Here is an 85,633-nt window from a genome sequence, read left to right as displayed (position 1 = left end):
ACCCCTCACCCCTCACCCCTCAGTAATAATTTCTCCATCTGCTGGCATTCCTGGTTTAGCAAATCCTTGCGGATTATCAATACTGAGTTTGACACCAAAAACTTGTCGCACTCGATCTTCGCGGAAGTAAATATTTTCTGGAGTAAATGATGCTTGCGGATCAATGGCTGCCACTCTTGCAGATAAAGGGCGATCGGGTGCAGAATCGAGAAAGACATTAGCACGTTGTCCAACGCGCACATTGCCAATTTGTCCTCCTGGAATGAAGCCGCGTAAATAGACAGTGTTTGGATCGATCACTGTCAGTAATGTTCTACCTGTTGCTACAACTTCCCCAGGTTCCACACTACGAGTTAACACAACTCCATCTATGGGACTCACAACGTTGAGATAGGCAATTTGTGCTTGAATTTGTTGGCGGGAAGCTTGCGCATTTTTGACTTCGGCTTGGGCTGCTGCAAGTTGCGATCGCGCGACATCGAGTTGTCTGCGTAAAGCATTCAGTTGTGTATTACGAATATTTGGGTTTAAACTTGCAGTTTGGGCTTGAACTAATCCGCCCTGGGCTGCATTGACTTGCCTTTGTGCGGCGTTGATTGCTGCTTTTCGACTTTGAAGTGTTGCTTGTGCTGTTTGAAATGTTGTTTGCGCTTGATCGAATTGTTGCTGGGTAATTGCGCCTGCTTGTAGTAGTTGTTGAAAGCGATCGCGTTCTTTGCGGGCGAGTTCTAGTTGCGATCGTGCTTCGACTAATTGGGCTTCTGTTTGACTTAACTGTGCTTGTGCTGTGGCTACATTTGCTTCTGCTTGCGCAATTCGTCCCCTAGCGTCTCCCTGCGATTGTTGTAGGTTAAACTGTGCTTCTTCAATTTGGCTTTGGGCAACGGCAATTTGCAATCGTGCTTGTTGTTCTTGTTGCTGCGCTGCACTCAAACGAGCATTTGCTCCTTGTAACTGTGCTTGAATTTCTGCATCATCTAATTGCACAATCACCTCACCTCTGCGTACCTCATCACCCTCACGTAAAGCTACTGCATCCACACGTCCTCCCACCTTAGCGCCAACATTTGTAGGATAACCTTCAATCCGACCACTTAACTGTAATGCAGTAGACTGAGGACGTGACAAATACCACATTGCGATTCCTACTGCACCTATAATCAACAAGCCCAACGGAATTAATAAGCGCAGATTTATACGTTTTGCAGGTGATGCCTGAGCCGTTTCTTGAGGTGAGACTAATTGTGTCATAACAAATAACCCTCAAGCATGACGGTCAAAATATCAACTCAGTGGAGTGGACTAGACCGTATGGTATGATTTACTATAATCGTACTAGACTGTCCAGTATGAATCAAGACTTTTTACAAAAGTTCAAGCTCAAACTATGGCTAATTTCCCACTACGAAATACTTCTAATTCAGCACTGAACTACTTGAACGAAGTTGGTGTGGAGTTAGTCAAACATCTTGAATCAGAACCTGTAGGAAGTTCTAATAGTAAGCGCGAACAGATTTTGCAAGGCGCGATGCAAGTTTTTCTCAAACAAGGGTACGCCAAAACGAGTATGGATCGCGTTGCAACTACAGCAGGCGTATCGAAGCAGACAATTTATAGTCACTTTCAAGACAAAGAAGGGTTGTTTGTGGCGTTAATTGAGCGCGTAACAATTCGTAGTTTCTTGTGTGAATTTCAAAATCCATTTCAAGGCGAACCTGAAATCGTATTGCGGAGAATTGCTGAAAAGTTTTTAGCTAAAATGGACGACCAAGAATATATCGCCTTTTTTCGGTTAGTGATTGCAGAATCTGCACGTTTTCCAGAATTAGCACAACTTTATACCTGTACAGTTGTACAGTTTGGATTCCGAAATCTCAGCAATTACTTTGCAGCTCATCCAGAACTCAATATTACTGATACCGAAGCAACAGCCCGCATTTTTCTTGGTTCTTTAGTTGCATTTGTTTTAGCACAAGAAGTCTTGCACGGTAAGCATACAATACCAATGGAAAAAGAACGCTTGATTAGTAGTTTGATTAACTGTGTTTTAGGTGAGAAAATCTAAAATAATGAAATACTATCACAGTACCCTATTACCTATCAAACCTGGGGAGAGTTCTATTGGTGATATCACGTTGGGCTTCTTGCTGCTGCTGCCATTCTTGTGCTGCAGTCTGGTGAAGGGATGAATCTCGTACCTCTCTAGAAGTGGTAAGAACTCGTTGGATATCTTGATTAGCCTCTTGTCTTTGCTGTTCGCATGTAGCTTCAAAATTGCGTTGGAGCCTCAGTAGTTCTAATTGGTAGCGCAATTTTTGCTGTGGCTCTACTTCTAAGCTGTGTGTTTGAGCGTAATTAGTGGTTGGGACTAATAGTATCATTAGTAAAGCTATGATGATGCTTTTCATATCAATTTTCCTCAAGCTAATCAACAAAAACAAAACAAGTACCAATGCAGCCAGTATTTTTTGAAGTACATGAGTTTGTCTCCAAATTGTTTTGCTCAAGCTTTAGCTACTAGCTATCAGATATTTTTTGATGACCGATCGCTTTCAATTATGATAATAAGCACATAATTTGAGGAACTTGTGAAGAAATGGTAGTAGTTTGAGAAAATTCTGAATTATAGAATATTTTTTGAGTAATGTTTTAAGCTTGTTACTTGATGATTTGGACGTGACAGATGAAGAGAAAAGTTTAATTATTTGCTTGAATAAGAATTATAACTGTTTATTAATTTTAGTCATTGTTTAGTCTAAAAATATAGATGAATCACTAATTAAATTATCCTTAACAATAAAATTAATTTCAATTACTCATACTTCAGAAAACTTAATGAGTTGCCACAAACCAATCAATCAGTTTTCGGGCAATGCTTGAGGGTGGTGGAAGCTTTGGGAGATTGTGTTTATGAAACCAACCCGCATCAACTAACTCTTGCGGTTCAATTGTAATAACCCCACCTGCATAAGTTGCCGTAAATCCAATCATCAGTGAATTAGGAAAAGGCCACGGTTGCGATCCAAAATAGCGAATATCTGTAATCTCTATACCAACTTCTTCGCCGACTTCCCGTATCACTGTTTCTTCTAGAGATTCTCCTGGTTCTACAAAGCCAGCGAGTATGCTGTACATTTCTGGTGGAAATCGATGGGCGCGGGCTAATAATAATTCTTCTCCACGCGAGACAAGCACAATAATTGCAGGTGAAAGACGCGGATAGTTCACTAATCCACAGCTAGGACAACGCTTAGCACGTTCGTGCGATAGTTGTGTCATAGGCGTCGCGCAGTGTCCGCAATACTGATGAGTGCGATCCCACTCAACAATTTGAATGGCACGACCACTGAGCATAAATATATCATCGTCTAATGTGGCATATAATTCGCGCAGTCCACATAAAGACATTCCATTAGGTAAAAGCGTATCTTTAGGCAGTTCTGCTGAATAACACGGTTGGTTGTCTAATGTACCGAGAAATTGCGTGCGTACAGGTGTTAAGCCAATTTCTTCTAAACTAACGAGATAAGGGATATGGCTAATAGTTTCTTCCTGGCGAACTAGTAATTGATTGCCGACAAAAGCAAACCACCAAGCGGGTTCAGAATTTTGGATAGGTGGAGTAATCCCAGGAATGAAGATACGATGCATTGTCAGTAGAAGGCAATTGACCTTTATAATATCACTGCACTTGAACCGTAAGAAAAGTATATTGATGGGTAATCAAATTGTGCGACGCAAACCCACACCAGAAGAAATTATTGCCGCAACAGGCAAGACGGTTCCAGATATTATTGCACCAAATTTGCGTGTTTTGTTTTGTGGTATTAATCCTAGCGTTTACAGTGCCGCTGTTGGACATCATTTTGCACGCCCAGGAAATCGCTTTTGGCGATCGCTTCATGCAGCAGGTTTTACCGATCGCTTACTCTCTCCTTTTGAAGATCGCGATTTGTTGCAATTTGGCTATGGTTTAACCAACATTGTCGATCGCGCAACAGCAAGAGCCGATCAATTAGTACCAGAAGAACTCATTCAAGGTCAACAACAGTTAATTGCAAAGGTACAGCAATATCAACCACAATGTCTAGCGATTTTAGGCATCAGTGCTTATCGCACTGCGTTTCATCTTCCTAAAGCTACTATTGGAAGACAAAATGATTTACATGGGACGATGGTTTGGGTGTTACCTAACCCTAGCGGGCTAAATGCCCATTATCAACTTGCAGATCTTCAACGAGTGTATCGAGAATTATTGATTGCCATTGAGACTTGAGAGATCGCACTACTAAACTTCTGCCACAAATATTGAAAAGCCCCTTTCTTTCTATTATAGGTAAGGCTAATTCTTTTAGTCGTAATAATACGTAATTACTCAAACCTCATGTAGCTCATATATACTATTGACACTAGTGAATTTAAATTCATTGGTAAAATTTAATACTTATTTTATAAATCAATAGAAAAATGGTAACAAGCTGGCATTGTGGTTACAGCTAGCGGTGTTGTAGCCCAAACGACACCAAAATAACTATCAGTAGTCTTGCCTATTGCAATTATCAGCAATCAACTTACCACTACTTCCTGTCATGTTCGTTAAATATCGACAAATGATCTGGGCTGCGACACTGACTCCCCTAGTCATCTTGAGTTCTTCTACGCTTCCTGTAATAGCTACAGTCAATCAAACGCAAGTGTCGGCTACCCCAGTTGCGAACCAAAATGCTAATGCAATGCAACTTATGCAGCAGGGAGTTAATTTTTATCAAGCTGAACAGTTCGCCGCAGCAGTAGAAGTCTTACAACAAGCCGTCCAAATGTTCCGTACCGAAGGCGATGCACTACACCAAGCCCAAGCATTAAATTATCTTTCCTTGGTTTATCAAGAACTCGGACAGTGGACGTCAGCAACACAAGCGATCGCCGATAGTTTACAACTTTTGCAAACCCAAGATAATGCAGAATATTTACCCATACTAGCCCAAGCGTTAAATACTCAAGGACACTTACAACTTGCCCAAGGACAAGCCGAAAAAGCCTTAACAACTTGGCAACAAGCAACAACAACTTATCAGAAAATAGGCGATCGCACTGGAAGCGTTGGTAGTAAAATCAACCAAGTACAAGCCCTCAAAGCATTAGGACTTTATCGCCGTGCTTTAACTAGCCTCAATTCAGTTAAACAACTTCTGCAACAAGAACCAGACTTGTTAATTAAGACAACAGGTTTGCGGAGTTTGGGTAATGTGCTGCGAGTGATTGGTGATTTACCGCAATCTGAAACAGTTTTACGCGACAGTTTAGCCGCCGCCCAAACAGTGCGATCGCCACAAAACGAAAGTGCGGCTTTACTTAGCCTTGGTAATACCTCACGCGCCCAACAGAACTTGCAAAATGCACTTTCTTACTATCAACAAGCCGCTAGTGTTACAAATTCTCCTCATCAAAAAATCCAAGCACAACTTAATCAACTAAGTCTATTATTAGAAACACAGCAATTGTCAGATGCCCAAGCATTATTACCAGAAATTCAGAGTTTATTAGCTAATGTACCTATTAGTAGAACCTCAGTTAATAGCCGAATTAATTTAGCTCAAAGTCTCATTTGTTTGAAACAACAAGAAGGGCAAATATCAGTGCAATCTTCCCCAATTGTGCAGCAGTGTGCAAATGGAGAGAGGGAAAAAGCACAAGAATTATCTTCATTACCTTCTTGGTCAGAAATTGGGCAAATTTTAGCAACTGCACTACAACAAGCTCGAACTTTACAAGATCAACGTGCTGAGGCTCAAGCATTAGGTTATCTAGGAGGATTATACCAGCAAACGCAACAATGGTCTGATGCCCAAAAACTCACTGAACAAGCTTTGTTAGTTGCGCAAACAATTAACGCTTCAGATATTACTTACCGATGGCAATGGCAACTCGGTCGTTTACAAAATGCTACAGGTAGAACCCAAGAAGCGATCGCATCTTACACTGATGCTGTGAGTAGTCTCAAGTCTTTGCGTAACGACTTGGTTGGAATTAACCCCGAATTACAATTTTCGTTTCGCGATAGTGTCGAACCTGTGTATCGCGAGTTAGTCAGTTTATTATTACAATCTCCATCCACAGCTAGTCAAAAAAATTTAGTACAAGCAAGAGATACGATTGAAGCGCTACAAGTCGCCGAAATTGAAAACTTCTTTCGTACTGCGTGTCTAGATACTCAGCCAGTACAAATCGATCAGGTAGATTCTTCTGCTGCGGTGATTTATCCAATTATTTTAGGCGATCGCTTAGAAGTCATCGTGTCACTTCCCAAACAACCGCTACGCCACTATGCTACAGCCTTAAGTGCAAACCGCGTGGAAAGTATTGTGGAAGGATTGCGTCAAACTTTATTCACGCAGACATCGCGGCGATATCTACCTTTTGCAGCGGAAGTTTATAACTGGTTAATTCGCCCAGTAGCCGCAGACTTAGAAAAAAGTGGCGTGAAAACAATCGTGTTTGTTTTAGATGGGGCGATGCGCAATATTCCTATGGCAGCATTGTATGACGGCGAGCAGTATTTAGTCGAAAAATACAGCATTGCCCTCACACCAGGTTTACAACTCCTCGATCCGCAGCCACTAGCGCGAGAAAGACTTAAAGCCCTCACAGCAGGGCTTACCGAAGCCCGCGAAAGCTTTGCAGCGCTTCCTAATGTCAAATTAGAACTCGAACAAATTCAATCAGAAGTACCAAGTCGCGTTCTCCTCAATCAGGAATTTACAACAAACACGCTGCAAAACGCAGTTCAATCTTCTCCAGTTCCGGTAGTTCATTTAGCAACTCACGGACAGTTTAGTTCTAAAGCTGAGGAGACATTTATTCTAAGTTGGGATAGTGCAATTGATGTCAATCAGTTAAACACTATTCTGCGTACCAGAGACACGAACAGGCGCAATGCCATTGAATTACTCGTTTTGAGTGCATGTGAGACAGTCGCCGGAGATAAACGTGCTGCCTTAGGACTTGCTGGCATGGCTGTACGCGCTGGTGCTCGTAGTACACTAGCAACACTGTGGTCTGTGAGTGATGTTGCTACAGCTTCATTGATGGGACAATTTTATAAAGAGTATGCTAACACGAGTGTGACAAAAGCCGATGCACTACGTCGCGCACAACAAACTTTATTAAAAGATCCTAAATACGAACATCCCTACTTTTGGGCACCTTATGTTTTAGTCGGTAATTGGTTGTAGGATTGTTAACAAAAAATGCTTGGCGACTAAAGTCGCAGCTAATCAGACGAAGACCACCTCCGTGGTCTAATACACCAAAATTTTGATAAAGTGTACGCAGGTACACTTAGTTTGTCTAGCCACAGACTTTAGTCTGTAGGCGTCTCAAAACCTTAAAATCTCTCTTTCGTAGTTTTCTGGAGTCGGTTCGATTTCCCAGACAATTCCTTCACCAGGTTCAAGTGCAACTTCGACAAATAGCTGTTCAACTGCTGCTGTAGCTGTATCTTCATTATTCTCAAAATCTTGTAAGTCTTCGGTTAGCAGTCTTAATTTGAATCCTCCAGGAATTAAAGCACCTGCAGTAGTATTGCGTAATTCAAAGCGCCATTGTTGTTCTGGATCTTGTTGGATGATACGTAATTCGTACTGTTGTCCTGCAATAGCAAGTTGACGAGATAATACAGCAGATGCAGGTGTCGGTTCTAAAGAACGCGATCGCGCTAAACTCGGTTGCAGTTCTACTTGTTGCCAACCAATTTGTTGCGCCACATCAGAAATTCCTGATCGCAACCACTGTAAAATTGACCATTGATCGGGTAATCCTTGACGGCGTTCGTATAAGCGCTGTCGCCATCCACCATGTGCAAGTATGGCACCCCACAGTGTAAATGGAATCTCCAGTCGTGGTGTCATAATTTCAGGATTGCCCAAACGTTGAATTAAGTTGTCTACCTGTACTTGCGGTATTGACAGTGGTGCGATCGCACTCTTTGTCTCTTCTCTAATGCCTAGTTGCTGTGCTACCCACAGAACATTGATATCTGCAATCAGTTCATCTTCATCTAAACTGTAAGTGCGATCGCTAGCATTGTAATGTCCTCTTGTCTTGAGTTGCTGGTGTGTTGTGTATCCCCATATTCGCATCCAGCGATCGTCAGGATTGACTTGCACTCCCAAATAATAATCTGCTGTCCATTGTGGGATATCAATCCATTCTTGCGGTACGCGTACTTCAGCCGTATCAATCGTTTCGCTAGGAATCAGAACTATTTTTGTTGTTCCCCAAACAACGGCTACGCCGTTTACAAATTCCCAAATACTCGCTAAAGCTGTTCTATTAGGAAAAACTTTCGCTTGCGGGGCGTATTCTGTGCGCAGCCACGATATAAAAGTATTGAGCGTAATGTGATTTAAATAAGCGTTCCAACGACTACTAGGAGTGGACTTTTGATGTTGCCAAGCTTGAGACTGATCGTTAGGAGAGATTTCGAGCCATAATTGTCTAGGGTTAGCCGCTGCCAGTAGCGAATCAAAAGTCATAATCGGTTACTCCCTTGAGGATTTCAGGTCAGCTAATGTCGCGGAGGTGGGGGAGTCGCCCGCTGCCATATCAGTTTGGCTATAGTGACTTTGCAGCCACTCATCTAGAACTGCGCTGATATTTTTTAGTACGTCGGAAGTTAGCGAAATATGCAAATCTTGACTCCACTGTGCAAGTGCTTTTAACAATTCTTCTCGACATTTTGTCAACCGCCGAGAAATTGTATATTGTTTGATATCAAGCTGTGCAGCCATTTGTTGTTGCGTGAGTGCTCCACCGTAGTAAAGTTGCAATATTTGTTGTGCTTGCACATCGAGTTTGGCGATCGCAGCAATTAACACTTCACTAATTTGCTGTTGCTGCGTCTGTCTATTTTGTAGTTCTTCTTGCGTAATGATATTGGTGAGTAAAGATTCGCCTTGCAATTCGGGTAAGTTATCCAACCATTCACCTGCATCTTGTCCTGGTTTGGGAGTATTAATCGAAGCGACTGTAGGATAAAGATAAGAACGCGCAGCTTTTGCACACGCTAGCATCCATTGTTCTAGTGTTTCTGCCTGATGTATTTTTGTACTAGGGTTTTGAGAATTATAGAGTTTGGCGATCGCTTCCCACGTTGCCGAATCAGGTTTTGCGAGTTGTCGCGTTGCACCTGCTTGTGTCGGAACATAAATTGTTTTGAAGCAATTCCACGCTATCAGGTAACTAGCAATTTTTTCTGGCGATAATCCTGCATTTTGCAATGCTTCTTCTAGTCGTTTGTGACTCAGCTTGCGTAGTAAACTCCAATCGGTGCAAATATCAACTTCTTGACGCTGGCGGAGAGTTTCTTTAATTGTGCTAGTAAAGATTGCACTGGCGTAGTTTTTGAGGTTAAAGCCTTGCTGCGAGTTGAATCCTTGGAGGATTTTATCAACTTTAGCGATCGCGATTTGAAAACAATCAGCGACTGTCTGTTGGCTACTCGTGAAATTCGTCACAATATTTTGCGCCGCCCAGTAACCAGCTTCTTGCAAGTAAGCATACAAGTGCCCAAATGCCAGACTTTCAGGTTGTGCTAGCCATAGTTTATGCCAATAAAGCGCCCAAAAGTTTTCCTTCGTTGTGGCTTGCGGCGATTGGGCTAAAGACTTTTGCATACTCCGTCGCAGTTTAGGTTCAGTCGCCCAGTTACTAAAGCGATCGGCATTGAACTGAATAAAAGACGAGAAAATCTCAACAATATCTTGACGAGAACGCATGAAGTAGCTACTGACACCACAGCCAGGAAAGGGGTTTGCAGTCGAGATGATTATCCTTATATCTTCTCACGAACCGCAGTTGCTGAATTAACCGAGTCAAAGACACATTTTCTCCAGCTTCTAATTCTTGTGGTTCTGACTATCCAGTGTTGCAAAAACCTGAATAGTGAACTCAAAAGCTTACTCTACCAACAATTCTCCACTTCCTACTGCCTACTCCCCAAACCCTAAAGAACTTTTTTCATCACACCTGCATAAAACAACAAACACCACCCTATGTAGTGAATGTAAGGCAACAAGCCAACGACAGAAATAAACCCTAATTCTTGGAGAAAACACGATGTCTTTCAATCAAATCAAGGGCAACCACAGAAACAACACCTTAAATGGCACAGAATATGATGACAAAATTTTAGGTCTTGATGGTCATGATACTTTGTATGGTAACGGTGGTCATGACTACCTCGATGGTGGTAAACATAACGATTACCTCGATGGCGGTTATGGTTCTGATACCTTGTATGGTGGTAAAGGTGATGACGTTTTATATGCTGGCTATGACTATAGCTACAACTATTTAGATGGTGGCGACGGTCATGATTACATGGGTGGTGGTTATGGCGACGACGTGCTTTATGGTGGTAAGGGTAAAGATACTCTTGATGGTTCTTATGGTGACGACTATTTAGATGGTGGTAAGGATAACGACTATCTTTATGGCGGTTATGGTTCTGATACCTTGTATGGTGGTAAAGACAATGACTATCTAGATGGCGGCTCCGGTAATGATTACCTCTATGGCGGTCATGGTAAAGATACTCTCAATGGCTACGGTTATACAGAATACGAATATGATTATCTCACTGGTGGTACAGAAGCTGACACTTTTGTCTTAGGTGATTCCTGGAGTACTTATTATCAAGGTGGTGGTTATGCCACAATTACAGACTTCTCTTACTTAGAAGGAGATAAAATTCAACTTTCGGGTTCAGGTGCAGGTAACTACTCGCTCGAATACACCGACTGGACTGGTAATGGCGTTACAGATACTTTAGTAAAATATGGTGCAGATGTAATTGGTGTTGTACAAGATACTAGTAGCCCAGTCCTGTCCCTCGACTTTACTTATGCCTAATTTACACTATCTAGAATTATGCAATGAGTTGTCACAATAATAATGCTGGTTGTGTAAGTATTAATGTTTGCTATCTAGTTTCTATGAGTGATTTACAAAGTTTAAATTAGATACAAACTCTCAATAATAGTACTTCTCAAAAATTGATAAATTTAGCTTTCCTAAATATTTAGGAAAGCTTTTAGCTTTATTTTTATTAAAAGTCATAGGGCTTTAGTAATTTCATATCAATTATTGATATCCCTTTTATACAAAAAAATAATTATTTTTGTTTTTATACAACTTGAGATGCTTTTGCAATTCTGCCTGTAAAAAACTGCATAAAAAAACAAAGTTAAACCTATTTAATTATAGAAGCAATTCAAAGGCTACTAAAACTATTTTAGAGGGAAAAATTAGTTATGTTTCAGAATCAATTGCATAAGTTAATGATGGCTGCAGTGCTATCGCTGCCTATTGTGTCACTAAATCCTCAAAGTACCTTAGCTGCCCCGCGTTACCTTGAAGTATATAACAACAATGACTTGGATGTTGTAGAGCTATACGTATCACCAACGCCTTCTAGGAAGTGGGGTCGAGATGTCTTGGGTGCAAATATTTTACCAAGTGAAGGCTATGAGCGAGTTAGGCTAATAAATAGTAGCCAATGTGACTACCATATTCGAGCTATCTACGAGGATCGTAGCTCTGATACAGGACAATTCAATCTGTGCGAAGATACATCTATAGAATTCTTTGGTTACGGCGGTGACGATTAAAGGTAATATCAGTTCATGACTGCCTATTCATATGTAATAACAATATTCACAGCAGTAGAAATGATAAAGTTTGTTCGTTAAATATTAGAGCCAAGGAAAGTCTGATAAGCCGAGTTTCTGGCTCACTTGCATTATGGCAAAATTCACGCGATCGCAACACTTATATTATGGAAAAATTACTAGAAATCATCTGGTGGTAACTATAGGAAGTATACTTTCTTCTCCAAATGCAAGTCCGAGATAGTATTCACTAAATATACATTGCAATCTTTAGCTTTAGTGACTTCTTATTCGCTTAAGATGCACAAGTGAATTTATTCGCCAACACTCTAAAAGTATTTTTTCTATTCACACTGCATAAAACAACAAAACCAACCCTATTAAGTGAATGAAGGCATTGAAACCAAATACTTCCTAATCCAAAGGACACTAATTCACTATGCAACTCAATAAGATTACTGCTTCACTCCTCTCTGTTTCTCTAGTTACTGCTGCATTTACCGTTGCCCCCACACCTGCAAATGCTAGAGGAAATAAAATTGATCAACTCCTCATCCAACACGGCTTGAATCCTACAAAATGTGGTCCTGGAGTAGTGGCAGTATGGGTAGACTTAAATCAACAAGCCTGTGCAGTACCTAATGCAGAATATCCTGCTGGCACCTATAGACTAACGAACAATTTTCAACTTGCTGCCATTAGCCAACAAAATCCCACTCCACAACCGAACAACCAAACTACTCCTACTACTAACAGTAATCCTACGGTCAATGTTTTTAATGTTGGAACTCCTGGAAGTTACCCCGCTGCGCCTACATATCCAAATACTCCTGGCGGATACCCACCACCAACAATGACAACTCCCTCAATTGTCTTCACTAGTAATCCTCATCAGCCTGTCTCTCCTGTGATTAGTGCGCAGATCAATGCTTCTTTAGCAGCTAAAGGTTTAAGTCTAACTTCGTGCAGTGCTAATCCTGGCGTAGTCGTGATGATGGATCAGTATATGGCGTGTGCCTATCCTACATCGGTTTATCCACCTGGAAGATATAGCTTGGCATTTTAGATTTTGGTAGTTGCGTGCGATCGCAAAAGCTGAATCAGTTGAAACCGCACCTACACTAAACTTTACCTGTGAAGACAGGTTTATGAAGACAATACTGATTTTCTGTTAAGTCTGCGCAGGCAGACTTCGTTTGTCAAGTCGCGACTTCAGTCGCCAGGCTTTGTACGAGTAGACGTTAAACAAAAGGATGGTTTACAGCAATGCGTCATGTCACTAGCAAAATTTCAGCCGTAATCTTTAGCTTCTTAGCAATATCTGCACCAGCATTAAGTCAAACCCAACCACAACCTACGCTTATCCCTGTTCAGTCTAGTGGTGGACAGTCGTTAAATCAACTCGTTCCCCAATGGGGTTTCAACTTAGTTCCCTGCATTACGGGAGTAGCATCAATTACTTATGGTGCAGAAAAAGCCTGCGTAACGCCGACACAACAGTTACCCGCAGGTGAGTATATTTATGAATCAACAACAAATCAAGTCACTCCACAGAACTCTCAAACTGGCGCTACTCCCAAGTTTACTTTTACAAGTGTGTTGGACTACAGCAATTGCTTAGAGACAATTTTGCAACTATATCAAGGTACCTTGAATCCTCAACAAAAAAATGGTTGCATAGCACAAAGCAATCAACAACTATCAAAATCGCAAGCTTTGGAATTAATCTCAGGAGCAAACTTCTACGCAACCAATATGCTAGAGCGTAAACTGTATCCGCCTCGCGGTCAACGCCGCCGAGTTGCCCAGATATTTCAGTTTATCTATGACATTGATGCAAGTGACGCAGAAATGCAGAAGTTAGCAACACAAAGTTACAGCAATTTACAGATGGATAGACCGCAGTAAGACTAAGGAGTAGGCAATCATATAGTTTATTCGAGTAAATGATGAATTGCTCTATATTATTTTCATAGGAGGTGATGCATTGTATAGAACCCATTTGAGATCTTTTCCTGGAATGAAGTAAGGTGAAGGCACAAACATAATGCAGATGCGATGGCGTACCAGAGCAGCCTCACGGATGAAGAGTGGAAAATAATTGAACCTTTACTGCCTGAAATCCTACCGCCGAAGAAGCAAACAAGACGTTCTAACTGGAGCAAGCGCGAAATCTTGGATGGCATCTTTTATCAACTGAAGAATGGTTGCAACTGGCAAGACTTACCCAAAGATTTGCCTCCCTATTCAACGGTCTATTGGCACTATCAGCAGTGGCGCTCTGCTGGGGCAATCGAAAAACTAATGAACATTCTACATGGGCAAGTGCAAGAACAGGTGAAAAAAAAGCCAAATGGACGAGGTTGATGGTTATCGATTCCCAAGCGGTAAAAAACACCTGTAACGCTAGTGTGGAAACGAAGGGCTTTTGCGCGAACATCGCAACCAACGGCATTAAGAGACATTTAGCTGTAGATACTTTGGGTTTCCCTTTCTTTAGCCACTGTACTAAAGCTAACGTGTCTGACGATCAGGGATTAATTGAAATGTTGTCAAACAACATCGATTACTTCAAATTTAAGCCTGTCAACATTCCCAAAATCACTATTCTTGTTGACAACGGATATCAACCCAAACAATTGGAGGAACAATTGAAGACAGTTTATCCTCAAATCATGAACAAGATTAGATTTAAGTTATCACCCAAACCGTCCCCAGAGCAAAAGCAACCGTCAGGAAAAACTGGCTTTGTCCCCGTCCAGACCAGATGGATAATAGAAAGGACTAATTCTTGGATGGAAAGATGTAAAAGTTTGGTCAAGAATTTTGAGCGAACTCTCGCTCATGCCACCACCAAGATTAATCTTTGTTTTGTTCGCTTAATGCTTCAAAGATTAGCGACTGGTTAAATAGATCCCAAATGGGTTCTATAGAACTGCAACATATGATACTAGACACATAATTTAACGTACTACAAAGTAGGACATTTTCTGAAATACCAATATACTCAGTTTTTCAATCGCGAAGCTCTAAGTTTATTCTTAATAATTCATACTAGTTAGTACTAGAGTGAACAAGTTTATATTAATGAACTTATTGTTTATAATTAACAAACAACCTTTATGATTTGTTTCGTGCCATTATATTTTCTTAACAAGTATACAATCTCAAATACTAACTTTTTATAACTTTTTATAACTGCTAATCCTTTCAAGGTATTGTTTAATTACCTATGTGAGATAAATTAACTTATATAGGTTGTTTTGATGAAGCTTAATTGATAAAGGTGAATGCGTGAGGAATAATGCAATATTGAAACATATAGATAGATGGTTTGATAAAATTTGGAGAAATGTTCCTTTAAAGGCTATGCACAACTTTTGTTAATGCAAATCTACTTTCCACGATGCTATAGTGCTAACCTTTTTCAAATAATTGCAGTTAATACACAGCAATTAATATTTATATTAACAATATATAGGTTTTATGAATCTTCTTCAAAAATCTGACCTAAGCAAGGTCAGTTAATTCAATAGTAACTATTTTATAGACTTTTTAGATTAGGAGAAAATTTATGGGTTATTTAAAAACAAACCCAATGAGTCCAGGTCATAACTCAGCCAGTGAGCTTGACCCTTCACTAAATGACTATACAATTCAATTTCCAGAAGATGTAGAAATATTAAACAGTATTAAGTTAGGACAACCTATAAATATTTACGTCGATATTTACGATACTGAAAATACTGATTTTAACGGTAATCCTGTCCCTGACAGTACTGATACGATAATACTTGAAATTGACGAGAATTCCAGCCTTGTTGGATATGGATTTAAACTTGAAACTTATACTTCTAAAGAGCAAAATTTTAATATAGATGGAAATAACTCACCTATCCCTGGAAAGGAACCTTTGAAAGTCGAGCTTGTTCCTAACAGTACTATTAAAACTGCTATTGTTGTTATAGAGGATCGCAACGGACCTACGCCTATTGCAGGTAATGATAGAAATAATACTTTGTATGGTAACGATAACAACAACTTGATCTACGCCAAAAAAGGCAACGATCTTGTATCTGCTAGAAAAGGCAATGATACCCTCTATGGCGGTGCTGGCAATGATACTCTCTACGGTGGTTTGGGGAGTGATGAACTATATGGCGGCTCTGGCAATGATAAGCTGTTTGGCGATGATGACAATGACTTACTATTTGGTTTAGACGGCAATGATTCATTGAATGGTAGCCGAGGCAACGACATGTTGGTAGGCGGTAGGGGAAATGACACTCTAATAGGTGGTGGAGGTTCCGATCTTCTTGTAGGAGGGAATGGTTTTGATACTCTGACTGGTGGTTCTGGTGTAGATGGATTTATATTTTACTCTAATAAGGAAGGTGTAGATAAAATTACAGATTTTAATTCTCAAGAGGATCTAATTATAATTGATCAATTAGGATTCTCTGATTCTAACAATGCTTCATTTCCTGTAATAAGTGATTTTTCATTTAATAATAATATTTTGTATTTTAAGGGTACTTCTATCGCTTCTTTACAACCAGGCTCTGGTTTTGACCTTAACTCAAACCTCAAAATTGTTGAAGTGTCAACATTTTATGATAAAGCCGCAGATTATGAGAGCCTGATTAATGATGTAATAAATACATAAATTTATCTAATTTGAGGCTTGTATTTACGAAAAAATACAATTGGTTATTCAATCTCTTTTAACTAATTTCAATAAGAGATTGAATATTTTTTAATTTTAAGTAAACAAATTACCTGCTCAGACTTTACTTCAAAATATGAAACTGCATCGTCAATCTTTTTGGTATAGTAGCAGCATATTCTTATTCTTTTTATCAATAACAACTCCACTTCAGGCTCAAATCATTGAGGATCGGACTTTAGCTAATCCTTCTACTGTTACAACGGAAGATAATAATAGTATTATCACTGGCGGTACTCAAGCAGGAACTAACTTGTTTCATAGCTTTAGTGAGTTTTCAGTTCCTACTAACGGCTCTGCTTCTTTTCGAGAAGTTGCTCCAGAAATTGAGAATGTGCTGACTCGCGTGACAGGAATCTCTGTCTCAAATATTGATGGTTTAATTGAAGTGCTGCAGCCTAATGGTGATGTAAGCGCTGCAAACTTCTTTCTACTTAATCCGAATGGAATTATTTTTGGTCCTAGTGCTGCACTGAATGTTGGTGGCTCTTTTGTTGCAAGTACTGCAAGCAGTCTTAAATTTGCTGACGGAACCTCTTTTGATACCATAAACCTTCCAACAACTGAGTCCTTACTGACAGTCAGTGTACCTGTAGGATTGCAATTTGGTACGCCAGCCGCAGGCATTCAAGTACAAGCGGGAAGCACGATCCTACAAGTTCCAGATGGAACAACCCTAGGGCTTGTTGGCGGTAAATTAGATATAGCAGGAGGAGGGGATAGAGCGTTAGTAGCACTAGGCGGTAGAATTGAGTTAGGAAGCGTTGCTGGAAAAGTGACACCAGAAACTGCACCTGTACAAGTTAGCCTCACTCCAGTTGATAAGGGTTGGGCTTTAGGATATGAAGGTATACAGGATTTTCAGGATATTCTACTTTCTCAACAAGCTATTTTAGACGTCAGTAGTGAAGGTAGTGGGGACATTCAAATCCAAGGTAGACAAGTTACTCTTGCTAACTACTCATATATTCTTGCAGGGACATCAGGAAGTCAAAACGGCGGAGACGTCTTTATTCGAGCTTCGCAGCTTAATATAACGGATGTCTCAGCAATTACGGCTTTTATTGAAGGCTCTGGACAAGGTGCCAATGTCAACATTGAGACTGGTCAATTACTTCTTCTGAATGGAGGACAAATTGCAGCTAGCACTTTCAAAGAAGGTCAAGGCGGAAACTTAAATGTAACTGCGACTGAATCTGTGACAGCGGTTGGTAGTGCGTCAGAAGGAGGATATCTTAGTGGCTTGTTGACTCAAGCACGGGAAGACGCAACAGGGACAGCAGGGAACTTGTCTTTAACAACAAACAAGCTAATTATCCAAGACGGTGCGCAGATAGCTTCTGGTACTTTTGGTGCAGGAAACACAGGGGATGTAACTATTCGAGCTTCAGAAATTAACATCGTTGGCGTTGCACTGACACCAAAGGGTGAACCAATCATAAATGAGGCGGGTTTACCTTTTCCAAGTGGCTTGTTCGCTAGCACTGCAAAAGACTCTAGTGGCGATGGCGGAAATTTAACAGTTACAACAGACCGCTTGAGTATTCGTGATGGCGCAGTTTTGCAAACCGCAACGCTTGGTAGCGGAGACGCCGGAAATTTAACCATACAAGAAGCACAATCTATCGAAGTCGCTGGCACTGTTAATGTTGAGGGTCAAGACCTAAAATCTGGCTTATTTGCAAATTCTGGGGGATTACCTGAAACTGGCTTACCAGCCATTTTTGATGCTACTGGTCGAGGAGGAAACTTAAGTATTCAAACCGATGAATTAATTGTTCGGGATGGCGCGATCCTGGCAGTGAGTAGTGTCAACAAAACAACAGCAGCTCAAGGTGCAGGAAATTTGCGCGTAGATGCTCAAACTATCCGTCTAGATAACGGAGAAATTGTCGCTAACACAGCTTCAGGTCAAGGTGGAGATATTAACCTAAACGTGCAAGATTTGTTTCTCCGCGATATTAGTGCGATTTCTACAACCGCAGGGATTGAAGGTACTGCGGGGGATGGTGGCGATATATCGATTAATAATGCACGATTCATCATCGCTGCGCCGAATGAAAATAATGACATCAAAGCTAATGCGTTTCTCGGTCAAGGAGGAAGAGTGACAATTGATGCACAAAATATCTTTGGCTTGACAGTACGCAGCTTGGAAGATTTGCAAACTTTGTTAGGAACCAACGATCCAGCAAATCTAGATCCTGTTCGACTCCCAAGTAGTGATATCACGGCAATTTCCCAAACTAACCCACAATTAAGTGGTGAAGTTGTCATTAATACCCCAGACGTCGATCCCAGTCGCGGTGCAGTGGTGTTACCACAAAATTTAGTCGATGTTTCAGGTCTAATTGCGCAAGGATGTGCGGCTGAGAATGTTGCCAACGCCAGTCAATTTGTCGTTACTGGACGCGGTGGTTTACCGCCAAACCCTGGAGAAGTCCTTAGTAGTAATGATGTCTGGCAAGATTGGCGTTCTTCTAGTGTTACTACAAATGTTACAGAGGAGGCGATCGCACTCACACCCCGCACCACCTCAACTCCTCTGGTAGAAGCGACAAACTGGGCAACGAACAATCAAGGCGAAGTTATACTAATCGCAGCCACACCTACAACTACTCTAAATCCTGGACAAAACGTTATATCTTGCCAATAATACTATTGCTAAGTATTAACACCATCTAAATAAACATTAGTTCCACGAAAGGTTGAAACCATAGCTAAAGAGACTCATTAGTCCACGGAGGTGGACTTCGTTTATTTAGTGGTGACTTTAGTCGCCAAGCTATCTGCATAAACCAACCGAAGCAACCTTATTTACTTAATACAACCTCCAACACAGGAATTGTTTCAGTTTGTAAGGTGGTGCAGTGATGGCAATTAACTGGAAAAAAATGTTACTCAAAACAACGCTCTGGCTAGGTACTGAAATTATCCTCAATCTTGTAGGACTCGATAACTTAGCTGACTACAGCGAATTTATTTCTGGTCAAGAGTTCATGACACTTACTAATTCAGTTTCAATTTGCCAATGCATGGTTTATTAACCAACACAAATTAACTTACAAAAATATATCTTTTTTGACTTTTTGATATAGTTTATCGCTTGCAAACATTACAGAATTCTTAAGGAAAATTTTCAGTAAATCCTGGGAATTCAACGATATATAAAAGATACACCTTAATTAATTTACTTCAAATCAATATCACAACTCTTTATTCATCAATTGCCTTTAGGTGATCAACCATGTCTCCAGTTAGTGTGGGTACGAGTCGCTCAACACACCTAGAAAGCGGCAAAGCAAAGCTCTGGGTTCTCTTAGTCGGTATCAACAAATACAGCGATTCTGATATACCCATGCTGCGTTATTCAGCCGTAGATTGTCAAGGTCTAGCTGAGGCGCTAACAGTTGCTACGCAACGATTTCCTCATAAAGAAATCATTGTTCATCACGATTTTGCGGCTTTAACTCCAGAATTATCTGCCGTACAAAGTAGTTTGAAATATATTATTTCTACTGCCCGCGCTCAAGATACAGTGCTATTTTACTTTTCTGGGCATGGTTTTTTAGAACCAGATCAGCAGGCAGTTTTATGTTTAGCAGATACCCAAAAAGATGATTTACTCAACACAGGTTGGGCAATGTCAGAACTGTTGCGAATGCTAGGAGAATGTGCAGCAACACAACAACTTGTATGGCTCGATGCGTGTCACAGTGGGGGGATGACATTAATCGGAGCAAGAGGAGACAGTACTACTGCATTGCAAAATCCGACTTCCCAACTTGTCGAATTATTACGACAACGCGCAACACAAAGTAAAGGATTTTATGCGTTACTTTCGTGCGATCAAGGACAACAATCCTGGGAATTTCCTGAATTGGGACATGGAGTATTTACTTATTTTCTCATTCGGGGGTTACGTGGAGAAGCTGCCGATGCTCAAGGCGTGATTGAAGTTGATGGGTTGTATAAATACGTCTATCACCGCACTTTGCAGTATGTCGATAAAACCAACCAACAACTACGGTTAATCAATCAGCAAAAGCGCAGCCGAGGCGAAGTTAATCTTCATTCAGAATATCCGATCCAAACACCAAAGCGGATTGTTGAAGGAATAGGAGAACTCGTTTTAGGACTAAGTTCAGCAAGTATTGGTGCAACGCATCCTAGACAAGCATTAGTGATTAACGGATTAGCAAGCTATCAAGCCACTGTAGAACTAAGTAAAGTATTGCGCCAAGCCGGAAAATTTGAGCTAGAGTATTTGCCACGACCAGGAAAAGAATTGTCACAGGTACGCGAGGCGATTCAAGCGTATTTGCGATCGCCCAATCTCGTACAATCTTCATCCCCCAACATTACCACCGCATTTTTATACTTACGCGGTCGCATTGAGGAAACCACCGAAGGCGATTCCTGGTTTGTATTAGCTGATGGCGTGCGACTTGCGCGTTCTTGGTTACGTCAAGAACTACGGCGATCAAATATTGCTCAACAAATCATTGTGTTAGATTGTCCAGGAGCCAATTCACTCGAAGATTGGGTAGAAGATTTACAACTAGGTCCCCAACACGGACAATGTTTAATCGCAGCGGCTTCTCCTCTCGATGTACCGGAACAATTTACTCAAGCACTTCTACAAACTCTAACTACCGCTGATCCTCAAACGGGATTACCCGTTGCTGCTTGGATTGCTCAACTTCAAGTAGAACTTGCAGGAACAGGCGTTCCACTTCATGTCTGGCTATCAGGCGTACAAGGTGTCATCGAAGTTTTACCCAACAGAGTCATTGTTTCCCGTGGTGGAGACAGCGAAGACTTTGATTTAGGACTTTGTCCGTACATGGGATTAAAAGCTTTTAACGAAGCCGACGCCCCATATTTTTACGGACGCGAAGCACTTACGCAAAAACTGATTAATGAACTAAGTCAACGTGCTTTCTTAGCTGTCGTCGGGGCTTCTGGTAGTGGTAAATCTTCGGTTGTGCAAGCTGGTTTAATGGCACAGTTGCGACAAGGTAAACAATTACCAGGAAGCGAATCTTGGTGGATAGGAAGTCTTCGCCCTGGGGCAAAACCAATGACAGCATTAGTACAGCGCCTTGTAGATGTAGGAACAGAAAAAGAAAAAGCTTACCAAGCACTGCAACTTGAGGGATTATTGCACTTGGGAGTCGAAGGCTTTGTGCGCTGGTTACGAACTCGTCCAGAACCAATGGTCGTTCTTGTGGTAGACCAATTTGAAGAACTATTTACACTTACTGCAAGTAGCGATCGCCAACAATTTTTAGATCTTCTCATCGGTGCTGTCAATTATGCTGCAGATCGATTCAAACTTGTCATTACGCTACGCGCTGATTTTATAAGTTCGTGTTTAGAAGTACCTTTACTTGCATCCGTGTTGCAACAATCTAGCGCGTTAGTTCCACCGTGCTTAACTTGCGATGATTATCGTCAGGTGATCGTACAGCCAGCCCAGCAAGTAGGATTGCACGTCGAACCCGAATTAGTCGAAGTTCTGCTGCAAGATTTACCACACTCCGCAGGAGATTTACCGCTACTCGAATTTGTTTTAGAGCAATTGTGGTTACATCGCCAGAGTGGAGTATTAACACTACAGTCTTATCAACAGCAGATTGGCGGACTCAAAGGCGTTTTAGAAAAAAAAGCCCAAGCTGTTTACGACAGCCTCGAACCCGAAGCCCAAGCTTGCGCCCAATGGATTTTTCTCACGTTGACGCAATTAGGAGACGGTACCGAAGATACTCGACGGCGCGTCAGCAAGTCAGAAATGACCGTAGCGAAATATCCCGCACCCCTTGTAGAAAGAACGCTGCAAGCATTAACTACAGCTAAACTAATCGTTGTTAACTGCGATGAATATCCTGTAGGGCAAAGTCGAGGTACATCATCGCCTGAAGTGTCCTTAGCAACACTCAAGCAAGAAGTTACTATCGAAATCGCACACGAAGTCCTAATTCGCCATTGGTCAACTTTACGCTGGTGGCTGCAAGAAAACCGCACTCGGTTACAAGTTCAACGACAAATCGAACAAGCAGCATCATTATGGAAGCAAAATCAACAGCATTCTGATTTTCTCTTGCATGGCGTGCGACTCGCAGAAGCTGAAGAAATCTACGTCAAGTACGCCGATGAATTATCACCAGAAACGCAACAGTTTATCACTGCGTGTTTAGAAGCCAGACAACAACAACACCTCCAAACCAAACGCCGACTGAAACAAGCCCAACTTACCGCAGGAGTCATGAGCATTCTTGGATTTACAGCTTGCGGTTTAGCAGGAATTGCGTATTTACAACGTCAAAACATCCAAATTGAGAGTTTAAACTCTTTGTCTACTGCTCTATTGAGTGCTAACCAGCAATTAGAAGCTTTAACCGTCAGCGTGAAGGCAGCGCAGCAAGTACAGCAAACGTTGGCAGTACCGTACGAACTACAAATTAAAACTGCTAGTACATTACAGCAGGTACTATCCGCAATGCAAGAACGCAACCGCTTTGTCGGACACGCTTACAGTGTGAATGCGATCGCTGTTAGCCCCGATGGTAAGATTATTGCCTCAGCAAGCGATGATTCAACCATTAAATTATGGAATCAAGATGGAACATTAGTGCAATCGCTTAGCGCACATACCAATCCAATCAATAATAGTATTAGTTTTAGTCCTGATGGTCAAATATTAGCTTCTGCCAGTGACGACGCGACTATCAAGCTTTGGAATATAGATGGAACTTTACTTAAAACACTGCAAAGCCATAGTACAAGAGTAACTAGTGTTAGTTTCAGTCCTGATGGTAAGATTATTGCTTCAGCAAGCGACGATCAAACGATTAAACTTTGGAATTACGATGGAACTCTAGTGCGATCGCTTCCTACACACACTAGCCCAATAAACAGCATTAGCTTCAGTCCCGATAGCAAAACCTTAGCTTCAGCGAGTGACGATGGTATCAAACTTTGGAACATAGATGGAACTTTAATCAAAACGCTACAAGGACATAACAGCGGAGTTACCAGCGTCAGTTTTAGCCCAGCAGGAATGCTTGCTACCGCCAGCCGTGACAATACAATTAAACTTTGGAGTCGTGAAGGCAATTTACTCAAAACTCTCAAAGGACACAGCGCCCCAGTCAATCACGTCAGCTTTAGCCCTGATGGTAAGCTATTAGCGTCTGCAAGCGACGATTTCACCGTGAAGTTGTGGAACCACGCTGGAGAACTGGAAACTTTCAAAGGACACAGCGCCCCAGTCAATTACGTCAGTTTCAGCCCCAATGGGATGCTAGTTTCCGCAGGAGTAGACAACACGCTACGACTCTGGAATATAGAACAAAAATCCGCCGTTGCCCAAGAATGTCCTCAAACAATTAGTGTCAGCTTCAGTACAAATGTGCAAGATATCGCTTTGGTTTGCCGTGACAACACCGTGACATTTTGGAACCTCAATGGCAATACTGCAAAAACTCTCAAAGAAGATAACGATGTTTTTCATCAAGTTAGTTTTAGTCCTGATGGCAGTATAGCTGCTGCTGAAAACTCCATTGAACTGAAAGCTAAAAGTATCGATGCGCATCACACTATTAAACTTTGGAATCGTGATGGTTTAGTACTGAAGTCCTTTGAGGGACATAATAATTGGCTGAATAGTGTCAGCTTTAGCCCCGATGGTAACTTACTTGCTTCGGCAAGTGATGACAAAACGGTGAAATTATGGAGTCGTGATGGTCAACTCATCAGATTGCTACCAGGACATCAAGATGCTGTCAATAATGTCACATTCAGCCCTGACAGCAAAATTGTTGCTTCTGCCAGTAAAGATGCTACGGTGAAACTCTGGAGTGTTGACGGTAAATTAATCAGAACACTGCAAGGACATAACGATGCTATCAGTGACGTTAGTTTCAGCCCTCATGGACTTCTCGCCTCTGCAAGTGTGGATAATACAGTCAAACTGTGGAGTGTTGACGGTAAATTAATCAGTACGCTGCAAGGACATAGTGGCTGGATTAATGATGTCAGTTTTAGCCCCGATGGTAAGCTTGTTGCTTCTGCGAGTGACGACTCAACAATTAAACTGTGGAACATTCACGGTCAACTTTTAGGATCTTTTCGAGGGAAAGCACCAAGTTTGGGTGTAAGATTTACTACCGATGGTAAAAATTTAATTGGTGTTGGTAGTGATAACGTTGTTCATCAGTGGACTCTTGATTTAAATAATCTAGTAGAGCAAAGCTGCAATTGGTTAAGTGATTATTTAACAACAAATTCCAACATAAGTGCGAGCGATCGCCACCTTTGCAAAACCACAAATTAACTATGTTATGTTTCGCCTTCGTAAAATCTTACTAACTACGTGCCTGCTTTTAGGAGTTGCAACTGCATTAGGTGAAATCCCAATAACCTATGCACAATCGCCACAAGTTGCAACAATGACTGCGGATGAATACTACCGTCAAGGAGTCTTCAAAGATCAACTCGAAGGCGACAAACAAGGCGCAATTGAATATTATACGCAAGCCATTAAGCTAAACCCAAATCACGCCGATGCTTACAACGATCGCGGTTTAGCCCGCTTAGCATTAGGCGATCGTCAAGGTGCGATCGCCGATTACACCCAAGCCATCAAAATCAATCCCCGTCACGCAGAAATCTACAACAATCGCGGTATTGCAAAATTTGCTGCGGAAGATCCTCAAGGTGCGATCGCTGACTATACCCAAGCTATTAAAATCAATCCTTTACTTGAAGATCCCTATCTCAACCTAGCGCAGCTTTATCGCCAACGTGGCTTAAGCCTTGAAAGTAGTGGAGATTCAAGGGGCGCAATGACAGAGTATACTCAAGCAATTCAAGTTCTCAATCAAATGCCGTCCTCCGAGCGTTCTCGACTGCGAGGCAATCGCCAGGGTTCAGTATACAATCTTGCCATGACTCACTATCATCGCGGTCTGACTCGCTACAACAACGGAGATAAACTAGGCGCAATCAACGATTTGCAAAAAGCTGCGGAATTGTTTCACCGCCAAGAAGACACAAGCAACTACCAATTAGCTGTAAGTAAAATTAGAGAAATACAGCGCTAGCGAAGCCATCAAATTGGGCATATACCAATTCTTGCCTTTATCTAGAGAATCAACTCTTATTACGAGCATGGAGGGATTCGAACCCCCGACCCTTAGAACCGGAATCTAATGCTCTATCCACTGAGCTACATGCCCTTGTCTCTATAAAAGCATAGCATTTCTCGCGGCTTGAGGTGCGATCAAATTAATTGTGTTGGGAAGCGATCGCAATTTTCCCTAACTTAGTATAAAAAATATCGCAATATTATCTAAATATGCATTATTACTTAGTAATTGGGTATAATTTAAGTGTGCGTAACAAGCTTACCTAGTCTTAGTTACGTACATCTTGTCATTATTTGTAAGTGTTTAAATATACTGTTTAAGTTATAACAGGATGTTGATACAAAACATCAATCTGTCCACACTACCATCAGTTTATTTGGCAGACAAAGACAGCTTACCTACTTGTGCAGCTATCTACTTTGTATCTGATAGCAAAGGACAAATTCTTTATATTGGTAGAACTGTTAACTTATTCAAGCGGTGGCGAGAACATCACAGGTTTAAACAGCTAAAAAGATTTAATCGGAAAGACTGTGTAAGCATTAGCTGGCTAACTTGCAGTAATAATCTAAGTATTCTCTCAAGCCTCGAAAACGAATTCATTCAGCGATACAAGCCGCCACTAAACTGGACAAAAGTCGTAGTACCAGTTAGAAAACTAACTCCTGTTGAGACAGCACTGCAACAAAGCCTTCAGCAGATAGCCAAGTTGAACGCAATGATACTTGGCTTTAACCCTATTTCTGGCGAAGACCCTCCGACTGTACATTTGGTATATCCTGTCTACGGTAGGCGTGGTGTATCAGGGAGTATTCGGAGTATCTTATGTACGAGCAATAAAAAGGTTAGTGCGTTGAAGTGGAAAGAGTATCACACCGAACCTAAATCTTTTGGAAAATTTGGGTACTGGCAAACAAAATATAACGGTATCCAAATTGACTTATCCCCTTTTCCAAGTTTAGTTGACTTCATGCACAATGCAACGCATAAATCTGTTGCGGGTATTGAGTTTATGGCTTTTAGTCATTCACAACTAGAGCAGCTTCTAGAAGACGTACCAGCACTTAAGGAAGACATTCCCAGTCTAGAAGCCTTGGAACACGATCCGATTCCTATTGAGCGGGTTGATAACTCTCAGCTTAACAAGCGGAAGAATAAGGATGTAATTAAAGTTGAACCATGGGAAGAATTAGAACCAATGGCTGAAGGTGAAGCTAGAGAAATGACTCGTCAGTTTTTAGATGTAGATGGCGTGGAAGTCGAGGTGTGTACTAACGGTAATGGAAAGCATTTTGTTAGACACAATGTTTACTGGTGGATCGTATATCAAGAGAAAAATCCTGATCCTGAGCGATACAATATAATACAAAGCTTGCAAAGTAGTGTAAACAAACTACCTACTATTAGATGGTCAGGTTATCGATTTAGACTTGAAACTATCATTTTCAGCGAGGATGATGTAGAAGTTGAAAGTATCTTACTACCACTAGCTATGTTTGAAGACTTGATTAAAGATAAATCAAGGTTGAGTGGTAGTCTTGCTGCTGAAATTCAAAGTGGTGAGTACAAATCGAAGCAATACAACTCGGCAAGTATAAATCTGTGTGGATGGTTGCAGCAAAATACATTAATTTCACTCTTACAAAGCAGTAATAGATAAAGAAAAGTATTGATGTAAATGCAATGTTTTAATAGCAAATTAAATATAGTTAACTAAAACGCGATCGCATTTTAAAGAAACTCAATGCGGTTGTAGATTGCTTCAGGTTCTAACAACTCCCAAATTAATACTAATCCTTTAATTATTTCTCCGATAGATTTACTTCCTTGCGAACAGAAAACAATACCAGCATGATGAGTGCCAGTTTGATGTATTCTCAGAAAATCAGTGTCTTGAGTAAAAATTACCCTTTTTTGGGACAAAGCAAATTCTAGCTGAGTGTCATCCGAAACACCGATTAAAGCTGCTTCTAATGTTGTAGTTAAGTCTATACCTCTTCTACGTAAACCCTCTGCAACAGCATTACTAACATTTTCATCTAAATGAAACTTAATTTTCTCTACCATGCATATCTTTGAGCTTTTGTTGCACTAGAGAGGGATGTTTAGCTTGCAACTCTCTAGCAAAAGCTTCGTCTTCTTGAATCTGTTGTCTGATTTTTTCAAGATGATCGTGATAGTAGGCTAAAGCCGCATAAACGTCTGATAAAGTAATACTGGGATATTGAAACACAATTTCATCAGGAGACATTCCCATTCGTTCATGCCAAATAGCAATATCTTGTACTTTGATTCGATGTCCTGTGATTCGAGGCTTACCACCACAAATACCAGGAGTGATTTCAATATGCTCTTTAATTACTGATAACTGAGACATTTTGATTAAATTAAGGCATACAACCTTATCTTAATCGATTAACTTTGTAAATTTGTTTCTTGTTGGAATCGCCCCTAACTAAACAAAAGATATTTCTAATATGATCGCCCTTCTCAAATTAGAACGATGAATGCGATCGCAAGCTTTATTCAAAGGTAAGCAAAAATAGCAATAATTTTTTAGAAGAGAAGCCAATCGAGTTGATCTATCCACTCTTCTGCTTCAGTTGTCTCCCAAATTAAAAGTAGATCCTGTGCTAATTGACCTATTACAACACATCGGGGTCGAGGGTTCCTAGACTTGGCGTGCTAGGATCGCCTACACGCAGTATATCAATTGCTGGATTGAGACGAAATGCGGTGTCCCTTCAAGCGGATGTCATCTGAAGATAAAACCTCAAAATAATCTTCTAATTTTGTTGTTGAAAACATATTAGTAATTTAGTAACGAGCTACTAGTAAGCATTGTGTTCTATCAAACACTCTTTCTCAGATTTCACTCAGCGTAGCAACAGAGGCGATCGCACCAAACACTACAAGAATCATTCCTGAAATTCTGTTAATCCAGACAAAACCGCGTTGAGAAAAGCGCGATCTCAAAACATCAATCCCAAAACTGAGAAACAACCACCATAAAGCTGAACCAACAAACACACCTATCACTAAGATTATTGCATCAAAATAACTTCCTTCTATCACTCCCAACCCCGCAAAAATTGCCACGAACGAAAGAATTGTTACAGGATTAGTTAATGTCAGAAACAATGTAGAAGCATAATTACCGAATAAACTATTACTTTTAACCGAAGTAGAAACTTCTGCTGGTTTACTCAAGAATGTTTTAATACCGAGATAACAGAGAAAGATTCCGCCAATTACGCGAAACCATAGCTGTTGATTAACTAAAAAATTAGAAATCAGAGTTAATCCAAAACCAGCAATGCAACCATAAAAAGCATCAGCTGTCGCCGCACCCAAACCCGAAACTAAACCCGCAGTACGCCCGTACGTGAGAGTACGTCGGATGCATAATACCCCAATTGGTCCTACTGGTGCTGCAATTGAAAAGCCGAGAATAATACCTTGCAGCAAAAAGCTGATATTCATAAATTTGATTATGCAGAACTCTTCGCTGGTAAAGGCATTGCTGCGGTTTCTTTGAGTTGGCTCTTTGCAAAAAAGCTTAGCGAATGAATTCGCTGCTACACAAACAAAGTCCACCTCCGTGGACTGACCGCTAATGTTCTTGTTGGTAGTGTACGAAGGTACACTTCGCTTAAGTAGCCCCTGACTTTAGTCAGAGGGCGTCTGCGATTCACAACGATAATATTTAAACAGCAACTTGAATTGTGTTGTGTAGTATATTCTCTACCTGCCAGCAATTCAGGTCATTTAAAGCGCGATCGCGATACATTCCATACCTTTGTTGCTTATTTTTGATTCTCTCTGCTAAATCTGGTAAAATCCCAAAATTGGGAGGCATTGGTTGAAAATGCTTCGGTGAAGCAGAACTAATAAACTCAAACAAAGCCCCCATCATCGTTGTTGGTGGCAAACTTAAGGCTTCTTTCCCCAACACTAGCCGCGCCGCATTTGTTCCTGCTAACCAACCACCAGCAGCAGCAGCGGTGTAACCCTCTGTACCAATTAACTGTCCCGCAGCGAGTAAAGTCGCACGGTGTTTAAACTGCAAAGTTGGTAATAGTAACTCTGGGGCGTTGATAAAAGTATTGCGGTGCATCACACCCAGCCGCACAAATTCTGCATTTTCTAAACCAGGAATCAACTGAAATATTCGTTTTTGTTCGCCCCAACGGAGATTTGTCTGAAAACCTACCATGTTCCACAGCTTACCTGCCTTATCTTCTTGACGCAGCTGCACCACCGCATAAGGACGCTTCGATTGATTTTCTGGGGCACGGAAGTCTCCCAAACGCGCGTCAAATAACCCTACAGGCTTGAGGGGACCGTAGCGCATGGTATCTTCGCCACGCCGTGCTAATTCCTCAATTGGTAAACACGCTTCAAAGAATTTTGCGGTTTCGCGTTCAAAGTCTTTCAGTTCAGTTTGTTCCGCTATACATAGTTCTTGCCAAAACTGAAGATACTGTTCGCGATTCATCGGACAATTGAGATATGCCGCATCGCCTTTGTCGTAACGCGAAGCCAGAAAAGCAATATCGCGATTAATTGATTCACCAACCACAATTGGGCTAGCAGCGTCAAAAAAGCTGAGGTATTCCATCCCTGTGAAACGCCGCAACTCTTCGGCTAAAGCAGGACTCGTTAAAGGACCAGTTGCGAGGACAACAACGCCCGATTGCGGAATTTCTGGTACTTCTCCCCGTCGTAATTCAATCAAAGGGTGATTTGCCAGAGTTTCCGTTAAATCGTGGCTAAAGCGTCCTCTATCCACCGCTAATGCGCCACCTGCAGGAACCGCGTGTTCGTCAGCTTTAGAAATTACAACAGAACCCAAACGGCGTAGTTCTTCGTGTAATAAACCAGCCGCGCGATCGCTTGCTTGTGCCCCAAATGAATTACTACACACCAACTCAGCTAACTCTTGTGAGTGATGTGCTGGACTAAACCTTGTAGGACGCATTTCATGTAAAATTACAGGCACTCCCAAAGTGGCAATTTGCCAAGCGGCTTCTGTGCCTGCGAGTCCCCCACCAATGACATGAATAGGTTCTTGCATCAATCCCTCCCCCAATTTTATTCACTTGCTAACTGCTAATAGCTAAGTGCTAACTGCTTCCTACTAACCAATTTGCAACAACTGCGCGATCGCATTAGGCACTGGTAAGATAATCACAACTAAGATAGCCAAAGCTAACAAACCCAAAAAGTCACGCAGATTATCAAGTTCTGTGACATCGTTTAACGCGGGTTCGTCATAAATAGGCATAAAGAACAGAATAATCGCCCACAGTAAAAATCCAGGTTGTAGTAAAGCAAGTGCTAATACCAAGAATCTCGCAATTTGACTAACAACGATCGCTTTACGTTGTCCAAACATGGCGTGAACGATATGTCCGCCATCAAGTTGTCCGACTGGCATCAGATTTAATGCTGTCACGACTAATCCTAAAAATCCAGCAAACGCTACAGGATGAAGGTTGATAGCTGTATTGGTTGTTAGATCAGCGCCTAGCATCAGTTTGCTAAGAATTGCGAGTAACAGCGAATAATTTGGGTTAAGTGCGTTTGGGTCTAATAAATTGGATTGTTCTGGTAGCGGCACGATTGTAGAATTGGCTAAACCCCATAGTAGAAAAGGAATTGTCGCGATAAATCCAGCAATGGGACCAGCAATACTAACATCAAACAATGCTTTACGGTTAGGAACTGGACTACGCATTTGAATAAACGCCCCAAAGGTTCCCAAGAAAAATGGCACAGGAATAAAATACGGCAGTGTTGCGCGAATTTTGTAGTACCGTGCTGCACTATAGTGTCCCAGTTCGTGAATAGCCAAAATAGTCATCAACGCCAGTGAATACGGCAATCCTTGCCACAAAACACTAGGATCTGAGCCAAGAGTTGTGATATTAGCACCAGCAATTTGCACGCCAACGATAGTCGTTGTCACCAGAGTTGCTAATACAAGTCCTAGTGCTAGAACAGGTCGAGTTAATTTTTGTTGAGCGCGACTTGCCCGTGCTCGAGGATTTGGCACCAAGGCAAAAAATGGTTTACCGTTCAAACCTTCTTGCAAGACAACCTGAAAGCGATCGCCAAATTGAGCTTGAATATTTTCCCGAATTCGTTGGTAAGCAGCAGCAGGTGTCGTTCGTAACTGTCCATAGCAAATAACTGCTTGAGGTCGATACTCGATATTATGAATGTAATATATCGACCAAGGAAAGCAATTACGCAATTGTGTTTCTTCGTTTTGGTCAATTGGTCGCAGTGGTGCTGCTGGTTCAGTTTCTATAACTGTAGGTTTGCTCTGTGGGGGAGATTCATTTGACGACGTTGAGGAAGAAGTATTTGAGTCTCTGCGACCCCACTGAATGAGCAGCCAGTACAAAATCGGGCAAACGATAAAAGGTCCAATAACTAATATTAACGGTAGCGGCTGATCTGGACCAACACTTGCCACCCAAGCACTCCAGATGAATGCTGGTGTCATGAGAACCAGCCACAAAATCCATACTGGTGTGCGTGTAATCCTCTTGACGCTACGCTGCACAATCAAGTATGTAAAAATTCCCAGGAGGAGGAGAAGCCAAAAGTTCATGCTGATTTTAGTTAATTTAAAAAGTGGTCCAACTTGTCAGAATTGCTTTAGCTATAAAGAATTGAGAGGCTAGAAGTGTCTTTGTAAAGCAGAGATAGATTATTTTTCTTCCCTCGCTCCTTGTGCTCCTACTCCCTCGCTCCTTTACTCAAGTAGACCTACACACCTTTTTCCCTAAACGCCGAGATCTCTAACACATTGTCACCCACGAGCGCTGCCCAGTGAATCAAAATCCCGAACAGCTTGCCCATAATAGCGCCCAAAACTCATTGCCGAAGCAAGCGAGTCGCGTTTCCAAACCACCACAGGAGATTTGGAAGGATGTTTTTGTTTTCCCACCTAATCGGGACACTTTAGGAGGAACCGCTTATCTCATTGTAGAAAACGATGCGAATATCCTGATAGATTGTCCTCCTTGGAATGAAGATATTCAACAATTTTTGCAATCTCTTTCAGGCGTGATGTGGCTGTTTCTCACACACCGAGGCGCAATTGGCAGAACAAAAGAACTTCAAAAAACTTTGAACTGTCAAGTTGTGATTCAAGAACAGGAAGCTTATTTACTTCCTGGAGTTTCACTCACTTCTTTTCAAGATCAGATAACTCTTAGCCCAACTACTCAAGCGATTTGGACGCCAGGGCACTCTCCTGGCTCAGCTTGTCTTTACTACCGCAGTCATGGTGGTGTTTTGTTCTCTGGACGCCATTTGTTACCAAATCAGCAAGGTGAACCAATGCCACTACGCACCGCAAAAACCTTTCACTGGCGACGCCAAATAAGTAGCATAGAAAAAATCTTACAGCGCTTTACTCCAGACACACTCCAATATATTTGTCCTGGTGCTAATACTGGTTTTCTCCGCGGTCAGAAAGTCATTGCACAAGCCTACCAGCGATTGGCAGCTTTAGATTTATCAACATTGGTGCAGTCTAAAGCCCCACTTTAAGAGAGTTATGAGTCGTGAAGTGTTGAGTTAAGAAAATTCCTTTAATGAATGCCTCCGGCACTTTTCTTCGCGAACAAAACTCTTGAGGATTCAAAACTCACTCCTCACCCCTCACCCCTAGTTCAAGACTTACCTGCTAAGACTGAATGTGTTGTAAACTGTTCTACTGCAGCTAAATATTGCTGATCTGCTTCGGTTGCTATCTTTTCGCGGGTAATCGGGTCTTGTAGTACTACCAAATCAGGTGTAATACCGAGCTTGTTGATATCGCGATGCTGTGGAGTTTCGTACTTAGCGACTGTCACTGCTAAACCTGAACCATCTGATAAATTAAACAGCGACTGAATTAAGCCTTTACCGAAAGTTGTCTCGCCAATAATTTGGGCACGTCCGTTATCTTGTAGTGCGCCTGCTAAAATTTCACTTGCACTCGCTGTTCCTTGATTGACTAAAACGACGAGTGGATCTGTTGTGATTGCTGAACCGAAAGCTTCAAAACTACCTTGGATACCTTGACGATTAACTGTATAAACGATTGTACCTTCATCTAACCACAAACGCGCAATCTCAATGCCTGCTTGCAATAAACCTCCTGGATTGTTACGCAAATCAAGAATATAAGCATTTGCACCTTGTTTTTCGAGATTGGCGATCGCATGAGCAAGCTCCATTGTGGCATTTGCATTAAATTGTGTTAAGCGAAGATAACCAATTTTGAGAGCCTCTGTAACATTTCGTAACTCTGCGACAACAGGATTTAATTCAATGCGCGATCGCACAAGTTGAATTTCGGTACTTTCCTCAGTTGGTGGGTGCTGAAGGACTAAAGACACTTTACTACCTGCTGGACCGCGCATCCGTGCTGCAGATTCGTCAAGCGTCAGTTCAGTCGTCAAAACACCATCAATTGCGAGGATGCGATCGTGAGGGCGAATTCCTGCTTTTTCTGCCGGAGAACCAGCGATCGGGGCAACGACTTCCAGTTGTCCTGTTTTTGGCTCAAGTGCAATTTGCAATCCGACTCCTGTCAATTCGCCTGATGTATTGACTTGTAAACTACGATACTGCTCTGGTTTCAAAAATCGCGTGAACGGATCGTCCAAGGTTGCTAACATTTTTTGGATGGCTTCGTACGCTGCTTCTCGATCTTTTAAAGGCTGCTTCAATGTCTTCAGCCGCAGCATTGACCAGTTTTGATGATTAAAAGTGTCATCCAGATACACGCGATTGACCATTCGCCAAGCTTCGGATACTAGCTTTTGTTCCTCTGTTAATGCTGCTGCTGGTTGAACCCAACAAGTTACAGCTAGTAAAATTGGCAAAATTGCGAGTAGCCCAATCTGAAACACTTTTTTATACATCACGCCTATCTAACCTTGGTTGCCGCCCCGAATTATGAAATCCTTCTCTCGATTATGTTACTTTTTTTATAGTACGAGTGCAGTCAAATCCATCTGCTGACCTCCATTAAGGAAAGTACAAAGCGCCTGCAACTGTTCTCAGTTGCGCCTATTTGACAACAAACTGGATTTCCAGTAATTGCCAAATCATGACACAGCCTCTCCTGATCTTGATTTAAGACAGAGAGTTTTATCAACCGCAATCTATTTTTAGGAACTCTTGCTTCATGTTTTCTAAGCAGGTAACCGACTCAAAACTTTTTAATTGGTTTGAAGAACGTCTAGAAATTGAGGCACTTGCTGAAGACGTTACAAGCAAGTACGTCCCTCCCCACGTGAATATCTTCTACTGCTTCGGTGGGATGACGCTAACTTGCTTTCTGATCCAGTTTGCGACTGGATTTGCAATGACATTTTATTACAAGCCGACAGTCGCGGAAGCTTACACTTCCGTGCAGGCAATCATGAATGATGTCAGCTTCGGCTGGCTGATCCGCTCAGTACACCGCTGGTCTGCCAGTATGATGGTTCTGATCATGATCCTGCATATCTTCCGCGTTTACCTTACTGGTGGATTCAAAAAGCCTCGAGAACTCACCTGGGTAACAGGTGTCGTTCTTGCTGTGTTAACTGTTTCATTCGGTGTAACTGGCTACTCCTTGCCTTGGGATCAAATTGGATACTGGGCGGTGAAGATTGTCAGCGGTGTACCAGAAGCGATTCCAGTCGTTGGAACCTTGATTTCTGACATGCTACGTGGTGGTTCGAGTGTTGGTCAAGCAACCTTGACTCGTTACTACAGCGCCCACACATTTGTGTTGCCGTGGCTGACTGCTGTCTTCATGCTGCTGCACTTTATCATGATTCGTAAGCAAGGGATTTCTGGTCCGTTGTAATCATAGCGACAAGCTAGCGGTAAACCCTGCGTTTGCCGCTGTCGATGCGCAAAATCTAAAATAAATTATTTGACTCACCGATAAAGGAGAGCACTTTAGACAATGGGAACATTGAAAAAACCGGATCTGAGCGATCCAAAGTTACGCGAAAAACTAGCCAAGGGCATGGGTCATAACTACTATGGCGAACCTGCTTGGCCTAACGATTTACTGTACATCTTCCCCGTCGTCATCTTGGGAACTGGCGCTTGCATCGTTGCGCTTGCTGTTTTAGATCCAGTCATGACAGGAGAACCAGCGAATCCCTTTGCGACACCGCTAGAAATTCTACCTGAGTGGTACTTATATCCTGTATTTCAAATTCTCCGCTCTGTTCCGAATAAACTACTAGGTGTATTGGCGATGGCTGCCGTACCATTGGGCTTGATTCTAGTACCGTTTATTGAGAACGTAAATAAATTTCAAAATCCCTTCCGTCGTCCAGTCGCAACCACTGTATTTATGATTGGTACTTTGGTTACGCTTTGGCTCGGTATTGGTGCTGCATTCCCTATTGATAAATCTTTTACATTAGGTTTGTTCTAAACTAGCCGAGCACTCAATTCAACGCCTGTAGTTTCTTCTCCTGTGCTTAAAGTACTGAAGTAGAAAAATTTACAGGCGTTATTTATTCTAGGTAGTTAAGTTGACCATCTGCAAGAACTAGCTATCCTAGAAACAGAGCCGGATAAAAAAATGCGATTAAACTCATCACTACAATTTACTTTAGGTAACTTAGCCCGTTGGCTTGCTATATTTGCAGTTGTTTGGCTGTTAGGAGCAGTGGGCTTAGGCTGGTTAGTGAACTCTTTTTTAATTTTATTTGGGCTGCTGTTACTTGCACCAGTTGTTGCTTTTTTTTGTTTTCGTTGGTGGCTACAACGTAACTTAGTGCAAGATAAGTGTCCTGTTTGTCGTTACGAATTTACAGGGTTAAATAAAACTGAGTTACAGTGTCCCAACTGTGGCGAACCACTAAAAATTGAACAGGGTCATTTTCAACGCTTGACACCTCCTGGAACTATAGAAGTACAAGCAGTTGAAGTTGAAGGTCAACGTATTGAAGAGTGAAACGTATTAGCACTTCCGTAAAGTGCGATCGCGCTTTTTTCTATTTACGGAGATTTCTTTTGAGAGATAGATAACGTATAAGGATGTCTTCCTTGGGATCTTTCACCGATGTACAGCGAGTATCTACCAGGCTGCCAAAAGCCCGAAATTTGAGCACTACCGCCAGAAAAGCGATCTGCTAGTACGCAGAAACGTCCTCCTGGTCCTTCGATTAATAAGGTAGGTTGTCCTTCGCTTTTGACTTGTAGTTGTAAGTACGGTAGTGGTTTTGTTACCTGGATAACTTGATTTGGTGCACCAGCGATGTTACCGCAGTTGCTATTTTTGGCTCCTCCAGAAGTCCCTTGCACAACAATTGGGTCTGGCTGAAAATTGGGTGAAATTCGTACTACAGGTGCATTTGCCATTGCAGCAGTAGCGATTAAATTTGTGGCTAGCACTGTGGAAACAACCAACCAATTTATGCGCGTTTTCATCTTAATTTTGCTCCGATTGTTTCCCCGCAATGTGTCTTGCTTTACTTTCAAGGACGATTGGGTATTTACCCTAGTTCCTTTTGTTACTTCATTCTAGAAGAGCAAAAAAAGTTTATGAGTCTCTTTATGCCACTTTCTCAAGTAGCCAAAATAACAACAGAATTTTTTGTGTGAAATTAGTTTGCTTTTACGTAGTAATTGTTGTCTGTAAAAGCCTAAGTTTCGCTAAGATGTCGCTAAAACAGAATTGTTTGCCGAAGCACGATCTTTCGTTTAACATCATGCCAAAGTGCAGCCTGAATTAAAATGAACTCTCAACCAGATCAAGAATTAGAACAACGATTGCAACAATTAGAGGCAGAAATAACCACTCCCACCTCACCTCCTGTTGTTGCTCAACCTCAACAGCCTGTAGCGCCGACCGATCAATCTTCTGTGCCTACAGTACTGTATCGATTTGTCAATTGGTTCAAAGGCTTATCAAATGTAGGAAAACTGATTGTTGTTGCTGTAGCATTCGTAGTTGGACTTGCTATTTTACGCGTAGTACTCAGAATTGTTGCTACTGTAATCAGTTTGGCATTTTTGGCAGTGCTAATGTACTTTGGGTATCGGTTTCTGTTGACTCGTACCTCGGATAAAAGCTGATTAGATTTGTGTGTGCGATCGCTGCGGTGTTAAACAAAATATCAAAAGGGAAGGTGTGATGGCGAACTCAACTGTGAGGAGAAGTGTCAATCGCGATCGCCGTGTGGGGCAAGAATCTAAATCTTTGCCCCTAGTGACGAGGCGCTTTGCGGCTTGGACAGTCGAAGTATCTTTAATTATTACCAGTGCTGTAGTTCCTTTTGGGTTGGGAGTTTATACTCAATTACATACTGAAGGAACGCAACCAATCAATCCATTATTAGCAACTGCAAAAGAAGTGATCGCAACAACGTTAGCGCTTCCTGCTGATCGCCGCACTCAACAAATTGCCCCATTAACAAATTGGCTGTGGACAGGTGCATTAGTTGCCCCAATTGTCCTCACTAGTTGGCAACTATATCTTCTTGCTAAAACAGGCAGCACTCTTCCTAAACGCTGGTTTGGCGTACGGGTTGTGACTGCGGCTGGAAATCCTCCAGGAATGCGACGTGCTTTACTTAGGGAAGCCGTCGGTGCTTGGGCGCCACTACTAGTTGCTTATGTCTTATGGCATTACAGCGGTGCTGTTCCTTCGTTAGGAATGTTGGTAGGATTCTCGCTAATCACAGTATTAGGAGAAGGCGTTAGTGCTCGATTTAATCGTTACCGTCGCTGTTGGCACGATCGATTGGCAGGTACATATGTTGTTGACGCCAATCGTAGCTATGCGGCACTGCTTGGCAATTTACGCCCCGCAACAAGTCCATTAATTCCTCAGTACACACCTTACGCATCACGCCCTTTGATGCCTTCTGCGGCAATGGTGACGGTTGTTCCACCCCGTAAATCACCCCAAAAACCTTATTGGTGGCGTTGGATGCGGAGAAATCCTGGTGTGGCGCTGCTATTTGTCACCCTAAGCAGCATGGCGGCTGTACTCGGTACTTTAGTTGGTACTCAAGTTTATATTCAAACTCAAGCAAACCAGCGTCAGCTAAGACAGCAAAATAGTCAGCAGTTTTTAGCATTAGTCCAAAAGTTAAGTCATAACGCACCTACTACCTTACAAGAGCGCCGTAAAGCAATTACAGCCCTCGGCACGCTCGACGATCCGCAAGCCTTACAAATGCTCGTAGATCTTTTAGGGCAAGAAACTGATCCTTTAATTCTTGATACGATTCAACAAACAATTGCTAGCACTGGACTCAAGGTCATACCGCATCTGCGACGTTCTAATCAGTCATTAGCTAATGCCTTAGACTATGTGCGCTATAGCAGCAAACCAGAAGAACTCACATTGCATCAACAACGCCTAGAAGCGACTCAAAGAGCGATCGCTAATCTACTCATCATTTACAGTGGCAATCTAGATCGCGTTGACTTGAGCCGCACTGTTCTCGGAGAAAATTTAACTGATTCAGCTTTGCCTTTCTCACTCTTTCTTGATAATGTCAATTTATCAGGAATTCAACTGCGTGCTGCCAATCTTAACCAAGGAAGTTTTCGCGGTACTCAGTGGCGTTCTGCAGGTGAAGATCGCCGCTGGAATACTACTGACGATCGCATTGCTGACTTGAGTGACACGCAACTAAAAGCTGCAAACTTGACAGAAGCTGATCTTAGCCGCATCTTAATGCATCGCGTGAATCTCACCCATGCTATTCTTAACCGCGCCAATCTTGCAGGCGCGAACTTGTTTGGTGCTAATCTTAGTAGTACGCAAATTGTCGGAGCTAACCTGCGGGATGTCGTCTTAGAAAACGCCAGTTTGACAGGTAGTGATTTAGCAGCAACCGACCTATCTCGTGCAAACCTCCAAGCGGCAAGATTAAGTCGTACGAATGCTTTAGGCACACAGATGCAATACGCTAACGTCACAGCGTCTGACTGGCGAGGTGCTGATTTATCAGGTGCTGATTTCAGTCATGCTAATCTGAAAAATGCCGACTTGAGTGATTCGCGACTAAGTGGTGTTAATTTTCGGAACGCACAGTTACAAAACACAAACTTACGGAATGCGGATTTAAGGCAAGCTGATTTGCGTGGTGCACAATTGATTCAAACTGATATGCAAGGCGCTATCCTCTTCAAGTCACCATCTCAAGAGCAATTTATTCAAGCACCTCCCGAAGCAACGCTTTCTGCCATTGTTGAGGGGGTTGACTTTGCTAATGCTCAGAACTTAGATGCCAAACAATTAGCGTATATTTGTACTCAAGGTGGTCGTCATCCTCGTTGTCCCTAGAAAGAGGGGTGAGGAGTGTTAGCGTTAGCGAAGCGAGGCGAAGCCCAGCGGGACGAAGTCCGGGGCGAGGGGCGAGTGATGAGTGATAAGTTTTGAGTTTTGAATTTTTAGTTTTGAATTAAAAGAATTTTCTTCACTCATAACTCAACACTTCACGACTCCCCTGATCTGTGACCCCTATTGATGTGAGGAGTGGTTGAAAATGCAACGTCTAAATTATTTTTTTATTGGAACTGCTGCGATCGCGCTGAGTAGCAGTTTAACTCAACCAGCATCGGCACAAGCTGCTTATGGCAGTTATATTGGTGTTGGTCCAACTGTAGGACTAAGTCGAGATGCCGCTGGAGATGGTCGCCAGCTAGGTGCTACCATTGCAGTACGATATAAAATCTTAGAAGCACCTTTTTCTCTACGGACACAAGCTTTTATTGGCGAGAATACAGCAGTTGTTCCTAGTGTCTCTTACGATGTGCCATTAACTTGGCAAACAGATGCTTATATTGGGGCTGGAATTGTTTTTGCTAACGGCAACACACCTTCTCCAGTAGGAGATCAAGTCAGTTTTGCGCTACAGCCAGGAATTGACTACGTTATTCCTAATAGTAATACTGTTATCTTCGGTAATGCTGTTATTGCCTTCGATGCTTTCCGCAATGGCGGTGGTAATGCTATATCGATTCAAGGTGGTGTAGGATTGAGGTTTAGGTAATTTGCTATACTTGTGCCTATAGAAAACTCTTCTAATTTAATGTCTCCCACTAACCGAATGGTTTAGTACTGCTTCTGAGGTTAGGAGCAGTAAATTTTTTTTGACAATAGCAAACGCCATAACAGTTTTAAAACATGAGTGAAAATCCCTCACTTTCCTTCTCTGAGTAGTAAGGTTCGTTCAAACAGTAGTTTTTATAAATTAGATAGGATTGCTATAGCTTTAGGAAAATACTTATATGACCTAGGCATTCTAAAGCCATAATGGCTTTAACCGGTTAATATTCGTAAATTTGAAACTTCAACTCCACATAGCCTTCTGATACCTAACTCGTGACCTCTGAGAGTTTTAAGTTAAATTACAACACTCTAAGTAGGGGAACGTAATGATTTATCACACATTTTGTGCTAGTTCATAGTCAATGGTTAATTATTGCTCTACTGACTATTGACTATTGACTGCTAACAGCCCTTAAGTTACGCTTATTTTCACCCAATTAGTTAGCTGTATCTGCTATAGCTCAGCTAGTATTTCACCACAAACACCTAAACTTAAGTTTAATCAAAAAAATATTTGGAAATTCAGTATTTTTATCGTTGAACTTGCAGTTCACAAGAAATAATTATTATATATGGTGCCATTACTCTACTTATAGCGCTCATTATGAAAATCAAGAATTACGAATTATAAACGAAGTAAACTCAAAATCCTAGCAATAAAAGTGTCCTGATGACAATCTCCTAGATTGTATGGAGTTAATTCAAAACTTTGAAAATCAAGTATTTTCTTTGTATTGACTTGCTACTTGCTTATTTTAACTTTTATTAAAATGTGTAGTTAGTAACTACTTAATACAGAAATATTGCTAATTAAAAATCCGCATGAAACTCAAGCACAAATTAATTTTTGCTTTTTTAGGTACTGCTTTCTTATTAGGAGTTACTAGTAGTATTTCTTTATTAAATAATCTAAAAGTTAGATATAGTATTGACCAAGTAACAAAAAGTTCAATAGAAGAGTTTATTAATTCAAATGAGGTATCGCTAACATTACAACAGACACAAGCAGAATTACGGGACTTATTAGAAGAGAAAAATAAAATTAATTACCACACAGAGAATACAGAAGAAACTCAAATTAGAATACTTAAATATAAAAAAACAGTTTTACAAGATTTAGCAACGGTTAGTAATTATATAGATTTAAGTAAGCAAGCAACTACAAAAGGAATTGAACTTGCTGCAACAGACGTACGAAAGCGTTTAAAGGAAGAGAAAGAAATAGAATACTTAGAAGAAATTGAGTCTGTTTTTTTAAGATATAAAAAAAATATTTTTCATTTGTTTAATTTAGTTTATCAAGATATTGACATAGCTGATGTTTTTTTTAAACAAGAACTAGAGCCGCATTTTGAAACAGAATTAGTTCCTTTAATTGTTGAATATAACCACGATGCCAGAGGAGAATTATTAACTGAAGTTCAACAAGTTCAAGGAGCGATCAATCAGGCTAATATTCTCATACTCTTCTCTACTGGATTAGCTTTTTTTTCTGCAATTGGCTTAGGCTCATTTATCTCTCGCTCAATTGCTAAGCCTCTAATGAAACTTACTAAAGCAGCAAATAGAGTCAGCGCGGGAGAAACTTCTACAAGAGTACAAATTAAAAATAAAGATGAAATAGGTGTTTTAGCTACTGCTTTTAATCAAATGCTGGATGATTTGAATACCACAATGGTATCCAAATCTTATGTAGACAGTATTATTGAATTTATGGCTGATGCTCTGATTGTTTTAGATACAAACTTAGTTATTCTTAGAATTAATCCAGCTACAGCTAAAATTTTAGAAGTTTGCTCAGATGAGGTAATTGGAAAACCAATAAAGAGTTTATTTCCTTTGGAGGAAACGCTTGATGAACTGAGTGTTCAAGAAATTTTAAACAAAGGTAAAATAGAAATTTTTGCAACGTACTGGTTAACAAATACAGGAAGACGAAAACCCATATCTTTTTCAGCTACAGCCATGTACAGTCAGCAAGGTAAACTTCAAGGAATAGTTTGTGTAGCACAAGATATAACAGAGCGTAAGCAGAGTCAAGAAAGACTCGCGAAGATTAACGAATGTTTTTTGAGTTTTGGTACAGACCCAACAGCAAATATTAATCGACTAACTGCGCTTTGTGGTGAACTTTTAGGTGAAGCAAGCGCTAGTTATTATCGGCTAGAAAAGGCAAAAGTTTGTTTGGTGGGACAATGGCAAATCATTTCAGAAAATAAGCTTGAGGTAGATACTCAAGATACTCAAGCAAGTGTTTTTTATCAGTTAGTTCAGCAATGCTGTGAAGATAGTAGTGTCAGTCACAATTTACAAAATACACATCCTGCCAAAACAAATTTGAAGATCCTGACTCATGGAACTAAAACTTATGTGTGTCAAGGTATCAAATGTAAGGAAACGATTGTTGGTGCGCTGTGTGCATATCAGTACAATTTAACTTTATCTGAGGCGGATAAAAAAATTATTGGGATTATTGCAGCAGCAATTGGAGTTGAAGAACAACGCCGAGAAATTCAAGAAGCTTTGCGTGAAAGTGAAGAACGGTATGCGCTGGCTACGCGTGGTACTAATGATGGATTGTGGGATTGGGATTTAAATACGAATACAGTGTATTTCTCTCCACGTTGGAAATCGATGTTGGGTTATCAAGAAAAAGAAGTTGGTAACACGGTAGAAGATTGGTTTAACTTGGTACATCCACAAGATGTGGATCGATTGAAAGCAACGATCGCATCTCACTTGCAAGCACAAACACCGCATTTAGAACAAGAATATCGAATTTTACACAAAGACGGTGTTTATCGCTGGATGCTCAGTCGCGGCTTAGCAGTACGAAATCGCGATGGCAAACCTTATCGCCTCGCAGGTTCGCAGGCTGATATTACTGCAAATAAAGTGACAGAAGCAGAATTACTACATCAAGTATTTCACGATGCTCTCACAGGATTGCCTAATCGACTGCGATTTACTGAACAACTAGATCAAAGCATTAGACGGGCAAGGCAGCAAGAAGACTATTCTTTCGCGGTGTTATTTTTAGATCTCGATCGATTTAAAGTTGTTAACGATAGTCTAGGTCACATGATTGGCGATCGCCTACTGATCGCGATCGCTCGTCGTCTAGAAATGTGCGTGCGCCCTGAAGATATTGTGGCGCGTCTTGGTGGAGATGAATTTACAATTTTACTAGAAAATATTCGCAAAGTACAAGATGCAACTTTAATCGCCGAACGCATTCAAAACGCGTTATCTCTACCCTTCAACCTCGAAGGATACGAAGTTTTTACCTCGGCAAGTATTGGAATTGCTTTTAGCACGACAGGTTACGAAAAACCCGAAGATTTATTGCGAGATGCTGATACGACAATGTACCGTGCCAAAGGATTGGGTAAAGCACGGTATGCCGTTTTTGATGCGAGTATGCACGCTCAAGCGATGGCACTTTTGCAAATGGAGACATATCTTAGACGAGCAATAGAACGTCAAGAATTCCGACTACATTATCAACCGATTGTCAACTTAAAAACAAGAGAGTTAGTTGGCTTTGAAGCACTAATCCGTCTTCAGCACCCAGAACGAGGATTCATTTCTCCAGTAGAGTTTATCCCAGTAGCGGAGGAAACTGGCTTAATTACTCAGATTGGCGCCTGGGTATTGCGCGAAGCTTGTCGTCAAATGCATGAATGGCAGCAAAAATTTAGATCAGCAGCTGATCTAAAAATTAGTGTGAATATATCGCCTAAACAATTTCGTCAACTTGATTTGGTAATGCAAGTCAAGCAAGTTTTGCAAGAAACAGGACTTAACGGACGCTATTTGAAGTTAGAAATTACCGAAAGTACGCTTGTAGAAAATGCTGATTTAGTTGCAAATATGCTTAAGGAATTGCAAGCGTTGGGCATTGGTTTATCGATTGATGATTTTGGCACTGGGTATTCTTCGCTAAGCTATCTACACCGTTTTGCCGTTGACACCTTAAAGATTGATAAATCCTTCATTAAAGACTTTCATGTTGACTGGGAAAAAAGCAAAATTGTCAACACAGTAATAGCATTAGCAGAGAACTTAGGCATTGACGTAATTGCAGAGGGTGTAGAAACATCTGAACAAGCATATTTGCTGCAAGAACTTAAGTGTCAATTTGGGCAAGGCTACTTATTTTCACGTCCACTCGATAGTCAAGCAACCGAAGCTTTAATTGCTGCCAAATTAGAATGTATGGGGGTATAAAGGGGTCAGGAAGTTAGAGAAGCAGAGGTACATAGGGAGACTAAAAGTCGTGAAGTGTCGAGTAAATGCTAATGCCTCCGGTATCTTTGTTCGCGAACAATTCAAAACCAAAACTCTTTAGAACTCAACAAAATTCACAACTAGCCACTAGCCACTCATCACTCACTTCACTCCTTTTTGTCTTAAAGCAGCTGTTGTCTACCTAGAGCGATACAATGATGAAGCCCGTTTAGGCTTGCTAGTAGCCCTATAATTGCTAATGTCTGTCGGAAAAAATTTGCTCTACGAAGGCAAAGCGAAAATCATTTACATCACTGATGAGCCAGAAATTTTACTGGCACATTTTAAAGATGATGCTACAGCTTTTAATGCTCAAAAGCGTGGCAGAATTGTTGGGAAAGGCGAAATCAACTGCAAAATCTCTCAATTATTGTTTCAGTACTTAGAAGAGCGTGGCATTCGTACTCATTTCATTGATTGTCCTGCACCGAATCAAATGCGAGTGATGCGAGTTCAAATTTTTCCTTTAGAAGTTGTTGTCAGGAACATTGCTGCTGGTAGTCTCTGTCAACAAACAGGATTGCCCTTAGGCACTGTTCTCAAACAGCCGTTAGTGGAGTTTTATTATAAAAATGATCAATTGGGAGATCCGTTGTTAACCCGCGATCGCTTGTTACTGATGGAACTAGCAACTCCCGAACAGCTAGACCAACTACAGCAGCAAGCATTGGAAATTAATCATCATCTTTCAGAGTTTTTTCAAAGCTGTGGCATAACCTTGGTAGACTTCAAGCTAGAGTTTGGCTTGGACACCCAAGGCACAATCCGATTAGCTGACGAAATTAGCCCTGATACCTGCCGTCTTTGGAACTCCTCAGAAACCGATCCTAACAACCGCGTCATGGATAAAGACCGCTTCCGCCGCGACTTAGGAAATGTAGAAAATGCTTACCAGCAAGTTTTAGAACGGATTCAAATGAGAATTCAAGGTTTAGAAGTCAGAGGTCAGGAGAAGGGAGAGTTGTGAGTCGAGAGTGTTGAGTGTTGAGTTTAATAAAGTCAAAAGAATTGTTTGATTCACAATTCAAAATTCAACACTAGCCACTAATCACTTCTAATTCAAAACTCAAAACTCGAAACTAAATCACTAATCCCTGTTACAAATAGACATGGTGTGTGGAAGTGCTGAATAGGTTGAAGAAAATGCGCATATCCTCGTTTTGGGCAGCAACTGTAGCGATCGCTGCTCCGTTAAGCTTAACAGTTCCAGCAACAGGACAAACTGTAGACTCCTCTGAAGTTAAATCAGTATCCCAGCCACCGCAAATGGCACAAGATACAAAAGTTCCAGTCACAGATGTTGTCGTCGAAACAAAGCCTGGACCATTACAAAGACATGATTCGGCAAAATTGCTACTAGGGCAAACACCGGTACCGAATCAAACAGATCAAATGCCCAATCCTGCACCACAGCCACAACCATCGCCGGTATTTCCGTCACCAAATATTCAAGGGGTTCCCGCAACTCCACCACAACAACCTGTCCCAGTGACTCCGCCTCCAGGTACAGGAGGAGTACCACGACAAGAAACACCTAATCGACTGCAAGTGCCAATTACTCCAGAAGCACCGCTAGATACACCACCAACAGAAGAAAGTGTTCCATCTCCCGAAACCGCTCCCCAACCAGCACCACTTCCTGAAGGTGTGCAACCAGAGGTAGCTCCACCAATCACTCCACAACAGGAAGAACCAGAAGCAACTCCAGATGCAGCGCCCCAAGTTCTCGTTTCTGAAGTTGTCGTTGGTGCAGAAACAGGAGCATTAGATCCTCAACTAGAAAATCAAGTTTATCAAGCAATTCGTACAGTTCCAGGCAGGACAACAACACGCACGCAGTTGCAAGAAGATATTAATGCTATCTTCGCCACAGGTTTCTTCTCGAACGTCCGTGCCGAACCGACAGACACGCCATTAGGAGTTCGTGTCACATTTATTGTGCAACCTAACCCAGTTCTGCGCTCGGTTCAAGTACAAGCAAACCCAGGTATCAATGTTCCCTCAGTATTACCTGCTGAAGTCGTTAACAACATTTTTCAGCCGCAGTATGGCAGAATTTTGAACTTGCGACAGCTACAAGAAGGAATTCAGCAGTTAAACCAATGGTATCAAGAGAACGGTTTTGTCCTAGCACAAGTTGTGGCAGCGCCGCAAGTCTCTGCTGATGGAGTCGTGACTTTAGAAGTCGCAGAAGGTGTTGTCGAAGATATTCAAGTCCGCTTTATTAGCGAAGGCGAGGCGACAGACGATGAAGGACGACCAATTGAAGGGCGGACGCGCGATTTCATCATTACCCGCGAACTAGCGCTACAACCAGGACAAGTCTTTAATCGCACAGTAGTTCAACAAGATTTGCAGCGCGTTTTTGGTTTGGGTTTATTTGAAGATGTCAACGTTTCCTTAAACCCTGGTCAAGATCCGCGACAAGTTGTTGTTGTTGTCAATGTCGATGAACGTAATAGTGGTTCGGTTGCGGCTGGTGCAGGTATTAGTTCTGCTAGTGGATTATTCGGTACATTAAGCTACCAAGAACAAAACTTGGGTGGCAACAACCAAAAAGTCGGAGCAGAACTACAAGTAGGACAACGGGAAGTATTGTTTGATGTCCGCTTTACCGATCCTTGGATTGCCGGAGATCCCTTCCGTACTTCCTATACTGTCAATGCCTTCCGGCGCCGTTCAATTTCCTTGATTTTTGATAGCAGTGACGAGCAGTTTGAAGTTCTTGACAGTGCGGGCGAGCTTTTAGGCGATCGCCCGCGAGTATTACGCCTCGGTGGTGGCGTAACATTTACACGTCCTTTGTCACGAAATCCGCTAGAAAGATCTGAGTGGACAGCATCAGCAGGTTTGGAATATCAAAGAATTTCGATTCGCGATTCAGATGGTGACTTAAGACCACAAGGACAGGTAGGAGCAGATGGCGAACCAACTGATCTCAGCTTCTCTGGTACGGGAATTGATGATTTATTGACATTACAACTTGGATTAGTCCGCGATCGCCGTGATAACGCACTGCGACCAACAAATGGTTCGCTACTGCGACTTGGTGTTGAGCAATCTGTCCCCCTGGGTTCAGGAAATATCTTCCTCAATCGACTGCGAGGGAGCTATAGTCAATACTTGCCAGTAGACTTTACTAACTTTGCTGAAGGAGCAGAAACCCTAGCATTTAACGTGCAAGCGGGAACTGTCCTTGGCGATCTACCGCCTTATGAAGCTTTTTCTTTGGGAGGTGTTAGCTCTGTGCGAGGCTTTAATGAAGGTGATTTGGGAAGTGGTCGCAGTTTCTTGCAAGCCACAGCAGAGTATCGTTTTCCGATCTTTTCAGTAGTAGGAGGCGCGTTATTTTTGGACGTTGCAACTGATTTAGGCACAGGAGAAAATGTACCTGGAAACCCCGCCGGACAACTCGATAAACCTGGTAGTGGTTTTGGCTATGGTGTTGGTTTGCGCGTTCAGTCCCCGTTAGGACCACTGCGAATTGATTATGGTATCAATAGCGAGGGTGACAATCGTCTACACTTTGGAATTGGAGAGAGATTTTAATCAGGGGCTAGGGTAGGAAAAAAGGGAAGGATAATGATGCAGCCAACGACTAGTAAGGTAACACCTAGTAGATCTGATACCTCAATGGCGATCGCACAGCACACTTTAGCAGGTGAGATTCAGCAATCAGGAGTAGGGTTACACAGTGGTGAAAAGACACAAGTGCGACTGCTGCCGGTACCTGTAGGTTCTGGGCGTTATTTCGTCCGCGTGGATTTGCCCGCGTCACCTGCGATTGCCGCAAAGGTGAGTTCTGTCAATCAAACTGTGCTTTCGACACAATTAGGTCTAGGGAAAGCGACAGTGCGCACCGTAGAGCATCTTTTGGCTGCGCTTACTGGTATGGGGGTAGACAACGTTCGCATTGAAATTGATGGTGCAGAAGTTCCATTACTCGATGGTTCAGCAGCATTATGGGTAGATGCGATCGCGCAGGTTGGTGTAGTCTCTCAAGCCGAACCCCGTCTTACTCCTCCAGCAATTTCTGAACCAATCTGGGTGTATCATGATGGTGCTTTTGTTGCAGCATTACCAGCGTCAGAAACACGTTTTACTTATGGAATTGATTTTGAATTACCGGCAATTGGTAATCAATGGTACAGTTGGTCGCCAGGAAAGGCGATTGCTGCTGCGACACCAGCTTCTACCTTTGCCACAGAAATTGCCCCTGCACGCACTTTTGGGTTAGCCCATCAGATTGATTTTTTGCAGCAGCAAGGTTTAATTAAGGGAGGCAGTCTAGATAATGCACTCGTTTGTAGTCAAGAAGGTTGGATTAATCCACCTTTAAGATTTGCAAATGAACCAGTGCGTCATAAAATCTTAGACTTAGTGGGAGATTTGAGCTTGTTGGGCAATTTACCGCTAGCTCATTTCTTTGCTTACAAAGCAAGCCACAACCTGCACATTCAACTTGCCCAAAGGATTTTAGATTCACACTGAAATCCCAACTTCTAACTCAAGAACCTCATGTCCACTCTCACTCCCGTTAACTCACCCGAATCCCCTACATCCGTTTCTGGTAAGCATCAATCTCCTAATGGTGCTGCAGTCACAGGCAAAACAATTTTTACGCTAGAAGATATCCAAAAGTTGTTGCCGCACCGCTATCCCTTTGCACTCGTCGATCGCATTATTGAGTATGTTCCTGGAGAACGCGCAGTTGGCATTAAAAATGTTACCTTCAATGAACCTCATTTTCAGGGGCACTTTCCAGGACGACCAATTATGCCAGGCGTTCTGATTGTCGAAGCAATGGCACAAGTTGGTGGCGTTGTGCTGACGCAACTACCCGAAGTCGCAGGTGGCTTGTTTATGTTTGCTGGAATTGACAAAGTGCGATTCCGCCGTCAAGTTGTTCCTGGCGATCAGCTCGTCATGAGCGCGGAACTGTTGTATGTCAAGCGGCGTCGTTTCGGTAAGATGCAAGCTCGTGCTGAAGTAGACGGTCAACTGGCTGCTGAAGGCGAATTGATGTTTTCCTTGGTGGATTAAAGGAGGCTAGCGGAAAAAGGTAGTGGCTACTTATTGATATCCCTAGCCCCTAACCCCTGAACCCTAGTTTCTTTCGGAGACGCACTCTTGAAAACACTGATTCATCCCACTGCTGTAATTCATTCTGGTGCAGATCTGCACCCTTCGGTGCAAGTTGGTCCCTACGCGGTCATTGGCGAGCACGTTAAAGTTGGTTCAGAAACGGTCATCGGCGCGCATGTAGTCTTAGATGGCCCGACTGAGATTGGCGTAGGCAATCATATTTTTCCAGGGGCTGCGATTGGCTTAGAACCGCAGGATCTCAAGTACAAAGGTGCGGTTTCACATGTCAAGATCGGTGACAACAACCGCATCCGCGAGTATGTGACAATTAACCGCGCCACAGGTGCAGGCGAAGCCACAATTATTGGCAATAATAATCTACTCATGGCTTATGTTCATGTGGCACACAATTGTGTGATTGGAGACTCGGTGGTGATTGCAAATGCAGTCGCGATGGCGGGTCACGTCAATATTGAATCACGCGCCACAATTGGTGGAGTTCTGGGAATTCATCAATTCGTTCATATCGGTAGGCTGGCAATGGTGGGCGGTATGAGCCGTATTGACCGCGATGTCCCGCCTTATATGTTAGTTGAAGGTAGTCCCGCAAGAGTGCGATCGCTAAATCTGATCGGGCTAAAGCGTACTGGTATTGTCGAACTCGATGACGGAAAAGTTTTTCAAACGTTTAAGAAAGCTTTCCGCACCTTATATCGCTCTGGCTTGACACTCAATCAAGCTTTAGAAAAATTAGACTTACTACAAGACAGCGAACACCTCCAACACCTACGTCAGTTTTTGCAACTTTCGCAAATGCCAGGACGTCGAGGACTAATTCCAGGGCGCACTCTTGACACAAGGAGTGATGAATGAGAAGTCAAGGGCGACGGATATTTATTAGTACAGGAGAAGTTGCGGGAGATCTACAGGGCGCTCTGTTAATTGAAGCATTAAAGCGTCAAGCTGCGCGTTTAGGCTGGGAACTAAATATCGTCGCGCTTGGTGGCGAGAAAATGGCGGCGGCGGGTGCAACGGTACTCGGAGATACTAGCAGCATCGGTTCAGTGGGAATTTTTGAGTCACTACCGTTTGTTTTACCGACGCTACAACTACAAAAACGCGCGATCGCTAACCTTAAGCAACATCCTCCTGACTTAGTTGTGCTCATTGACTACGCGCAACCTAATTTAAATATCGGTAGCTATCTTCACCGCGAACTACCAAATGTTCCAATTGTCTACTACATCGCGCCACAGGTGTGGGTTTGGGCAATGAATTCGCGCAATACCGAGCAGATTGTCAAGATTACGGATAAAGTCTTAGCAATATTTCCTGAAGAAGCGCGGTATTTTGAACAAAATGGTGGCAAAGTTGTTTGGGTAGGTCATCCTTTGGTTGATCGAATGCAAACTGCCCCTAGCCGTGATGCAGCGCGTGCAGCGCTAGGAATTCCTCCAGAACAAACCGCAATTGCCCTCTTACCTGCTTCGCGCCGCCAGGAAATTAAATATCTTCTACCTGTGATGTTGCAAGCAGCAAAAACGCTGCAAGAAAAATTGCCGCAAGTGCATTTCTGGATTCCTTTATCATTAGAAATTTATCGCCGACCAATTGAACAAGCAATTACGCGTTACGGCTTACAAGCTACATTACGATCGAGTCAAACCTTAGAAATATTGGCAGCAGCAGACTTAGCAATTACTAAATCGGGAACAGTTAACTTGGAAATTGCACTGTTGAATGTACCGCAGGTTGTCATTTATCGCGTGAGTCCAATTACAGCTTGGATTGCACGGCATATCCTCAAGTTTTCAATTCCATTTATGTCGCCGCCAAATTTGGTGGAAATGAAATCAATTGTGCCAGAATTGCCGCAAGAGCAAGCAACACCTGAAAATATTGTCCAAAATGCTTTAGATTTGTTGCTTGACCCTAGCCGTCGTCAACAAATTTTGGCAGACTATCAACAAATGCGTCGCGCTGTAGGCGAAGTAGGAGTCTGCGATCGCGCTGCACAAGAAATTCTCCAGATGTTACCGAGATGAAGGTGGGTCACAGCTATTGAGTAAACATACTATCCCTAATTACCAATGGTTCGAGCCAGCAATCAACAATTACTCGCCACGAAAGCCCGTCCGGTTGCAGTAGATTTGTTTGCAGGTGCTGGAGGCTTTTCTTTAGGGATTGAACAAGCTGGGTTTGATGTGTTAGTGGCGGTGGAACACGATCCAATTCATGCTTGTACTTACTCATTCAATTTTCCGCTGACGCGGGTTGTTGTCGCAGATATTAGTCAGATCAGTGGCGATGTCATTAGAGAGGCTGCAACTTGTGCGTATCGATCGCATTACCCGCAAGCAATTTCTAGTTGGGATGGGCGAATTGATTTACTCTTTGGTGGTCCGCCCTGTCAAGGTTTCTCAATTATGGGTAAGCGATCGCTTGATGATGAACGCAACAATCTTGTTTTTCACTTTTATCGCTTGGTGACAGAATTAAGCCCTAGCTATTTTGTGATGGAGAATGTTCCAGGAATGGCGATTGGGCAATATAAATCTTGGTGTACTCAACTCAAAACGCAGTTTGAACAAGCTGGATACCAAGTTCAAGTACAAATTCTCAATGCTGCAGATTTTGGTGTTCCACAACGCCGACGACGGCTGTTTTTTTTTGGTTCTCAACATCACGTGACACCCGTAATACCCCAACCACACCAAACATTTATCACCGTCAAAGATGCGATCGCGGATCTTCCTGATCTCGAAGAATTTCCTGAATTGTTGTTTACTGATGAAGTTTTGTTAAGCGATCGCCAACTGCTGCAATTGCAACAAAAAGCTAGCGATTACGCTAAGTTACTGCGCAGTGAATCACTAAGCGATTTTTCTTATCCTCGCTCTTGGAATCCGCAGTTATTAACAAGTTCGATGCGGACGCAGCATACCACAAATAGTATTGCCAGGTTTGCTGCTATGTTACCAAATCAACGCGATCCTATTAGCCATTTACGCCGTTTAGATCTCAGTGGATTAAGCCACACTTTACGCGCGGGTACAGGTGTAGAACGCGGTAGTTATACTTCTCCGCGTCCAATTCATCCAACGCGATCGCGGGTAATTTCAGTGCGAGAAGCCGCGCGGTTGCACTCTTTTCCTGATTGGTTTCGCTTTCATCAAACCAAGTGGCATGGTTTTCGTCAAGTTGGTAATGCGGTACCGCCACTTTTAGCACAAGCGATCGGACATCAAGCGATCGCCGCTTTAGAAATTAACCCTGCGATCCCAGCGGTATCGTTAAATTTGGGTAGCACGCAGTTACTACGATTTAAAAGCACAGAAGCAACATCTTACTGGAATGCGCGCGACAAATAGCATTAGTCCCCAGCCTGATTTGGGCATACAGAGAATGTTAAAACAGTTTCATCAACGCCTTTGAGTTCCAAGGGGCTGTATTTAATAATTTCATCGTCGTCTAAATAATCGGCGACAGCAGCAGAAACTAAAATTTGTCCAGGTGCAGCAGCTTGTTGCAATCGCGCCGCAATATTAACACTAGGACCAATTGCTGTGTAATCAGCGCGTTCTGCACTACCAAACATGCCAACGACTGCCGTACCTTGGTGAATACCACAGCGAAACTGAATCAAATGACTTTGATTTTTACCCAAGATTCCTTGATCGTGCCAACGTTGGTTGAGTTGAGTTAAGGCGTGATGCATCGCGCGGGCGGTGGCGATCGCTTGGCGAACTTGTTCATTTGGCATCATGTCTTCGGGCGCACCAAAGATTGCTAATAGTGCGTCTCCCATAAATTTATCTACTGTTCCACCGTTATCAAATACGGCACGGATCATTGTTTCTAGGTATTCGTTTAACAACTCGGCGACACGGCGCGATCGCAATGTATTGGCAAGTTGCGTGAATCCGACAATATCGCTAAATAAAATTGTAATCAAATGCGGTTCTGGGCGTAAATCGAGTGCCAAGTCCCCCATTGCTGCTTTTTTGACCATTTCTGGGGGCAAAAAACGTTTTAGTACTGATTCAGTTAAGTAAGTATTCAACTCGACAACGCGACGTTCATTCTCTTTTAATGCCAGTAGATTTCGGACTTCTGCTAGGAGTTCGCGATCGTTGAAAGGTTTTGCGAGATACGCATCTGCACCGTGTTCGGTTCCTGTAATCCGAGTTTCTTCGTCAGTTTTTGCCGTTAGTAGGACAATTGGTATTCCTTTAAGTTTCCTATCATTGCGAATCTGCCAAATCATTTCTAAACCTGACAGTTGCGGCATCATTAAGTCAGTTACAATCAAGTCGGGAAGAATGCTGTCTGCTAAATGCAATCCTTCCATGCCATTACGTGCGGTATAAACTTGATAACCACCTTGTTGAGTCAGAATTGTCGATACATAAGTTCTTAAATCGAGATTGTCATCGACAACAAGAATAGTGATTAGTGGCTGGTGACTAGTTGCTAGTAGATTGGGAATCGGTATCCTATCTTCGGCGTTATCTGTGTCTGCTTCTACTTCTGCTATCTCCAAATCAGCTAGTTCTACCGCAGCGCTGCGCAGTTGAACTTGAGTAGGAACCTCTAGTATTTGGTCAAGTGGTAAATGTCCTTTGCCGATGGGCAGCCAAACTGTAAATGTGGTTCCTTGCTCGCGGATTGATTCTACAGAAATTTGACCAGAGTGTAGTTCGATTAATTCTTTTGCTAAAGCAAGTCCTAAGCCACTTCCTTCATAGGAACGGTTAAGTGCAGCTTCGGCTTGATGAAAGCGTTTAAATAAGTGAGGAATCTGTTCTTTGGCAATACCAATGCCAGTGTCTTTGACCTGAATTAAACAGTGATCTCCCGCCGTTTCTACGCGAATCGTAATTTTACCCCCTGGAGGAGTAAATTTCATTGCATTCGATAGAAGATTGTAGATGACTTTGTCAAATTTTTCTGTATCTAGATATACTAAAGGACAAAGATTAAATTCAGTAATCAGTTCGAGTTCTTTTTTTTCGCAGTAAGGGCGAAATGATTCAACAATTTGACTGACGAACTCTAATAAATCGCAAGGACGAAAACTCGGCTGCATTCTTCCAGCATCGAGTCGTTGTAAGTCTAGGAGTTGATTAACCAACCGCAAGAGACGACGGGAGTTGCGTAATGCGATCGCTGCTTGCTCTAATGGTAAGTCTTGTTGTTGATTCACCGCTGATTCTAGCGGTGCGAGCATTAATGTCAGTGGTGTGCGAAACTCATGAGAGATGTTTTGAAAAAAGTGCGTTTTTTGGCGATCTAACTCCATTAAGCGATCGGCTAAAGCACAACTTTTCTGATATAGTCGCGATTGTTGAACTGCGATCGCTGCTTGTGCTGCGACAGCTTGGGCTAATTCAATTTCCTCAATTTGCCAATGGCGTGGTTTGTAGAACGAGCGTAATGTAATACTACCAATACTAGTATTATCCGCAAGCAGTGGCACAACCAATAAAGCCCGCGCTGCGGGAGAGGAAAGCGGTAAATCAAGACCGCGCATTTCTGGTTGTTGGTTAAGATCGTTAATGACAACAGGTTGCTGTGTTTTCAGCAAAAGTTGTAAAACTGGATTTCCGGCAATGGGAGAACGCGATTGTGGTAGTTGTTGCGGGCTTAAGAAAGATTCAGTTTCAGTTCGGTTGTATAAACCAACACACTGTACAAATTCGTCTTCTTCTGTCCACAGTGACAAAGCACAGCCGTCTACGTGTAAAGCTTGTCCTAGTTGTTGAGTGATTGCGGCAAAAATATCTTGTGGATCGAGACTAGAGCGAATTGCAGCGGTAATTTTATTGATTAGGGCTTCGCGTTGAGCTAAAGCCGAGATGCGATCGTATGCCCGTGCTTGCGATAAAGCTAGTGCTGCTTGATCGGCTACTAGGGTGACTAACTCGATTTCGTCATCTTGCCATTGACGCAGGCGATCGCATTGATGAATTGCCATAACTGCCATCAATTCCTGTTGGCATAATGGTACGATTAAGCTAGACACAATATTTGCCTGTTGATATGCGATCGCATTTTGCAGCCGCACATCGGTAGTGACATCATTGATAATTTGTAACTCTCGCGCTTCCCATACAGTTTGTACTAAAACCCAATCGTGAATGACATCTGAAGCGCGATTCGCTTTTTGATAAATAAATGATTCCTCAGCAACGCGATTATCTTGAAAGGGGCGAAGAATACAGCAGCTGACATCTAGCATCTGACCTACTGTATCTACAATTGTCTGTAAAATTTGACGCGAGTTTAAAGCGCTACGAATTGTATTCGTAATCGTATTGAGTCGTGCTTGGCGATGGAGTCTGGAATAGAGTTTTTGCGTCCGTAGCTTGAGAACATTGTATGTCTCAACGGCTTGGTCTATGGCTGTTTTTAAGGCTTCTAAAGAGCAAGATTTCGGCAGGCATTTGAATATTTTACCAGTACTAACTGCCTCACTTAACTCAGGTGTATTCGCATTATCTGTCAAAATAAGTTGCAAGATATCAGAATTTGTTGCAGTCAGCGCAGCTTGGCTTAAGGAAATTTCGCGTGATATCAGGACTGCTACATCTGTTGTTAAAATTTCCAACACAGCTGATTCTGAATCAGCAATTAGCACCTCATAATCTTGCTTAAGAGCGCAACAAAGTATCTCAAGTTCTGATTGGTCATTAAGAATGAGAACTTTTGGTTTATTGTTTTTGACGGGTTCCATAAACCGCACGCCCTCATCTTTTGGCGGTTATCCATTAACTGGGTGTTGACCGGAGACAACAGGAGCGATCGCCGTTAACTCTAGTTCTGGATGATCTTCTTGTAGTTGCTGACAATTCCACTCATTGCGGAATAGTAACACAGGACGCCCCCAATTATCTTTTACTGTTACTGTATTGAATAATCGCCCTACTTTATCTAAAGCTTCCCAACCATTGGCAACCCAACGCGCAACAGTGTATGGTAACAAATCGAGCAGTGTTTCTACGCCATACTCCTGTTGTAGGCGAAACTGAACGACTTCAAACTGTAGTTGTCCAACTGCAGCAAGAATCGGATCGCGTTTTGACTCATCCGCAGAGTACATAATCTGTACTGCGCCTTCTTCGCGGATTTCGGAAACACCTTTGTGAAATTGCTTAAATTTTGAAGGGTTAGGATTTCGCAGTGTCGCAAACAATTCCGGCGAAAAACAAGGAATTCCTTCGTACTCGATTTTTTGACCGGTATAGATAGTATCACCAATCGCAAAAACACCAGGATTATTCAAACCAATGACGTCGCCAGGAAACGCACGATCAATTGATTCTCGATCTTGCGCAAATAATTTTTGTGGACGTGATAGCCGAATTGTTTTTCCAGTACGGGCGTGATTAACAGTCATGTCCTTTTCAAACTTTCCTGTACACACGCGGACAAACGCAACGCGATCGCGATGTTTCGGGTCCATGTTTGCTTGGAGTTTAAACACAAATCCTGTAAATTCTGGATATGTTGGGGCAATTTCTCCAATGGTACTATTGCGGCTACCTGGTTTAAGCGCGTATTCTAGGAAAGAATTGAGAAAGAGTTCTACCCCGAAGTTAGTCATCGCACTGCCAAAAAACACGGGTGTCATTTTTCCTTGGTGAACCGAATCGCGATCAAGTTCAGGTCCAATGCCTTCTAGAAGTTCAAGATCGTCTTTTAGTTGGTAATATAAATCTTGCTCTAAAAGTTCTTCTATTTTGGGGTCGCCCATATCAACTACCGTATCTACAGCTTCGCGACTACCGTGGAGAACGCGCGAATACAAGTGAATTTGCTGTTGATGGCGGTCAAAAACACCTTTAAAGCGATCGCCCATTCCAATTGGCCAATTTACTGCATAGGTCTGTAGTCCCAATTCCTGTTCGATTTCATCTAATAGTTCGAGGGGTTCTCTTCCTGGGCGATCGAGTTTATTGACAAATGTAAAAATAGGCAGCTGGCGCATTTTACAAACTTCAAATAACTTGCGTGTTTGCGGTTCCAACCCTTTTGCTGCATCAATAAGCATGACAGCATTATCAGCCGCTGCGAGCGTCCGGTAGGTGTCCTCGCTAAAATCTTGGTGTCCTGGTGTGTCGAGTAGGTTAATTTGACAGTTTTCGTATTCAAATTGTAAGACTGTTGAGGTAATTGAAATCCCTCGTTGTTGCTCCATTGCCATCCAGTCTGAAGTCGCCTTACGCTGCGCCCGCCTTGCTTTTACCGATCCTGCTTCGTGGATAGCTCCTCCGTAAAGTAAGAGCTTTTCTGTAAGTGTTGTTTTTCCTGCGTCTGGGTGGGAAATAATTGCAAAATTACGCCGACGTTCTACCTCTGTGTGCAATTCAGGCTGAAGGTCAATAGATGTCATGAATGCTATGCTGATACTACAGGAATTGTTTTTCGCTATTCTACAATTATACAAACTTATCTGGTGAGACGATGTTTCTCTTCTTGCGGAGCTTCTCTACTAAAAATTAGAATAGCAATCTCTAAAGTTATCAGATTGTTTTTACCGAACCACAAAGTGCGCGAAGAAAAGAGTGGAAGAAAAGTATTTTATCATAACATTGATGACTTTATTGAAGGAATAATTACTAGTAGTGATGAATTTCTTTGTAAAAAGAAAGATTTAAAAAGAATGAATTAAATTACTTTTTTCAAGCAAAAGAAACTGCTTAAAAACTTGTAATTAGTATCTTTATTACAGTTATTTAATAATATTAAATGATTACGACTAAAGATAGTATGGCTTGAGTTTATATTTATGTATACTAATTAGTAAGAATTGAGGAAATGCAATGTACGATTCAGATCAAAGAAAAATTGTTTCAGTATTGTGTCACGGCTCGATTTTTTTTAGTACAACATTAGTAGCAATAGGCATTCCAGTTGCTGCATTATTTTTATCAACTGACCCTGTTGTGAAAGATAATGCTAAAGAGGCAATTAACTTTCACTTTAATGTATGGCTATATGGCATCATTATTGCAGTACTGGCTTTTGTCACCCTAGGTGCATTAGGGCTAATTTTGGGACCAATTTTGTTTCTATTCCATTGGGGACTGCCAATTTTAGGAATTGTGCAAATCTTGAACAACCCCGATCAAGCTTACCGCTATCCCTTTATTTTTCGAGTGTTTTAATCAAGTTGAGTGCTTCGCCCCACTTGGTATGTGGTTTAGGCGATTGCGCAGAACGCAGCGCCATAGGCGATCGCACTCTTTAAAGTCTATCTAAATTTTTTTTAACTTTAACCGGATTTTCCCAGAAACAAATTGAAGTTGTAGCCAAGGCAACTTGCTATAGAGGTGTTATATGGCTACGGACTACATTGTATTTGTGCATGGTGTCAATACTCGCGAGGAACGCGAAGAAAGAACTTATGCTAACAAATTAATTGAGCGCATTGATAGAGAAATAGCAAATCAGTCACCAAATATCACTCGCGCATACATTCCTCTTTACTGGGGTGATGTTAATAAGGAAGAAGAAAACAAGTTATTAAAGAGATTACAACAGTCACCAACGTGGGAGAAAATGTGGTTTCGGGAGTTCCGTGAAAAGCAACTCATGCAGTTTGTGGGTGATGCAGCACTTTATATTAGCCGTCATGTCGGTTCTAAAGTCGTTATTGCTATTGCAGAACAACTCAAGCAACAACTGCCTGTTAATCCTGAGCCAGGCGATCGCATGCACTTAGTAGCGCATAGCTGGGGTACTGTAATTTTATTTGACGTTCTATTTGCAGCGCGTTGGGATAACCCTGATTTACCTGCATATGAAAGTGTGCGCAGAATTCGTCAAGGTATTTTTGGCGTCAAGCCTGAACCCCTTCATGGAATTCGGCTTTCGAGTATCCACACTATGGGTTCGCCGATTGCTTTTTTTAACTTAATCAATGTTGTTTCAGGGGAAGATCAAGCCAGAGGTGAACGCGAACTGACACAAGAGCAAGCAAAAAAAATTGCTACCCACGATATCACCCCACAACTAGAAGCATTATTAGAGCAACTTTATAATGAACGCGGGCAAAAAACATTACCCTGGCGCAATTTCATCCATCCAGGCGATCCGGTAGCTTATCCACTCGCAACAATTATGCCTGATTTAGTCGATGGTAAGCGACAATTTTTAGATATTCAAGACGTTGTGACCAGTAATGCAGACTTGTCAGACTTTTTAGTGCAACCACTTAGCCGCTCGTTTTTAGCGTTACTGCATGGCGGAGATGCGCACGGTAGCTATTGGGAAAGTCGCGATGTTGTTAAAGCGATTACTGAGGTTATTTTGCAAGAAGCTGCTAATCCGTCTGCTGTTGTTAGTACCTAAGTGAACAAGGTATTCATAGTAGAGGTTTAAGCTAGTGCGATCGCCTAATTTCCAAGTGATTGAGGGAGCAATTGTCATCAAATCTGAGTTAGCGAAATCGGCAAAACTGTCTGAGGCTTGATAGCTAGCGATGAACCAATAAAGCAGAGTATCATTATCATCTGCGGTTAAAGGTTCTGATAAATCGATGCTGGGCTGATAGAATCTGTAATTTCCTGCCTCAAATGCTAAATTGTCATACGGTTCATCGAGGGGTTGCCGAGTGATAACATTATTGTGAAATGCGATCGCTTTGTATTTACGAATATAAAAGTCACAAAATTGAGATGTTTTTTCTTGTCTATTACAAGCTATTTATAGTATTATTTATCGTAAGCTTCTTTAGAAGTAGAAATATGAATTGTTTTTAAAAAAATGCACGGATTTCTATTATGTAGAAAATCTTATCAGGTTTTGAGGAAGACTTCAAGCATTCGACTCCTTATATTAAGGAAATATATCTTAATTTGTCAGAATCGCTATTTTGAGGAAACTTGGCAACTGGGCGTACTATACTGCAAAAAATAAGCTACTCGATTCGCGCTAATTTTCTTGAGCTTCATTTTTGATTGTTTATCCAAACGCTATGTTTCCTAATCATCGCCCTCGCCGCTTGAGAACCCATCCCCAGCTACGTCGGATGGTACGTGAAACCGTTTTAACAACTAGCGATTTAATTTATCCCTTGTTTGCTGTACCTGGTGAAGGTATTGCTAAAGAAGTCAAATCGATGCCTGGTGTTTACCAGTTATCAGTAGATAAGATTGTCGAAGAAGCCAAGGAAGTTTATGACTTAGGCATTCCTGGGATTATTTTGTTTGGAATTCCTGAAGATAAAGATACCGATGCAACTGGCGCGTGGCACGATTGCGGAATTGTGCAGAAGGCTGCGACTGCGGTAAAAGAAGCCGTTCCAGATTTAATTGTGATTGCAGATACGTGTTTATGCGAGTATACTCCGCACGGACATTGTGGTTATTTAGAAGTCGGCGACTTGACAGGAAGAGTACTAAACGATCCCACACTAGAATTATTAAAGAAAACTGCAATTTCTCAAGCCAAAGCTGGAGCCGATATCATTGCACCATCAGGAATGATGGATGGCTTTGTACAAGCGATTCGCGTTGCATTGGATGATGCGGGCTATCAAGATACACCAATTTTATCTTATGCCGCAAAGTACGCTTCAGCGTATTATGGTCCTTTCCGCGATGCAGCAGAATCAGCACCACAGTTTGGCGATCGCAGAACTTATCAAATGGATCCTGGTAACGCACGAGAAGCATTAAAAGAAATTGTCCTTGATATTGCTGAAGGTGCAGATATGCTGATGGTTAAGCCCGCGTTAGCATACATGGATATTATCTGGCGCGTTAAGGAAGCAAGTAACTTACCTGTTGCAGCGTATAACGTCTCTGGTGAATATTCAATGATTAAAGCAGCGGCGCTGAATGGGTGGATTGACGAACAGCGCGTAGTTTTAGAAACTTTAACTAGCTTCAAACGTGCTGGGACAGATTTAATTTTGACTTACCACGCTAAAGATGCAGCACGATGGTTACAGTAATTTCAAGTAACTTTTACCTGTGATATGTAAAATCCCTACTCCTTGGTAGGGATTTGTTGTCAATCATTGCACGTTCACCGAGTACACGAATTCTTTAGCCAGTAGCTTGTACTGGTTCTTGTTGAGATACATTACCTGGTATGGGTTTTGTCTTTGTAGCTGCATCTACTGGGGACAGTTCAATGTGATTTAACAGTGTTGTTACAAAAGCAAATAGTAGAAAAGGCAGTGAGAGTAAGATAATTAGTCCTACAGTAGCGAGAGCATAAATTGGACGTCTAGCTCCCATTAGCGCCATTGCTGAGGCTAAACTCAGGGTGATAGTAATCAGCCAAACAATGATTTGACCGTAGATGTCACCAAAGGTCAAAGTACAGACAAAGCGATACTTTTGGATGTTACTCATCATAATTCGTAAAGTTGTTCTAAAGTTCTAGATTAAAGCCCTGTCTGTGTTGTAGATGATTTCTAAAGGTTTTTGACAGGTTTGCAACAGGACTTTACAAAACGCGGAAATTGGTAAGAATTAATGGCGATCGCCCACTGTAAAAAGTGTCAAAATAAGATAAGTCAGAGAAAATAGACATAATTTAAAGGCTAGTAATTGTTAACAATTAGCTTTTTTATCACTCATTCTCTAACAGAGGAAGAATTTAATAACAACTTTCCTAATCAAATTGTGACCAATGGAAGAATTAATCATGCTTAAACAACTTCTCTATGAAGGCAAAGTAACAGAAGCCATAGAGTTGGTTGAAGAATTAGAAGAAATGAGTAAATCGGACAAACTTAATAAAATTTTTAGTTATGGAATAATTTTATTATTACATCTCATTAAACAATCAGCAGAAAAACGGAGTACCCGTTCCTGGGAACTTTCAATTCGTAATGCTGTTAAGCAAATTCAACGTACTAATCAGCGACACAAAGTGAAAGGGACTTACCTTACTGAAGACGAATTAATTGAAACACTAGAGGATGCTTACGGATTAGCATTAGAAAAAGCTGCAATTGAAGCATTTGAAGGTGTATATGAAAAAGAAGAAATCGAAAAAATGATTAACCGAGAACAAATAATAACAATGGCAATGAATTTACTAATTCAAGAGTAATTACTTCAACTGAAACTCATCAAACTTGACAACTTTTGAATTAGGTTCTCGCGTATCAAATGCATAGCTAGTGATTAAACTGCTGGCTGTATCAAAAATACTAAAAACTGTGATATCGTTACTTGCAATGTATGGCATGAGTTTACCATTGTCATCAGAAAAAGGTGCAATTGTTGGCATGATTGGTTCTCGCCCATTAGGATCTTCTATTGCCGCGTAGTCTTCCTGATATCCTACAGGAACAGGTCGCTTGTTTTCGCCGACGTGCGCGCCGTAGGAGTTACCAACATTCGATGTTTCTAAATAATGCGTTCCACTAGAACTCACAAAGCGATTCCACAGATGTGAATGACCATAAAACACAAGTTGGACGTTGGCTGCCTCTAGTAAAGGAACTACATCGCGGATCAGGTAATCTGCATCTTGAGGATATTCGTAGCGTACAGCTTTGATCGTGCCATCTTCATGGCGTTCAATACTTTGCACAGGATCGGTGTAAGCGGGTACGATGTTTCCTCCTAGCGAATGCGGCGGATGATGCAGCATGACAATTTTGAATTTTGCTTGTTGAAACTCTGGGCTATTAAGTTCTTGTTGTAACCAATCGTATTGAGGACTACCAGGCGCGATCGCTTCAAAAATATGCTGTCCATAACCCCAATTTTCTGGACGATTTAAATCTTGTTCGCGTTCGCGATATTTACCCTTAGACTTGCCATCAAGACGAGGGGAACGCCAAGTATTGGTTGCATATAAGACAACTAAGCGAATATCACCGAAGCTAAGGGCGTAGTATGTTTTTCCTCCCGATTCACTTTTGGGTAAAGTAAAAATCTCTTCATAGGTGTCGGTATTAAAGGAATGATCTTTAACTGTGCGATTGCTAGCATCTTTCAATCTTGCTTTGGCAATTGCCCGCGGAACTGCATCATCAAACTCACCATCTAAACTATCGCTATGCGCATACCGCCCCATTACCTCATGATTGCCAATTGTAGAAAATAGCGGCGCGTGTTGAATAATTTCTCCGCCTGTGTAAGTTCTCTTAGTATCATTCTTGGTTAACTCGTAACTTCCACGACCTTGCAAACAAGGAAAAAAAGCACAACCTCGACTGTCATCAAACCACTCAGAGGCGCGATCGGGAACATCCACCATATCACCCGCGAAAAACACCGCGTCTACTCGTCCAATCGTTTCTACCACTTTCTGCAAATTTGCCGCAGTCATTGGTTTGAGTTGATGATCTGAAGTTAAAAGAATTTTGAGTGGCGTTCCGGCTGGTGGTTTCGATGCGAGAGTAAATTCGCGACTAGTGACAGTTTGTTGATCTTCAGTTGTGCTAGTAATGCGATAAGAAAGGCGATCGCCTTTCTTTAAATCGCGAACAGTCGCTTCATGACGCCAAATATTCCGTGGTGTCGGTTGCTGATAGGGGTTTTCATTTAACTTAGAGTCTTGATCTTCCCGCGTGCGGCTGAGTTTTGTTGTCGTAGCAATCGCGCTTTGTTCAAAATTTTTACCATAAAAAACTTTGTGTTCAGTTCCAGCAAATTCGGTAAACCAAACAACATTAACTGTCGTTTCTGTTGGTAATTGCAAAAAGGGATCGCTTAACAATTGCGGTGCAGAATTCATAATTGGTTGTTCAAATGAGCGCACCTCTAATAAATTAGAGCAAATCAGCACTAAAGACGTCGTCATTATAACCAGAATGACATAAGATTTCTGCAGGATTTTACTCAAACGCACTGATTTAGTAGGCGAACGTAATATAGACATAATCTTTAGAAAAAGCTAACAGCTAATCGCTAATGGCTAATTGCGACAATGACCAATTACTACTTCCCAGTTACCATTCTATGAGTGATTGTGTTGATAACGACTAAAACTCGGACCATATGTTGCAAGTAAGTTTTGCGCAGACAAAGCTACTTCTGGAGTTCCGGTGCAAACGAGAGTTTGATTAAGACAAATGACGCGATCGCAGTGCCGACTTACCATATCAATATCATGGGAAACTTGCAATACTGTCCAGCCTTCTTCTTGCTGAAGTTCATGCAGTAAATTATAAAAATCCGCTGTACCTTGTGCATCGACACCCGCAAAGGCTTCATCTAAAACCAGCAGTTTTCGAGGTAGTACTAAGCAATAAGCGAGTAACACTCGCTTCATCTCTCCACCGCTAAGCGTACCTATTGCTTGATTGCGTAAATGATAAACTCCGACACGACGCAAAGCTTGAGCGATCGCTGCTTTTTTTTCTTGTTGTCCATGATTCCATGACCGCCAAAACGAGCCTCGCCCCTCGCCCCGGACTTCGTCCCGCTGGGCTTCGCCTCGCTTCGCTAACGCTAACGCCCCTCGCCCCTCTCTAATCCAACCTAAGCCGACTAATTCACTCACCGATAAGGGAAAACTCCGGTCAAATACAAAGTTTTGGGGTACATATCCTAACTGGTTGCGCAAGTGTCCTAGGCGTTCGATGGGGCGATCAAAAATTTCTACTTTCCCAACTGAGTATGGAATTAAATTAAGAACAGCTTGTACTAATGTACTTTTTCCTGCCCCGTTGGGACCAACAATCGCAGTATTTGTGCCTGGTAATAATGCAAAGGAAACATCACGCACAGCACAATAGCTATGTTGGTAAATAGTCAAGTTTTCTACTTTTACAATCGGATGTGAGTTACTAATATGCGATGTCATCACAGTTTACTGACACGCCGATTCAATAGTTTGTAGGTTCTCACTCATTGCGGTGAAGTAATGCTGAGGATCAGTTGATCCTGCTTCTAAAGGATCAATAGAATACACTGTTAAATTTAAATCTTGAGACAAACTTTGGATCAAGCTATTATCTACTCCAGGTTCAGAAAATATTGCTTGTGCATCATACTTCTTAACTGCATTGACTGCTCTTTGAACATCTCCTGGTGAAGGTTGATCTTCAGGAATTTCAACAACTGCAACTTGTTGGAGTTGATAGCGGTTAGCTAAGTAAGGATAAGCATCATGAAAAGTAATAAAAGTACAGTTAGGATATTTTTGGAGGCTTTGTTGAAATTGATTGTGGGTTTGTTCTAACTGTTGAATATAAGCAGCTGCATTAGCTTGATAAGCATCTCTATTTGCTGGATCAGCAGCAACTAAACCATCGCGAATATTTTCGACTTGTTGTTTAGCTAAGACTGGATCTAACCAGACATGAGGGTTCCCCCCATCCGAGTCACCGTGACTGTGACTATGACCATGATCTCCAGCAGATTCAACTGGAGAAATTTCTCCTACAGTTTCAATTCCACTGGAAGCATCGATTTGTTGCAAGTTTGGATTTTCAGCGTTTTGAATTGTACTGTCTAGAAAATCTTCCATTCCCAAGCCATTTTTAACTAACACATCCGCTGTGGCGATCGCTTGTACATCTGCGGGTGTTGCTTGATAGTCGTGGACTTCGCTTCCTGGTGGTACCAAAATCTCTACCTGTGCCCTGTCTCCTACAACTGCCCTCGTAAACCAATACATCGGGAGAAATGTCGTAACAACTCGAATTTGTTCTGATTGTGGTGCTGATGCTTCTTGAGTTTGCTGTGTTTGAGTTTCTTGTGGGGCTTGATTACAACCTGAAGCCGTTGCAAGCAATAAAAGTGTAACCAGTGACAAAATATTGTGCTTGTGACGACGTTGTTGTATCTTCTGGCGACTCACAATCCTCTCCTCTTTCCTTCTGCTAGCAGTACTCGCTTGTACTCATAAATATGAGTATTATTATCATAATAATAAGAATAGTTCTCATTCTAACAAGAATTGAATTGTACTTTATTTTGAATTTGCGGTCAGTTTATTATCATTTGACCAAGATCATTGTCAGGTAATGTCAGATCGAGGAAACTTGTATTTTAATTTAGTGTGAGAAGAAAAAATGCAGCAAAAATCGCAGCGTTTACAGGTTAATTCTGCTTCCAGTTTGATGCTAGCGATTAGTACCGCAGCGATCGCATCTGTCAGTCATCCAGTACTGGCACAAGAATCAACTCAATTCGACTCAAATGCGCTTTCGCAGGTGACATCCGTTTCACAATTATCTGACGTTCAACCGACAGACTGGGCATTTCAGGCACTACAATCTTTGGTAGAGCGTTATGGCTGTATCGCAGGTTATCCTGATGGTACTTATCGCGGTAATCGTGCATTAACAAGATACGAATTTGCCGCAGGTTTAAATGCTTGTCTCGATCGGGTCAATGAGTTAATTGCTACTGCATCAGCAAACCAGGTGACGCGGGAAGACTTAGCGACGCTACAAAGGCTACAAGAAGAATTTGCCGCAGAAGTCGCAACGCTGCGCGGTCGTACTGATGCATTAGAGGCAACTGTTGCTGAATTAGAAGCTAATCAATTTTCGACGACAACACAACTCACTGGTGAAGTTGTCGTGGGTGCAGCAGGAATTATTTCTGGACAAGACACCGACGGTAATGATCTAGATGACTCAACAATCTTGGGTCACAGAACACGTCTTGAATTTAATACAAGTTTCACAGGAAACGATCAACTTTATACACTCATTTCAACAGGAAATTTTCCAGGATTTTCTAGCGTCACTGGAATTACTGAAGGAGAACTCTCTTTTACCCAAGATGAAGCTAATGATATTGGACTTGAATCACTTTTATACAGCTTCCCCGTAGGAGAAAGGACAGAAGTTGTTTTAGGTTTTACTGGTAGCGCTTTCTATGACTATACCGATACTTTGAATGTATTAGATGGGGATGGTGGTTCTGGGGCGCTGTCTGCGTTTGGTACTCGTAACCCTATTTATAACCTTGGTGATGGTGCAGGCTTAGGAATTCGTCAGCAACTCGGCAATAGCCTAGAACTTAGTTTAGGATATCTAGCAACTGATGCGAGTAGCCCACTCGATGGTGGTGGTTTATCTAATGGCCCTTATGCAGGCATTGCACAATTAGTTTTAAGACCAAGCGATCGCTTTAATATTGGTTTAACTTACATCAACTCTTATAAAGCTAGCGATACTGGTGCTGGAAGTAGTCGTGCTTCATTTGCACGCTTTGATGACGCTTTCTTCGAGAATTTGAACTTAGATCCAGTTGAAGTTCCTACCGCTAGCAACTCCTACGGCGTACAGCTTTCATGGCAAATTAGTAATAACTTTGTTCTCGGTGGCTGGGCTGGTTACACCAATACCCGTTTACTGTCGACCCTAGGCGGACTACTCGAACGTGGTGATAGCGATATCTTCAATTACGCAGTAACACTTGCTTTTCCTGATCTTGGTCGCGAAGGAAATTTACTTGGCATTGTTGTCGGTATGGAACCTCGATTAACTAGCACTGGCGTTACCCTTAATCCAGCCGCAGCAGCAGAACTCGTCGCCGCTAACCCTAATGTGGTACTTCCTGATTTGGGCGAAGATGAAGACATGTCGTTACACGTTGAAGCGTTTTATCAGCTACAACTCACAGACAATTTTGCGATTACTCCTGGAGTTATTTGGATTACAGCACCTGATTTTAATAATGCCAATCAAGATATCGTAATTGGGGCAATCAGAACAACCTTCTCCTTCTAAAATTCTCCCAGAATACAAAACGACCAGCTGTGGTAAGCTGGTCTGAAAATTTATTTGCGTTGTTTCTCAATTCGAGGAAACCCGAACTACGCATTCCCAACGCAATAGCGGGTTAAAATCTTTTATTTGTTCCTCTTCTATTTCGACATTGTAACAGGAAACACAGACTTTTTTATTAAAATTTACAGTCTCTTGACATAACTCTCTCAAACGATAGATGCTACATTTGAATAACTAAACAATTGATAAAGCCTTGATTAAGACAGGGAGCAAAGATCAACAATTGGGGATCAACGACAATAACGCAAAGGTGCAGAGGAAGCAGAGGAGAATACTTTTTTCTATCTACTCAAAACTCAAAACTCATAACTAACCACTAGTCACTAATCACTTGCCCCTCATTAAGATAAACTTCTACACGTTGAGGCTGTCCCCATAGAATGCGTTCATTTTTATAGATGGCAATTCCTGGTTTTGCACCTTTAGGCTTGTAAACGTATTTCGGTTCAGTGCAAACAACTGGAACTTGGTCACTTTGGCGAGAACGACTGTAATAAGCTGCAAAATCAGCCGTAAACTGTAAATCAGCAGCTTCTGGTACTGCTCCAGGATCGAGACGTAGTAAAACGTGACTTCCAGGAATTTCTTGTGCGTGAAACCACAAATCATAATCTCCAGCAAAGCGAAAGGTTAAATAGTCATTTTGGCGATTATTACGACCAATGAATAATTCAAAACCACCAGGGGTGCGGTAGCGGTGAAAGTTAGTGCTAGCAGTATTCGTGTCACTACGACGCGTATATTCAGAATCTTCTAGATATCGTTGTTGAATTAGTTCTTCGCGAATTTCTTTGAGGGCTTCCAGATCGGCATCGGTGTGGTATTGGTCAGTTTGGGCGATCGCAGCTTCCACTTGCTGCAAATAGGCAATTTCTGCATTAACATCTGCGAGTAGTGGTTCTACCGCACCACGCGCCCGCTTCAGCTTACCACTGTGCTTGTAGAGATTTTGGGCATTTTGCACAGCATTTTTTTCAGGTTCTAAAGCAATTGCGACGGGTTCACCTGTCTCGAAGTCTGCTAGGATAATTTTTTTCATTCCTGGTTCCCAAGCTTGGAGATGTGCCATCAATAAATCAGCTTGTTGTTTATACTCATTAGCCTGATCTGATTGCTGCAGGCGATCGCTAAAGTTATTGGCTTTCGTTTGCAACTTCTCCAACAGATTTTTCAATTTCTGAGTTAGCTGCTGGCGTAACTGTAGAAATTCTTGCTGATTAAGAGCTGCAGTGTAGTATTGGTTGAGTAACTCTTGAAGATTTTTGACTGGCTGAATCATCTCCCAGCCGAGTACGGTGTATCCTTTAGCTGTCCAACCTGGTTGAAAGTGTGATTTTTCTAAAGCTTGTAGCCATTCTTGCCAGCGTTGAAATAGTTGTTCCCAATCAAAAGCTGTTAATGTCTCGGTTGATTGTTCAGGATCGAGATTTGCCGTGCGTACCATTGATTCAACTAAAGCCGGACTTAAGCCACGATAGCTTTTAAGTAAGCAGCGTTTTAATGCACCAGGTACTAAACTGACTTTTTCTTGCCAACGTTGTTGTGATTCTTGCAAATTAGGAGCATCGTTAGTAAGGCTAGGTGGAGATTCGTAAGGTTGTCCAGTTTGTACTGGACGGATGCGGGACTGTTGCAAGCTAACTTGCTGCGCCGCAGTGATAATCTCTTGATTGGCAGCGGTGAGAATAACATTACTATGTTTGCCCATCACCTCCACGTAAAGGTGAAATAAAGGATTTTCGCCAGGACGACGGGCAAATTGCAAATCAAGTACGCGTTCCCAAGGGGCGATCGCCTCGATGCTGATTAAAGCTAAACCACTGAGTTGATGTAAAATTTGCTGGCTAAAAGCAAAAGTATCAGGCTTGCGTGGTGGTGGATCGCCAATACAAATTCGCGCAGCTTGGGGATGCCATGAAATATCTAGCCAGCCTCGTTGTTTGAGCGTACGTAATCCGATCGCGATCCAAAAGCGATCGCGTTGATATACTTGTTCGACCCGCGCCGGTAGCCAAGTCGCACAGATTTCTCTATAAGTAGCGGTTAAGGTTGTAAAGTCAACTGATTGCAAAATAACTCAACAAATATCAATAACTTGTAACTTTTACTCTATCTTTTGAGTGATTCCTAAAGGTAGAAAAGTTTAAGAACTTAGAACATATAACCTAAAAAGCTGGTTTTTCGGTGGATTTTGCCTTGTAAGTCAAAATTTTTGTGGATACCATGAAATTAGGTCTTTAATTGCTTCTTACACGGCGCTTGGCGTTAGTTTGTCATGGACATTCAGCTAATCAACATCGGTTTTGGTAATATCGTATCTGCCAACCGAGTAGTTGCCATAGTCAGTCCAGAGTCTGCTCCTATTAAGCGTATCATTAGCGATGCTAAGGATCGCAACCAGTTGATTGACGCCACCTATGGTCGTCGCACTCGGGCTGTTATTATTACCGATTCTAGTCATGTGATTCTCTCAGCAATTCAACCGGAAACGGTAGCAAATCGTTTTGTAGTGAATCGCGAGCATAGTTCGGAATAGTCTACTCAATTGCCAAAAATCAGCGGTAGGATGGGAATAAGACCGCTATGGTTGATTTTCCTAGTTTGTACTTAATGTAATTTGGATGACGCCAGTTTTATCAATTCAAGGTTCAGCTACACCACTAAATTGCCTCCCCGAAGGCAAACTAATTGTCTTAACTGGTCCTAGCGGAGTTGGTAAAGGCACGCTAGTACGCGCGCTGCTACAGCGTCATCCTGAATTATATTTTTCCATTTCTGTGACTACCCGCACTCCTCGTCCTGGCGAAATTCACGGCAAACAATACTATTTTGTCAGCCGCAGCGAGTTTCAACAAATGATTAAACAAGATAAATTACTCGAATGGGCAGAGTTTGCAGGTAACTATTACGGTACGCCCCGCGATGCAGTTCTCGAACAAATCTCTAAAGGTAAGTGTGTTTTATTAGAAATTGAACTCGAAGGCGCGCGACAAATTTGCCAGACTTATCCTGATGCCAAGCGGATTTTTATTATGCCTCCCTCTTTGGCAGAACTAGAACAGCGCTTACGCGGTCGCGATCAAGATTCATCAGAGGCGATCGCCCGTCGTCTCCAACGCGCTAAAGACGAAATTAGTGCCGCACATGAATTTGATATTCAAATTATTAATGACGACTTTGACACGGCTTTGGATGCGATCGCGTCTACAGTATTTAGCTTTTGTGGTATTGCTTGATTGCGATCGCAAGTTAAACAGTAACCCAATTTTATATTCAACAAAAAGGCACAAAGACTACTTAACTCCTTTGCGCCTTCACTGCTTTTGACAAATAATATCCGCATGACGCGGTATTACTTGAATATGTTTTGAATTAATTCAATGTTAGCTAGGATGAAGTAGGCAACTACAGCCCCACCGACGCCACCGATTAAGAAGCCACTTGCAAAAGTATTCCAGCCTTCTGTCGTGTCAAAGGTGTCAGGAGGATTTGGGACAGTTACTGTAGCAACTGGTTTTGGTGGGTTACTGGTTGCGTACAACGAGACTGCTAGAGTGGAAATAACAACCATACCTAAAGTCGCTAGCAATCCAGCAATATTTGCTACATCAGTATCGCGTAATGGACCTAACTTAGCAAAAGGACCTAGCAGCCAATAACCATGTGCCATACCAACTTCTAACCCTCTTCTCAAGGGAGTGATGCCAGGGCGATAAGCTGGCAAGTTATTGATAAACCACTTGACTAAAGAAGAGCTATTGATTGGTGTTTCCAGATTACCAATTTGAGGATCTCGTCTTGAAGGATAGACAACTTCTTGATTTCGCGGATCGCTGGGACGATTTTTAGATGCATCTATTGCTTGCGCCATATTTATGTCAGTTCTCAATCAGGTAGTGGCATTATTTTATGGTAATCAATGACCCAATCTTTCATACTTTAGTCTTAAATTTAAAAAAATTAATTAAGCTAATGATTAGTCAAAAAAAGTACAATTACACACTTCAAATTAGCAAGCGCTATACCATTTTTAAGATGGAAATATAGCGCCGTGTGCAATGAAAGGTAAACTCTTTAAAAAAGAAACTCAAAATCTATTGGCAATAGATAAAGTTTCAAAGTTAAAAAAGCAGTGTTTGTCTCATCAACATCAAAAAAGTTTTAAAGAGACAAACACTATGTTATTAGCTGCTCTTATTTATGGCAGCGGATGGAAAAGAAGGTCAGGATATAGATAATTAAAGACAATCAACAGAACTGCAGTAAAACTCAATAAAGCAAAAAGTAATACTGGGCTTAAAGAAAGATAGCGGAGTAAATAGTTTTGATTGTCGCCTTTCTTTTGCATGAATCAGTCTCCAAAAACAAATTAATTGAAATCGAACTAGCGTGGAGAAACTGGAATTTCGTCATCCTTGGCAACTAATTCCCCTGCAAGTAATTCTTTAACAGCTGCAAGTGGCCAAGTAAACCCTGATAGCATTAGTGGCAGTGCTGTAGGCACGTCAATAATGACTTCTCGCATTTCTGTAGAATCGCGCTTTTTAATTGCTTGGAGATAGGCACGTCCTACCCAGCCAATCCAACCGGCAATATAGAGAAAGAGAATGCTAGGAATCAGGAAGTCACCAGCATGATTAAGACGACCATCTACAATCAAGTGAGGTAAGCCCTCAGGACCACATAATTCTTGAGCATAACGCTCAAATCTCTTTTGCCCCGAATTAGGATCGGCAGTCGTATTTCGAGCAGAAGCTGCTCTTTGGATAAATTCTGGAGACTCACTACAAGGCACTAGTCCTGCACCAACGGCTAATGCCTGCGGGGCAAAATTAAACCATAAACCAATGACAAGAACTAGAGCAAACAATCGTCGCATGGAATTGTTTCCCTTTATTACAAAACCTAAATTTTGTTGTACATAAGCAGCTTGAACAAACAGGTAAGCGCTCACATGGAAGCAATCATACTCTTGCGTGTGACCCTAGTAAAGTTTGCCGTGGGTAAAGTTTAAGCTACTTAATATAGTTGAATAAATTTTGCTGGTAACTGTTAGTTGTTTACACGCAGGTAATATGCCTGTTTTCTCATTATGTCAACTGTTTTATCAATAGAAACGAGCTGTGACGAAACTGCAGTAGCAATTGTTAAAAATCGTCAAGTTTGTAGTAGTATTGTTAACTCACAAATTCCTATTCACCAACAATATGGTGGGGTTGTTCCGGAAGTCGCTTCGCGCCAACATTTAGAAATTATTAATCAGGCGATCGCACTTGCTTTGACTCAAGCAAATCTTACTTGGCAAGAAATTGATGGAATCGCAGCAACTTGCGCTCCAGGTCTTGTCGGAGCTTTATTAGTAGGAGTCACGGCAGCAAAAACCCTGGCTATTGTACAACAAAAGCCATTTATCGGCGTGCATCACCTGGAGGGTCACATTTACGCAAATTATCTCAGTGAACCAAGTTTAGAACCACCATTTTTAAGTCTGCTAGTTTCAGGCGGTCATACAAGCTTAATCTACGTCAAAGATTGTGGGGTGTACGAAACTTTAGGTGAAACCCGCGACGACGCTGCAGGAGAAGCATTTGATAAAGTAGCGCGGTTATTAAAACTTGGTTATCCTGGCGGTCCTGTAATTGATAAACTAGCCCAAGAAGGTAACGCTAAAACCTTTGGGCTACCTGAAGGCAATGTTTCACAGCCAGGGGGTGGGTATCATCCTTATGATTCTAGTTTTAGCGGGTTAAAAACAGCAGTTCTACGGTTAGTACAGCAACTCGAAAAAGAAGTACAACCATTACCTGTAGCAGATATTGCCGCAAGTTTTCAAAAGAGTGTTGCGCGATCGCTAACTAAACGAGCGATCGCCTGTGCGCGAGACTATGGCTTAACCACAATCGCCGTTGGTGGTGGCGTAGCCGCTAATAGTGGTTTGAGACATCATTTAACGACTGCTGCTAGTACGCACAACGTGCGCGTATTATTTCCCCCACTCAAATTTTGCACTGACAATGCTGCTATGATTGGTTGTGCTGCAGCTGAACACCTCGATCGCGCTCACATATCTCCTCTTACTCTAGGTGTCCAATCACGATTACCTCTCACTAATGTGATGCAGTTGTACCAAAAGAAAGACTAGGAGTGAGTGGCTAGTGAAAGAGTGGCTAGTGACTAGTTTTGGAAAGCGAAAAAAGGTGGCGTAGGCATGATTAAAAGAGTTTTCTTAACTCATAACTCAACACTCTCTTAGGTTTCCCTGCTTGATTTGTGCTGCTCTAACAACAAGCGAATCTGATGAGCAACGGTTTGCGGATGTTCTATCATTGCCAAATGTCCGCAGTGGGGAATTTCCATCACATTATTGCCACAGGCTTGAAAGAGAGGATGAAAACTAGCTAAATGGCGGACATACTTGGGTTCCATGATTTGATCTTTGTCTCCCGTAATGAAATATACGGGTTGCTGTAATTGGGATACAACTTTTGGCAAAAGATTAATTTCTGCTTCAGTTGTGGAGTCTAATAAAGTTCCTAAGGCAGCCTCAGGATGAGCAATAACAAAATCAATCAATCGTTGACGTCCCCAAGCGGGTGCGATCGCTTGAGCAACATTGGCACGGGTAAATAATAAATCCAGCAAAGGTAAATAGCATAACCAACGCGGGCGATATTTGATGAGTCGCGAACCCCAGCTCCGAAACTGATCAAAAGCTTCTTTGAGATAAATACCACCACCAGCGTTCACACAAATGACTCCCTTAACACGGTCTGGTATCTGCTGGGCTGCCCACAGGGCGATACTACCACCCAATGAATGACCAACTAGCCAAGCACTTGTAATGTTGAGTTTTTCGAGGAGAACAACCAAGTCTTGGGCATATGCAGCAGCCGTGTAGCAAGAACAGGGAACTAAACTTGAGATATTTTCTTGAGGCGGCACACGGCTAACATGACTTAGTTGAGACTCACCAAAACCACGCAGATCGTAAGCAAGACACTGAAAGTCTGAGGATAATTGCTCTATGATAGGCTGCCAGTATCCACGGCTTAATAGCCAACCGTGGATAAAGACCAAAGCGTGTGAAGAACCTGCGATTGGAGTCGTTAGCTCGTAAGCGTGTGGAACTCCTAGGATTTCAATGGTTGCCATGTTTATATCCTATCCTGAACGCCCCTTACTAAACTGAAGTTTTCTATAAAAGAGTTGTAATTTCTACATAGCTTCATGAATCTCTCAAAGAATTGAAGATGAGTTTATCAACCTGTCTTTCTGTCCTAGATGTAGTAACTCAAAGGAAAAACAGTACGATTCCTCTCAAATACGATTCAGCTTTGTAGGGAAAAATGCTACATTTGGGAATAGCTAGTTTCTCACACAGTACCTGGCTTAATTCTGTTCAAAGCTCTTAAACACATTTAACATTTATGAGCATTAGCACTAAATGAATTCGTTTAAGATGTATGGCACAGAAAGTGTTATCTAACACAAAAAGCAGAAAAGTGTCAGACTAGTTGGTGCAACTTTAATCATACTTATTTAGCCGAACCACGCTGGCATGGGTTTTTGGAAAAGCTGGTTTAGCGGTTCTGAGTTAACCGCTGGTACCAAAACGACCGCAGATGAGGAGTACGCCATTGCAACTGCAAGTGTTGCTTCTCCAAGTAGCGAACGCCCAGAAAAATCTGGCGAAGGCGATCGCATTATTTTTAGTAGCGAACGTGAAATTGACTTGTACGAACTTGAGGAACTCTGTGATGCGGTTGGTTGGTCGCGTCGTCCGTTGCGCAAGGTAAAAAAAGCCATGCAGCACAGTTTCTTGGTTGCCTCAATGTGGGAAGTTCGCGGTACTCAACGAAGACTGATTGGTTTTGCTCGCGCAACTTCAGATCATGCCTTTAATGCAACAATTTGGGACGTTGTTGTTCACCCATCCTTTCAAGGTAAAGGCTTGGGCAAAGCCCTGATGAAATACACGATCAAAAAACTTAGAAGTGAAGACATCAGCAACATTACATTATTTGCCGATCCTCACGTTGTGGATTTTTATCGTAGCTTAGGATTTATGTCTGATCCTGAAGGTATCAAAGGCATGTTTTGGTACCCCAGCTAAGCGTATTGAAAATTAAATCGTAAAAACTAGCTCCGCTATGCTATACTAGCTAGGGCACAAATCAAATTACGGGATGTAGCGCAGCTTGGTAGCGCGCCTGCTTTGGGAGCAGGATGTCGCAGGTTCAAATCCTGTCATCCCGATACATAACAATATCAATAGAATTTCATTAGGCTTTCTAGAAAAACTGCTTACAGTTTTGTCAGGCGGAACGATCTGATCGTCGGCAACGTCTGGCTTGGTTGTTATCAATTACTCGCTCAAGCAAAGCGAGTGGCAAAGCGCTAACATAACAAAAATTACTGCAGCGCGTTTACAAACCAGACACTTTGTCATAATCTATTGGGCGATTAATGCCAGGAGCAGTTATGAAATCAATTTTTCGTTGGGGCGCAGCTTTAGGAATCCTAGGAAGCGCCATCATGGGTTCTACCCTTACAGGTAATCTACGGGCGCTAGCTTTGCCGCAAGAGCAAATTTTGCAAAAATTAGGTTCTGTCCCTGTCTTCACTATCACTGACAGCCAAGGTGCTCCCCTCGTAGCAACTCCTCCTCAGAACGCACAAAATCAGAATCAACAAGCTCAAAGCCCAGTCGCTGGCGTTTTTATTAGCCAAAAAGATGCCCAAGCGTTTGTGAACAATCTTAAGAAAACAAACCCACAGCTAGGGAATACAGTACGAGTTGTCCCTGTGCCACTAGGAGAGGTATATAAACTCGAACAAGCCAACCAAAATCAACCAAATTCGCTAGATATTGCTTACATACCCGCAAAACAGCAATTTGATGCGGCTTTAACTCTTTTGCGACAAGGTGGTAGTAACTCAGAGTTACGTAAAGCATGCGAACAAAACAAAAGACAGTTAGAAGATTGTGTAGGAACTCCGCTATTCGTCGCGCGAGCCGGAAAAGAAAAAGGCTACTTGACGATGAAGATTAACCGCCCCCAAGCAAATAACCAGCAAGCAGAAGTTGAAGTTATTCCTTTCTACTTCAACAAAGAAGAATTACAAGGAATGCTCGACCGTTTTAAAAAGCAGCAACCTGAGTTAGCCTCTACGGTTGATATCCAAGTCCTCAATTTAGAAGGAATGTTAGAAATTCTAAAAACTCGCAACGACGAGGGCGTACAGCAAATTGTCCTCGTTCCACCCCAAGAGTCGATTCAGTACGTGCGATCGCTTCAACAACCTGCTGCAGGTGGTCAAAATCAAGCTCAACCCCAGCGCCCAGCACCGCAACAAGCAGCGCCCCAGCGCCGTTAATCTATGAGTCAACAGTTGCTAACATCTGGTTTAGCGCTTTGGCAATGGCGTAGTGCTGCTCAAAAAGCAGCGCTCGCTGCTAATGTTCCTGTCACAGAAGTAGATTGGTTACTGCAAGAAGTCGCCGGATTAGATCGTCTCTCCTTACGCTTAGAATCGTTCAAAAACCTGCCACAGATTCCACTTCAATTATCACTAGAAGAGCTAGAGAATTTATGGCAACGCCGCGTCAATGAACACTTACCAGTGCAATACATTACAGGAGTGACACCGTGGCGACATTTTAAGCTGGCGGTTTCCCCTGCTGTATTAATTCCCCGTCCTGAAACCGAGTACATCATTGATTTAGCTGTTGCTGCAGTACAAAATCATCATTGCCAACTCGAAGCAGGACACTGGGCGGACTTGGGAACTGGTAGTGGCGCGATCGCACTCGGACTTGCTCAAGCACTACCACTAGCGACGATTCATGCGGTTGATTGCAGCGCAGCGGCGTTAGCAGTAGCACGCCAGAATGCCCAGGCGCTTGGTCTTGCCCATCAAATTCATTTCTATCAAGGTTCTTGGTGGGAGCCTTTAAATTTTAAAGGTCAACTGAGTGGTGTGGTGTCAAATCCACCCTATATTCCTAGCCAGCTTGTACCACAGCTACAACCCGAAGTCGCACTTCACGAACCCTGGTTAGCTCTAAATGGTGGTAATGACGGCTTAGACTGCATTCGCCATTTGGTAGCAACATCTGCTGACTACCTACAACCTGGTGGTATCTGGCTAATTGAGATGATGGCAGGACAAGCTGAGGTTGTTGCTGCACTTTTGCAAAGTCACGGCAGCTACTGCGATATTGCAATTTATCCCGATCTTGCAGGTATTGAACGATTTGCTCTAGCCTACCGCAGGGGTGAGGAGTGAGTGACTAATAATTAGTTTTGAATTTTTAGTTTTGAGTTTTGGAAAGCGAACAAAGGTGCCGGAGGCATTCATTAAAAGAATTGTCTCAACCCTCTTAAACTCATAACTCAACACTTATATCTCTTAAACTCAACACTCATCATTCAGTAATGAAGCGAAGCGGTGAAAAGTTATGACTCAAGTCTCTATTGCTGAATTGATTGCTGGGGCACGTTCTGGTTACGTAGTTAGCTTTCCTACGGATACAGTACCTGCCCTCGCCGCATTGCCAGAAAAAGCAGATTTAATTTTTACATTCAAGCAACGCAGTCAAGATAAACCATTAATTCTCATGGGTGCCCAGGCAAGCGATCTTTGGGGTTTCGTTACTGAAAGCGACGGAAAAACGCAATGGCAGCAAATCGCTGAATTATACTGGCCTGGAGCATTAACGCTTGTGCTGCCTGCATCAACACGCGTACCTAAACAGGTTAATCCCACTGACCCTAGTACGATTGGATTACGAGTGCCCGCCAACGCGATCGCGCAAAGCATTTTGGCACAAACAGGTCCTTTAGCGACAACAAGTGCTAACTTATCAGGTCAACCGCCGTTGCAAACAATGGCAGAAATTGCTGCGCAGTTTCCTGATGTCATGACGCTCTCACAATCAGACATTGCAGAAAATAGTAATATCGGTGCTCCTTCTACTGTGGCAAAATGGACAGGTAGAAGTTGGGAGATTTTGCGGCAAGGAGCGGTAGAGTTAAAAGTTTAAGCTTGTATAAAAAAGAATGAGCTGGATTAATTGGGTATATCTAGCAACAGGGCTAGGGTTAGGGCTGGGAAGTCACAAAGTTACGCAACGTGTCAAAAAATCGGTTAATGAAGAGAAGTTAGTCAAAAAGCATCAGCAGCTTTCATCAACAGTGCCGACTCAGACGGCTACTGAATCAGTATTAAAACAACTACGGCAAACTCAGTTAGCATATCAGCTTGCTCAAGAACTTAGTCAGTTCAAAGCTGGCTTTTTAGTACGTACTGCTCACGAACTGCGATCGCCATTAAATAGTTTAATTGGATTACATCAGCTGATTTTGTCTGATTTATGCGATAACCCTGCTGAAGAGCGCGAGTTTGTTGCTCAAGCCCAGCAGATGGCATTTAAACTCGTCGAGTTACTTGACGAAATTCTTGATGTTGCCCGCATTGCGAATAACAAAGACACTTTAGAAATTCAGCCTTTGCAGTTAACTGCTGCACTTAAGGAAATTGAGCATCTTACACAGACTTTAGCAGCCAATCGTAATATTAAACTTCAAATATCATCCCTTGATCCTGAAACTTATATTTTGGCAGATCCACAGTGGTTGCGCTTTGTGCTGTTAAACTTAGTGGAAACTTGTATCCAAATAATGGAAGCAGGCAGCATTGTCATATCATCTCAACTCATCCCAAATGCTGAAATAGCTTACATTTCCTTCGATGTGCCATTACCAATCGACACTTGGTCTGAATCATTAGATGCAATGCACCTCGATCAGCGAATAAGCTTACCGCGAGAAGAAACTCTTTCTCCTGGATTCAAGCTACTGCTGAATCAGACAGTATTGGAACTTATGCAAGCTAGTCTCAGCTTTTTACCCGTTTCCCCTGCAACAGATATTGAGCCACTAACGCGGATTCAAATTTCTATCCCCCTGGTAATTCCTGAAGCTGAATTTCCTGAGTAGGGAAACCTAACTTTGGTTGGTTGTACAGCACCATCGTAGTACTAGAATTACACTCAAAACCAATTCGTTCGTAAAAGCTCTGCTGGTGAGTTGTCATCAAGTAAACGCGTTCTACTCGATTCATGTGTGGATGAGTTAAAACACTTTCTACTAACTTACGCCCTAGCCCAGCACCTCGATAGTCAGGGTGAATCACAACATCCCAAATTGTTGCACGATAAACACCATCTGAAGTTGCTCTAGCAAAACCAATCAGTTTTTCGCCATCCCAGACACTAATCACTGGTTTACTATTACTAATGGCAATACTCAAATCTTCAAGACTGCGATCTTGCGCCCAAAAAGCTGCCACCTGAAATAAATTGTGTAGTTGGTGGAGATTAAGCGGCGATTGGCAATGACCATCTATCGAAATAGAACTATCGCAAAATTGAATGTGGCTGTAGTCCATAGTGTCCTGATTCGAGCTTCGTATATCGTAACGCTTGGTTTATACTTTGCAAAACAAAGTTGTTACTGTGTATAGCCAGTAATCCACAGTAAATTTGCCATAAAGTAAATTTTAAAACTGTTACTAATTAAACGTACTGATATTAATTGGTAATTCGTAATTAAATTAAGAATACTCATTGCCCAACCTAGAACGGAACCGGCTAAGTTGAAATATCGAAAATTGCAACGACACAAAACACAACACAACGAGAATGCCAGCAGATTATCCTCGCGACATGATTGGTTACGGGCGCAAGCCACCACATCCCCAATGGCAAAACCAAGCACGGGTTGCCGTACAGTTTGTGATTAACTACGAAGAAGGGGGAGAAACTTGCATCTTACACGGCGATCAAGCATCAGAAACATTCCTATCAGAAATTGTTGGCGCAGTTCCTTTAATGGGGTTGCGACACATGAATATGGAGTCAGTCTATGAGTATGGCAGTCGGGCTGGCTTCTGGCGACTGCATCGAATTTTTACTGAACGCAGAATTCCGGTTACTGTCTATGGAATTGCAATGGCACTAGAGCGCAACCCAGAAGCAGTTGCAGCAATGCGCGAAGCTGATTGGGAAATTGCCAGTCATGGCTGGCGTTGGATTGATTATAAGTATTTTGGTGAAGCAGAAGAACGCGAACATCTACACAAAGCGATCGCTATTCATACACAAGTGACAGGCAGTCGTCCTCTAGGTTGGTACACTGGTCGCACGAGTGCTCATACACGCCGATTGGTGGTAGAAGAAGGTGGCTTTCTCTACGACTCAGACAGCTATGCAGATGACTTGCCTTACTGGATACAAGACTACGGTAAACCTCATCTTGTCATTCCATACACCTTGGATAATAATGATATGCGCTTCGCCACAACTCAAGGTTTTAACTCAGGCGATCAGTTTTTTGCCTATCTCCGCGATGCCTTTGATGTTTTGTATGCCGAAGGCGAAACTGCACCCAAAATGATGAATGTAGGATTACATTGCCGCTTAGCAGGACGACCTGGACGTGCAGCTGCCCTAGCTCGTTTTCTAGATTACGTGCAGCAACGCGATCGCGTCTGGCTCTGTCGCCGCATTGATATTGCTCAACATTGGCATCAATATCACAAACCCAGTGATGATAAATAACTCACGCACCAATTGAAAGTCAATCAGAATCGCTCAAATGGGTAAATTGTTGTCTATGCAACTTGAATTATCATAGAAATATATTCAAAAGTATATTTCACTACAGAAAAAATAGTATAGTATGAGCAGCAAACAGTATTCACCCAAAAATAAAACGAGCAGTGCAGCAGAGTTGTGGCAATTGCTGCAAGCCCTATGTCAAAGGATCGGATCTTGGATGATTTACAAGTCGGAATTTTATCTACAGCGTAGCGAGCCTGCTTATAAAGATCAGTATGCACACAAGGCACGTCTTTACACTTATCTACCATCCGAAGAAGAACGCGATTGGTTAGAATCTCATTACACAACTTAGATGAATTTGATTCGTAATGGGCTACACCCCGTTACGCTAACGCAGTTATCTGTTTTCTTCTGCACCTTTGCTGCATCTTGATGCCACTAACACGAATCAGGTATGTGATCTGAGCTACACTACATAGCTGGTATTTTGCTAAAACTGGGAACGACTCATTTTGAAATACTAGTAGGCACAGATGCCAAATCGGACGCTGAATTTGCAAGGCTTACTCAAGTTATTTCTGCAATCTCACTGCCCACTTTGCCAGCGTCCTACTCCACAAGAATTTTGTCAAGACTGTCATAGACAGCTGCAACGCTGCAAACTTACTAATCATCACTATTTCCAGCAAGAATTACCAGTTTTTGCTTGGGGAGACTATAGAGGTACACTCAAAAGTGCGATCGCTGCTTTGAAGTACAACAATCAGCATCAAATTGCCAAGCCACTGGGTCAATGGTTAGCACAAGCATGGCTCACTTCGCAACTTGACAAAAAATTAGTTGTTGTTCCTGTACCATTACACGCCGACAAGTTGAAAAAGCGGGGCTACAACCAAGCTGAACTACTAGCAGAGAGTTTTTGCGATTTTACTGGATTCGCTTTGCGATCGCAGGGTTTAAAACGAATCAAAGCAACAGAGGCACAATTTAGCTTATCTGCATCAGAAAGAGAACAAAATTTAGCAACAGCATTTTCACTAGGAACAGAATTTCAGCGCCAACGTCCAAAATATCGAGTTCTATTGCTAGATGATATTTATACTACTGGAGCAACAGTACGTTCAGCGGTTCAAACTTTACAAAAACAAGGAATATCTGTGTATGGTGTCGTTGCAATCGCCACTCCTAGTAGAAATATTCTCAATGATAAAAGTGAGAACAAAGTAATGTAAAGTTTAATATGTCATTTCTCCTGATTAACCTTTATTCTCTACGTTTGTGCCATGCAGCAAATTAATGAAAGCATGGGCAATGTATGAAAACGCTACTTACAATAAACCCACCTAAGCCGTTTTGCCGGAATACTGCGCTAAATGATAATAAAAGCTTGTGCAACAAGGTTGAGCCGGATAGTGCTTCCCTTGACGTTGCTAGCAGTGGGAACAAGTTTTGTTCCCTCAGCGATCGCTCAACAAACAACTTCGTTATACAATCCTATTCCTTTGCCTTCTAGTAATCAAGTTTCTGATACGCTCTCAGAACGAGATATTCCTACAGGAGATGGCGGATTTGCCCGCGATTACTTAGTAAGATTCAACCAAGGTGATAATATCGCGATTGATTTAGTTTCAGATCAATTTGATACCATTGTTGCCTTAATGTCACCTGAAGGCGCTACGCTTGCAGAAAATGACGATGGTCCTGATGGTACGACAAATTCTTTACTCTTTACTCGGATTACACAAACTGGAAATTACATTGTTCGTGTCCGTTCATTTGGTGAAACTGGTGGGGGAGCATTTACACTGCGAGTGACGCGATTACGACCGATTTGATGAGTTTTGAGTTTTGAATTATGAGTTTTGTTAGCGTAGCGGTGCGTTAGCACGTTTTGAAATAAAAGAACTGTCTTCAACTCAACATTCAACATTTATAACTCATAATGCTTTTTAGTGTTGTAGTACTGTTAGTACACACAGTAATAATGCTTCTGTCCATTCTACGACTGCACCGTAGGTATCTCCGGTATGACCACCGAGTTTGTGATTGAACCAAGCACCTGTCAGAAAAGCGATCGCACTTCCACTGAGTGCTATCAATACACTACTCATGACCTCATTGTGAAGCAAGATTCTAAAGCTACTCAACCCCAGTAACAACGACAATGCCAGTAAAATGTCGCGTGGGTGCAAAGCAGCTTTATGAAAAGCACCTTTACCTGTTGGTTTTAAGTAAGAATAGCGGGCGATCGCAATTTGCTGTCCCCAGCGTCCCCAACCACACGCAGCCATCAATGCGAACCAACGATCAGAACTGATCTCACTCAACGCCGCAATTTTTAGAAATAATAAGGCGATCGCTGCCATAGCCCCAAATGCTCCGGTAGCACTATCTGCCATCACCTGTAACCTTTTTTGCGGATCTTGTACAGCTAGCCCATCAGCAGTATCCATTGCCCCATCTAAGTGGAGTCCACCAGTCAGAGCAATCCAGCTGATGATAACTAATACACTACGTGTGAGCATAGGTATGCCGACAAGGTTCAATCCTGTATCCAAGAGTCCTAAAACTCCCCCAATAACTAGCCCTACTAGCGCTACATATCGAGATACACGACAGAACTCTAGCGTCGTCGCAAAAGGTATAGGAAGACAAGTATAAAAAACGAAGGCAGCTGCTAAATCAAACCGTAGTTGATTCCACCATTGTTTATCCACCGCAGCTATCCATCAAAACAAATTGCAGAAAAATAAATAAAAAATCAGACATCAGCAGCAGGATCGCTGCACAAAACTTGAGATAAGATTGACAGGGACAGAGCATTAATTGTCTGTTCTTTCTGTCATCTTACCTTTTCTATGCCTCTCTAACTGAGCTTCTACCTTATTTATCTGCCAACTTACATTTTTAGAGGTAGTTTGTTCTTAAAATATTTCAACCAAGGACACAATCTACGCCTAATCTATATAGAATTCATAAGTATCTCAATGTATAGCGTCAGCAGAAAGTTATTTAACTAGTACACTACTTGTTCAGGGAAGCACTTCCCCTTTCGTTTGTATTCTCTGTAATTGCTAAAAGGCTGTTTGATTATGAATCACCATAGCTCCGACTCTGGGTTGCCAGCACCGTGCATTATTCACACTGGTATAGTCGTCAACAAGATAGATATGCGGAGACTGCTGGCTGATTTAGGTCGCGTCCGCTATTTGCATATTCAGGAAGGTAAAATACAAAGCGAAGGTGAAGGAGATGTGGTAGAGGTG

General features: G+C 42.1%; 73 protein-coding genes and 2 tRNA genes (1 of these 75 running past the window's edge). 49 read left to right on the top strand and 26 right to left on the bottom strand.

Features of this window, described 5'->3' with window-relative positions; genetic code table 11:
• Window positions 1-12: 12 nt before the first annotated feature.
• Complete coding sequence (locus IQ230_RS03560; protein WP_193930701.1) at window positions 13-1,251, bottom strand: HlyD family secretion protein; 1,239 nt, start codon at window positions 1,249-1,251, stop codon at window positions 13-15.
• Window positions 1,252-1,387: 136 nt separating this feature from the next.
• On the opposite strand from IQ230_RS03560, the gene IQ230_RS03555 reads away from it, so the two are divergent.
• Window positions 1,388-2,065, top strand: coding sequence for a TetR/AcrR family transcriptional regulator (locus tag IQ230_RS03555; RefSeq protein WP_193930700.1), 678 nt, complete (start codon window positions 1,388-1,390; stop codon window positions 2,063-2,065).
• A gap of 28 nt (window positions 2,066-2,093) precedes the next feature.
• On the opposite strand, the gene IQ230_RS03550 is transcribed toward IQ230_RS03555, so the two are convergent.
• Together IQ230_RS03550 and nudC are read right to left on the bottom strand one after the other, a co-directional pair.
• Window positions 2,094-2,408: a hypothetical protein gene (locus IQ230_RS03550; protein WP_193930699.1), complete on the bottom strand. Its 315-nt coding sequence runs from the start codon at window positions 2,406-2,408 to the stop codon at window positions 2,094-2,096.
• 424 nt (window positions 2,409-2,832) lie between these two features.
• Window positions 2,833-3,651 carry an NAD(+) diphosphatase gene (nudC, locus tag IQ230_RS03545; protein WP_193930698.1) on the bottom strand — a complete coding sequence of 273 codons (819 nt, stop codon included), beginning with the start codon at window positions 3,649-3,651 and terminating at the stop codon, window positions 2,833-2,835.
• 64 nt (window positions 3,652-3,715) lie between these two features.
• Between nudC and mug the strand changes: the two genes are divergently transcribed.
• Window positions 3,716-4,276: a G/U mismatch-specific DNA glycosylase gene (gene mug, locus IQ230_RS03540; RefSeq protein ID WP_193930697.1), complete on the top strand. Its 561-nt coding sequence runs from the start codon at window positions 3,716-3,718 to the stop codon at window positions 4,274-4,276.
• Between the two features lie 313 nt (window positions 4,277-4,589).
• Window positions 4,590-7,232, top strand: a complete 2,643-nt coding sequence (locus IQ230_RS03535; protein ID WP_228054544.1) for a CHAT domain-containing protein — start codon at window positions 4,590-4,592, stop codon at window positions 7,230-7,232.
• A gap of 144 nt (window positions 7,233-7,376) precedes the next feature.
• Here the strand turns inward: IQ230_RS03535 and IQ230_RS03530 are convergent, their stop codons facing one another.
• Both IQ230_RS03530 and IQ230_RS03525 read right to left on the bottom strand, forming a co-directional pair.
• Window positions 7,377-8,534: a DUF1822 family protein gene (locus IQ230_RS03530; protein WP_193930696.1), complete on the bottom strand. Its 1,158-nt coding sequence runs from the start codon at window positions 8,532-8,534 to the stop codon at window positions 7,377-7,379.
• 6 nt (window positions 8,535-8,540) lie between these two features.
• Window positions 8,541-9,776 carry a sigma-70 family RNA polymerase sigma factor gene (locus tag IQ230_RS03525; protein WP_193930695.1) on the bottom strand — a complete coding sequence of 412 codons (1,236 nt, stop codon included), beginning with the start codon at window positions 9,774-9,776 and terminating at the stop codon, window positions 8,541-8,543.
• A 340-nt stretch (window positions 9,777-10,116) separates the two neighbouring features.
• On the opposite strand from IQ230_RS03525, the gene IQ230_RS03520 reads away from it, so the two are divergent.
• The 11 genes from IQ230_RS03520 (at window position 10,117) to IQ230_RS03470 (ending at window position 25,502) form a co-directional block, all read left to right on the top strand.
• Window positions 10,117-10,911: a calcium-binding protein gene (locus tag IQ230_RS03520; RefSeq protein WP_193930694.1), complete on the top strand. Its 795-nt coding sequence runs from the start codon at window positions 10,117-10,119 to the stop codon at window positions 10,909-10,911.
• 401 nt (window positions 10,912-11,312) lie between these two features.
• Entirely contained in the window at window positions 11,313-11,669 is a 357-nt protein-coding gene (locus tag IQ230_RS03515; protein ID WP_193930693.1) for a hypothetical protein, read from the top strand.
• 439 nt (window positions 11,670-12,108) lie between these two features.
• On the top strand, window positions 12,109-12,735 hold the full coding sequence (locus IQ230_RS03510) for a hypothetical protein (protein WP_193930692.1): 627 nt from the start codon (window positions 12,109-12,111) through the stop codon (window positions 12,733-12,735).
• 200 nt (window positions 12,736-12,935) lie between these two features.
• On the top strand, window positions 12,936-13,577 hold the full coding sequence (locus tag IQ230_RS03505) for a hypothetical protein (RefSeq protein WP_193930691.1): 642 nt from the start codon (window positions 12,936-12,938) through the stop codon (window positions 13,575-13,577).
• A 150-nt stretch (window positions 13,578-13,727) separates the two neighbouring features.
• Complete coding sequence (locus IQ230_RS03500; protein ID WP_193930690.1) at window positions 13,728-14,036, top strand: transposase; 309 nt, start codon at window positions 13,728-13,730, stop codon at window positions 14,034-14,036.
• Window positions 14,036-14,578, top strand: coding sequence for a transposase (locus IQ230_RS03495; protein ID WP_228054543.1), 543 nt, complete (start codon window positions 14,036-14,038; stop codon window positions 14,576-14,578). Before IQ230_RS03500 ends, IQ230_RS03495 begins: the two co-directional genes overlap by 1 nt.
• A gap of 665 nt (window positions 14,579-15,243) precedes the next feature.
• A complete protein-coding gene (locus tag IQ230_RS03490; RefSeq protein WP_228054542.1) occupies window positions 15,244-16,335 on the top strand; it encodes a calcium-binding protein in 1,092 nt (363 codons plus the stop codon).
• A gap of 136 nt (window positions 16,336-16,471) precedes the next feature.
• Entirely contained in the window at window positions 16,472-19,051 is a 2,580-nt protein-coding gene (locus tag IQ230_RS03485; RefSeq protein WP_193930688.1) for a two-partner secretion domain-containing protein, read from the top strand.
• 217 nt (window positions 19,052-19,268) lie between these two features.
• Window positions 19,269-19,442, top strand: coding sequence for a hypothetical protein (locus tag IQ230_RS03480; RefSeq protein ID WP_193930687.1), 174 nt, complete (start codon window positions 19,269-19,271; stop codon window positions 19,440-19,442).
• A gap of 200 nt (window positions 19,443-19,642) precedes the next feature.
• Complete coding sequence (locus tag IQ230_RS03475) at window positions 19,643-24,733, top strand: nSTAND1 domain-containing NTPase (RefSeq protein WP_193930686.1); 5,091 nt, start codon at window positions 19,643-19,645, stop codon at window positions 24,731-24,733.
• Between the two features lie 7 nt (window positions 24,734-24,740).
• Entirely contained in the window at window positions 24,741-25,502 is a 762-nt protein-coding gene (locus tag IQ230_RS03470) for a tetratricopeptide repeat protein (RefSeq protein ID WP_193930685.1), read from the top strand.
• Between the two features lie 62 nt (window positions 25,503-25,564).
• Here IQ230_RS03470 and IQ230_RS03465 read toward each other — a convergent pair.
• Window positions 25,565-25,637, bottom strand: a tRNA-Arg gene (locus IQ230_RS03465).
• Between the two features lie 241 nt (window positions 25,638-25,878).
• Between IQ230_RS03465 and IQ230_RS03460 the strand changes: the two genes are divergently transcribed.
• Window positions 25,879-27,207 (top strand): GIY-YIG nuclease family protein, encoded by a 1,329-nt coding sequence (locus IQ230_RS03460; protein WP_193930684.1) that lies wholly within the window; start codon window positions 25,879-25,881, stop codon window positions 27,205-27,207.
• A gap of 71 nt (window positions 27,208-27,278) precedes the next feature.
• Here IQ230_RS03460 and IQ230_RS03455 read toward each other — a convergent pair whose 3' ends face one another.
• From IQ230_RS03455 to IQ230_RS03435, 5 genes are all read right to left on the bottom strand, one after another.
• On the bottom strand, window positions 27,279-27,614 hold the full coding sequence (locus tag IQ230_RS03455; RefSeq protein WP_193930683.1) for a DUF5615 family PIN-like protein: 336 nt from the start codon (window positions 27,612-27,614) through the stop codon (window positions 27,279-27,281).
• Window positions 27,598-27,924 carry a DUF433 domain-containing protein gene (locus IQ230_RS03450; RefSeq protein WP_193930682.1) on the bottom strand — a complete coding sequence of 109 codons (327 nt, stop codon included), beginning with the start codon at window positions 27,922-27,924 and terminating at the stop codon, window positions 27,598-27,600. The genes IQ230_RS03455 and IQ230_RS03450 overlap by 17 nt, the downstream gene beginning before the upstream one ends.
• A 488-nt stretch (window positions 27,925-28,412) precedes the next feature.
• Window positions 28,413-29,030 carry a LysE family translocator gene (locus tag IQ230_RS03445; RefSeq protein ID WP_193930681.1) on the bottom strand — a complete coding sequence of 206 codons (618 nt, stop codon included), beginning with the start codon at window positions 29,028-29,030 and terminating at the stop codon, window positions 28,413-28,415.
• Between the two features lie 223 nt (window positions 29,031-29,253).
• Complete coding sequence (trmFO, locus tag IQ230_RS03440) at window positions 29,254-30,624, bottom strand: FADH(2)-oxidizing methylenetetrahydrofolate--tRNA-(uracil(54)-C(5))-methyltransferase TrmFO (RefSeq protein WP_193930680.1); 1,371 nt, start codon at window positions 30,622-30,624, stop codon at window positions 29,254-29,256.
• Between the two features lie 63 nt (window positions 30,625-30,687).
• Window positions 30,688-32,169 (bottom strand): site-2 protease family protein, encoded by a 1,482-nt coding sequence (locus tag IQ230_RS03435; protein WP_193930679.1) that lies wholly within the window; start codon window positions 32,167-32,169, stop codon window positions 30,688-30,690.
• Between the two features lie 221 nt (window positions 32,170-32,390).
• Here IQ230_RS03435 and IQ230_RS03430 point away from each other — a divergent pair, with 221 nt between their 5' ends.
• Window positions 32,391-33,116, top strand: a complete 726-nt coding sequence (locus tag IQ230_RS03430; RefSeq protein WP_193930678.1) for an MBL fold metallo-hydrolase — start codon at window positions 32,391-32,393, stop codon at window positions 33,114-33,116.
• Between the two features lie 122 nt (window positions 33,117-33,238).
• Here the strand turns inward: IQ230_RS03430 and ctpA are convergent, their stop codons facing one another.
• Entirely contained in the window at window positions 33,239-34,477 is a 1,239-nt protein-coding gene (ctpA, locus tag IQ230_RS03425) for a carboxyl-terminal processing protease CtpA (protein WP_228054550.1), read from the bottom strand.
• A gap of 266 nt (window positions 34,478-34,743) precedes the next feature.
• On the opposite strand from ctpA, the gene petB reads away from it, so the two are divergent.
• The 3 genes from petB to IQ230_RS03410 all read left to right on the top strand — a co-directional run bounded on the left by petB (window position 34,744) and on the right by IQ230_RS03410 (window position 36,522).
• Complete coding sequence (petB, locus tag IQ230_RS03420; RefSeq protein WP_099699824.1) at window positions 34,744-35,412, top strand: cytochrome b6; 669 nt, start codon at window positions 34,744-34,746, stop codon at window positions 35,410-35,412.
• Window positions 35,413-35,514: 102 nt separating this feature from the next.
• Entirely contained in the window at window positions 35,515-35,997 is a 483-nt protein-coding gene (gene petD, locus IQ230_RS03415) for a cytochrome b6-f complex subunit IV (RefSeq protein ID WP_099699825.1), read from the top strand.
• A 150-nt stretch (window positions 35,998-36,147) separates the two neighbouring features.
• Window positions 36,148-36,522 (top strand): hypothetical protein, encoded by a 375-nt coding sequence (locus IQ230_RS03410; protein WP_193930677.1) that lies wholly within the window; start codon window positions 36,148-36,150, stop codon window positions 36,520-36,522.
• Window positions 36,523-36,566: 44 nt separating this feature from the next.
• On the opposite strand, the gene IQ230_RS03405 is transcribed toward IQ230_RS03410, so the two are convergent.
• A complete protein-coding gene (locus IQ230_RS03405) occupies window positions 36,567-36,998 on the bottom strand; it encodes a hypothetical protein (RefSeq protein ID WP_193930676.1) in 432 nt (143 codons plus the stop codon).
• 306 nt (window positions 36,999-37,304) lie between these two features.
• Between IQ230_RS03405 and IQ230_RS03400 the strand changes: the two genes are divergently transcribed.
• The 11 genes from IQ230_RS03400 (at window position 37,305) to IQ230_RS03350 (ending at window position 53,384) form a co-directional block, all read left to right on the top strand.
• Window positions 37,305-37,646 (top strand): hypothetical protein, encoded by a 342-nt coding sequence (locus IQ230_RS03400; RefSeq protein WP_193930675.1) that lies wholly within the window; start codon window positions 37,305-37,307, stop codon window positions 37,644-37,646.
• 58 nt (window positions 37,647-37,704) lie between these two features.
• On the top strand, window positions 37,705-39,870 hold the full coding sequence (locus IQ230_RS03395) for a pentapeptide repeat-containing protein (protein WP_193930674.1): 2,166 nt from the start codon (window positions 37,705-37,707) through the stop codon (window positions 39,868-39,870).
• A gap of 202 nt (window positions 39,871-40,072) precedes the next feature.
• Complete coding sequence (locus IQ230_RS03390) at window positions 40,073-40,579, top strand: hypothetical protein (RefSeq protein ID WP_193930673.1); 507 nt, start codon at window positions 40,073-40,075, stop codon at window positions 40,577-40,579.
• Between the two features lie 881 nt (window positions 40,580-41,460).
• Entirely contained in the window at window positions 41,461-44,868 is a 3,408-nt protein-coding gene (locus IQ230_RS03385; RefSeq protein ID WP_193930672.1) for an EAL domain-containing protein, read from the top strand.
• A gap of 259 nt (window positions 44,869-45,127) precedes the next feature.
• The gene (gene purC, locus IQ230_RS03380; RefSeq protein WP_193930671.1) at window positions 45,128-45,895 is read left to right on the top strand and encodes a phosphoribosylaminoimidazolesuccinocarboxamide synthase; all 768 of its coding nucleotides are present in this window, start codon (window positions 45,128-45,130) and stop codon (window positions 45,893-45,895) included.
• Window positions 45,896-46,071: 176 nt separating this feature from the next.
• Window positions 46,072-48,477, top strand: a complete 2,406-nt coding sequence (locus IQ230_RS03375; protein WP_193930670.1) for a BamA/TamA family outer membrane protein — start codon at window positions 46,072-46,074, stop codon at window positions 48,475-48,477.
• Between the two features lie 84 nt (window positions 48,478-48,561).
• Window positions 48,562-49,419, top strand: a complete 858-nt coding sequence (gene lpxC / locus IQ230_RS03370; RefSeq protein WP_228054549.1) for a UDP-3-O-acyl-N-acetylglucosamine deacetylase — start codon at window positions 48,562-48,564, stop codon at window positions 49,417-49,419.
• Window positions 49,420-49,446: 27 nt separating this feature from the next.
• Window positions 49,447-49,971 carry a 3-hydroxyacyl-ACP dehydratase FabZ gene (gene fabZ, locus IQ230_RS03365; RefSeq protein ID WP_193930669.1) on the top strand — a complete coding sequence of 175 codons (525 nt, stop codon included), beginning with the start codon at window positions 49,447-49,449 and terminating at the stop codon, window positions 49,969-49,971.
• Between the two features lie 87 nt (window positions 49,972-50,058).
• Window positions 50,059-50,886, top strand: coding sequence for an acyl-ACP--UDP-N-acetylglucosamine O-acyltransferase (gene lpxA, locus IQ230_RS03360; RefSeq protein ID WP_193930668.1), 828 nt, complete (start codon window positions 50,059-50,061; stop codon window positions 50,884-50,886).
• Window positions 50,883-52,058, top strand: a complete 1,176-nt coding sequence (lpxB, locus tag IQ230_RS03355; RefSeq protein ID WP_193930667.1) for a lipid-A-disaccharide synthase — start codon at window positions 50,883-50,885, stop codon at window positions 52,056-52,058. The genes lpxA and lpxB overlap by 4 nt, the downstream gene beginning before the upstream one ends.
• 45 nt (window positions 52,059-52,103) lie before the next feature.
• Window positions 52,104-53,384: a DNA cytosine methyltransferase gene (locus IQ230_RS03350; RefSeq protein ID WP_193930666.1), complete on the top strand. Its 1,281-nt coding sequence runs from the start codon at window positions 52,104-52,106 to the stop codon at window positions 53,382-53,384.
• A gap of 2 nt (window positions 53,385-53,386) precedes the next feature.
• On the opposite strand, the gene IQ230_RS03345 is transcribed toward IQ230_RS03350, so the two are convergent.
• Both IQ230_RS03345 and prfC read right to left on the bottom strand, forming a co-directional pair.
• Complete coding sequence (locus IQ230_RS03345) at window positions 53,387-56,749, bottom strand: GAF domain-containing protein (protein ID WP_193930665.1); 3,363 nt, start codon at window positions 56,747-56,749, stop codon at window positions 53,387-53,389.
• A 27-nt stretch (window positions 56,750-56,776) separates the two neighbouring features.
• On the bottom strand, window positions 56,777-58,408 hold the full coding sequence (gene prfC / locus IQ230_RS03340) for a peptide chain release factor 3 (RefSeq protein ID WP_193930664.1): 1,632 nt from the start codon (window positions 58,406-58,408) through the stop codon (window positions 56,777-56,779).
• Between the two features lie 430 nt (window positions 58,409-58,838).
• Between prfC and IQ230_RS03335 the strand changes: the two genes are divergently transcribed.
• The 3 genes from IQ230_RS03335 (at window position 58,839) to hemB (ending at window position 61,975) form a co-directional block, all read left to right on the top strand.
• Window positions 58,839-59,183: a DUF4870 domain-containing protein gene (locus IQ230_RS03335; RefSeq protein WP_099699839.1), complete on the top strand. Its 345-nt coding sequence runs from the start codon at window positions 58,839-58,841 to the stop codon at window positions 59,181-59,183.
• Window positions 59,184-59,355: 172 nt separating this feature from the next.
• A complete protein-coding gene (locus IQ230_RS03330) occupies window positions 59,356-60,369 on the top strand; it encodes a hypothetical protein (RefSeq protein WP_193930663.1) in 1,014 nt (337 codons plus the stop codon).
• Window positions 60,370-60,994: 625 nt separating this feature from the next.
• Window positions 60,995-61,975, top strand: a complete 981-nt coding sequence (gene hemB / locus IQ230_RS03325; RefSeq protein ID WP_193930662.1) for a porphobilinogen synthase — start codon at window positions 60,995-60,997, stop codon at window positions 61,973-61,975.
• Between the two features lie 94 nt (window positions 61,976-62,069).
• On the opposite strand, the gene IQ230_RS03320 is transcribed toward hemB, so the two are convergent.
• A complete protein-coding gene (locus IQ230_RS03320) occupies window positions 62,070-62,384 on the bottom strand; it encodes a hypothetical protein (RefSeq protein WP_193930661.1) in 315 nt (104 codons plus the stop codon).
• 277 nt (window positions 62,385-62,661) lie between these two features.
• Here IQ230_RS03320 and IQ230_RS03315 point away from each other — a divergent pair, with 277 nt between their 5' ends.
• Entirely contained in the window at window positions 62,662-63,087 is a 426-nt protein-coding gene (locus IQ230_RS03315; RefSeq protein WP_193930660.1) for a DUF29 family protein, read from the top strand.
• On the opposite strand, the gene IQ230_RS03310 is transcribed toward IQ230_RS03315, so the two are convergent.
• From IQ230_RS03310 to IQ230_RS03300, 3 genes are all read right to left on the bottom strand, one after another.
• The gene (locus IQ230_RS03310) at window positions 63,088-64,725 is read right to left on the bottom strand and encodes a metallophosphoesterase family protein (protein WP_228054541.1); all 1,638 of its coding nucleotides are present in this window, start codon (window positions 64,723-64,725) and stop codon (window positions 63,088-63,090) included. It abuts the gene before it with no gap.
• Between the two features lie 222 nt (window positions 64,726-64,947).
• Window positions 64,948-65,796, bottom strand: coding sequence for a metal ABC transporter ATP-binding protein (locus IQ230_RS03305; protein ID WP_193930658.1), 849 nt, complete (start codon window positions 65,794-65,796; stop codon window positions 64,948-64,950).
• A 6-nt stretch (window positions 65,797-65,802) separates the two neighbouring features.
• Complete coding sequence (locus IQ230_RS03300; RefSeq protein ID WP_193930657.1) at window positions 65,803-66,795, bottom strand: metal ABC transporter substrate-binding protein; 993 nt, start codon at window positions 66,793-66,795, stop codon at window positions 65,803-65,805.
• Between the two features lie 214 nt (window positions 66,796-67,009).
• On the opposite strand from IQ230_RS03300, the gene IQ230_RS03295 reads away from it, so the two are divergent.
• Window positions 67,010-68,680 (top strand): iron uptake porin, encoded by a 1,671-nt coding sequence (locus IQ230_RS03295; protein WP_193930656.1) that lies wholly within the window; start codon window positions 67,010-67,012, stop codon window positions 68,678-68,680.
• A 376-nt stretch (window positions 68,681-69,056) separates the two neighbouring features.
• On the opposite strand, the gene IQ230_RS03290 is transcribed toward IQ230_RS03295, so the two are convergent.
• Entirely contained in the window at window positions 69,057-70,811 is a 1,755-nt protein-coding gene (locus tag IQ230_RS03290; protein WP_193930655.1) for an Rqc2 family fibronectin-binding protein, read from the bottom strand.
• 204 nt (window positions 70,812-71,015) lie between these two features.
• Between IQ230_RS03290 and remA the strand changes: the two genes are divergently transcribed.
• Both remA and gmk read left to right on the top strand, forming a co-directional pair.
• Window positions 71,016-71,276 carry an extracellular matrix/biofilm regulator RemA gene (gene remA, locus IQ230_RS03285; protein ID WP_104546776.1) on the top strand — a complete coding sequence of 87 codons (261 nt, stop codon included), beginning with the start codon at window positions 71,016-71,018 and terminating at the stop codon, window positions 71,274-71,276.
• Between the two features lie 85 nt (window positions 71,277-71,361).
• The gene (gene gmk, locus IQ230_RS03280) at window positions 71,362-71,976 is read left to right on the top strand and encodes a guanylate kinase (protein ID WP_193930654.1); all 615 of its coding nucleotides are present in this window, start codon (window positions 71,362-71,364) and stop codon (window positions 71,974-71,976) included.
• A 116-nt stretch (window positions 71,977-72,092) separates the two neighbouring features.
• Here the strand turns inward: gmk and IQ230_RS03275 are convergent, their stop codons facing one another.
• The 3 genes from IQ230_RS03275 to IQ230_RS03265 form a co-directional block, all read right to left on the bottom strand.
• On the bottom strand, window positions 72,093-72,611 hold the full coding sequence (locus IQ230_RS03275) for a photosystem I reaction center subunit XI (RefSeq protein ID WP_193930653.1): 519 nt from the start codon (window positions 72,609-72,611) through the stop codon (window positions 72,093-72,095).
• Between the two features lie 327 nt (window positions 72,612-72,938).
• Window positions 72,939-73,088: a Photosystem I reaction center subunit IX gene (locus tag IQ230_RS03270; protein WP_099699849.1), complete on the bottom strand. Its 150-nt coding sequence runs from the start codon at window positions 73,086-73,088 to the stop codon at window positions 72,939-72,941.
• Window positions 73,089-73,124: 36 nt separating this feature from the next.
• Window positions 73,125-73,619, bottom strand: a complete 495-nt coding sequence (locus IQ230_RS03265) for a Photosystem I reaction center subunit III (protein ID WP_193930652.1) — start codon at window positions 73,617-73,619, stop codon at window positions 73,125-73,127.
• Window positions 73,620-73,832: 213 nt separating this feature from the next.
• Between IQ230_RS03265 and tsaD the strand changes: the two genes are divergently transcribed.
• A complete protein-coding gene (gene tsaD, locus IQ230_RS03260; protein ID WP_193930651.1) occupies window positions 73,833-74,882 on the top strand; it encodes a tRNA (adenosine(37)-N6)-threonylcarbamoyltransferase complex transferase subunit TsaD in 1,050 nt (349 codons plus the stop codon).
• 107 nt (window positions 74,883-74,989) lie between these two features.
• Here the strand turns inward: tsaD and IQ230_RS03255 are convergent, their stop codons facing one another.
• Window positions 74,990-75,892, bottom strand: coding sequence for an alpha/beta fold hydrolase (locus IQ230_RS03255; protein WP_193930650.1), 903 nt, complete (start codon window positions 75,890-75,892; stop codon window positions 74,990-74,992).
• A 406-nt stretch (window positions 75,893-76,298) separates the two neighbouring features.
• Here IQ230_RS03255 and IQ230_RS03250 point away from each other — a divergent pair, with 406 nt between their 5' ends.
• The 6 genes from IQ230_RS03250 to IQ230_RS03225 all read left to right on the top strand — a co-directional run bounded on the left by IQ230_RS03250 (window position 76,299) and on the right by IQ230_RS03225 (window position 80,742).
• Window positions 76,299-76,853 (top strand): GNAT family N-acetyltransferase, encoded by a 555-nt coding sequence (locus IQ230_RS03250; protein WP_193930649.1) that lies wholly within the window; start codon window positions 76,299-76,301, stop codon window positions 76,851-76,853.
• 69 nt (window positions 76,854-76,922) lie between these two features.
• Window positions 76,923-76,996 (top strand) — tRNA-Pro (locus IQ230_RS03245).
• 225 nt (window positions 76,997-77,221) lie between these two features.
• Window positions 77,222-78,118, top strand: coding sequence for a Tic22 family protein (locus IQ230_RS03240; RefSeq protein ID WP_193930648.1), 897 nt, complete (start codon window positions 77,222-77,224; stop codon window positions 78,116-78,118).
• Between the two features lie 3 nt (window positions 78,119-78,121).
• Complete coding sequence (prmC, locus tag IQ230_RS03235; protein WP_193930647.1) at window positions 78,122-79,030, top strand: peptide chain release factor N(5)-glutamine methyltransferase; 909 nt, start codon at window positions 78,122-78,124, stop codon at window positions 79,028-79,030.
• A 172-nt stretch (window positions 79,031-79,202) separates the two neighbouring features.
• Complete coding sequence (locus IQ230_RS03230; RefSeq protein ID WP_193930646.1) at window positions 79,203-79,787, top strand: L-threonylcarbamoyladenylate synthase; 585 nt, start codon at window positions 79,203-79,205, stop codon at window positions 79,785-79,787.
• A gap of 16 nt (window positions 79,788-79,803) precedes the next feature.
• Window positions 79,804-80,742, top strand: a complete 939-nt coding sequence (locus tag IQ230_RS03225) for a sensor histidine kinase (protein WP_193930645.1) — start codon at window positions 79,804-79,806, stop codon at window positions 80,740-80,742.
• On the opposite strand, the gene IQ230_RS03220 is transcribed toward IQ230_RS03225, so the two are convergent.
• Window positions 80,702-81,193: a GNAT family N-acetyltransferase gene (locus IQ230_RS03220; protein WP_193930644.1), complete on the bottom strand. Its 492-nt coding sequence runs from the start codon at window positions 81,191-81,193 to the stop codon at window positions 80,702-80,704. The genes IQ230_RS03225 and IQ230_RS03220 overlap by 41 nt on opposite strands.
• Before the next feature lie 253 nt (window positions 81,194-81,446).
• Between IQ230_RS03220 and puuE the strand changes: the two genes are divergently transcribed.
• From puuE to IQ230_RS03200, 4 genes are all read left to right on the top strand, one after another.
• Window positions 81,447-82,364, top strand: coding sequence for an allantoinase PuuE (puuE, locus tag IQ230_RS03215; RefSeq protein ID WP_193930643.1), 918 nt, complete (start codon window positions 81,447-81,449; stop codon window positions 82,362-82,364).
• A 121-nt stretch (window positions 82,365-82,485) separates the two neighbouring features.
• On the top strand, window positions 82,486-82,719 hold the full coding sequence (locus tag IQ230_RS03210) for a hypothetical protein (protein ID WP_193930642.1): 234 nt from the start codon (window positions 82,486-82,488) through the stop codon (window positions 82,717-82,719).
• Between the two features lie 181 nt (window positions 82,720-82,900).
• A complete protein-coding gene (locus IQ230_RS03205) occupies window positions 82,901-83,599 on the top strand; it encodes a ComF family protein (RefSeq protein ID WP_193930641.1) in 699 nt (232 codons plus the stop codon).
• A gap of 141 nt (window positions 83,600-83,740) precedes the next feature.
• Window positions 83,741-84,202, top strand: a complete 462-nt coding sequence (locus IQ230_RS03200; protein ID WP_193930640.1) for a pre-peptidase — start codon at window positions 83,741-83,743, stop codon at window positions 84,200-84,202.
• A 114-nt stretch (window positions 84,203-84,316) separates the two neighbouring features.
• Here IQ230_RS03200 and cobS read toward each other — a convergent pair whose 3' ends face one another.
• On the bottom strand, window positions 84,317-85,084 hold the full coding sequence (gene cobS, locus IQ230_RS03195; RefSeq protein WP_193930639.1) for an adenosylcobinamide-GDP ribazoletransferase: 768 nt from the start codon (window positions 85,082-85,084) through the stop codon (window positions 84,317-84,319).
• A gap of 375 nt (window positions 85,085-85,459) precedes the next feature.
• Between cobS and IQ230_RS03190 the strand changes: the two genes are divergently transcribed.
• Window positions 85,460-85,633, top strand: partial view of a hypothetical protein gene (locus tag IQ230_RS03190; RefSeq protein WP_193930638.1) — the start only. The gene runs 279 nt beyond the window's last position; 174 of the gene's 453 nt are visible here — the first part of the coding sequence; its start codon is at window positions 85,460-85,462; the stop codon falls past the right edge of the window.

The organism is Gloeocapsopsis crepidinum LEGE 06123, assembly GCF_015207655.1.
Taxonomy (GTDB): Bacteria; Cyanobacteriota; Cyanobacteriia; order Cyanobacteriales; family Chroococcidiopsidaceae; genus Gloeocapsopsis; species Gloeocapsopsis crepidinum.
Note: the sequence above shows the minus strand (reverse complement) of the source record. Positions and strands in the feature narration are given on the sequence as shown.

Bases quoted from the DNA above. Each gene is read 5' to 3' on its own strand.
- IQ230_RS03560 (WP_193930701.1), bottom strand. From the start codon at position 1,251: ATGACACAATTAGTCTCACCTCAAGAAACGGCTCAGGCATCACCTGCA.
- IQ230_RS03555 (WP_193930700.1), top strand. From the start codon at position 1,388: ATGGCTAATTTCCCACTACGAAATACTTCTAATTCAGCACTGAACTAC.
- IQ230_RS03550 (WP_193930699.1), bottom strand. From the start codon at position 2,408: ATGAAAAGCATCATCATAGCTTTACTAATGATACTATTAGTCCCAACC.
- nudC (WP_193930698.1), bottom strand. From the start codon at position 3,651: ATGCATCGTATCTTCATTCCTGGGATTACTCCACCTATCCAAAATTCT.
- mug (WP_193930697.1), top strand. From the start codon at position 3,716: ATGGGTAATCAAATTGTGCGACGCAAACCCACACCAGAAGAAATTATT.
- IQ230_RS03535 (WP_228054544.1), top strand. From the start codon at position 4,590: ATGTTCGTTAAATATCGACAAATGATCTGGGCTGCGACACTGACTCCC.
- IQ230_RS03530 (WP_193930696.1), bottom strand. From the start codon at position 8,534: ATGACTTTTGATTCGCTACTGGCAGCGGCTAACCCTAGACAATTATGG.
- IQ230_RS03525 (WP_193930695.1), bottom strand. From the start codon at position 9,776: ATGCGTTCTCGTCAAGATATTGTTGAGATTTTCTCGTCTTTTATTCAG.
- IQ230_RS03520 (WP_193930694.1), top strand. From the start codon at position 10,117: ATGTCTTTCAATCAAATCAAGGGCAACCACAGAAACAACACCTTAAAT.
- IQ230_RS03515 (WP_193930693.1), top strand. From the start codon at position 11,313: ATGTTTCAGAATCAATTGCATAAGTTAATGATGGCTGCAGTGCTATCG.
- IQ230_RS03510 (WP_193930692.1), top strand. From the start codon at position 12,109: ATGCAACTCAATAAGATTACTGCTTCACTCCTCTCTGTTTCTCTAGTT.
- IQ230_RS03505 (WP_193930691.1), top strand. From the start codon at position 12,936: ATGCGTCATGTCACTAGCAAAATTTCAGCCGTAATCTTTAGCTTCTTA.
- IQ230_RS03500 (WP_193930690.1), top strand. From the start codon at position 13,728: ATGGCGTACCAGAGCAGCCTCACGGATGAAGAGTGGAAAATAATTGAA.
- IQ230_RS03495 (WP_228054543.1), top strand. From the start codon at position 14,036: ATGGTTATCGATTCCCAAGCGGTAAAAAACACCTGTAACGCTAGTGTG.
- IQ230_RS03490 (WP_228054542.1), top strand. From the start codon at position 15,244: ATGGGTTATTTAAAAACAAACCCAATGAGTCCAGGTCATAACTCAGCC.
- IQ230_RS03485 (WP_193930688.1), top strand. From the start codon at position 16,472: ATGAAACTGCATCGTCAATCTTTTTGGTATAGTAGCAGCATATTCTTA.
- IQ230_RS03480 (WP_193930687.1), top strand. From the start codon at position 19,269: ATGGCAATTAACTGGAAAAAAATGTTACTCAAAACAACGCTCTGGCTA.
- IQ230_RS03475 (WP_193930686.1), top strand. From the start codon at position 19,643: ATGTCTCCAGTTAGTGTGGGTACGAGTCGCTCAACACACCTAGAAAGC.
- IQ230_RS03470 (WP_193930685.1), top strand. From the start codon at position 24,741: ATGTTTCGCCTTCGTAAAATCTTACTAACTACGTGCCTGCTTTTAGGA.
- IQ230_RS03460 (WP_193930684.1), top strand. From the start codon at position 25,879: ATGTTGATACAAAACATCAATCTGTCCACACTACCATCAGTTTATTTG.
- IQ230_RS03455 (WP_193930683.1), bottom strand. From the start codon at position 27,614: ATGGTAGAGAAAATTAAGTTTCATTTAGATGAAAATGTTAGTAATGCT.
- IQ230_RS03450 (WP_193930682.1), bottom strand. From the start codon at position 27,924: ATGTCTCAGTTATCAGTAATTAAAGAGCATATTGAAATCACTCCTGGT.
- IQ230_RS03445 (WP_193930681.1), bottom strand. From the start codon at position 29,030: ATGAATATCAGCTTTTTGCTGCAAGGTATTATTCTCGGCTTTTCAATT.
- trmFO (WP_193930680.1), bottom strand. From the start codon at position 30,624: ATGCAAGAACCTATTCATGTCATTGGTGGGGGACTCGCAGGCACAGAA.
- IQ230_RS03435 (WP_193930679.1), bottom strand. From the start codon at position 32,169: ATGAACTTTTGGCTTCTCCTCCTCCTGGGAATTTTTACATACTTGATT.
- ctpA (WP_228054550.1), bottom strand. From the start codon at position 34,477: ATGTATAAAAAAGTGTTTCAGATTGGGCTACTCGCAATTTTGCCAATT.
- petB (WP_099699824.1), top strand. From the start codon at position 34,744: ATGTTTTCTAAGCAGGTAACCGACTCAAAACTTTTTAATTGGTTTGAA.
- petD (WP_099699825.1), top strand. From the start codon at position 35,515: ATGGGAACATTGAAAAAACCGGATCTGAGCGATCCAAAGTTACGCGAA.
- IQ230_RS03410 (WP_193930677.1), top strand. From the start codon at position 36,148: ATGCGATTAAACTCATCACTACAATTTACTTTAGGTAACTTAGCCCGT.
- IQ230_RS03405 (WP_193930676.1), bottom strand. From the start codon at position 36,998: ATGAAAACGCGCATAAATTGGTTGGTTGTTTCCACAGTGCTAGCCACA.
- IQ230_RS03400 (WP_193930675.1), top strand. From the start codon at position 37,305: ATGAACTCTCAACCAGATCAAGAATTAGAACAACGATTGCAACAATTA.
- IQ230_RS03395 (WP_193930674.1), top strand. From the start codon at position 37,705: ATGGCGAACTCAACTGTGAGGAGAAGTGTCAATCGCGATCGCCGTGTG.
- IQ230_RS03390 (WP_193930673.1), top strand. From the start codon at position 40,073: ATGCAACGTCTAAATTATTTTTTTATTGGAACTGCTGCGATCGCGCTG.
- IQ230_RS03385 (WP_193930672.1), top strand. From the start codon at position 41,461: ATGAAACTCAAGCACAAATTAATTTTTGCTTTTTTAGGTACTGCTTTC.
- purC (WP_193930671.1), top strand. From the start codon at position 45,128: ATGTCTGTCGGAAAAAATTTGCTCTACGAAGGCAAAGCGAAAATCATT.
- IQ230_RS03375 (WP_193930670.1), top strand. From the start codon at position 46,072: ATGCGCATATCCTCGTTTTGGGCAGCAACTGTAGCGATCGCTGCTCCG.
- lpxC (WP_228054549.1), top strand. From the start codon at position 48,562: ATGGCGATCGCACAGCACACTTTAGCAGGTGAGATTCAGCAATCAGGA.
- fabZ (WP_193930669.1), top strand. From the start codon at position 49,447: ATGTCCACTCTCACTCCCGTTAACTCACCCGAATCCCCTACATCCGTT.
- lpxB (WP_193930667.1), top strand. From the start codon at position 50,883: ATGAGAAGTCAAGGGCGACGGATATTTATTAGTACAGGAGAAGTTGCG.
- IQ230_RS03350 (WP_193930666.1), top strand. From the start codon at position 52,104: ATGGTTCGAGCCAGCAATCAACAATTACTCGCCACGAAAGCCCGTCCG.
- IQ230_RS03345 (WP_193930665.1), bottom strand. From the start codon at position 56,749: ATGGAACCCGTCAAAAACAATAAACCAAAAGTTCTCATTCTTAATGAC.
- prfC (WP_193930664.1), bottom strand. From the start codon at position 58,408: ATGACATCTATTGACCTTCAGCCTGAATTGCACACAGAGGTAGAACGT.
- IQ230_RS03335 (WP_099699839.1), top strand. From the start codon at position 58,839: ATGTACGATTCAGATCAAAGAAAAATTGTTTCAGTATTGTGTCACGGC.
- IQ230_RS03330 (WP_193930663.1), top strand. From the start codon at position 59,356: ATGGCTACGGACTACATTGTATTTGTGCATGGTGTCAATACTCGCGAG.
- hemB (WP_193930662.1), top strand. From the start codon at position 60,995: ATGTTTCCTAATCATCGCCCTCGCCGCTTGAGAACCCATCCCCAGCTA.
- IQ230_RS03320 (WP_193930661.1), bottom strand. From the start codon at position 62,384: ATGATGAGTAACATCCAAAAGTATCGCTTTGTCTGTACTTTGACCTTT.
- IQ230_RS03315 (WP_193930660.1), top strand. From the start codon at position 62,662: ATGGAAGAATTAATCATGCTTAAACAACTTCTCTATGAAGGCAAAGTA.
- IQ230_RS03310 (WP_228054541.1), bottom strand. From the start codon at position 64,725: ATGAATTCTGCACCGCAATTGTTAAGCGATCCCTTTTTGCAATTACCA.
- IQ230_RS03305 (WP_193930658.1), bottom strand. From the start codon at position 65,796: ATGACATCGCATATTAGTAACTCACATCCGATTGTAAAAGTAGAAAAC.
- IQ230_RS03295 (WP_193930656.1), top strand. From the start codon at position 67,010: ATGCAGCAAAAATCGCAGCGTTTACAGGTTAATTCTGCTTCCAGTTTG.
- remA (WP_104546776.1), top strand. From the start codon at position 71,016: ATGGACATTCAGCTAATCAACATCGGTTTTGGTAATATCGTATCTGCC.
- gmk (WP_193930654.1), top strand. From the start codon at position 71,362: ATGACGCCAGTTTTATCAATTCAAGGTTCAGCTACACCACTAAATTGC.
- IQ230_RS03275 (WP_193930653.1), bottom strand. From the start codon at position 72,611: ATGGCGCAAGCAATAGATGCATCTAAAAATCGTCCCAGCGATCCGCGA.
- IQ230_RS03270 (WP_099699849.1), bottom strand. From the start codon at position 73,088: ATGCAAAAGAAAGGCGACAATCAAAACTATTTACTCCGCTATCTTTCT.
- IQ230_RS03265 (WP_193930652.1), bottom strand. From the start codon at position 73,619: ATGCGACGATTGTTTGCTCTAGTTCTTGTCATTGGTTTATGGTTTAAT.
- tsaD (WP_193930651.1), top strand. From the start codon at position 73,833: ATGTCAACTGTTTTATCAATAGAAACGAGCTGTGACGAAACTGCAGTA.
- IQ230_RS03255 (WP_193930650.1), bottom strand. From the start codon at position 75,892: ATGGCAACCATTGAAATCCTAGGAGTTCCACACGCTTACGAGCTAACG.
- IQ230_RS03250 (WP_193930649.1), top strand. From the start codon at position 76,299: ATGGGTTTTTGGAAAAGCTGGTTTAGCGGTTCTGAGTTAACCGCTGGT.
- IQ230_RS03240 (WP_193930648.1), top strand. From the start codon at position 77,222: ATGAAATCAATTTTTCGTTGGGGCGCAGCTTTAGGAATCCTAGGAAGC.
- prmC (WP_193930647.1), top strand. From the start codon at position 78,122: ATGAGTCAACAGTTGCTAACATCTGGTTTAGCGCTTTGGCAATGGCGT.
- IQ230_RS03230 (WP_193930646.1), top strand. From the start codon at position 79,203: ATGACTCAAGTCTCTATTGCTGAATTGATTGCTGGGGCACGTTCTGGT.
- IQ230_RS03225 (WP_193930645.1), top strand. From the start codon at position 79,804: ATGAGCTGGATTAATTGGGTATATCTAGCAACAGGGCTAGGGTTAGGG.
- IQ230_RS03220 (WP_193930644.1), bottom strand. From the start codon at position 81,193: ATGGACTACAGCCACATTCAATTTTGCGATAGTTCTATTTCGATAGAT.
- puuE (WP_193930643.1), top strand. From the start codon at position 81,447: ATGCCAGCAGATTATCCTCGCGACATGATTGGTTACGGGCGCAAGCCA.
- IQ230_RS03210 (WP_193930642.1), top strand. From the start codon at position 82,486: ATGAGCAGCAAACAGTATTCACCCAAAAATAAAACGAGCAGTGCAGCA.
- IQ230_RS03205 (WP_193930641.1), top strand. From the start codon at position 82,901: ATGCCAAATCGGACGCTGAATTTGCAAGGCTTACTCAAGTTATTTCTG.
- IQ230_RS03200 (WP_193930640.1), top strand. From the start codon at position 83,741: ATGATAATAAAAGCTTGTGCAACAAGGTTGAGCCGGATAGTGCTTCCC.